95 protein-coding genes, 1 tRNA gene and 5 pseudogenes (1 of these 101 only partly in view) are annotated in these 114,263 nt (G+C 66.9%); 46 read left to right on the top strand and 55 right to left on the bottom strand.

Annotated features, from left to right (window positions below; all coding sequences use genetic code 11):
• On the top strand, positions 1-227 hold the end of the coding sequence (locus tag ASV56_RS16515) for a DUF488 domain-containing protein (protein ID WP_062563061.1). Its footprint begins 304 nt before the window's first position; the window shows 227 of its 531 coding nt (coding positions 305-531); its start codon lies beyond the left edge, outside the window; it ends in the stop codon at positions 225-227.
• On the opposite strand, the gene ASV56_RS16510 is transcribed toward ASV56_RS16515, so the two are convergent.
• Positions 224-688 (bottom strand): hypothetical protein, encoded by a 465-nt coding sequence (locus ASV56_RS16510; protein WP_062563060.1) that lies wholly within the window; start codon positions 686-688, stop codon positions 224-226. The two genes, ASV56_RS16515 and ASV56_RS16510, sit on opposite strands and share 4 nt — an antisense overlap.
• Positions 689-699: 11 nt before the next feature.
• Complete coding sequence (hmpA, locus tag ASV56_RS16505; RefSeq protein WP_062563358.1) at positions 700-1,908, bottom strand: NO-inducible flavohemoprotein; 1,209 nt, start codon at positions 1,906-1,908, stop codon at positions 700-702.
• A gap of 116 nt (positions 1,909-2,024) precedes the next feature.
• Here hmpA and ASV56_RS16500 point away from each other — a divergent pair, with 116 nt between their 5' ends.
• Positions 2,025-2,456 carry an RrF2 family transcriptional regulator gene (locus tag ASV56_RS16500; protein WP_062563357.1) on the top strand — a complete coding sequence of 144 codons (432 nt, stop codon included), beginning with the start codon at positions 2,025-2,027 and terminating at the stop codon, positions 2,454-2,456.
• Here the strand turns inward: ASV56_RS16500 and ASV56_RS16495 are convergent.
• Genes ASV56_RS16495 through ASV56_RS16465 form a run of 7 tightly spaced genes read right to left on the bottom strand, consistent with a single transcriptional unit; the run spans position 2,453 to position 13,296 of the window.
• Entirely contained in the window at positions 2,453-2,971 is a 519-nt protein-coding gene (locus tag ASV56_RS16495) for a DUF2478 domain-containing protein (RefSeq protein ID WP_062563059.1), read from the bottom strand. The genes ASV56_RS16500 and ASV56_RS16495 overlap by 4 nt on opposite strands.
• On the bottom strand, positions 2,968-3,783 hold the full coding sequence (locus tag ASV56_RS16490; RefSeq protein WP_062563058.1) for a peptidylprolyl isomerase: 816 nt from the start codon (positions 3,781-3,783) through the stop codon (positions 2,968-2,970). Before ASV56_RS16490 ends, ASV56_RS16495 begins: the two co-directional genes overlap by 4 nt.
• 5 nt (positions 3,784-3,788) lie before the next feature.
• Positions 3,789-4,589 (bottom strand): respiratory nitrate reductase subunit gamma, encoded by an 801-nt coding sequence (gene narI, locus ASV56_RS16485; protein ID WP_062563057.1) that lies wholly within the window; start codon positions 4,587-4,589, stop codon positions 3,789-3,791.
• Between the two features lie 10 nt (positions 4,590-4,599).
• A complete protein-coding gene (gene narJ, locus ASV56_RS16480; protein ID WP_062563056.1) occupies positions 4,600-5,295 on the bottom strand; it encodes a nitrate reductase molybdenum cofactor assembly chaperone in 696 nt (231 codons plus the stop codon).
• On the bottom strand, positions 5,292-6,812 hold the full coding sequence (gene narH, locus ASV56_RS16475) for a nitrate reductase subunit beta (protein WP_062563055.1): 1,521 nt from the start codon (positions 6,810-6,812) through the stop codon (positions 5,292-5,294). Before narH ends, narJ begins: the two co-directional genes overlap by 4 nt.
• On the bottom strand, positions 6,809-10,558 hold the full coding sequence (locus ASV56_RS16470; protein ID WP_062563054.1) for a nitrate reductase subunit alpha: 3,750 nt from the start codon (positions 10,556-10,558) through the stop codon (positions 6,809-6,811). The genes narH and ASV56_RS16470 overlap by 4 nt, the downstream gene beginning before the upstream one ends.
• A gap of 23 nt (positions 10,559-10,581) precedes the next feature.
• A complete protein-coding gene (locus tag ASV56_RS16465) occupies positions 10,582-13,296 on the bottom strand; it encodes a nitrate/nitrite transporter (protein WP_062563053.1) in 2,715 nt (904 codons plus the stop codon).
• 251 nt (positions 13,297-13,547) lie between these two features.
• Here ASV56_RS16465 and ASV56_RS16460 point away from each other — a divergent pair, with 251 nt between their 5' ends.
• The 4 genes from ASV56_RS16460 (at position 13,548) to ASV56_RS16445 (ending at position 16,816) form a co-directional block, all read left to right on the top strand.
• Positions 13,548-14,264: a helix-turn-helix domain-containing protein gene (locus tag ASV56_RS16460; protein ID WP_062563052.1), complete on the top strand. Its 717-nt coding sequence runs from the start codon at positions 13,548-13,550 to the stop codon at positions 14,262-14,264.
• A gap of 75 nt (positions 14,265-14,339) precedes the next feature.
• Positions 14,340-15,020, top strand: coding sequence for a Crp/Fnr family transcriptional regulator (locus ASV56_RS16455; protein WP_062563051.1), 681 nt, complete (start codon positions 14,340-14,342; stop codon positions 15,018-15,020).
• A gap of 79 nt (positions 15,021-15,099) precedes the next feature.
• Positions 15,100-15,534, top strand: a complete 435-nt coding sequence (locus ASV56_RS16450; protein WP_018000775.1) for a pseudoazurin — start codon at positions 15,100-15,102, stop codon at positions 15,532-15,534.
• Between the two features lie 73 nt (positions 15,535-15,607).
• Entirely contained in the window at positions 15,608-16,816 is a 1,209-nt protein-coding gene (locus tag ASV56_RS16445; RefSeq protein WP_062563050.1) for an NnrS family protein, read from the top strand.
• A 6-nt stretch (positions 16,817-16,822) separates the two neighbouring features.
• Here the strand turns inward: ASV56_RS16445 and ASV56_RS16440 are convergent, their stop codons facing one another.
• The 9 genes from ASV56_RS16440 to ASV56_RS16400 form a co-directional block, all read right to left on the bottom strand.
• Positions 16,823-17,323 carry a DUF2249 domain-containing protein gene (locus ASV56_RS16440; RefSeq protein WP_062563049.1) on the bottom strand — a complete coding sequence of 167 codons (501 nt, stop codon included), beginning with the start codon at positions 17,321-17,323 and terminating at the stop codon, positions 16,823-16,825.
• 29 nt (positions 17,324-17,352) lie between these two features.
• On the bottom strand, positions 17,353-18,282 hold the full coding sequence (locus ASV56_RS16435; protein WP_062563048.1) for an FAD:protein FMN transferase: 930 nt from the start codon (positions 18,280-18,282) through the stop codon (positions 17,353-17,355).
• Positions 18,272-18,799 carry a nitrous oxide reductase accessory protein NosL gene (locus ASV56_RS16430; protein WP_062563047.1) on the bottom strand — a complete coding sequence of 176 codons (528 nt, stop codon included), beginning with the start codon at positions 18,797-18,799 and terminating at the stop codon, positions 18,272-18,274. Before ASV56_RS16430 ends, ASV56_RS16435 begins: the two co-directional genes overlap by 11 nt.
• Positions 18,800-19,618 carry an ABC transporter permease gene (locus tag ASV56_RS16425; protein WP_062563046.1) on the bottom strand — a complete coding sequence of 273 codons (819 nt, stop codon included), beginning with the start codon at positions 19,616-19,618 and terminating at the stop codon, positions 18,800-18,802.
• Complete coding sequence (locus ASV56_RS16420; protein WP_062563045.1) at positions 19,618-20,451, bottom strand: ABC transporter ATP-binding protein; 834 nt, start codon at positions 20,449-20,451, stop codon at positions 19,618-19,620. The genes ASV56_RS16425 and ASV56_RS16420 overlap by 1 nt, the downstream gene beginning before the upstream one ends.
• Positions 20,452-21,777 (bottom strand): nitrous oxide reductase family maturation protein NosD, encoded by a 1,326-nt coding sequence (locus ASV56_RS16415; protein WP_062563044.1) that lies wholly within the window; start codon positions 21,775-21,777, stop codon positions 20,452-20,454.
• A complete protein-coding gene (gene nosZ, locus ASV56_RS16410; protein WP_062563043.1) occupies positions 21,777-23,705 on the bottom strand; it encodes a TAT-dependent nitrous-oxide reductase in 1,929 nt (642 codons plus the stop codon). Before nosZ ends, ASV56_RS16415 begins: the two co-directional genes overlap by 1 nt.
• A gap of 1 nt (position 23,706) precedes the next feature.
• Positions 23,707-25,986, bottom strand: coding sequence for a NosR/NirI family protein (locus ASV56_RS16405; RefSeq protein ID WP_253880116.1), 2,280 nt, complete (start codon positions 25,984-25,986; stop codon positions 23,707-23,709).
• Between the two features lie 114 nt (positions 25,987-26,100).
• Positions 26,101-26,328: a hypothetical protein gene (locus ASV56_RS16400; protein ID WP_018000765.1), complete on the bottom strand. Its 228-nt coding sequence runs from the start codon at positions 26,326-26,328 to the stop codon at positions 26,101-26,103.
• 127 nt (positions 26,329-26,455) lie between these two features.
• On the opposite strand from ASV56_RS16400, the gene ASV56_RS16395 reads away from it, so the two are divergent.
• From ASV56_RS16395 to ASV56_RS16370, 6 genes are read left to right on the top strand one after another with little or no spacing between them, the layout of a single operon-like run.
• Entirely contained in the window at positions 26,456-26,908 is a 453-nt protein-coding gene (locus tag ASV56_RS16395; RefSeq protein ID WP_018000764.1) for a c-type cytochrome, read from the top strand.
• A gap of 16 nt (positions 26,909-26,924) precedes the next feature.
• Entirely contained in the window at positions 26,925-28,322 is a 1,398-nt protein-coding gene (locus ASV56_RS16390) for a cbb3-type cytochrome c oxidase subunit I (RefSeq protein WP_062563041.1), read from the top strand.
• Positions 28,323-28,326: 4 nt separating this feature from the next.
• On the top strand, positions 28,327-29,130 hold the full coding sequence (locus tag ASV56_RS16385; RefSeq protein WP_172823785.1) for a CbbQ/NirQ/NorQ/GpvN family protein: 804 nt from the start codon (positions 28,327-28,329) through the stop codon (positions 29,128-29,130).
• Between the two features lie 4 nt (positions 29,131-29,134).
• Complete coding sequence (locus ASV56_RS16380) at positions 29,135-31,057, top strand: nitric oxide reductase activation protein NorD (protein ID WP_062563039.1); 1,923 nt, start codon at positions 29,135-29,137, stop codon at positions 31,055-31,057.
• The gene (locus ASV56_RS16375) at positions 31,057-31,593 is read left to right on the top strand and encodes a cytochrome c oxidase subunit 3 (protein WP_062563038.1); all 537 of its coding nucleotides are present in this window, start codon (positions 31,057-31,059) and stop codon (positions 31,591-31,593) included. The genes ASV56_RS16380 and ASV56_RS16375 overlap by 1 nt, the downstream gene beginning before the upstream one ends.
• A 7-nt stretch (positions 31,594-31,600) precedes the next feature.
• Positions 31,601-31,846, top strand: a complete 246-nt coding sequence (locus ASV56_RS16370) for a cytochrome C oxidase subunit IV family protein (protein ID WP_062563037.1) — start codon at positions 31,601-31,603, stop codon at positions 31,844-31,846.
• On the opposite strand, the gene ASV56_RS24960 is transcribed toward ASV56_RS16370, so the two are convergent.
• Positions 31,843-33,342, bottom strand: coding sequence for a cyclic nucleotide-binding domain-containing protein (locus ASV56_RS24960; RefSeq protein WP_367577135.1), 1,500 nt, complete (start codon positions 33,340-33,342; stop codon positions 31,843-31,845). The genes ASV56_RS16370 and ASV56_RS24960 overlap by 4 nt on opposite strands.
• A gap of 238 nt (positions 33,343-33,580) precedes the next feature.
• Between ASV56_RS24960 and ASV56_RS16355 the strand changes: the two are divergent.
• Positions 33,581-34,718, top strand: a pseudogene (locus tag ASV56_RS16355) (IS3 family transposase).
• Positions 34,719-34,862: 144 nt separating this feature from the next.
• Positions 34,863-35,144: pseudogene (locus tag ASV56_RS24565) on the top strand (hypothetical protein); the annotation flags it as partial.
• 72 nt (positions 35,145-35,216) lie between these two features.
• On the opposite strand, the gene ASV56_RS16345 reads toward ASV56_RS24565, so the two are convergent.
• The gene (locus tag ASV56_RS16345) at positions 35,217-36,683 is read right to left on the bottom strand and encodes an NAD-dependent succinate-semialdehyde dehydrogenase (RefSeq protein ID WP_156429215.1); all 1,467 of its coding nucleotides are present in this window, start codon (positions 36,681-36,683) and stop codon (positions 35,217-35,219) included.
• On the bottom strand, positions 36,683-37,960 hold the full coding sequence (locus ASV56_RS16340; protein ID WP_062563035.1) for a 4-aminobutyrate--2-oxoglutarate transaminase: 1,278 nt from the start codon (positions 37,958-37,960) through the stop codon (positions 36,683-36,685). The genes ASV56_RS16345 and ASV56_RS16340 overlap by 1 nt, the downstream gene beginning before the upstream one ends.
• 135 nt (positions 37,961-38,095) lie before the next feature.
• Between ASV56_RS16340 and ASV56_RS16335 the strand changes: the two genes are divergently transcribed.
• Positions 38,096-38,668 carry a cupin domain-containing protein gene (locus ASV56_RS16335; protein ID WP_062563034.1) on the top strand — a complete coding sequence of 191 codons (573 nt, stop codon included), beginning with the start codon at positions 38,096-38,098 and terminating at the stop codon, positions 38,666-38,668.
• Here the strand turns inward: ASV56_RS16335 and ASV56_RS16330 are convergent.
• Positions 38,665-39,333 (bottom strand): substrate-binding domain-containing protein, encoded by a 669-nt coding sequence (locus tag ASV56_RS16330; protein ID WP_062563033.1) that lies wholly within the window; start codon positions 39,331-39,333, stop codon positions 38,665-38,667. The two genes, ASV56_RS16335 and ASV56_RS16330, sit on opposite strands and share 4 nt — an antisense overlap.
• Before the next feature lie 91 nt (positions 39,334-39,424).
• Between ASV56_RS16330 and ASV56_RS16320 the strand changes: the two genes are divergently transcribed.
• From ASV56_RS16320 to ASV56_RS16310, 3 genes are all read left to right on the top strand, one after another.
• A protein-coding gene (locus tag ASV56_RS16320) for an IS3 family transposase (protein WP_152988090.1) occupies positions 39,425-40,551 on the top strand; the annotation gives its coding sequence in 2 pieces (ribosomal slippage) (positions 39,425-39,689 and positions 39,689-40,551; 1,128 coding nt in all).
• Positions 40,552-40,812: 261 nt separating this feature from the next.
• Entirely contained in the window at positions 40,813-42,060 is a 1,248-nt protein-coding gene (locus ASV56_RS16315; RefSeq protein WP_216635404.1) for a molybdopterin-dependent oxidoreductase, read from the top strand.
• 26 nt (positions 42,061-42,086) lie between these two features.
• Positions 42,087-43,187, top strand: a complete 1,101-nt coding sequence (locus ASV56_RS16310; RefSeq protein WP_062563031.1) for a transglutaminase-like domain-containing protein — start codon at positions 42,087-42,089, stop codon at positions 43,185-43,187.
• A 126-nt stretch (positions 43,188-43,313) separates the two neighbouring features.
• Here ASV56_RS16310 and ASV56_RS16305 read toward each other — a convergent pair whose 3' ends face one another.
• Positions 43,314-44,516: an aminotransferase class V-fold PLP-dependent enzyme gene (locus tag ASV56_RS16305; protein ID WP_062563030.1), complete on the bottom strand. Its 1,203-nt coding sequence runs from the start codon at positions 44,514-44,516 to the stop codon at positions 43,314-43,316.
• A gap of 184 nt (positions 44,517-44,700) precedes the next feature.
• Here ASV56_RS16305 and ASV56_RS16300 point away from each other — a divergent pair, with 184 nt between their 5' ends.
• From ASV56_RS16300 to ASV56_RS16285, 5 genes are read left to right on the top strand one after another with little or no spacing between them, the layout of a single operon-like run.
• Positions 44,701-44,934, top strand: coding sequence for a sulfurtransferase TusA family protein (locus ASV56_RS16300; protein ID WP_062563029.1), 234 nt, complete (start codon positions 44,701-44,703; stop codon positions 44,932-44,934).
• Positions 44,935-44,963: 29 nt separating this feature from the next.
• Positions 44,964-45,326, top strand: a complete 363-nt coding sequence (locus tag ASV56_RS16295; protein ID WP_062563028.1) for a DsrE family protein — start codon at positions 44,964-44,966, stop codon at positions 45,324-45,326.
• A gap of 9 nt (positions 45,327-45,335) precedes the next feature.
• Positions 45,336-45,836, top strand: coding sequence for a hypothetical protein (locus ASV56_RS23715; RefSeq protein ID WP_156429214.1), 501 nt, complete (start codon positions 45,336-45,338; stop codon positions 45,834-45,836).
• Entirely contained in the window at positions 45,833-47,401 is a 1,569-nt protein-coding gene (locus tag ASV56_RS16290) for a hypothetical protein (protein WP_156429213.1), read from the top strand. The genes ASV56_RS23715 and ASV56_RS16290 overlap by 4 nt, the downstream gene beginning before the upstream one ends.
• 20 nt (positions 47,402-47,421) lie before the next feature.
• Complete coding sequence (locus ASV56_RS16285; protein ID WP_062563027.1) at positions 47,422-48,915, top strand: 5-methyltetrahydropteroyltriglutamate--homocysteine methyltransferase; 1,494 nt, start codon at positions 47,422-47,424, stop codon at positions 48,913-48,915.
• A 35-nt stretch (positions 48,916-48,950) separates the two neighbouring features.
• On the opposite strand, the gene ASV56_RS16280 is transcribed toward ASV56_RS16285, so the two are convergent.
• The gene (locus ASV56_RS16280) at positions 48,951-49,334 is read right to left on the bottom strand and encodes a hypothetical protein (protein WP_062563026.1); all 384 of its coding nucleotides are present in this window, start codon (positions 49,332-49,334) and stop codon (positions 48,951-48,953) included.
• A gap of 261 nt (positions 49,335-49,595) precedes the next feature.
• Between ASV56_RS16280 and selA the strand changes: the two genes are divergently transcribed.
• Positions 49,596-51,005: an L-seryl-tRNA(Sec) selenium transferase gene (gene selA, locus ASV56_RS16275; protein WP_253880114.1), complete on the top strand. Its 1,410-nt coding sequence runs from the start codon at positions 49,596-49,598 to the stop codon at positions 51,003-51,005.
• Between the two features lie 20 nt (positions 51,006-51,025).
• Positions 51,026-51,973, top strand: a complete 948-nt coding sequence (gene trxB, locus ASV56_RS16270; protein ID WP_062563025.1) for a thioredoxin-disulfide reductase — start codon at positions 51,026-51,028, stop codon at positions 51,971-51,973.
• Positions 51,974-51,995: 22 nt separating this feature from the next.
• Here the strand turns inward: trxB and ASV56_RS16265 are convergent, their stop codons facing one another.
• Positions 51,996-53,627, bottom strand: coding sequence for an MFS transporter (locus ASV56_RS16265; protein WP_062563024.1), 1,632 nt, complete (start codon positions 53,625-53,627; stop codon positions 51,996-51,998).
• Between the two features lie 24 nt (positions 53,628-53,651).
• The gene (locus ASV56_RS16260) at positions 53,652-54,545 is read right to left on the bottom strand and encodes an NAD(P)/FAD-dependent oxidoreductase (RefSeq protein WP_062563023.1); all 894 of its coding nucleotides are present in this window, start codon (positions 54,543-54,545) and stop codon (positions 53,652-53,654) included.
• A gap of 271 nt (positions 54,546-54,816) precedes the next feature.
• On the opposite strand from ASV56_RS16260, the gene ASV56_RS16255 reads away from it, so the two are divergent.
• Positions 54,817-54,910, top strand: a tRNA-Sec gene (locus ASV56_RS16255).
• 89 nt (positions 54,911-54,999) lie between these two features.
• Here ASV56_RS16255 and ASV56_RS16250 read toward each other — a convergent pair.
• The 6 genes from ASV56_RS16250 to ASV56_RS16225 all read right to left on the bottom strand — a co-directional run bounded on the left by ASV56_RS16250 (position 55,000) and on the right by ASV56_RS16225 (position 62,426).
• Positions 55,000-55,962 carry a porin gene (locus ASV56_RS16250; RefSeq protein WP_082724882.1) on the bottom strand — a complete coding sequence of 321 codons (963 nt, stop codon included), beginning with the start codon at positions 55,960-55,962 and terminating at the stop codon, positions 55,000-55,002.
• Between the two features lie 168 nt (positions 55,963-56,130).
• Positions 56,131-57,495: a CapA family protein gene (locus ASV56_RS16245; RefSeq protein ID WP_062563021.1), complete on the bottom strand. Its 1,365-nt coding sequence runs from the start codon at positions 57,493-57,495 to the stop codon at positions 56,131-56,133.
• A gap of 15 nt (positions 57,496-57,510) precedes the next feature.
• Positions 57,511-58,656, bottom strand: a complete 1,146-nt coding sequence (locus tag ASV56_RS16240; RefSeq protein ID WP_062563020.1) for an ABC transporter ATP-binding protein — start codon at positions 58,654-58,656, stop codon at positions 57,511-57,513.
• Positions 58,657-58,751: 95 nt separating this feature from the next.
• Positions 58,752-59,960 (bottom strand): CaiB/BaiF CoA transferase family protein, encoded by a 1,209-nt coding sequence (locus ASV56_RS16235; protein WP_062563019.1) that lies wholly within the window; start codon positions 59,958-59,960, stop codon positions 58,752-58,754.
• A 14-nt stretch (positions 59,961-59,974) separates the two neighbouring features.
• Positions 59,975-61,180, bottom strand: a complete 1,206-nt coding sequence (locus tag ASV56_RS16230) for a CaiB/BaiF CoA transferase family protein (RefSeq protein WP_062563018.1) — start codon at positions 61,178-61,180, stop codon at positions 59,975-59,977.
• Between the two features lie 4 nt (positions 61,181-61,184).
• A complete protein-coding gene (locus ASV56_RS16225; RefSeq protein WP_062563017.1) occupies positions 61,185-62,426 on the bottom strand; it encodes an FAS1-like dehydratase domain-containing protein in 1,242 nt (413 codons plus the stop codon).
• A gap of 212 nt (positions 62,427-62,638) precedes the next feature.
• Between ASV56_RS16225 and ASV56_RS16220 the strand changes: the two genes are divergently transcribed.
• The 3 genes from ASV56_RS16220 to ASV56_RS16210 all read left to right on the top strand — a co-directional run bounded on the left by ASV56_RS16220 (position 62,639) and on the right by ASV56_RS16210 (position 64,763).
• On the top strand, positions 62,639-63,322 hold the full coding sequence (locus tag ASV56_RS16220) for a GntR family transcriptional regulator (RefSeq protein WP_062563016.1): 684 nt from the start codon (positions 62,639-62,641) through the stop codon (positions 63,320-63,322).
• A gap of 80 nt (positions 63,323-63,402) precedes the next feature.
• Positions 63,403-64,068, top strand: a complete 666-nt coding sequence (locus ASV56_RS16215) for a lactate utilization protein (protein ID WP_062563015.1) — start codon at positions 63,403-63,405, stop codon at positions 64,066-64,068.
• A gap of 44 nt (positions 64,069-64,112) precedes the next feature.
• Positions 64,113-64,763 carry a GntR family transcriptional regulator gene (locus tag ASV56_RS16210; protein ID WP_062563014.1) on the top strand — a complete coding sequence of 217 codons (651 nt, stop codon included), beginning with the start codon at positions 64,113-64,115 and terminating at the stop codon, positions 64,761-64,763.
• 6 nt (positions 64,764-64,769) lie between these two features.
• On the opposite strand, the gene ASV56_RS16205 is transcribed toward ASV56_RS16210, so the two are convergent.
• From ASV56_RS16205 to ASV56_RS16195, 3 genes are all read right to left on the bottom strand, one after another.
• Positions 64,770-66,527, bottom strand: a complete 1,758-nt coding sequence (locus ASV56_RS16205; protein ID WP_156429212.1) for an ABC transporter permease — start codon at positions 66,525-66,527, stop codon at positions 64,770-64,772.
• A gap of 28 nt (positions 66,528-66,555) precedes the next feature.
• On the bottom strand, positions 66,556-67,593 hold the full coding sequence (locus ASV56_RS16200) for an ABC transporter substrate-binding protein (RefSeq protein WP_062563012.1): 1,038 nt from the start codon (positions 67,591-67,593) through the stop codon (positions 66,556-66,558).
• A 113-nt stretch (positions 67,594-67,706) separates the two neighbouring features.
• Positions 67,707-69,410 (bottom strand): UGSC family (seleno)protein, encoded by a 1,704-nt coding sequence (locus tag ASV56_RS16195; protein WP_437435925.1) that lies wholly within the window; start codon positions 69,408-69,410, stop codon positions 67,707-67,709.
• A gap of 287 nt (positions 69,411-69,697) precedes the next feature.
• On the opposite strand from ASV56_RS16195, the gene selB reads away from it, so the two are divergent.
• Complete coding sequence (selB, locus tag ASV56_RS16185) at positions 69,698-71,701, top strand: selenocysteine-specific translation elongation factor (protein ID WP_062563009.1); 2,004 nt, start codon at positions 69,698-69,700, stop codon at positions 71,699-71,701.
• Here selB and ASV56_RS23710 read toward each other — a convergent pair.
• Positions 71,686-72,933 carry a LysR family transcriptional regulator gene (locus tag ASV56_RS23710; protein WP_062563008.1) on the bottom strand — a complete coding sequence of 416 codons (1,248 nt, stop codon included), beginning with the start codon at positions 72,931-72,933 and terminating at the stop codon, positions 71,686-71,688. The two genes, selB and ASV56_RS23710, sit on opposite strands and share 16 nt — an antisense overlap.
• Positions 72,934-73,054: 121 nt before the next feature.
• Between ASV56_RS23710 and ASV56_RS16175 the strand changes: the two genes are divergently transcribed.
• From ASV56_RS16175 to ASV56_RS16160, 4 genes are read left to right on the top strand one after another with little or no spacing between them, the layout of a single operon-like run.
• Positions 73,055-73,837, top strand: a complete 783-nt coding sequence (locus ASV56_RS16175; protein ID WP_062563007.1) for an enoyl-CoA hydratase/isomerase family protein — start codon at positions 73,055-73,057, stop codon at positions 73,835-73,837.
• Positions 73,838-73,841: 4 nt separating this feature from the next.
• A complete protein-coding gene (locus ASV56_RS16170; protein ID WP_253880085.1) occupies positions 73,842-75,938 on the top strand; it encodes a 3-hydroxyacyl-CoA dehydrogenase NAD-binding domain-containing protein in 2,097 nt (698 codons plus the stop codon).
• On the top strand, positions 75,938-77,092 hold the full coding sequence (locus ASV56_RS16165) for a lactonase family protein (protein WP_062563006.1): 1,155 nt from the start codon (positions 75,938-75,940) through the stop codon (positions 77,090-77,092). Before ASV56_RS16170 ends, ASV56_RS16165 begins: the two co-directional genes overlap by 1 nt.
• Positions 77,093-77,109: 17 nt before the next feature.
• Positions 77,110-77,850, top strand: a complete 741-nt coding sequence (locus ASV56_RS16160; RefSeq protein ID WP_062563005.1) for a siderophore-interacting protein — start codon at positions 77,110-77,112, stop codon at positions 77,848-77,850.
• Here ASV56_RS16160 and ASV56_RS16155 read toward each other — a convergent pair.
• From ASV56_RS16155 to ASV56_RS24010, 3 genes are all read right to left on the bottom strand, one after another.
• Complete coding sequence (locus tag ASV56_RS16155) at positions 77,847-79,055, bottom strand: LysR family transcriptional regulator (protein ID WP_062563004.1); 1,209 nt, start codon at positions 79,053-79,055, stop codon at positions 77,847-77,849. The genes ASV56_RS16160 and ASV56_RS16155 overlap by 4 nt on opposite strands.
• Positions 79,056-79,141: 86 nt before the next feature.
• On the bottom strand, positions 79,142-80,032 hold the full coding sequence (locus ASV56_RS24015; RefSeq protein WP_172823784.1) for an NAD(P)/FAD-dependent oxidoreductase: 891 nt from the start codon (positions 80,030-80,032) through the stop codon (positions 79,142-79,144).
• Between the two features lie 89 nt (positions 80,033-80,121).
• On the bottom strand, positions 80,122-80,502 hold the full coding sequence (locus ASV56_RS24010; protein WP_062563002.1) for a hypothetical protein: 381 nt from the start codon (positions 80,500-80,502) through the stop codon (positions 80,122-80,124).
• A 480-nt stretch (positions 80,503-80,982) separates the two neighbouring features.
• On the opposite strand from ASV56_RS24010, the gene ASV56_RS16140 reads away from it, so the two are divergent.
• Both ASV56_RS16140 and ASV56_RS22970 read left to right on the top strand, forming a co-directional pair.
• Positions 80,983-82,698: a UGSC family (seleno)protein gene (locus tag ASV56_RS16140; protein ID WP_062563001.1), complete on the top strand. Its 1,716-nt coding sequence runs from the start codon at positions 80,983-80,985 to the stop codon at positions 82,696-82,698.
• A gap of 60 nt (positions 82,699-82,758) precedes the next feature.
• Positions 82,759-83,546 (top strand): IS5 family transposase gene (locus tag ASV56_RS22970; RefSeq protein ID WP_123130128.1). Its coding sequence is split into 2 segments (ribosomal slippage): positions 82,759-83,095 and positions 83,095-83,546, totalling 789 coding nucleotides; the frame shifts between segments, so codons are not numbered across the junction.
• A gap of 451 nt (positions 83,547-83,997) precedes the next feature.
• Here ASV56_RS22970 and selD read toward each other — a convergent pair.
• The 6 genes from selD to ASV56_RS16100 form a co-directional block, all read right to left on the bottom strand.
• On the bottom strand, positions 83,998-85,041 hold the full coding sequence (gene selD / locus ASV56_RS16125) for a selenide, water dikinase SelD (RefSeq protein ID WP_062563000.1): 1,044 nt from the start codon (positions 85,039-85,041) through the stop codon (positions 83,998-84,000).
• A gap of 35 nt (positions 85,042-85,076) precedes the next feature.
• Positions 85,077-86,276, bottom strand: coding sequence for a 3-oxoadipyl-CoA thiolase (gene pcaF / locus ASV56_RS16120; protein WP_062562999.1), 1,200 nt, complete (start codon positions 86,274-86,276; stop codon positions 85,077-85,079).
• The gene (locus ASV56_RS16115) at positions 86,273-87,343 is read right to left on the bottom strand and encodes a 4-oxalomesaconate tautomerase (RefSeq protein WP_062562998.1); all 1,071 of its coding nucleotides are present in this window, start codon (positions 87,341-87,343) and stop codon (positions 86,273-86,275) included. The genes pcaF and ASV56_RS16115 overlap by 4 nt, the downstream gene beginning before the upstream one ends.
• A gap of 86 nt (positions 87,344-87,429) precedes the next feature.
• Entirely contained in the window at positions 87,430-88,101 is a 672-nt protein-coding gene (locus tag ASV56_RS16110) for a 4-carboxy-4-hydroxy-2-oxoadipate aldolase/oxaloacetate decarboxylase (RefSeq protein WP_062562997.1), read from the bottom strand.
• A gap of 3 nt (positions 88,102-88,104) precedes the next feature.
• Positions 88,105-89,046 (bottom strand): VOC family protein, encoded by a 942-nt coding sequence (locus tag ASV56_RS16105; RefSeq protein WP_062562996.1) that lies wholly within the window; start codon positions 89,044-89,046, stop codon positions 88,105-88,107.
• Positions 89,047-89,057: 11 nt separating this feature from the next.
• Complete coding sequence (locus tag ASV56_RS16100) at positions 89,058-89,786, bottom strand: PIG-L deacetylase family protein (RefSeq protein ID WP_062562995.1); 729 nt, start codon at positions 89,784-89,786, stop codon at positions 89,058-89,060.
• A gap of 280 nt (positions 89,787-90,066) precedes the next feature.
• Between ASV56_RS16100 and ASV56_RS16095 the strand changes: the two are divergent.
• The 4 genes and pseudogenes from ASV56_RS16095 to ASV56_RS16080 all read left to right on the top strand — a co-directional run.
• Positions 90,067-90,939: pseudogene (locus ASV56_RS16095) on the top strand (TRAP transporter substrate-binding protein); the annotation flags it as partial.
• A gap of 102 nt (positions 90,940-91,041) precedes the next feature.
• On the top strand, positions 91,042-91,542 hold the full coding sequence (locus tag ASV56_RS16090; protein WP_062562993.1) for a TRAP transporter small permease: 501 nt from the start codon (positions 91,042-91,044) through the stop codon (positions 91,540-91,542).
• Positions 91,542-92,846 carry a TRAP transporter large permease gene (locus tag ASV56_RS16085; RefSeq protein ID WP_062562992.1) on the top strand — a complete coding sequence of 435 codons (1,305 nt, stop codon included), beginning with the start codon at positions 91,542-91,544 and terminating at the stop codon, positions 92,844-92,846. Before ASV56_RS16090 ends, ASV56_RS16085 begins: the two co-directional genes overlap by 1 nt.
• A 109-nt stretch (positions 92,847-92,955) precedes the next feature.
• Positions 92,956-93,885, top strand: coding sequence for an NAD(P)-dependent oxidoreductase (locus tag ASV56_RS16080; protein WP_062562991.1), 930 nt, complete (start codon positions 92,956-92,958; stop codon positions 93,883-93,885).
• Here the strand turns inward: ASV56_RS16080 and ASV56_RS16075 are convergent.
• The 10 genes and pseudogenes from ASV56_RS16075 to iolD form a co-directional block, all read right to left on the bottom strand.
• Positions 93,852-95,012, bottom strand: a complete 1,161-nt coding sequence (locus tag ASV56_RS16075; RefSeq protein ID WP_062562990.1) for a LysR family transcriptional regulator — start codon at positions 95,010-95,012, stop codon at positions 93,852-93,854. The two genes, ASV56_RS16080 and ASV56_RS16075, sit on opposite strands and share 34 nt — an antisense overlap.
• A gap of 63 nt (positions 95,013-95,075) precedes the next feature.
• Positions 95,076-96,719, bottom strand: a complete 1,644-nt coding sequence (locus ASV56_RS16070; RefSeq protein WP_301336098.1) for an FAD-linked oxidase C-terminal domain-containing protein — start codon at positions 96,717-96,719, stop codon at positions 95,076-95,078.
• A gap of 119 nt (positions 96,720-96,838) precedes the next feature.
• Positions 96,839-97,090, bottom strand: a pseudogene (locus tag ASV56_RS22965) (integrase core domain-containing protein); the annotation flags it as partial.
• Positions 97,091-97,127: 37 nt separating this feature from the next.
• A protein-coding gene (locus ASV56_RS16065; RefSeq protein WP_152988090.1) for an IS3 family transposase occupies positions 97,128-98,254 on the bottom strand; the annotation gives its coding sequence in 2 pieces (ribosomal slippage) (positions 97,128-97,990 and positions 97,990-98,254; 1,128 coding nt in all).
• A gap of 644 nt (positions 98,255-98,898) precedes the next feature.
• Positions 98,899-99,139: pseudogene (locus ASV56_RS24560) on the bottom strand (hypothetical protein); the annotation flags it as partial.
• Between the two features lie 106 nt (positions 99,140-99,245).
• Complete coding sequence (locus tag ASV56_RS16055) at positions 99,246-100,379, bottom strand: Gfo/Idh/MocA family protein (protein WP_062562988.1); 1,134 nt, start codon at positions 100,377-100,379, stop codon at positions 99,246-99,248.
• Between the two features lie 17 nt (positions 100,380-100,396).
• Entirely contained in the window at positions 100,397-101,455 is a 1,059-nt protein-coding gene (locus ASV56_RS16050; protein ID WP_062562987.1) for a sugar phosphate isomerase/epimerase family protein, read from the bottom strand.
• Between the two features lie 2 nt (positions 101,456-101,457).
• Positions 101,458-102,270, bottom strand: coding sequence for an SDR family oxidoreductase (locus tag ASV56_RS16045; protein ID WP_062562986.1), 813 nt, complete (start codon positions 102,268-102,270; stop codon positions 101,458-101,460).
• Positions 102,267-103,160, bottom strand: coding sequence for a myo-inosose-2 dehydratase (gene iolE, locus ASV56_RS16040; RefSeq protein WP_062562985.1), 894 nt, complete (start codon positions 103,158-103,160; stop codon positions 102,267-102,269). Before iolE ends, ASV56_RS16045 begins: the two co-directional genes overlap by 4 nt.
• Positions 103,161-105,032, bottom strand: a complete 1,872-nt coding sequence (gene iolD, locus ASV56_RS16035; RefSeq protein ID WP_062562984.1) for a 3D-(3,5/4)-trihydroxycyclohexane-1,2-dione acylhydrolase (decyclizing) — start codon at positions 105,030-105,032, stop codon at positions 103,161-103,163.
• Between the two features lie 104 nt (positions 105,033-105,136).
• Here iolD and iolG point away from each other — a divergent pair, with 104 nt between their 5' ends.
• The 6 genes from iolG to ASV56_RS16005 all read left to right on the top strand — a co-directional run.
• Positions 105,137-106,144, top strand: coding sequence for an inositol 2-dehydrogenase (gene iolG, locus ASV56_RS16030; RefSeq protein ID WP_062562983.1), 1,008 nt, complete (start codon positions 105,137-105,139; stop codon positions 106,142-106,144).
• Positions 106,145-106,147: 3 nt separating this feature from the next.
• Complete coding sequence (locus tag ASV56_RS16025; protein ID WP_062562982.1) at positions 106,148-107,578, top strand: NAD-dependent succinate-semialdehyde dehydrogenase; 1,431 nt, start codon at positions 106,148-106,150, stop codon at positions 107,576-107,578.
• A gap of 14 nt (positions 107,579-107,592) precedes the next feature.
• Positions 107,593-108,399, top strand: coding sequence for an HpcH/HpaI aldolase family protein (locus tag ASV56_RS16020; RefSeq protein ID WP_062562981.1), 807 nt, complete (start codon positions 107,593-107,595; stop codon positions 108,397-108,399).
• Positions 108,399-109,367, top strand: a complete 969-nt coding sequence (locus tag ASV56_RS16015) for a hydroxyacid dehydrogenase (protein ID WP_062562980.1) — start codon at positions 108,399-108,401, stop codon at positions 109,365-109,367. The genes ASV56_RS16020 and ASV56_RS16015 overlap by 1 nt, the downstream gene beginning before the upstream one ends.
• Before the next feature lie 237 nt (positions 109,368-109,604).
• A complete protein-coding gene (locus ASV56_RS16010; RefSeq protein ID WP_062562979.1) occupies positions 109,605-110,729 on the top strand; it encodes a Gfo/Idh/MocA family protein in 1,125 nt (374 codons plus the stop codon).
• A gap of 109 nt (positions 110,730-110,838) precedes the next feature.
• The coding region (locus ASV56_RS16005) for a pyruvate carboxylase (RefSeq protein ID WP_062562978.1) at positions 110,839-114,263 on the top strand (3,425 nt) is incomplete at its 3' end.

Here is a 114,263-nt window from a genome sequence, read left to right as displayed (position 1 = left end):
TCCGGGCCGGGCTCGACCGGCTGCTGGTCCTGGGCCGGGCGCAGAGCTGCGCCACCATGTGCGCCGAGGCGGTCTGGTGGCGCTGTCATCGCCGCATCGTCAGTGACTATCTGATCGCGGCGGGCGAGACGGTGATCAACATCATGGGCCCGGGCCGGCTGGAAGAGGCGCGGCTGACCCCGGGTGCGGTCATCCGCCCGGACGGCAGCGTGGTCTATCCCGCCTAGAACAGCCCATGCGCGCCGCCGACCCCGCCGATCACCGCGATCAGCGAGGCGGCCAGCAGCAGCACATGCATCCGGCCCATGCGGTCGAAATCCGCCGCCGGATCGGCCGAGGCCTTCATGCGGCGGTGCAGGAACAGCGGCTCGATTAGGAACAGCATGGCGGCAAAGACCAGCCAGACCGCGACCATGGCATGCATCCACCAATAGCCCGCCTCGGCGAAGCGGTCCCACATCGCGCCGCGCCAGACCATCCACAGCCCGCTGAGCCCGGCCAGCGCCACCCAAAGCCGCGCCTGGGCGGCAAAGCGGCCCTCGACGCGGTGAAAGGCGGCCAGCCGGCGCTCGGGCGGCTCGGCCCCGCGGATCGCCGGGATCAGCACCAGGGTGACGAAAGCCACCCCGCCGATCCACAAGAGCACCGCGACCACATGGACGATCCGCGCGATGGTCAGGTCGTCCATGCCGTGGTCCCTCAGGCCGCCAGAAGCTCGTCGGCCGGGCCGAAGAACTCGTAATGGATGCGCGCCGCCGGAACGCCCGCCAGCGACAGGGCCGAGACCGCCGCCCGCAGGAACGGGCGCGGGCCGCAGATATAGTAATCCGCCGTCGCGGCCGGCGTATTGGCCAGCAGCCATTCGTCGGTGATCAGCCCTGCGATGTCATAGTCGCGCCCCGCGACCTCATCCGCAAGCGGGGTCTGGTGGAAATCGGTGACGCGGATGTCGCTGCCCTGCTCTGCCAGCGCGCGGATATGGGCGCGCATGGCATGGGTGGCGCGGTCATGGGTGCCGTGGATGTAATGCACCGGCTGTTCGGCGCCCTTCTCGACCAGCCATTCCAGCATCGCCACCATCGGCGTCAGCCCGACCCCGCCCGAAAGGAGCACCACCGGCCGCTGCGGCAGCGCCTCGATGAAGAACTCGCCCGCCGGCGCCGCGACCTTCAGCACCGTGCCCAGCGGCTGCTCGTGCAGCCAGCCCGAGGCCAGGCCCATCGGCTCGCGCTTGACGCTGATGCGATAGCCCTGCCCGTCCGGCGCCGACGAGATTGAATAGTTGCGCTTGGCCGGCGGATGGCCGGGGATGTCGAACCAGAAGGTCAGGTATTGCCCCGGCAGATGCGCCATCACCGGGCCGCCATCGACCGGGCGCAGCACGAAGGACTTGATGACGCTGCTTTCGGTCACGACCTCGGCGATGCGGAAATCGCGCCAGCCGTTCCAGCCGCCGGGCGCGGCGTTCTGTTCGCCGTAAAGCCGCTTTTCCCGCGCGATCAGGATATTGGCGAGGAACCAATAGGCCTCGCCCCAGGCGGCCAGGATCTCGTCGGTGGCGGCATCGCCCAGCACATGCTTGATCGCGCCCAGCAGCGCCTCGGCGACATGCGGATAATGCTCGGGCAGGATCTGCAGGCCGACGTGTTTCTGCGCGATGCGCTCGACCGCCGGGGCCAGCGCGGCCAGGTTCTCGATACTGCCGGCATAGGCCAGGATGGCGCCGGTCAGCGCGCGCGGCTGGGCGTCGCTGGCGCCGTGGTGCGACTGGTTGAACAGGTCGCGGATCGCCGGGTCGCGGAACATGCGCGCATACATCTCGTGCACGATGGTCATGCCATGCGCTTCCAGCGCGGGCACGGTGGCCTTGACCAGTTCGATGGTGCGGGGGCTCAGAGCCTGGGTCATCGGATTCTCCTTGGCGCTGCGGCCGCAGGCGCGCGACTCGCAAATCATGTATTTCGGATACATCTATGCGGCAGGGTCAAATCATGCAATCAGGATGCATGTTTCAGGAAGGCGCCATGCGACTGACACGCTATACCGATTACGCCATGCGGGTGCTCTTGTATCTGGGCCGACAGCCCGACCGGCTGTGTTCCATCGCCGAGATCGCAAGGGCTTATGGAATCTCGCAAAATCACCTGATGAAGGTGATCAACGACCTGGTGAACGCCGGCTGGCTGGCCAGCACGCGCGGCCGGGCCGGCGGCATCCGGCTGGCGCGGCCGGCCGAGCAGATCAGCCTGGGTGCGGTCATTCGTCACACCGAGGCGGATTTCGACCTGGTCGGCTGCGGCAGCTGCATCATCGCCCCGGCCTGCGGGCTGACGCTGGCGCTGGACGAGGCGATGGAGGCGTTCCTGGCGGTTCTGGACCGCCAGACGCTGGCCGACGTGCTGGCGCGGCGCGGCGATTTCCTGCCGCTGCTGCATCCGGCCGGCGCCGCGGCCTAGGCGGCGGCCATGGCCGGCAGCCGCGCGGCCAGGCACCAGTCCAGCACCGCCCGGGGGTCGGGCGGCAGGGCTTGGGCAAGGCCGCCGGCGAATTCCAGGAAGGGCGGCAGGTTCAGCCCGTTCACGCCGACCAGCACCGGCAAGCCGCGCTCCAGCGCCGTGGCGATGGTGCCGGCCAGGCCGCGGCCCTCGGCCTCCTGCTTGCCGAACTTGTTCACCACCAGGAATTCGGCGCGGTCCAGCGCCGCCTCGGTCCAGGCCACCGAGCGTTCCAGCGAATCCGGGTTCAACCGGCAGCCGCGCGCCTCGGGGCCGCGATCGACGCTGATGCGCACCATCGGCCCGTCCGGCAGCAGCCGCAGGTCCATGTCGCACAGCGCCCGGTCGGCGCGGTCGACGTTGCTTTGCACGGTGCCGGCCAGGCGCAGGCCCTGCGACTCGAGCGACTCGACCACTTCGGACAGCAGCGCATCGATGGCGCCGCGGCCCGACAGCGTGACATAGGCCAGCTTCATGCCGCGCCCCCTTCCGCGTCGGCGCCCAGCGACACGCCCGTCACCTCAGCCCGCGCCACCAGCGCAGCGGTGAAGGCGCGGCTGGCGGCAACCCAGGCTGCCTTTTCGCGGGCCTCGCGCAGATGCGGCAGCACCGCGTCAAAGGGCAAGACGGCGCCCTCGGCCCTTGCATCCAGCCGGATCAGGTGGATGCCGTAGCGGGTCTCGACCGGTGCGCCGATCTCGCCTTCGGGGACCGTGGCCAGCGCCGCCTCGAACTCGGGCACCGTGTCGCCGGACGACAGCTGGCCCAGAAGCCCGCCGCTGTCCTTGGACGAACAGGCGCTGTGCCGCGCCGCCAGTTCCGCGAAGCGGCGCGGTGCCCGGCGCAATTCCTCCAGCACCTCGGCCGCCGCCTTGCGGGCCGCGTCGCGCGCGGCCGGGTCGCCGGGCGCGGCCGGGAACAGGATATGCGCCGCCTCGTAAAGCGAGGGCGCGCGGAACCGCTCGGGATGGGCGTCGTAGATCGCGCGCAGCGCCGCCTCGTCCGGGGCTTCGGGGGCGATGGCCTGATCCAGCAATTGCCGGATCAGCGCCTCGTCCTCGGTCTCCCACTGGCCGGGGGCCAGTTCGGCCGGATCGGCGGTCAGGCCCCGGGTGCGAGCCTCTTGCAGCAGGATCTCGCGCAGGGCCAGCGCCCGGGCGGCGGATTTCCACGCGAGGCCCGGCTTGCCCTTGGGCGCGGGGTGGTTCTGCGCCTCGGCCGCGATGCGCTCGGCGCTGATGGTGACGCCGTTGACGGTGACGGGGGGCAGCAGGGGTTTCATCTCCATCGCCGTCACTCCGCCGCCTGGCCCAGCGGATCCTGCGGCGCCGGCCGGTCGCGGCCGACGGCCTTGTGGGCCGTCGCCTCGCGCCCGGCGACGGTCGCCGCGATCGGGTTCAGCCCGACGCCCGCACGCGCGCCGCGTTTCGAGCGCACGATCTGATAGCCCGGCCGCCACAGATAGCGCACCGGCGCGGACAGCATGTGCACCAGCCGGGTGAAGGGGAACAGCAGGAAGATCGTCAACCCCAGCAGGATATGCAGCTTGAAGATCAGCGCGACCCCCTCCAGATGCGCGGCGGGGTCGGCGCCGAAATAGGCGATGCCCTGCGCCCATTGCATCAGCTTGACCATCTCGTGCCCGTCCAGATGCTGGGCCGAGACGAAGATCGTGCAGAGCCCCAGCGTCAGTTGCAGCATCAGCAGGACCAGGATGCCGGTATCGGCCAGGGTGGAATTGGCCCGGACGCGCGGGTCCGTCAGCCGGCGATGCAGCAGGATCAGCCCGCCGACCATGGCGAGGATGCCGGCAAAGCCGCCCATCGCCATGGCGAAGACCTGCTTCGCGCCATGGCTGATCCCCAGCGCGTCCCAGAAGGCGACCGGCGTCAGCAGGCCGACGAAATGCCCGCCCAGGATCATCAGCACGCCCAGGTGGAACAGCACCGAGCCCAGCACGAACTGCTTGCGGCGCAGAAGCTGGCTCGACGAGGATTTCCAGGTGAAGGGCTCGGTCTCGTAGCGGACGATGGCGCCCAGGATCATCACCGTGATGGCGATATAGGGGAAAACTCCGAACAGGAAATGGTTCATCTGTCGCTCCTCAGCTTGCGGCCCGCGCCGCGGGGGCGCCGGGATCCATGCGGGCAAGAAGATCGCGGCTGACCGGGCAGCCGGCATTGGGATCGGGACCGAAGGTCACCTGCGCCTCGGACCAGACCGCATCCAGCGCGGCCAGGTCCTCGGGGTCGTCGTCCTTGACGGCCAGCAGGGTCTGGACCTCCTCGGCGGCCGGGTCGGCCTCGGCGATGGCGACCAGCACCTCGAGCACCGCGGCATAGGCGGCGTCGCGCCGCACCAGGCGTTCCCCCAGCGCGACCAGGATATGGCCGGCGCCCTGCAGGATCTCGCGCGCCTCGGCCAGCGGCCGGGTCGAGAGGTATTCCAGCAGCACCGGCAGGTGGTCGGGCAGTTCCGTGCCGCCCAGGTCGAAGCCGCCGGCACGATACATCTCCAAGAGATCGACCATGGCGCCGCCGCGGTCGCGGCTTTCGCCATGGATGTGCTCGAAGAGGTTCAGCGACAGCGTGCGCGACCGGTCGAAGAGCAGCACATAGCGTTCCTGGAGGTCGTAGAGATCACCCCGCGCCAGGTCGCGCAGCAGGGGCGCCAGCGTGTCCATGCGCTTGGGGCCCAGCAGCCCGTCGGCATGCAGCAGCGCGTCGATCTCGGGGATGGCCTGCTGCAACTCCTCGGACGGATAGCTCAGCAGCAGCGAGAGTGCCTTGAAGGTTTTCATGCGATGAACTCCTGCGGGCTGCGGAACTTCTTGCCCGAGAACAGCTTGGCGCCGCTGTGGCCCGACGAGCAGCCGTTGCCGTCGGTGAAGCTGCAGCCGCCCTTCAGGTCATAGGCATCCTCGACCAGCTCGCGATGCGTGGTCGGGATGACGAAGCGGTCCTCGTAATTGGCGATGGCGAGAAGGTTGTACATCTCGTCGATCTGGTGCGGGGTCAGGCCGACGCGCTTGGCGACGCCCAGGTTCACCACGCCGTCCACGGTCTTCGAGCGCATGTAGCTGCGCATCGCCAGCATCCGCTCCAAGGCCGAGGCGACCGGGGCCTCGTCGCCGGCGGTCAGCATGTTCGCCAGGTAACGCAGCGGGATACGCAGCGACCGCACGTCGGGCATGTCGTCCTGCGCGGCGATCTTGCCGGCCTCGGCGGCGTTCTGGATCGGCGACAGCGGCGGCACATACCAGACCATCGGCAGCGTCCGGTATTCGGGATGCAGCGGGAAGGCGATCTTCCACTCCATCGCCATCTTCCAGATGGGCGAGTTCTGCGCGCCCTTGATCCAGTCCTCGGGGACGCCCTCGGCGCGCGCCGCGGCGATCACCTCGGGGTCGTTCGGGTCCAGGAACACGCCCAGCTGCGCGTCATAGAGGTCCATTTCCGACTCGGTCGCGGCGGCCTCGGCGATCTTGTCGGCGTCATAGAGCATCACGCCCAGATAGCGGATGCGCCCGACGCAGGTTTCCGAACAGACCGTGGGCTGGCCGCTTTCCAGGCGCGGATAGCACAGGATGCATTTTTCCGATTTGCCCGAGGACCAGTTGTAATAGATCTTCTTGTAGGGGCAGCCGGACACGCACATGCGCCAGCCCCGGCATTTCTCCTGGTCGATCAGGACGACGCCGTCGTCCTCGCGCTTGTAGATCGCGCCCGAGGGGCAGGAGGCGACGCAGGCCGGGTTCAGGCAATGCTCGCAGAGCCGCGGCAGATACATCATGAAGGTATTCTCATACTCTCCGTAGATGTCCTTCTGCACGCCCTCGAAATTGTAGTCCTTGCTGCGTTTCTCGAACTCGCCGCCCAGGATCTCTTCCCAGTTCGGGCCCCATTCGATCTTTTCCATCCGCTCGCCGGTGATCTTGGAACGCGGCCGGGCGGTCGGGAACGCCTGCATTTCCGGCGCCGATTTCAGGTGGTCGTAGTCGAAATCGAAGGGCTCGTAGAAATCGTCGATCTCGGGCAGGTCGGGGTTGGCGAAGATATTGGCCAGGATGCGCCACTTGCCGCCCTGCTTGGGTTGCAGGTGGCCGGCCCGGGTCCGGGTCCAGCCGCCGTTCCAGCGCTTCTGGTTCTCCCAATCCTTGGGATAGCCGATGCCGGGCTTGGTCTCGACGTTGTTGAACCAAGCGTATTCGACCCCCTCGCGCGAGGTCCAGACGTTCTTGCAGGTGACCGAGCAGGTATGGCAACCGATACACTTGTCCAGGTTCAGCACCATGCCGATTTGCGCACGAACTTTCATTCCGCTGCCTCCACGTTTTGGGTTGCGGGTTGGTCGAGCCAGTCGACCTGATCGAGTTTGCGGACGATGACGAATTCGTCCCGGTTGGCCCCCACGGTGCCATAGTAGTTGAAGCCGTAGGCCAGCTGCGCATAGCCGCCGATCATGTGGGTGGGCTTCGGCACGATGCGGGTGACCGAGTTGTGGATGCCGCCGCGCTTGCCGGTGACTTTCGAGCCGGGCGTGTTCACGATCTTTTCCTGGGCGTGATACATGAACATGCTGCCTTCCTTGATGCGCTGGCTGACCACCGCGCGGGCGGTGATGGCGCCGTTGGCATTGAAGACCTCGACCCAGTCGTTATCGACCACGCCCGCCTTTTTCGCGTCCAGTTCGGAAATCCACACCACCGGGCCGCCGCGGTTCAGCGTCAGCATCAGCAGGTTGTCGGTATAGGTCGAGTGGATGCCCCATTTCTGGTGCGGCGTCAGGAAGTTCAGCACGACATGCTTTTCGGCCGAACCCAGCGAGCGGGTCGCGGCATGGCCCACGGTCTTCAGGTCGACCGGCGGGCGCCAGGTCACGAAGGCCTCGCCAAAGGCGCGCATCCATTCGTGGTCCTGATACAGTTGCTGGCGGCCGGTGACGGTGCGCCACGGGATCAGTTCATGCACGTTGGTCCAGCCGGCGTTGTAGCAGACCTCCTCGCTTTCGATGCCCGACCAAGTGGGACTGGAGATGATCTTCCTCGGTTGCGCCGCGATGTCGCGGAAGCGGATCTTCTCGTCCTCCTTGACCTCGGCCAGGTGCTTGTGGCTGATGCCGGTGGCCTTGGACAGCGCCTCCCAGGCCTTGACGGCAACCTCGCCATTGGTCTCGGGGGCCAGCATCAGCACCACCTCGGCGGCGTCGATGGCGGTGTCGATACGGGCCATGCCCTGGGTCGCGCCCTCTTCCGTCACGGTGCCGTTCAACGCCTTCAGGTGATGCACCTCGGTCTTGGTGTCCCAGGCGATGCCCTTGCCACCATTGCCGATCTTTTCCATCAGCGGCCCAAGCGCGGTGAACCGCTTGTAGAGGTTCGGGTAATCGCGCGTGACCTCGATATAGGCCGGCGCGGTCTGGCCGGGGATCAGCTCGCATTGCCCCTGTTTCCAGTCGGCGACGAAGGGCTGGGCCAACTCGCCCGCGCTGTCATGCTGCAAGGGCAATTGCACCACGTCGGTTTCCACCCCCAGCACGCCCGGCGCCAGGTCCGAGAATTTCTTCGCGATCGCCTTGAATATCTCCCAGTCGGATTTCGATTCATACGCCGGGTCCACCGCCGCCTGCAGCGGGTGGATGAACGGATGCATGTCCGAGGTGTTCATGTCGTCCTTTTCGTACCAGCTCGCGGTCGGCAGGACGATGTCGGCATAGACGGCGGTGGTGGACATGCGGAAGTCGATGGTCATCAGCAGGTCCAGCTTGCCCTGCGGCGCATCGTCGTGCCAGACGGCCTCGACCGGCTTCACGCCGCCCTCCTCGCCCAGGTCCTTGCCCTGCACGCCGTGGTCGGTGCCCAGAAGGTGCTTGAGGAAATACTCATGCCCCTTGCCCGAAGACCCCAGCAGGTTCGAGCGCCAGACGAACAGGTTGCGCGGCCAGTTCTGCGGCGCATCGGGGTCCTCGCAGGACATCTCCAGCGCACCGGATTTCAGGCCGCGGGCGACATAATCCTTGACCTCGATGCCTTCGGCCTTGGCGGCGCGGCCCACCTCCAGCGGGTTCTGGCGCAGTTGCGGGGCGGAGGGCAGCCAGCCCATGCGCTCGGCGCGAATGTTGTAGTCGATCAGGCTGAGCCGGTCCCAGTCGCCCTTCGGCGCGGTGGGCGACAGCAGTTCGCGCGCCGTCACCGTCTCATAGCGCCACTGGTCGGTATGGGCATAGAAGGCGCTGGTCGCGTTCATGTGGCGCGGCGGGCGCGCCCAGTCCAGCGCAAAGGCCAGCGCCGTCCAGCCGGTCTGCGGGCGCAGCTTTTCCTGGCCCACGTAATGCGCCCAGCCGCCACCGGACTGGCCGACGCAGCCGCACATCACCAGCATGTTGATGACGGCGCGATAGTTCATGTCCATGTGGAACCAGTGGTTCATCGCCGCGCCGATGATGACCATGGACTTGCCATTGGTCTTTTCGGCATTGCTGGCGAATTCCCGCGCCACCTGGATGATCTTGTCGCGGCGCACGCCGGTGATGCGTTCCGCCCAGGCCGGGGTGAAGACCACGTCCTCGTCATAGCTGGTCGCGACGTTCTCGCCGCCCAGGCCGCGGTCGAGGCTGTAGTTGGCGCAAAACAAGTCGAACACCGTGGCGACCAGCGCCTCGCTGCCGTCGGCCAGCACCATGCGCTTGACCGGCACGTTGCGGGTCAGCACCTCGCCGCGGTCGTCGACGGCGAATCCGTTGGTCGCCGCGCCGCCGAACCAGGGGAAGTCGACCGCGGCCACGTCGTCGCGATCCTCTTCCAGGATCAGGCTCATCTTCAGCCGGACCTCGGCGTCGCCGGCCTTCTGCTCCAGGTTCCAGCGGCCCTGCTCGCCCCAGCGGAAGCCGATAGAGCCGTTCGGGACCACCAGGTCGCCGGTGTTCTCGTCGATGGCGACGGTCTTCCATTCCGGGTTGTTCTGCTGTCCCAGCCCACCGTCCAGGTCCGAGGCGCGCAGCTGCCGGCCCGGCACCAGCCGGCCGTCCTGTTCGTCCAGGCGCACCAGCATCGGCATGTCGGAATAGCGCCGGCAGTAATCCTCGAAATATTCGGCCTGCCGATCCAGGTGGAATTCGCGCAGGATGACATGGCCGAAGGCCATGCCGATGGCGGCGTCGGTGCCCTGCTTGGCGTTCAGCCAGATGTCGCCGAACTTGGCCGCCTCGGAATAGTCGGGGCAGATCACCGCCGACTTGGTGCCGCGATAGCGCGCCTCGGTATAGAAATGCGCGTCGGGCGTCCGGGTCTGCGGCACGTTCGAGCCCCAGAGGATCAGGTAGCCGGCATTATACCAATCGGCCGATTCCGGCACGTCGGTCTGCTCGCCCCAGGTCTGCGGGCTGGCCGGCGGCAGGTCGCAATACCAGTCATAGAAGGACATGCAGGTGCCGCCCAGAAGCGACAGGTAGCGCGTGCCGGCGGCATAGGAGATCATCGACATGGCCGGGATCGGCGAGAAGCCGAAGACCCGGTCGGGGCCGTAGGTCTTGGCGGTATAGAGGTTCGCGGCGGCGGCGATCTCCAGCGCCTCGTCCCAGGTGGCGCGCACGAAACCGCCCTTGCCGCGGATGCGGGTATAGCTTTCGCGCGCGGCCGGGTCGGTCTGGATGGCTGTCCAGGCCTCGATCGGCGACATGGTCCGGCGCTTTTCGCGCCAGAGCCGCATCAGCCTGCCGCGGATCAGCGGCGTCTTCACCCGGTTCGCGGAATACAGATACCAGCTGTAGCTCGCGCCGCGCGCGCAGCCGCGCGGTTCGTGGTTGGGCAGGCCGGGCCGGGTCCGGGGATAGTCGGTCTGCTGGGTTTCCCAGGTCACGATCCCCGACTTGACGTAGATCTTCCATGAGCAGGAGCCCGTGCAGTTCACCCCATGGGTCGAGCGCACGATCTTGTCGTGGCGCCAGCGGGCGCGATAGGTGTCCTCCCAGTCGCGGCTTTCGATGGTGGTCTGACCGTGCCCGTCCGCGAACGTGTCCTTGCGCAGCGGCGCCAGGAAGTTCAGGCGATCCAGAAGATGGCTCATGGCTCTCTCCGTTTCTTTTCAGGTTATTCGGCGGGGGCGGCGATGGCCGCGCGCCCGTGTTCGATGTCGTGCAGCAATCCGCCACGCCGGGTGTAGACGCTCCAGGTGACGGCGATGCAGAGCACGTAGAAGACCAGGAAGCCCCAGAGCGCCGCGCCGGCGCCGCCGGTCAGCTGGATGGAGCTGCCGAAGGCCTTCGGGATGAAGAAGCCGCCGTAGCCGCCGATGGCCGCGGTGAAGGCGACGATGGCCGCGGATTCACGCTCGGCCTGGCGACGGCGCTCTTCGGCGGTGGCGTTCGGGTAGAGCCGCGCGATCTCCTTGCGCATGATCACGGGGATCATCTGGAAGGTGGACGAGTTGCCCACGCCCGAGAAGAAGAACAGCGCCATGAAGCCCGCGAAGAACAGCGCAAAGCTGCCGCCGTTCAGCCCCTGGATGATAACCACGACCGAGGCGATCATGCCCAGGAACACGCCGAAGGTGACGCGCCCGCCGCCGACCCGGTCGGCCATCCAGCCGCTGCCCGCCCGGCTGAGCGCGCCGATCAGCGGCCCGAGGAAGGCGTATTGCAGCGCGTTGACGCCCGGGAAGGCCAGTTTCGTCAGCATCGGGAAGGCGGCGGAATAGCCGATGAAGCTGCCGAAGGTGCCGACGTAGAGCAGGCACATGATCCAGTTGTGCCGGCGGCTGAAGATCACCGCCTGTTCGCGGAAGCTCGATTTCGCATCGGCGATGTCGTTCATCCCCAGCCAGGCCGCGATGGTCGAGGCCAGGATGAAGGGCACCCAGACGAAGCCCGCGTTCTGCATCCAGACCTGGCCGCCGTCCGACAGCTGCTGCGGCTGGCCGCCGAGCGCGCCGAAGACGCCCATGGTGATGACGACGGGCACCAGGAACTGCATGATCGACACGCCCAGGTTGCCCAGGCCCGCGTTCAGCGCCATGGCATTGCCCTTTTCCGAGCGCGGGAAGAAGAAGCCGATATTGGCCATCGAGGACGAGAAGTTGCCGCCTCCCAGCCCGCACAGCAGCGCCAGCACGACGAAGATCAGATAGGGCGTTTCCGGGTTCTGCACGGCATAGCCGATGCCCATGGCCGGGATCAGCAGCGAGGCGGTGGAAATCGTCGTCCACAGCCGCCCGCCGAAGATCGGCACCATGAAGCTGTAGAAGATGCGCAGCGTCGCCCCCGACAGCGCCGGCAGCGCCGCCAGCCAGAACAGCTGGTCCTGGCTGAAGCTGAAGCCGATGGCGGGCAGCCGCGCGATCACGACCGACCAGACCATCCAGACCGCGAAGGCCAGCGTCAGCGCCGGGATCGACAGCCACAGGTTGCGGCGCGCGATGCGGCGGCCCTTGTCGGCCCAGAATTGCGCGTCCTCGGGGCGCCAGTCCTGGATCGTCTTGGGCATCTCGGTCTTGCCGGGGACGTGGATCTCGGCCAGTTCGGCAAAGGCCGGCAGCTGGTCCAGCGCCTTGCCCTGGGCCTGCCGCTCCATGGCGCGGATCGAGAAATGCATCCAGGCCATCGACACAACGACCACGACCAGCAGCAGGACGAAGCACGAGGTATAGACGCCGGTCAGGTCCAGGAGCGCGCCGAAGACGATGGGCAGGATGAAGCCGCCCAGGCCGCCGATCATGCCCACCAGACCGCCGACGGCGCCGACGTGGTTCGGGTAATAGACCGGGATGTGCTTGAAGACCGCGGCCTTGCCCAGGCTCATGAAGAAGCCCAGCGCAAACAGCGTGGCGACGAAGGGCCACAGGTCCATCCGGGTCGAGAACGAGATCATGCCGTTCTTGCCGTGGATGACGTAATCGGTCGGCGGATAGGACAGCATGAACAGGAAGACGGCGGCAAAGCCGAAGGTCCAGTACATCACCGTCCGCGCGCCGAAGCGGTCCGACAGCGCGCCGCCATAGGCGCGGAACACGCTCGCCGACAGGCTGAAGGCCGCCGCCGCCATGCCGGCCGTGCGCACCTCGACGCCATAGACGTCGGTCAGGTAATGCGGCAGCCACAGCGCCAGCGCGACGAAGCCGCCGAAGACGAAGAAGTAATACAGCGAGAAGCGCCAGACCTGCAGGTTCTTCAGCGGCGCGAATTGCTCGGCCAGCGTCGGCGCCTTGACGCCGCGTGCCTTGCGCTCGGCGAAATCCGGGTCGTCCTTGGCCAGCAGCCAGAAGGCCACGCCCATCAGCGCGATGGCGGCGGCCCAGATCTCGGCCACGCCCTGCCAGCCCATGGCGACCAGCACGAAGGGCGCCAGGAACTTGGTCACGGCCGCGCCGACATTGCCCATGCCGAAGGTGCCGAGCGCCAGGCCCTGCTTCTCGGCCGGGAACCATTTCGACACATAGGCCACGCCGATGATGAAGGACCCGCCCGCCAGGCCGACGCCAAGCGCGGCCAAGAGGAAGGTGGCATAGCTGTCGGCCAGCGTCAGCAGATAGGTCGCGACGCCGGTCAGGATCATTTGCAGCGCGAACACCAGGCGGCCGCCGAAACGCTCGGTCCAGACGCCCAGGATCAGCCGGGTCAGCGAGCCGGTCAGCACCGGCGTGGCGATCAGCAGCCCGTATTGGAATTCGGAAAGGTCCAGCTCGGCCTTGATGGTGATCCCGATGATCGAGAAGATCGTCCACACGGCGAAGCACAGGGTAAAGGCCAATGTGCTGAGCCAAAGCGCGCGCTGCTGGTCGGCGCGGGACGGGGAATGGTGTTCCGGCATGACTTTCTCCTGTCATCCGCTTCGCCTGTCACGCGAAGGGTCGAAGGATGCGAAGCACGCAGGGGAAAAACCATGTTTGATGTAGATCAATCAATGATCCACCACCCCCGGAATCGCACGCGGATTGCGTTTGGATCGTCGCCAGCACGGCCAAAGTCGATTGATGACTTGCATGAAGGCGCGCTTGTGCTTGTGCTTTCCATGGCGTTCAGTTATCAAAAATCAAGCATCCAAATGACAAAGATCGATTCATGCGCGAAGAGGACAAGGCCGGCATCCGCGAATTGCCGCTGTTCCGCGAGGTTTCCAGCGAAACCTTCCAAGGGCTGATGGCGGCCAGCTATTCCCAGGTGTTTCCGCCGAAGCTGGACCTGTTCGGCCAGGGCGACCGCGCCGATTTCCTGCATATCCTGATCGAGGGCGGCGTGGCGCTGCATGCGCAATGGAACGGGCGCGACGCGGTGATGACGCTGCTGCGGCCGGTGTCCAGCTTCATCCTGGCCGCCTGCATCCGCGACATGCCCTATCTGATGTCGGCGCGCACGCTGGAGCGTTCGACCATCGTGATGATTCCGGCGGTGGACCTGCGCGCGGCGATCCGCCGCGACGGCGACCTTGCCGCGGCGGTGATGTTCGAGCTTGCGGGCAGCTATCGCAGCATGGTCCGGCAATCCAAGAACCTCAAGCTGCGCACGGCGCGCGAAAGGCTGGCGGCTTGGCTGCTGGCGCAGGCGCATCGGCAGGGCCGGGTCAACAGCTTCCTGCTGCCGGTGGAAAAGCGCGACCTGGCCTCGTATCTGGGCATGACGCCCGAAAGCCTGTCGCGCGCGCTCGGCGGGCTCAAGTCCGATGGCATCGCGCTGGACGGCGCCCGCGTCATCATCACCGACTGGAATCGGCTGGCCGCCGTCGCCGCCTACGACCCGTTGATCGACAAGCTGATCGACAAATGGGGCGAGGACACCTGATCCGGCCCATTCGGGCTGTGATGCGGCGCCGGTTGTGCTAGCCCTTGGGCAACGCCCTGCCCTGCCGAGACCCGCATGCCGCCCGATCTTGCCGAACTGCCGATCTTTTCCACCCTGACGCCTGATCAGCTGGCCATCGTGGCCCAGGGCATGACCCGCGTGACGCTGGACCAGGGCGAGAACCTGTTCCTGCAGGGCGATCCGGCGGCGCGCTTCTTCCTGCTGATCGAGGGCCGGCTGAAGGTCACGCAGCTGACCGAGGACGGCCAGCAGTTCATCGTCCGCATCGTCCACCCGGGCGAGCTTTGCGGCTTCGGTCCCGCCATCGGCCGCACGATCTTCCCGGGCAGCGCCGAGGCCATCCTGCCCTGCCGCCTGCTGGCCTGGCCCCGCGCGCGCTGGGAGCCGCTGATCGCCGCGGCGCCGGCGCTGGCCGTCTCGGCCATCCAGGCGGTCGGGCGCAAGCTCGACGAGGCCCATACCCGCCTGCGCGAGATGACGACCGAGGACGCCGGCCGGCGCATCGCGCATCTGCTCCTGCGCCTGGCCCGCCATGCCGGGCCCGGGCCGGACCCGGTCGAGATCCCCTTTCCCATCACCCGCCAGGACATCGCCGACATGAGCGGCAACACGCTGCACACCGCCTCGCGCATCATGGCGGCGTGGGAGGCCGAGGGCATCCTGCTGCGCGCCCGGCGCAAGGTCATCATCGCCGATACCGCCGGGCTGGCCGCCATCGCCGAAACCCGCGACTGACCGGCGCAATTTGACCCAGCGCAAAGTCGGGGCCTGTCCGGCTTGCTAGGCAGCGACCGTGTTTGCAAGGAGACAGGACATGAAACGCATTCTGAGCATCGCCCTCGCGCTTGGCGTGTTGGCCGGTCCGGCGCTGGCCGCCGACCATCAGGTGCAGATGATGAACAAGGGCGCCGACGGCGCCATGGTGTTCGAACCCGCCTTCGTGAAGGCCGAGGTCGGCGACACCGTGACCTTCGTGCCCAAGGACAAGGGCCACGACGTCGTCTCGCTGCCCGGCATGCTGCCCGAGGGCGTGGCCGAGTTCGAATCGAAGCTGAACGAGGAATTCGTGCTGACGCTGGACAAGCCCGGCCTCTATGGCGTCAAATGCAAGCCGCACCTGCCCATGGGCATGGTGGCGCTGATCCAGGCCGGCGCCGACGCCTCGAACTATGACGCGGTCGCCACGGGCAAGCTGCCCAAGAAGGCGCGCGCGCGCATGGATGCCGGACTGGCGCAGGTCACGCGCTGAGCAGATACCGCGATGCCCGTCGCCGGCCCTTGCGGGCGACGGGCGAATGCGTCGAGCAGGAAAGGGCACGCGGATGACGAAGACCAAGGTTGCACCGGCTCGGGGCGGCATTCCACGCGGATTGTCGCGCACCGGGCCGGTGCTGTTTTCCTATGGCTTCCGGCCGTTCTTCCTGGGCGGCGCGGTCTGGGCCGTGCTCGCCATGGCGCTGTGGGTCGCGGCCGTCAGCGGCCACGCCCAGCCGGGCGGCGATTACGGTGCGGCGAACTGGCACATGCACGAGATGCTGTTCGGCTTCGCCTCGGCGGTGCTCTCGGGCTTCCTGATGACAGCGGTGCCGAACTGGACCGGGCGCATGCCGCTGTCGGGCCGGCCGCTGATGGCGCTGGCGGCGCTGTGGCTGATCGGCCGGCTGGCGCTGACCTTTCCGCCCGCGGGCGCGGTCTGGCTGGGGGTGCTGGCGGATGCGCTGTTCCTGCCGGTCATGGCCGCGGTCTTCGCGATCGAGATCATCGCCGGGCGCAAGTGGCGCGACCTCAAGGTCGCGGGCGCCGTCACGGTGCTGGCGCTGGCGAACCTGGGCTTTCACCTCGCCGCGCTAGGCGGCGGCGACACCGGGATGGCGGCGCGGCTGGCGATCTCGGCCTATATCATGCTGATCGTCATCATCGGCGGCCGCATCACCCCCAGCTTCACCCGCAACTGGCTGGCGCGGCGCGGCCCCGGCCCGCTGCCGATTCCCTACAACCGTTTCGACACGCTGGTCGCCTGCGCCTCGGGCGTGACACTGGCCGCCTGGGTGCTGGCGCCGGAAAGCCCGGCCGTGGCCGTGCTGGGCCCGGTCGCGGCGGCGCTGAACTTGGCGCGGATGCTGCGCTGGCGCGGCTGGCGCACCTGGGCCGAGCCCTTGGTGCTGGCGCTGCACGGCGGCTATGCCATGCTGGCCCTGGGCTTCGCGGCCATCGGCCTGGCGGGACTGGGCCTGCTCAGCACGGCGGGGGCGCTGCATGTCTTTGCCGTCGGCGCCATCGGCGGCGAGATGCTGGCCGTCATGGGCCGCGCCACCCGCGGCCATACCGGGCGCGCGCTGACGGCCTCGACGCTGACCGGCATCAGCTATGTGGCGATCTGGGCCGCGGCGGTGCTGCGGCCGCTGGCGGAATTCGGCGATTACGACATGCTGGTCCACCTGGCCGGCGGGGCCTGGATGCTGGGCTTCGGCCTTTACGTGCTGGAATATGCCCCGATGCTGATCCGGGCGCGCAAGGACCTGCGCGCCTGATCCGCCTCAGCCCTTTCGGCGCAGCAGAAGCCGGAACCCGCTGCCATCGGTGGCGGGGTTTCCGGCCCACTGGTGCCCGGCCGCGCCCAGCTCGGCCAGCAGCGCCGCCGGCTCCTCGGCCAGCAGCGCGAACAGCACGTCGCCCGGCGGGATGCGCTGGAAGGTCGCGAGCAGACGCTGCGCCGCCTCGTCCGGGCTGCGGTCGGTCAGGTCCAGATGCGCCATCGGCTCGGGCCAGCCGAAGGCGTCGAGCGCGCTGCCTGCGCCCAGCCCACGCGCGGCGGGGGCGAAGTCGATCTGCCAGCCCTTGTCGGCCAGCCGGGTCTCGCTGTGCTCATAGCCGCGCCGGGCCATGACCCGGAACAGCGGCACCGGGCGAAACGGCGCGATCAGGCGCAGGACCTGACCCTGCGACAGGCCATCGACCGCCGCCAGGATCACGCCCAGGGGCTCGTCGCCCTGGGCCAGGATCGGGCGAACATCCAGCGTGACGATCTCGGGCTCCATGGGTTCTCCTCCCCTGTGGCTGTATCGTGTCAGGTAAAGCGCAGTTCCCGCCCCTCGGCATCCAGAACCCGCACCTCGACCCCCGGCAGGCGGTCGAGCGCTGCCCGGATCGCCGGCGCGGGCGCGAGGCTGAGTCCGGTCGAAAGCCCATCCGCCAGCCCGGCGCTGTCGGCGATGACCGAGACGCGCGCCCAATCCGTGCGCGCCGTGCCGGTGGCGGGATCGATCAGCTGCGGCAGCTTGCCCTCGGCGTCGAAGCAGAAGCCGCGCGCCTCGGTGGTGGCCAGCGCGCGGTCGGTGAGCAGCGCCTGCCCGCCGCCGGCCAGCGTGACGGCCCAGGGCTCATGCGCGCTGCGCCCGCCGATGGCGCGGAATTCGCCCATGTCGACCAGCGTGTGCTCGGCCCCGCCGGCGCGCAGCAGATCGGTGATGCGGTCGGTGATGACCCCCTGGGCGATGCCGTTCAGCGTCAGCGCCTGGCCCGGCGCCATCAGGATGCGTTCGCGGCTGATGCGGATGCGCTGGAAACCCAGGCTGGGCCGCGCCGCCGCAATGGCCTGCGCATCGCCCGCGGCATAGGCGCGCCACAGCGGCTGCACAGTCGGGTCGAAGCGGCCGCCGGTCGCGGCGTGGACATCCGAGGCCAGCCGCAGCGCCGCCAGCATCTCGGGGCTCGGGGCCAGCAGGTAGCCGTCGCGGTTCAGCCGCGACAGCTCGGATTCGGCGCGATAGAGGGTGAAGATCGCCTCGAGCCGGCGCAGCTCGGCCGCGGTCTCGCGCAGCAGGACCTGGGCGCGGGCCGGGTCAGGATGGTTCAGGATCAGCGTGGTCGGCGCACCCATGGCCTGGCCGCGCCAGACCGTCGCCTGCGGCGCCGCCAAGAGCCCGCGCGGCGAGAGCAGCGCCGCCCCGGCGACGGCGGCCGAGATGGTCAGAAAGCGGCGGCGGTCAATGCGCATGGTCAGCCTCCGCCTGATCGGTGTCGGCCCCGCCGCCCAGCACCTCGTCCGGGGTCAGTTCGTCGAAGCTTTGCACCGTGCCGCCTTTTTCCCGGGCGAAATCCTCGGCACCGCCGCGGGTGCCGAAGGGCACGATCTCGGCCCCGCCCATTGCCGCCTCGACCTTGGCGCCGACGACATAGAAGGCTTTCCTGGCGTCGATCCAGTTGTCGGCGCCGGGATCGGCCCAGCTTTCCGCCTTGGCCATGTCCGAGACATAGAGCCCGCCGTAATCCTTGACCTCATCCGGCATCATGGTGAAGGCCACCGTGTCGCGGGCCGAGGAGAACCAATAGGCGCCCATGTCCTTCGACAGCACCACCTGGCCCTTGGGCCCTTCGTGCTCGATCAGGTTCATGCCGCAATAGCGGCCGACGGCCTCGGCGGTCATGGTCTCGGGCGGCAGGGTGGCGGCGGCATCCTGCTTGCAGCCCATCAGCGGCAGCACCAGCAGGGCGGCGATCAGCAAGGGTTTCATCTAGAGGTTCCTCCGCGCGAATACGGTCATGGCCAGCGCCAGCGGCGCCAGGCACCAGGCCAGCAGCGCCCCGGCCAGAAGCGCCGGCGTCAGGTGGGAATTGTCATAGACCCCGCCCATGCCCGACAGCAGGGCGGCGCTGCCCTCGCCCAGCGTCAGCAGGCGATAGGCGTCGGTCGGGTTGGCCAGCAGCGCCGCGTCCATCAGCCCGCCCGGCACGGCATGGCCGCCGCGCGCCACCAGCGCCGCCAGCAGCGCCATGTCGTAAAGCGCGACGAAGAACAGCCATAGCCCGATGGCGATGCCGGCGGCGGTCGAGCTTTCCTGCACCATGCTCGAGGCCAGCACCCCCAGCCCCAGGAACACCGCGCCCAGCAGCACCGAGACGGCGGTCATGAAGGCGAAGGCCTGCCAGCCCTCGGCGCCGTGGCGCCAGATCACGAAGACGGCGGCGCAGCCGAAGCCGATCACCGTCGCCAGTGCCAAGATGGCGAGCTGGCCCAGGAACTTGCCGGCGACGACCTGCCAGCGCGCCAAGGGGTGGCTCAGCAGCAGCAGCAGGGTGCCGCGCTCGGCCTCGCGGGTGATGCTGTCATGCGAGAGCAGCAGCGCGATCAGCGGCACCAGGAAGATGGTCAGGCTCGCCAGCCCCACCACCACCACGTCCAGCGCCCCGGTCGCGGTCGAGCCGGTCGGCGCCGAGCCCAGGGCGGCGATGGCCCCGGCCAGCGCCGCCATGACGGCGGTCATCGAGACCACCCAGCGGTTGCGCACCCCTTCGGCCAGTTCGCGGCGGGCAATGGTCAGGATCGCGGACATCAGGCGGCCTCGCGTTGCAGGAAATGGGCATAGATATCGTCGAGGCTGGGATCCTCCAGCGTGATCCGGGTCGCGCCCTGGTCCAGGAGCGCGCGCAGCACGGCAGGCTTCTCGTCCTGGCCCAGTTCGATGCGCCGCGGCGCGCCGTCCAAGACGCAGGACAGGCGCGAGGGCAGCCCGGCCAGCGCCCGCAACTCCTCGAGCGTTCCGTCGGCGATCTTGCGGCCGCGGTTCAGCACGATGACCCGCTCGGCATGGCCTTCCAGCTCGGTCAGCGCGTGCGAGGACAGAAGCACCGTCGCCCCCGCCTGCGCCCGTTCGGCGACGATGCCGTAAAGCTCGCGCCGGAGCGCCGGGTCGAGACCCGAGGTCGGCTCGTCCAGAAGCAGCAGGCGCGGATCGCCCAAGAGCGCCTGCGCCAGGCCCAGACGTTGCCGCATGCCCTTGGAATAGGTGCGCACCGGCCGGTCGGCGGCCTCCGACAGCCCGACGCGGGCGAAAAGCGCGTCGTGACCGCGCGCCGGCAGGCCCTTCAGCCGGGCATAGAAGCCCAGCGTCTCGCGCCCGGAAAAGGCCAGGTGGAACTGCACGCTTTCCGGCAGATAGCCAAGCGCACGCCGCGCCGCCTTGTCGCCGGGATCGGCGCCCAGCACGGTCAGCTCGCCGCCATCGGGGCGGGTCAGGCCCAGCATCATCTTGATCTGCGTGGTCTTGCCGGCGCCGTTATGGCCGACCAGCGCCACCACCTGCCCCGGCTCCAGCGCATAGGACAGGTCGCTGACCACGGCGCGGCCGCTATAGAGCTTGCTGACGCGGTCAAGGATCACGGTCATCTACAGCGGCCTTTCGGAATTCGGGCGCATCAGCGCATGGCTGTCGGTGACGCCGCCCGGCAGCAGCGCGGGGAAGCGGCTTTGCGCGAAGCGCAGGATCTGCACGGCGGGGCTGGTCAGCAGCAACCGGGCCTGCGGCGCGGTCCACATCACCTTGTCCACCATGTCGTTCGGGCGATAGGGACTGTCGGCCAGCCCGTCGCCGTCCAGGTCGAAGGCGGCATTGTCGGACCAATAGTTGCCGATGCCGTCCAGCGACCATTCCAGATAGCGGGTGCCGACATATTTCACCTGGATGCGGTTGCCGATGAAATCGTTGCGGCTCATGCGGTTGCCCTCGGCGCCGGCGGTGAAATGCACGCCGATGGCGCAGCCCTCGAAGCGGTTGCCGATGAAGCTGTTCTTGTTGGTGTCATAGATGAAGACGCATTTTTCCGGCGCGATGCGGCTGCCCCCCGCGGCGGGATCGGCGGCGGGAACGCCGGCCTCGGCGCTTTGGCCGCTGTCGCGCCAGCGTTCCTCGGCGGCGGGATGGCCGGTGACGACATTGCCTTCGATCACCGAATGATTGGCAGAATTCAGGAGCAGGCCGTAGTCGCGGTCGTTGTCCGAGCGGTTGCCGATGATCTTCAACCGATTTGAGAACATGATCGCGTAACCCATTGTATTGTCGCGCGAGCGGTTCCCCTCGATCGTGCTGTCGGCAGTGTTCATGTAATGGATGGCGAAGCGTGTGCCGTGGATGTCATTGCCCCGGAACACGTTCTTCTTGGAGACCGAGACGAAGATGCCGTCGCGGCCAAGAGTGATCTTGTTGCCCTCGACCACGGCGCCGGGGGCGTTCCAGACGCTGACGCCGTTGCCCAGCTCGGATTGCCGGCCGCGCCGGCCCTCGATGCGGTTGTCGGCCACCAGGCTGTCGCGCGCGCCCTGGATGCGGATGCCATGCAGGTTGTCGGTCAGCACATTGCCGTCCACCCGCGCGCCGGTGGCGCGCTTGGTCAGGAAGATGCCGGAATCCATCTTGTCGAGATCGCTGCCCGAGCCGGTGACGGCAAGCCCGGTGATGCGCACGTCCGGGGCGTCGACCGCGATCACATGCCCCTGGCCCCGGCCGTCGACCACGGCGCCGGCTTCGCCGCGCAGGGTCAGCGGTGTCTCGATCAGCAGGGGGCCGCGCCAGCGCCCGGCCCCCAGCACGATCTCGTCCCCTGCCCGCGCCTGGTCCAGCGCCGATGCCAGCGCGGCATCGTCGGCCGGCTGCCAGACCCGCGCCGCAAGCGGCGAGGCCAGGCAGATCAGCAGCAGGGCAAGGGACAGGCGCATCAGGCTTTTTCCACCAGCATGCGGCCCTTCATCTCCATGTGCATGGCATGGCAGAACCACGAGCAGTAATACCAGTAGACGCCCGGCCGCTGGGCCGTGAAGGTGACGGACGCGGTCGCCTGCGGCGCCACCTCCATGTTGATGCCGTAGTTGATGATCGAAAAGCCGTGGGTCAGGTCCTCGACATCGTCGATATTGGTGACATAGACCGTCACCTCGTCGCCCTGCTTGACGGTGAAGCTGTCCAGCCCGAAGGCCGGCGCCGAGGAGGTCATGTAGACCCGGACCTTGTTGCCGTCGCGGATCACCTCGCTGTCGGCCGTCAGGTCGATGCCGTCCTTTTTCGCCTGCTCGACGGCATCGGCAAAGAACGGATCGTTGCGGTCCCAGACCGAGACCGGGTTGATCTTCGAGGCATGCACGATGGTCGCGTCATGCGGCTCGGCAAAGGTCGGGTTGTCGTGCACGATCTTCATCTCGTCGCCCGAGATGTCGATCAGCTGGTCGCATTCCGGCTTCAGCGGCCCGACGTTCAGGAAGCGGTCCTTCGAGAACTTGTTGAGCGAGATCAGCCATTTGCCGTCCGCTTCCTTGGTCTGGCCCATCGAGGTGTGGTTGTGGCCGGGCTGGTAGTGCACGTCCAGCTTCTGCCGGATCGGGTCGACCTTTTCGCCCTGATAGGCCTTGATGGCGTCCTCGATGTTCCACTTGCAGATCTGGCTGTCGATGAACAGCGTGGTATAGGCGTTGCCCTTGCCGTCATAGGCGGTGTGCAGCGGGCCAAGGCCCAGCTCCGGCTCGGCCACCACGCAGTCGCGGCCCTGGATCTTGTCGGCGAAGAGATCGTCGAACTTGCGCACATCGAACACGGTGACCGTGGGCGAAAGCTTGCCGGCGGCGACGATATGGATGCCATCCGGCGCGGTGTTGATGCCATGCGGGCCGTTCGGCACCGGGATATAGCGCACCAGCTTGTTCTTTTCGCCGGTGCCGTCCAGCACGCGCACGCCGTTCAGGACCTCGCCCTCTTCGGCCTTCACGGCGGCCTCGATGGCCTGGATGTTGAAGACGGTCAGCCAGTCCTGGTCCTTCTCCATGGTCTCTTCCAGCGTCACGCCGCCTTCCGAGTTGTAGCAGGTGGCAAAGGCGTATTTGCCCTGGTAGTCGGCATCGACGTTGTCGAGGTTGCCGTCCACCTTGATCTGCCAGGCCACCTGCATCGTGTCGCCGTCGATGGCCGAGAAGATCGAGAAATACTGCTTGGGATCGTCCAGCACGGTGCCGTCGTTGGGCAGCGGCACGCCGTCCTCGCCATTGGCGAAGACATAGCCAGTGCGCGGGTATTTCTGCACCCGCAGCCCGTGCACGGTGTGCTGGTTCGGCAGTTCGATGATCTTGTCGCATTTCATCACGTCCAGACGGACGCGGCAGACGCGGGTGTTGGCCTTGTCATTGGCAAAAAGATAGCGGCCGTCATAGGTGCCATCCGTTTGCGACGGATGCGGATGGTGCAGGTCGCCGTTCAGGTAGACGCCGCCCTTGTCCTTCAGGAACTCGGCCGTCTCGGGGGTCAGCCCCTCGGTCAGCACCTTGCGCGATTCGTTGGTCTGGCCCCAGCCGGTGGCGCCGTCGCGGTTGAAGACCGGAATGCGCATCAATTCGCGCATCGAGGGCAGGCCGACGATTCGGATCTCGCCGGACTGGCCGCCCGAAACAAAGACATAGTATTCGTCCAGCTCGCCCGGATGCACGACATATTCCTGGTTGCCGGGCGAGCCCTGCGCCAAGGCCGGGCCGGCGGCGGCAGCCGCGGCAAGGCCGGTGCCCGCACCGATCACGGCGCGCGGCGCAAAACCGCCGGCGGCGGCGGCCACCGTGGTGCCAAGCAACTGGCGGCGGTTCAGCCGCATATCACTGTCTTCGGTCATCTCAAGCTCCTTTGAGATCGGGGGGTTGCGTTGCGGCCTGCTGCGCGCGGAAGGCCGGGGGTTGTGCGCGGGCCGTCTTGGGCGCTGCCGCGGGTGCCGGTTTCGGCGCGGCGCTGCGGGCGATCTTTTCGCGGCGGGCCTTGACGGTGATCATGTGCGGGCAGCGGGTGTCGTCGTGATAGAGCACCTGGCAATTCATGCAGTAGATGCATTCGTTGACATTGATCTGGCCCTCGGGGTGGATGGCCTGGACCGGGCAATCGTTGGCGCAGCGCTGGCAGGGGCTGCCGCATTCCGGCCAGCGCTTCAGCCATTCGAACATGCGCATGCGCCCCGGGATCGCCAGCGCCGCGCCCAGGGGGCACATGTAGCGGCAATAGAAGCGCTCGATGAACAGCCCGGGCAGCAGGCAGGCCAGGGCGAACAGAACGAAGCCCCATTCGCGCATGAATTTCAGGATGATCGCGGTCTTGAACGGTTCGACCTCGGCATAGATCTCGGCATCCGACAGTGAATAGAGCGACAGGCCGAACAACCCCAGGAAGATCATGTACTTGATCGGCCACAGCCGTTCGTGCAGCCCCCAGGGCAGGGTGATCTGCGGAAAGCGCAGCCAGCGCGCGACGGTGTTCGACAGCTCCTGCAGCGCGCCGAAGGGGCAGAGCCAGCCGCAGAACGGCCCGCGGCCCCAGAACAGCAGCCCCGCCGCGACCGAACACCACAGGATGAAGACCAAGGGCGCCGACAGGAAATATTCCCAGGAAAAGCCCGAGAGCAGCGCGTTGAAGAAGGTCAGCACGTTCACGACCGATAGCTGGGTGTGGACCATCCAGCCCAGCCAGACCAGGGTGAAGGTCAGATAGGCGCGCCGCACCCACAGGAAGGTGCGCGGGTATTTCGTCAGCACGTCCTGGAAGAAGAAGATCGCCGTCAGCACCGCCAGCGCCACGCCAAGGATGGCGATCTGGACATGGTTCATCTGCCACATGCTTTTCCACAGCGCCGGGCCGTCGTCCTCGGGCGCGGGCTGGCCGACCTGGGCACGGGCCTGCGGCTCGGGCTGGGCGGCGGGCGCCGGCTCGGGTTCGGGGGCCGGCAGCAGGTAGCGTTCCGGGATCTGATAGGCCAGGTCGAAGGGCAGCGTGGCCTTGTCCCGGCCCTGGGTCTGGCGCTGGACCAGCAATTGCAGGTCGAAGGGCTGGGTCACGTCGAAGGTGAAGTCCTGCGGCACCACGAACAGCGCGATCTCCTTCAGCCGCGGCGCGCCCTGGGCGGCCAGCACCGGGATGCGGGTGTGGTCGTGGTCCTTGAAGCGCAGGCCCTGGCCGTCCTGCATCAGCTCGATGCGGTCGAAGATGCCGCCGCGCACATAGCCCGAGCCCTTGAAGGAATAGGCTCCGTCGCCCGCCACCAGCAGCGCCGCCTGGCCGGGCTTCAGCTTGGCCGCCAGCCGGTCATAGGCGACGTCGCCCAGCAGGCTGCGGCCGATGGCGGGGACCGAGACCGGCGCCATGTAAAGATTGATGAAATCCGCCTCGGGGTCCGCGGCCTCGGGGTGGCCGGCGGCGGCGGGCTGGCCGGCATCGGCGAAGGCCTTGCTGACCTCGCCCACGCTCAGCACCAGCCCGCGCACCGAGCCGTCGCCCAGAAGCGTCTGCCAATCCGCGGTCTGGGTCACGGCCGGGTCCAGTTCGCGCCGCACCGCCTGGGGCGCCGGACCGGCGGCGCGGCCGTCGAGCCGGCCCGAGCGGATCAGCTTGACCGCCGAGCGCACGATGCTGTCGCCCATCACCAGCACCGTGACCGTGGCGCCCGAGACGATTTCGGCCTGCGGCGGCTTCACCTCGCCGCGCGCGACGCGGCCCAGGTCGCTGCCGATCAGCCCGTTCAGCGCGGCCAGAACCTTGGCCTCGGGGATGCCGATCAGCACGATCGGCTCGTGATGCTCGACCAGGTTGATGCCGCGAATCACGCCCTTGGCGTCGATGCCGACCACGATCCGGATCGGCTTGCCGGAATAGCCGGTCGAGGCGGTGAAATCGCTGTTGAGATAGGCATAGCCCAGCGTCTGGTCGCCCTTCAGCACCGGCACGATGGCCGGATCGCCCTGCGGCGTGCCGTAAGCGTCCGCCTCGGCGAAAAGCTGCGTGGGCGGGGTCTTGTCCAGCGCCTCGGCCAGGGTCAGCGCCTGGGCCGCGCCGCAGACAAGGGGCAAGAGCAGGCATAGCGCAGCCAGCCACAGGCCCCGGCGGGCAGATTGCAGAAGATGCGAAAAGGCCATCTGACGCTCCGGCTGGACAGCATGCGCACCGACCATGGCGCAGGCGCGTGTCGGTAACATTGCGCCAGCACAACTTGGTCGGAATGGACAGGAAAGCCGTTAAACCGCTCCGGGTCAACCCTCCCGGGCTTCATCCAGAAGGCGAGAAACCCAGCGCCCGGCGAGCCAGGCCGCGGGAACCCCCAGCGGCACCGACCAGGCCAGCGCGGCGCGCGGCGACAGCGCCGTTAGGCCGAAGGCCTGGCTGAGCAGGCCCAGCATGAAAAGGTTGATCGCCACCGCCCCCGCCGCAAAGACATAGAGCAGGATCGCGAGTTTCCAGACGGGCCATCGGGTCGGCATGGGGTTCTCCTGTGATGCCGCATCATGCGCAGAAAGGATTTTTGTCATCCTTGACTTCTGTCAAGGCAACCGCGCCGCCGCACCGCCATATCAGGGCCATCGCCAACAACTCCCGGAGGTCTTTGCCATGCGCGAAGTCCTGACGAAGAGCATGGCCCGCAACATCTTCTATGGTGGGTCGCTGTTCTTCATTCTCATCTTCATCGGCCTGTTCGTTCACGGCCACTGGTATATCACCCATGTCTCGACCGATCAGGCGGGGCTGACCGACAGCGTGAAGCGCGGCAAGCACGTGTGGGAGGAAAAGGCCTGCGTGAACTGCCATTCGATCCTGGGCGAAGGCGCCTATTTCGCACCCGAGGTCGGCAATGTCATGAAACGCTGGGGCGTCGACGACGATCCCGACATGGCCTTCGAGACGCTGAAAGGCTGGATGGATGCCCAGCCCTCGGGCACGCCCGGCCGCCGCCAGATGCCGCAGTTCAACCTGAGTGACGAGGACGTCCGCGCGCTGTCGGATTTCCTGCTGTGGACCGGCCGCATCAACACCCAGGACTGGCCGCCGAACGACGCCGGCTGAGCGAAAGGGAACCATCATGAAATACCAATCCCAGAAGATCGCGCTGGCCTATATCTATGTCGCGCTGATCCTCTTTGCCGTCCAGGTCACCATGGGGGTGGTCATCGGCTATATCTACGTCAACCCGAACTTCCTGTCCGAGATCCTGCCCTTCAACATCGGCCGGATGCTGCACACCAACTCGCTGATCGTCTGGCTGCTGACCGGCTTTTTCGGCGCCGCCTATTTCCTGATCCCCGAGGAGGCCGAGCGCGAGATCCACTCGGTCAAGGCCGCCTATATCCAGCTCGCCATCCTGGTGATCGGCACGGCGGGCGTGGTCGTGACCTATCTCTTCAACCTCTTCGAGGGCAACTTCCTGCTGGGCCGCGAGGGGCGCGAGTTCCTCGAGCAGCCGCGCTGGGTCAAGGCCGGCATCGTCATCGCGGCGCTGATCTTCCTGTGGAACGTCAGCATGACCGTGCTCAAGGGCCGCAAGACGGTGATCTCGTCGATCCTGCTGCTGGGGCTCTGGGGGCTGGCGCTGCTGTTCCTGTTCTCGTTCTACAACCCGTCGAACCTGGCGCTCGACAAGCAATACTGGTGGAACGTCGTCCACCTGTGGGTCGAGGGCGTGTGGGAGCTGATCATGGCCTCGATCCTGGGCTTCCTGATGCTGAAGCTGACGGGCGTGGACCGCGAGGTCGTGGAGAAATGGCTCTATGTCATCGTCGCCACGGCGCTGTTCTCGGGCATCCTCGGCACCGGGCACCATTACTACTGGATCGGCCTGCCCGCCTATTGGCAGTGGATCGGCTCGATCTTCTCGAGCTTCGAAATCGTGCCGTTCTTCGCCATGATGGCCTTTGCCTTCGTCATGGTCTGGAAGGGCCGGCGCGACCATCCGAACAAGGCGGCGCTGCTCTGGAGCCTCGGCTGCTCGGTCCTGGCCTTCTTCGGCGCAGGCGTCTGGGGCTTCCTGCACACGCTGCACGGGGTGAACTACTATACCCACGGCACCCAGGTCACCGCGGCGCACGGGCACCTGGCGTTCTACGGCGCCTATGTCTGCCTGAACCTCGCGCTCTTCACCTATGCGCTGCCGATCCTGCGCCGGCGCGATCCCTATAACCAGGTGCTGAACATGGCCGCCTTCTGGCTGATGTCCGGCGGCATGCTGTTCATGACCTTCGTGCTGACCTTTGCCGGCACGCTGCAAACCCACCTGCAGCGCGTCCTGGGCGAATATTACATGGACGTGCAGGACCAGATCGCGCTGTTCTACTGGATGCGGCTGGGCGCGGGCGTCGCGGTGGTCATCGGCGCCTATATGCTGATCTATTCGCTCCTGGTGCCGCGCCGCGAAGTGGTGCGCCCCGGCCCGGTCGAACGTGAACGGCTGGCCAATGATCCCGACCATGTCGCAGCGGAGTGAAACGATGGACGGAACCTTCGACATGAAGGGGGCAAGCGCCCCCTTCTACCTGCCCCAGGGCGACGAGTGCCAGATCTTCGCCGCCGCCCATGCCGCCAACCTGCCCCTGCTGCTGAAGGGCCCGACCGGCTGCGGCAAGACCCGCTTCGTCGCCCATATGGCGGCGCGGCTGGGCCGGCCGCTCTATACGGTCGCCTGCCACGACGACCTTTCGGCCGCCGACCTGATCGGCCGCTATCTGCTGAAGGGCGGCGAGACGGTCTGGGTCGACGGCCCGCTGACCCGGGCCGTGCGCCAGGGCGCGATCTGCTATCTCGACGAGGTGGTCGAGGCCAGGAAGGACGTGGCCGTGGTGCTGCACCCGCTGACCGACGACCGCCGCATCCTGCCGATCGACCGCACCGGCGAGGAATTGCAGGCGGCGCCCGGCTTCATGCTGGTGGCATCCTACAACCCCGGCTACCAGAACATCATGAAGACGCTGAAGCCCTCGACCCGGCAGCGTTTCCTGTCGGTCGAATTCACGTTCCCGCGGCCCGAGCATGAAATCCCCGTGGTGGCGCGCGAAAGCGGGCTGGACGAGGATCGCGTGGCGCTGCTGGTGCGGCTGGCGAACAAGCTGCGCGGGCTCAAGGGCCAGGATCTCGAGGAAGGCGTCTCGACCCGGCTGGTGGTCTATGCCGCGACCCTGATCGCCGGCGGCATGGCGCTGGAACGCGCCATCCTTGCTGCGATGATCGAGCCCCTGACCGACGATGCCGACACCCGCAAGGGCCTGCTGGACCTGGCCGTGGCGGTGACGGGATAAAGCCATGGCCCATATCGAGATCGCCCCCTGGGAGCCCGAGGAAACCGTCGGCAAGCTGTGGCACCTGATCGCCTCGCGCATGGACCCGCCGCAGCGCTACCCCGAGGCCGCCGTCCGCTTCGACGACATGCGCGGCCGCATCGCCGTGCTGTTCCGGGGCCTCGGCGGGGCGGCCGATGTCGAGCTGAAGCCGGTGGCCGACCAGTCCGGCCGCCACCGCATCTCCTGGCGGCGCCGTCTGGCCTTTGAACAGGAACGCCTGGCCCGCAGCAGCTTCGACGGCGACGCCCTGCGCCTGCCGGCCGAGCTGGCCGAATTCCCGCGGGCCCAGGACAACGAGGGGCTCTATCTGTGGCTGGCCGCGGCCTCGGCCCATGCCCCGCGCTTCGCCGCCGAGGCCGATCCGCTTCGCGCCGATCTGGCCGGCATCGCCGCCGGCATGGCGATGCTGCGCGCGACGCTGGATGCCGCGCCGGGCCTGGCCGCTCTGTGGTCGCGGCTGGCCGCCGCGCATCTGCAGGCCCGCCGCCGCCCCGCCCTGCGCGGAACCGAGGCGCAGGTCGAAATCCTGGTCCGCCACCTGCTGGGCGATCCGCAGCCGCCGGAGCCCGCGCTGCTGGCCGGTTACGCCGCCCCGCCCGCGCATTGGCAGGCGCCGCGCGGCTATCGCCCGGTGCTGCCGGTGCCGATGTGGCCGGACCTGCGCGGCCTGAGCCAGGCCCCCGGCGAGCAGGTCGCAAGCCTGCCCACGGACGGCACCCCCGAGGAAGGCGGCGACGGCACCGCCCGCAAGACCCGGCGGATGAAATCCGACCAGGCCGAGCGCAAGGACAGCATCATCCTTTACAAGTTCGAGGCGATGCTGACCTGGGCCGAGATGATGAACATCAACCGCCGGGTCGAGGACGACGACCTCGACAATGCCAAGAAGGCCGCCGACGACCATGAGGAGATCGTGCTGGGCCAGGTCTCGAAGGCGCCGGCGACCAAGCTGAAGCTGCATCTCGACCTCGCCCCCGAGGACGTGGACCGCGAGCGCATCGCCGGCCGCTTCACCTATCCCGAATGGGACGCGAGGGGCGGCGTCTGGATGCCCGACCATTGCCGCGTGCTGGCCGCCCCGGTCAAGCCGGTGCCCGATTACGCCGGCGTCACCGATCCCGCCGCCCGCCGCCGCATCGAGGCCGTGCGCCGCCAGTTCCAGGCGCTGCGGCCGGCCAGGGCGATCCGCCACGCCCAGCCCGACGGCGACGAGCTGGACCTCGACGCCGCGCTGCGCAGCATCGCCGACCTGCGCGCCACCGGGCGCGGCAGCGATCGCATCTGGCAGCAGGCCCGGCAGGAGAACCGCGACCTCGCCGTCTCGATCCTGCTCGACGTCTCGCGCTCGACCGAAAGCGCCGTCACCGGGCGCCCGGTCATCGACATCGCGCGCGAGGCGCTGACCGCGCTGGCCTGGGGCCTGGACGCCTGCGGCGACCGCTTCGCCATCCAGGGCTTTTCCTCGTTGAAGCGCGACCGGGTCTGGATCCACGACTGCAAGCCCTTCACCGAACCCATGTCGCGCGAGGTCGAGGCGCGCATCCACGCCCTGCGCCCGGGCTTCTATACCCGGCTTGGCGCCGCGATCCGCCACGCCTCGGCCGGGCTCGCCGAAGAGGGCCGCTCGCGCCGGCTGCTGATCGTCATCACCGACGGCAAGCCCAACGACCTGGACCATTACGAGGGCCGCCACGGCATCGAGGACAGCGCCATGGCCGTGCGCCAGGCCCGCCGCGCCGGCCATGCGGTCTTTGGCATCACCATCGACAAGGGCGCGCAAAGCTGGTTCCCGCGCATCTTCGGCCAGGGCGGTTTCTCGGTGATCCGCGATCCCGACCGGCTGACCGGCGCCCTGCCGGAAATCTATCGCCAGCTGGTGCTGTGATGCGGATCGACGACCTGCCGGGAGAGCTGATCCTGTGGATCCTGATCGCCTCGGAAGTGCTGGTCTTTGCCGCCGGGCTTTCCGCCATGGTGGCGATGGGGCTGCGCGACCCGCAGGGCTTTGCCGCCGCGCAGGGCCATCTGGACGGGCGGCTGGCGGCGCTGAACACGGTGATCCTGGTCACCTCGGGCCTGTTCGCGGCGCGGGCGGAACGCGACGCCGCTGCCGGCCATCGCCGGCGCGCCCGGATCGGGCTGGGGCTCGCCGGGCTCGGCGGGCTGATGTTCCTGGCGCTGAAGGCGGTGGAATACGCCCGCGACATCCGCGCCGGCCTGGGGATGGACGGCCATCCCTTCTATACCTTCTATTACCTGCTGACCGGCTTTCACGCCGCCCATGTCATTGCCGGCGTGGCGGTGCTGGCGCTGGTCGCGATCCGGGCCCGGCCGGCCCCGGTGCAGGCCGGGGCAATGTTCTGGCATATGGTGGATCTGGTCTGGGTGCTGATCCTGCCCGTCATCTATCTGATCTGGTAGGGAAATCATGGACGCCCTGACCCGAACCTGGCTGCTGCTTCTGGGGCTGACGCTGGCGACCGCGCTGCTGGCCGGCATCGATGGAAGGCTGGCGGCCCTGGCGCTGCTGGCGCTGGCCTGGCTCAAGGCGCGGGCGATCCTGGGCGGTTTCCTGCATCTGCGCGCAGCACCCGGCTGGCTGGGCGCCGCCATGCTGCCGCTGGGCATCTGGCTTGCCGCGATCGGCGCGCTGTGCCTTGTCGCGCTTGGCTAGGGCGCGGTCTCGGCATGGGCGACCTCGCGCAGGCGAGCCACCGAATCGATCACGGCGCTGGCCTGGTCGATGCGCACGCCGCATTGCCGCAACCGGGCGAAGCTGCGGCTCAGGCTTTCCGGCTTCATCCCCAGCCGGCCGGCGATCAGCATCTTGTCATAGGGCAGCACCACCGTGGTGCTTTCGGCATCGGGCGGGCACAGGTCCAGCAGGAACTCGGCCACTCGCTGCGCGCCCGAGCGGGCCTTGAGCTGCTCGATCTGCTCGACCAGCCCCTGCAGATGCAGGAAGGTCGCGGACAGGATGGCGATCGCCGCCTCGGGATGGGCCTGCAGCAGGTTCAGGAAGGCTTGCGCCGGCACCGCCACCACCTCGCAGGCGGTCGAGGCCTCGGCCGAGACCGGATAGGCGGCGCGGCGCAGCGCGATGGGTTCGCCGAAACTTTGGCCGCGGGTCATGACGCCGACCACCGCCTCGGCGCCGTTCGGCGCGATGCGATAGAGCTTCAGCCAGCCCTCGGCCATGATGTGGATGGCCTGCGCCGGGTCGCCCTGGTGGAACAGCGCCTGCCCGCGCGCCAGACGGCGCACCTGGGCCACGTCCAGCAGCCCTTCGATCATGGCCGGCGGCAGGCCGGCGAACAGCCGCGACTCGCCGGCGATCCGGCGGTGCAGGGCAGTCAGTTTATGGCTCATGGCATGGCTTTCCGGTCGCGGACCGCCAGAGTAGGGGCAAGCCCGCGCGCAAACAAGGCCGAGCCGGTGCGAGGTGTGCGCCTGGGCTCTGACGGCCACACCCGGCGCCCGCGTCCGACGGGCGTTGGAATGCGCGCGAGCACCGCCAGGCGCGCGGATTTCGGTGCCGCTGCCGATGCCGGCCTCGGACGTGCCGAACGGGCGGCGATCAGATCGCGCCCGGGCATGGGCTCTTGCACCGTGATCGGCAGGGCCAGCGCCGGCCAAATCGGGCGACAGGCCGGGAAGGTCCGGGATGCATGGTTGCAGCCTGGACAAGGCGCGGCTCCCGCCGGAACCGCGGTGTTCGCGGCATTGGCGACATGGACCTTGTCGAACGGCCGGTTCAGCTGCGCCGATGCGCTCCTCGACGTCATGGCGCGTCCGCGGCGGCGGAGCGACGCCGCTGTTGACGATGATATCGGCGATCTGATGGGTCATGTTGGTCAGCGCCAGCGCCGCATTCAGCATATCGGCCCCCAACAGGATGATGAAAATCATCACCGTCGCCTCGGCGGTCCCCAGCAGGCATTGCAGGAAGGCGGCCGGCCGCAGGTCTCCCGACAATGCGGCAACCACGCCACAACCGACGACCCCGACGGCCGAAGCCTCGGTCGGGCTGGCCCAGCCCAGATAGATGCTGAGGATGACAAAAAGGAATACCAGGCTTACCGGCAGCACGCCGACAAAAGAGCGCAGGATCTCGCCCAGCGATGCGGGAATGCTGGCGGGGCCCGCGTCGGGGTTGCGGGCGACAATCATCATCACCACCAGCATATAACCCAAGACGGCGATGAGGGCGGGCACGATGGCGACGATAACAGCTTGCCAATCGATTCCCCGGTAAGGATGGCGTAGATCACCAGCGACAGAGGTGGCTCCGGAAATCTGAACAGCCGGGATAAGTGGATTTTCCGCGTATGAGCCGGGCCAGAAATTGATCCAGTGGATCAATTTCCCGGCGATTGGGCAGCATGATGCTGCGAGCGAGGAGAAGACCATGGGAAGACGACCGCGCCGGAACCACACCCGGCCTTCAAGGCGAAGGTGGCGGCAGCCGCGATCAAGGGCGAGAAGACGCTGATCGAGCTGGCGCAGGATTTCGACGTGCATCCGAACCAGATCAAGCAGTGGCGTGACCAGCTGCTCGAGGGCGCGACCGGGGTGTTCGGCGAAGCCGCGAAAGCTGAGCCAGAACCGATCGTCGATGTGAAGACCCGGCATGCAAAGATCGGAGAGCTGACGCTGGAGAACGATTTTTTGTCCGGCGCGCGCGGCAAGGCGGGTCTGTTGCCGAGCGCAAAAAGATGATCGATCCCTCGGCCAAGCTGAGCGTCAGCCGACAGGCCATCGTGCTGGGGGTCAGCCGGGGCAGCGTCTACTACAAGCCCCGCCCGGTGTCGGACGCGGACCTGAAGCTGATGCACCGCATCGACAAGCTGCACATGGAATTCCCCTTCGCGGGCAGCCGGATGCTGCAGGGCCTGCTGATCCAGGAAGGGTTCAAGGTCGGGCGGCTGCACGTTGCCACGCTGATGAAGCGCATGGGCATCGAGGCGCTCTACCCGACCTAACACCTCGAAGCCAGCGCCGGGGGCACAAGATCTACCCCTATCTGCTCAGGAAGCTGCCGATCACCCGCCCCAATCAGGTCTGGGCGATGGACATCACCTACATTCCCATGGCCCGCGGGTTCATCTATCTGGCTGCCGTGCTCGACTGGTTCACCGAAGCCGTGTCCTGGCATGGCGGGTGTCGATCACGCTGGAGGCCGAGTGCTGCAAGGAAGCCGTCGCGAAGGTACTGGCACGTCACGGCACGCCCGAGCTATTCAACACGGCTCAGGGAAGCCAGTTTACGTCCATCGACTTCATCAAGGTTCTGGCCGCCCGAGAGATCAAGTCCACATGGATGGCAAAGGCGCCTGGCGCGACAACGTCTTCGTCGAGCGTCTGGGGCGGACGGTCAAATACGAGGAGGTCTACCTGCGGGCCTAGGCCAGCGTGTCTGAGCCCCGCGCCGGGATCGGCCGCGATCTCGGCTTTTACAACAGCCGCCGTCCGCATTCATCGCTTGACGGGAAAACGCCCGATCAGGCCTACTTCACCCCGCCAATGCCCGAAGCGGCAGCGGCATAACCGAGGCAGAAAACCACTTGAAAACGCCCGGAACCTGTTCAGATCAATCGAACCACCTCTGTCATCATCAGGTCTCCCGGCAGACGCTGAATCACGCCGCAAGCGGAAAATCAATGGGTCCTGCCCCTAGTGGGGGCTGATCACAATGGCCAAATCGAACGCATGAATCGAACCATCAAGGAGGATGAAGCGGATCAGAAAACGATCCGGGGGATCGTTTTCCCGCTGAACGTCAAGCGCTTCCATTACGATAGCCACGTCCAGCTGCGAACGCACCTCGCCGACTGTGGTGGCATACAACTTCGCACGAAGGCTCAAAACCCTCAGCAGTCTCACCCCTACGAATACATCTGCAAGATCTGCACATCAGAGCCCGACAGATTCATTCTCAACCCAATCCACCAGATGCCAAGACTGAGCAGCTAGATGCTGAAGGGACGTGCCTTTGGGCTGAACCTCGGAAGGACCGAGGATCAACCAACCGGACAGCACTCATTTTCAGACCGACAGGCACATGTATTTGATCTCGAGGTAGTCCTCGATGCCGTAACGGCTGCCCTCGCGGCCGAGGCCGGATTGCTTGACGCCGCCGAAGGGCGCCACCTCTGTCGAGATCAGGCCGGTGTTCACGCCCACCATGCCGACCTCCAGCGCCTCGGCCACGCGCCAGACGCGGGACAGGTCGCGGGCGTAGAAATAGCCCGCCAGCCCGAATTCGCTGGCATTGGCCAGGGCTACCGCCTCGGCCTCGGTCTCGAAGCGCCAGACCGGGGCGACGGGGCCGAAGGTTTCCTCGCGCGCGATCCTCATCGAGGGCGTCATGCCGGACAGCACGGTCGGCTGGAAGAAGCTGCCGCCAAGCGCATGGCGCGCCCCGCCGGTGGCGATGGTCGCGCCATGCGCCCGGGCGTCGGCGATATGGTCCTCGACCTTGGCCAGGGCCGCGTCGTTGATCAGCGGACCGATCGCGACACCGTCGACCTGGCCGTCGCCGACCGCCAGCGCCGAGACACGGGCCGCGAGCTTTTCGACGAAGGCGTCATGCACACCCGCCTGCGCATAGATGCGGTTGGCGCAGACGCAGGTCTGGCCGGCATTGCGGAACTTGGCGGCCATGGCGCCCTCGACCGCCGCATCCAGGTCGGCGTCGTCGAAGACGATGAACGGCGCGTTGCCGCCCAGTTCCAGCGACAGCTTCTTGATCGTATCCGCCCCCTGCCGCATCAGGATCTTGCCGACGCGGGTCGAGCCGGTGAAGCTGATCTTCGCGATCCTGGGATTGGCGCAAAGCTCGGCCCCCATGCCGGCGGCATCCAGGCCGGGGACGATGTTCAGCACCCCCGCCGGAATGCCGGCACGCTCGGCAAGGACGCCGAGCGCCAGGGCCGAAAGCGGCGTGAACTCCGAGGGTCGCGCAACCATGGTGCAGCCCGCCGCCAGGGCCGGGGCGATCTTGCGCGCCAGCATAGCGTTCGGGAAGTTCCAGGGCGTGATGGCGCCGACGACGCCCGCCGGCTGCTTCAGCACGATGATGCGCTTGTCGGGCATGTGGCCGGGAATGGTGTCGCCATAGACGCGCTTGGCCTCCTCGGCGAACCATTCGACGTAGGACGCACCATAGGCGATCTCGCCCCGCGCCTCGGCCAGCGGCTTGCCCATCTCGGCGGTCAGGATGCGGGCCAGATCCTCCTGGTTGGCCAGGATCAGGTCGTGCCAGCGACGCAAGATCGCGGCCCGGTCCTTGCCGGTGCGCGCGGCCCAGGGCTTTTGCGCGGCATGGGCGGCGTCGATGGCGGCGCGGATCTCGACCGCGCCCATGTCGGCCACCGTGGCCAGCTCCGCCCCGGTGGCCGGGTTCGTCACGCTGAAAACCTTGTCGCCCTTGAAGCGCGACCCGTTGATGAAGGCGCTGCCGGTCAGCAGCGAGGGATCGTCCAGCTTGAGCACCTGCTTGTCGTCCAGCATCATGCGGCCCTCGCGGCGGCGATCGATTCCTCGATGATGTCCAGCGCCTCGGCGAAATGCGCCTCGTCGATGGTCAGCGGCGCCAGGAAGCGGATGACGTTGCCATAGGTGCCGCAGGTCAGCAGGATCAGCTTGCGCTTGAGCGCCTCGGCGCGGATGCGGTTCACCAGGTCGGGGTTCGGCTCCTTGCCGTCGGCGGCGGTGAACTCGGCCGCGACCATGAAGCCCGGCCCGCGCACCTCGGCCAGTTCCGGGGTGGTGGCGCGGATCGCCTCGAGCCGCTGGCGCAGGCGCGAGCCGAGCCGGTTGGCGCGGGCGCAGAGGTCTTCCTCCTCGATCACGTCCAGCACCGCATGGGCCGCGGCGATGCCCAGCGGGTTGCCGCCATAGGTGCCGCCCAGACCGCCGGGATTGGCCGCATCCATGATCTCGGCCCGGCCGGTGACGGCGGCCAGCGGCAGTCCGCCGGCCAGGCCCTTGGCCATGGTGGTCAGGTCGGCAGCGATACCGTGGCTCTCCATCGCGAACAGCGTGCCGGTGCGGGCAAAGCCGGTCTGCACCTCGTCGGCGATCATGACGATGCCGTGCCGGTCGCAAAGCGTGCGGATGGCGCGAACGAAGTCGGTCGGTGCCGGGTTGAAGCCACCCTCGCCCTGCACCGGCTCGAAGATGATCGCCGCGACGCGCGCGGGGTCCAGATCGGCCTTGAACAGCTTCTCGATGCCGGCCATGGCGTCCTCGGTCGTGGCGCCGTGCAGGGCGACCGGGAAGGGCACATGGAAGACATCGGGCATCATGGCGCCGAACCCGGCCTTGTAGGGCTGGACCTTGCCGGTCAGCGACATGCCCATGAAGGTGCGGCCGTGGAAGCCGCCGCCGAAGGCGATGACCGCGTTCCGCCCGGTATGGGCGCGGGCGATCTTGACCGCGTTCTCCACGGCCTCTGCGCCGGTGGTGACGAAGACGGTGCGCTTGTCGAAATCGCCCGGAACCGCTGCGTTCAGCCGCTCGGCCAGGCGCAGGTAGTTCTCATAGGGCAGAACCTGGTGGCAGGTATGGGTAAAGGCCACGGCCTGCGCCTTGACGGCCTCGATGACCCGGGGATGGCAATGGCCGGTGTTGACCACCGCGATTCCGGCGGCGAAATCGATGTAGCGGGTGCCCTCGACATCCCAGACCTCGGCATTGCGGGCACGGGCAGCATAGACCTGGGTCTGCATCCCCACGCCACGGGCAATGGTCGACTGGCGCAGTTCGGCGAGTTCGGTGTTCAGCATGGGGAAATCTCCTGTGGTCCGGGATGGGCCCGGTTGTCCCCGCATCTGCACTGTTCAAGATCACTTGGATAGTCTAATTCTTGTCATGAACAAGCTGTTGAATATCCTGATCCTTATGAGAAACCGTTCACGATCATGAACAAGGAAAACAGTGAGCTGGGCGATCTGCGGCTGGGCGCGCGGCTGCGAATCCTGCGCGAGCGTGCCGGCCTGTCGCAGCGCGCCCTGGCCAAGCGCGCCCATGTCACCAACGCCACGATCTCGCTGGTCGAGGCGGACAAGATGAATCCCTCGGTCGGCGCGCTGCGGCGCATCCTCGACGGCATCCCGGTCAGCCTGTCAGAGTTCTTCGCCTTCGAGCCCGAGCCCGAACAGGCCATCTTCTACCAGGCCGGCGACCTGCCCGAGCTGGGCAAGGGCAAGCTGTCGCTGCGCCGGGTCGGCCACAGCCAGTTCGGCCGCGCCATGACCATCCTGCACGAATGCTATGAGCCCGGCGCCGATACCGGCCGGGTGATGTATCAGCACGAGGGCGAAGAAGGCGGCGTGGTGATTTCCGGACGGATCGAGATCACCGTGGGCGAGGAACGCCGCATCCTCGGCCCGGGCGACGCCTATTATTTCGACAGCCGCAGGCCCCACCGCTTCCGCCAGGTCGGGGCCGAGCCCTGCGTCATCGTCTCGGCCTGCACGCCGCCGACCTTCTAGCGCCGCATCAACAGGTCGCGGCTGGTCTGCTGTAACGCCTCGACAAAGCAGCGGATGGCGGCGCGATCCTGCCAGTCCTGCCGCGCGGCGATCTGGAAATGCGCCGCATAGGACAGCAGGTCCGGGCGCAATGGCCGCAGGCGCCCGGGGAATTGCGCGGCGAAATGCGCCGGCAGGTGCCCCAGATAGGCGCCCGACAGGATCAGATGCGCCTCGGCCTCGATATTGGCGACGGTGGCATGGGGCGCGGCGATGGCAAAGATGCGAATGTCGCGCGCCGCCCAGTAGCTGCGGGCGATGATGCGGTGTTCGCGCACCGTGTCGATGCCGATATCGCCGTCCGGCACTTCGAAAAGCGGATGGCCCTGCGCGCAATACAGGTGGTGGGGTTCGTCATGCAGATCCAGGTAATCCAGCCCTAGCACCGCGCGCGGGAAGCTGCCGACGGCCAGGTCGATCTTCTGGCCGATGACCTCGCGCAGCAGTTCCCCCGGCGGCAGCGTGATCACCTCGAGATGGACCGAGGGCGCGCGCTCGGCAAACAGCGCCACGGCGCCGGCCACCGGACAAAGCGGATCGGTGATGATCGTGTCCACGATCCCCAGCGTCAGGTTGCGCGGCAGTTGCGAGCTGAGCCCCGCGATGCGCGTGGAAAACTGTTCCATGGTCGCGATCAGCCGCTGGGCTTCCTGGAGTGCCCCCACTGAAGTGGTCCACCCACTGGGATAGAAATATCCTGTTCAGGAGGACCATCAGATGGCAGGCAAGCGAGACAAACCGGAAGACATCGTTCTGAAGCTTCGACAGATTGAAGTGCTTCATGGACAGGGAATGGCAATTTCCGACGCGGTGCGGCAGATCGGCGTGACCGAGCCGACGTATTATCGCTGGCGCAAGCAGTATGGCGGCATGAACCGGGATCAGCTGAAGCGTCTCAAGGAGCTTGAGGCGGAGAACCAGCGGTTGCGGCGCGCGGTGTCAGATCTGACCTTGGACAAGATGATCCTGAGCGAGGCTGCACGGGGAAACTTCTAAGCCCTTCGCGCCGTCGCCAGTGCATTGACCATGTGCGGCAGGCGCTCGGCATATCCGAGCGCCGCGCCTGCCGCATCCTCGGGCAGCACCGCTCGACGCAACGCAAGGTTCCTTGCGGCGCCCCGGACGAAGAACGGCTGACGGAAGACATCATCACGCTCGCTCGCACCTACGGGCGATATGGCTATCGGATGATCACCGGATTGCTGAACAACGCCGGTTGGCATGTAAATCATAAACGCGTGGAACGGATATGGCGGCGTGAAGGGCTGAAGGTCCCGCAAAAGCAGGCAAAGAAGGGTCGGCTCTGGTTGAACGACGGGTCCTGCGTCCGTCTCCGGCCGGAGCACCCGAACCACGTCTGGTCCTATGATTTCGTTCAGGACCGGACACATGACGGACGGCTGTTTCGGACGCTCAATATCATCGACGAATTCACGAAGGAGGCGCTGGTGATCCGTGTAAACCGCAGGCTCAATTCCACCGACGTAATCGACGCCCTGACGGATCTGTTCATCTTGCGTGGCCCGCCTGCGTTCATAAGGTCCGACAATGGCGCGGAATTCATTGCCAAGAAGGTGCAGGGCTGGATCGGCGCAGTTGGTGCCAAGACCGCGTTCATCGAGCCGGGTTCACCCTGGGAGAACGGGTATTGCGAGAGCTTCAACGCTCGATTCCGCGACGAACTCCTGGATGCAGAAGTCTTCTATTCGCTCAGGGAGGCCCAGATCCTCATCGAGCGATGGCGCCGCCACTACAACACTGTCAGGCCGCACAGCTCCCTGGGATACCGCCCACCCGCACCGGAAGCCGTCATCCCAATAGACCAGCGGCCGACGATGCACTAACAATCAACCCGGACCACTCGGTGGGGGCAGTCCACGCGGCATCCACGAGATGCCGAGAAAAGCATAACAAATTTCGAGCCCTCATCACGATGATAAGCGAGCTTCTCGAGGCTGCCTTTGATACTGATGCTCCACACGCCGGAGTGGCGGACCGATACAGAGGCAGAGATGGGCATATCGCGACGCCGCTTTTTCATGGGCATGGCAGCAGGTTTCCTCGGTGCAGGGCTGGGCATTCCGCGCCTGTCTCTGGCCGAAACGATGGCCAGGCTGACGTACCGCCAAGGCGGTCGCGGCCCCTCGCGCTTTCATCCCAACTTCGTCAAGGATGTCGGGCTGCTGACCGACCTGAACGCCACCAACCAGGGCGGCGCCTGGTGGAATTTCGACAGCTACATCACGCCGGTCGAACAATTCTATATCCGCAACGAATACGCCACGCCGCGCGCCGAAATCGACCGGCGGGTCGATCCCCGCTTCTGGCGGCTGCGCATCCATGGCGATGCCGTCGAGCGACCAATCGAGATCACCTATGACGACCTGCTGAAAATGCCCTCGCGCAGGATCCAGAGCGTGATGCAATGCGCAGGAAACGGCCGCACCCTGTTCTGGGAACAGGAGGGCATGCTCGAGGGCGATCGAAGGGTCAAGGGCAACGGCTGGGGCATGGGCGGCATCGGCATGGCGGAATGGGACTATGTGCCGATGAGCTATATCCTGGACCTGGTCGGGTTGAAGCCGAATGCGAAAGCCTGCCTGTTCTGGTCGGGCGTGGACGGCAAGGCGCCGAACACCGAATCCGACACCGGCCGCCCCATGCCGATCGCCGACATCCTGGAACGGCCCGACGATATCGGGCTGGCCTTCAGGATGAACGGCATGCCGCTGCCGCCCGACCATGGCGCCCCGGTCCGGGCCCTGGTTCCCGGCTGGTGCGGCGGCGCCTCGACGAAATGGCTGACCGAGATCAAGATCGCCTCGCATGATTTCTGGGTTCGTCTGAATACGATCGGCCATTCGATGGTCGGCCCGGACTATCCGCCGCCCGTGCCCGCGCCGGATGACGAGTTCCGCTTTGTCACGCCGAAGGATGTGATCGGCGTGCCGGTGACCTGGCACGTCGCACGGTCGTTCCTGACCTTGCCTCTGACCCTGTCCCGGCAACCCGATATTCCGGCGAATTATCCGCTGGCCCGGGACGAGGTTCCGGTCATCCCCGCCGGCCCGCAAAGCCTGCGCGGCTATGCCTCGGCCCCGCGCCATGGCGTGGCCAAGGTGCATGTGCGCGTCAATGGCGGACCATGGGCCGAGGCACGCATCCTTGATTCCGCCCCCAACCGCTATAGCTGGGTCCGGTTCGAAATGCCTTTCGATCCGCTGCCAGGCGAGTATCTTGTGGAAACGCGCCTGACGGACAAAAGCGGCGCGGTCCAGCCCGACGCGACCCCGTTCAACGCCGGAGGCTACGACTACAGCGCGGTGCCGCGTTTCCGCATCATCGCGGCATAAAGCAAACGAAACCGGAGGATCCGACCATGACCAGCACCAATCGACGCAACCTGCTGAAACTCGCCCTGGCCGCCGCCGCGACACCCGCCCTGCCGGGCCTGCTGCGGGCGGCGCCCGAGTCCCGCGGCTTCGCCCCGGCGGCCACCGACTGGCGCAGCTTCGAGCTGCGCACGCGGGTCAGGCTCGCGCCGCAGGGCGTGACGCAGGTCTGGCTGCCGGTGCCGGCGGTCGAGACGGACTACCAGCGCAGCCTGGATCACGGTTTTACCGGCAATGCCAGCGAGGCCGCTTTCGTCACCGATCCGGCCAGCGGGACGCGGATGCTGCATGCCCGCTTCGATGCCTCGACCGCCGAGCCCACGGTCGAGCTGGTCAGCCGCGTTCAGACCCGCAATCGCGTGGTGGACTGGAACCGGACGTCGGACGTGCAAGAGGATCCGGCGGTGCTGGAGGCGGCGCTGAAGGGTTCCAGCCTCAAGCCGCTGGACGGCGTGGTGCTGGAACGCGCGCGCGAGATCACCAAGGGCGCCACCAGCGACCGCGAGAAGATCGCCGCGATCTATGCCTGGATCGTCAATCATTGCTATCGCAACCTGGACACGCCCGGCTGCGGACCGGGCGACATCCAGGCCACGCTGACGACGGCCGGGCTCGGCGGCAAATGTGCCGACCTGAACGGGCTTTTCGTGGGGCTGGTGCGCGCCTCGGGCGTGCCGGCGCGCGACATCTACGGCGTGCGCGTGGCGCCCTCGGCCTTCGGCTACAAGCAGCTGGGCGCCAACAGCCCGGAGGTGACCGGGGCGCAGCATTGCCGGGCCGAGGTCTGGCTGGCGGGCCATGGCTGGGTGGCAATGGACCCGGCAGACGTGCTGAAGGTGATGCGGGCCGAGACCGACCGCTGGATCAAGGACCCGGCCGATCCGCTGGTCGCGCCGGTCAACGCGGCGCTGTTCGGCAATTGGGAAGGCAACTGGCTGGCCTATAACACCGCCAGCGACGTGGCCCTGCCCGGCGTGGACGGCGCCCTGCCCTTCCTGATGTATCCGCAGGGCCTGAACGCCCAGGGCCGGCTGGATGAGCTGGACGCCAAGGCCTTCACCTATGAGATGACCGCGCAAGAGGTCTGAGCAATCCCCTCGGGCGGGCATTCCGGTCCCGGATGCTTGCCCGCGGGGCCGCGACAGGGGCGGCGCAGCGTCTTTCGGCTGCGCGGCGCCGCCGCCTGTCGCAACAGCGGCATGTCGGGCTGACGGCTACAGGGCGCGGAGCGCGGCGCAAAGCCGGTCGATATCCGCGCGGGTGGTATAGAGGCCCAGGCTGGCGCGGCACAGCGCCTTGACCCCCAGCGCCGCCATCAGCGGTTGCGAGCAGAAAGAGCCGGCGCGTATGGCGATGCCTTCCTGGTCCAGCAGCGCCGCCAGGCGTTGCGGCGATCCGGCCCGCTGCAGCCGGAACGAGAACAGCGGCCCCTTGCCCGGCGCCATGCCGAACAGCTCGATCCCCGGCACCTTGGCCAGCTCCGCCCGGGCATGGGCGACCAGATCCCGCTCATGCGCGCGAATGCGCGCCATGCCGATGCCGCCGAGATAGCCCAGCGCGGCGCCAAGCCCGATCTGGGCGACGATCGCCGGGGTGCCGGCCTCGAACCGCAGCGGCGGCGCGGCATAGGTTACGGCCTCGCGCGTCACCTCGCGGATCATGTCGCCGCCACCGCGATAGGGCTGCATCTCGGCCGCCCGCGCGCGCCGGACCCACAGCGCGCCCGAACCCGAGGGACCATAGAGCTTGTGGCCCGCCAGCGCATAGAAGTCGCAGCCGATGGCCTGCACGTCCACCGGCGCATGCACCGCGCCCTGCGCGCCATCGACCAGCACCGGCACGCCGCGCGCCTGCGCACCGGCGCAGATGGCGGCCAGATCGACCTCGACCCCCAGCACGTTCGACATCTGCGTGACCGCGACCAGCCGGGTCCGCGGCCCGATGGCGTCGATCACCGCCTGCGGGTCCAGCGTGCCGTCGGGCTCGAAATCCACCCATTTCAGCACGACGCCCTGGCGTTCGCGCAGGAAATGCCAGGGCACGATATTGGCGTGATGCTCGGCCGCCGACAGAACGATCTCGTCGCCCGGACCAAGCCGCGGCGCGGCCCAGGCTGCGGAAACCAGGTTGATCCCTTCGGTCGCGCCCGAGGTGAAGATCACCTCGTCCTCCTCGGCGTTCAGAAAGTCGGCAACGATCCCGCGCACGGATTCATAGCGCTCGGTCATCACTGCGGACAGGTGGTGCAACCCACGATGCACGTTGGAATAATCCTCGGCATAGGCCGACATCACCGCATCCAGCACCGCCCGCGGCTTCTGCGCCGAAGATGCGCTGTCCAGATAGCACAGCGGCTTGCCGTTCACTTTGCGCGCCAGGATCGGGAAATCGCCCAGCAGGTCCAGCGGTCCGGTCATTGCCTGTTCCTCCCTTCATGATCTGCATATTCCTCCTGCGGGATGGACGCCCGCTCAACCACGCATCACGCAAAATGATGCTGCGATAATCAGGCTGGGCGCTGGAGAAGCCGGATGCCATGTTAACCCGTCATCACGATTTTGAACCCTCGGACGGCCCCGCCGTCCCCCGGATGGTGGTCGCATGACGCAAGACGAACAGCTCTGGAATGCAGCGGATCTGGGTTGCGGCGAGTTGGTCGTGCTGCTGCGCATCCGGTTGCGCAAGATGCCCGGGCAGGTGCTGCGCGTCGTCGCCACCGATCCCGGCGCGCCCGAGGACATTCCCGCCTGGTGCCGCATGACGCGCTGCGAGCTGCTGCGTCACGACCCGGCCACGCATTCCTTCTGGATCCGGTCGCGCGACGACTGGAACTGACCCCAACCCCCATCACTCAGGAAAATCCCATGCCCGGAAAATTCGTCGTCTCGATCAGCTGCGCCCAGGACAATACCGACAAGGCCACCGTCGGCTTCGTGGTGGCCAATGCCGCCGTCGCCTCGGACAAGCAAGCGGTGGTCTTTCTGTCCATCGAGGGCACCCGGCTGTCGCAGAAAGGCTATGCCGACGGCATCCACGAAGAGGGCTTCGCGCCGCTTTCGGAGCTGATGGCCAGCTTCGCCGAGGCCGGCGGCGAGATCTATGTCTGCTCGCCCTGCTTCAAGAAGCGCGGGCTGGACGAGGACAACCTGATCGCCGGCGCCAAGGTCGTCGGCGGCGCCAAGCTGGTCGAATTCATGTCGGACGGCGCGCCGTCGATCTGCTACTGAGGCCCGACGATGATCCCCGTCAGGTCCATGGCGCTTGCCTTCGTGGCGGCCGCGCTGGCCTATATCGCGCTGTCCTTCGCGCTTTTCGAGATGCCGCAGACGCTGGAGGCGGCGCAGGATTGCGGCTTCCTGCCCGGCGAATTCGCCGGCCCGGGCGAGCTGAGCTATGCCCGCAACCATGCCTTTGCCGTCAGCTTCCTGCGCAAGCAGGAATATTTCACTGCCATCACCGTGGGGCTGGCCATCGCCTTTGCCGTCTTTGCCCTGCGCATCCGCCGGGGCGGCGCCATTGCCGCCGGCGGCGGGCTGCTGGCGGTCTCGGCGCTGTGCGTCTCCTGCCTGGCGCCGGTGCTGTCGGTGATCGGGCTCGGCGTCGCCGGCAGCCTGCTCGCCGGGGTGCCCAAGGCGCTTCTGGCGCTCAACACGCTGCTGCTGACCGGCTGGGGCGTCCTTTACCTCTCGCGTCGCGGCACGGCCTGCCCGCTACCCAGCAAGGAAATCCTGCAATGAAACAGATCCTGATCGCGCTGGCCTGCTCGACCGCGCTGGCCTTCCCGGCACTGGCGGTCGATTACGCCGAGGTCCTGAGCCCGGCAAAGCCCGGTCTGCCGCTGGCCCATCCGGTCATCATGCAAAAGGCTGCCGACCTGCCCTTCACCAGCCCCGACGAGGGCATGGTCAATCCGGCCTATGTTCCGGGCCTGCCCGGCCTGCCGCAGGGCTACACGCTGGCCGATGATTTCGGCCGCGCCCCGGTCAAGCATGACGGCGTCTTCATCCGCCAGAGCCGGGTCGAGGGCGACGAGGTGGTGATCCCCGCCGGCGGCCTGGTCTATATGGAGGACACCTGGGGCGGCGAGGTCGCGCTGCGCGGCGAACAGCTGCCGGTGCTGGGCCGCAAGCCGGTCTACATCGACTACGACATGTCCATCGCCGTGCAGGAAAACGTCACCCTGCCCGCCGGGAAAAGCGTCGCGGTGGGCGGGACCGCCTATAGCTATTCCGCCACGGTCGGGCATGAGACGCTGGCGAACCACACGCTGCAGACCGGCACCATCGGCGGCACCGACTGGGATTGGGCCTTCGGTGGCCCGGTGCTGTCGGACACGGAAACCGGCTGGTACGGCATGCGCTTTGCCGAGCTCTACAACCAGGGCCAGGCCCGTTCGGTCTCGCGCGAGGCGATCACCTTCGACTGGCTCTCGGGCGTGCGGATGGACCGGCTGCTGCTGGCGGAAAACACCGTCTTCAAGGGCTTGGCCGGGGCCGGGCAAAGCTGGCAGCTCGGCGGTCGCGAACTGGTCGTCAAGGCGGTGGACGAGGCCGCCGGAAACGTCACGCTGGAATTGCGCCAGGACGGCAAGGCCGTCGCCGAAAAGACCTTGGGGCCGGTCGTCGGCGACCGGCTGATCGAGGACACCGCCGCCCGCAAGGCGTTGATCTTCGAGCATGGCGATGTGGTGGCGTTCCTGTCGCCCTGGCCCGAGCCGTTCCAGGACGGCAAGGCCAGCCTCAAGGTCTATGACGGCGCGTTCAGCCTGGCGTTCGGCGCCGATTACGCCGCCGATCCGCGCTTCGCGGTCTATCCGCTGGGCTGTCCGACCGGCCACAATTTCGGCTTCATGCTGGTCAACAAGCAGGAAATCCGCATCCCCGCCGGCGGCAAGGCCGAGGGCCCCGAGGGCTATTTCCGCATTACCGTCAATGGCATCGCGAATGGCAGCGTCACCGATTGGCATGTCGAGGACCGGCAGGGCAACCGCTCGCTGAACCTGGGCGGGGCGGGGGTCGGCACCATCGACCTGGTGCTGGGCCAAGGGCGCGCAGCCGGGCAGTCGATGTTGAAATCGCTGGGCCGCGGCCTGCTGGCGCGCACCTATGACGCCGCGCTGCGGGCCGAGATCGCCGCCCTGCCCGAAGGCGCCCAAGCGGCCGCGCCGCTGCCCGCCCCGGCCGCGACCACCGCGCAGGTGCTGCCGGCCACGGGCGGAACGGGCGCGCTTTACCTGGCCATCGGCCTTGGCGTGCTGGCCGCTGGCGCCTTCGGCTTCGAGATCGGCCGCCGCAGGGCCTGAGCCGCAGCAAGGAGCGTGACATGGACAGCATCGCCGAACTTCGCCACGACCTGGCCCCGGATGCCGGCTTTGACGGCGGCGACCTGGATTGCGGTAACGGCCTTCTGCTGCTGATCCGCAAGCATATCGACCCGCTGCCGCGCGGCGGCCTGCTGGAGATCCGCTCGACCGAGATTTCGGTCGATGAGGACCTGCCGGCCTGGTGCCGGATGACCGGCAATGAATTCCTGTCGCTGCGCCGACAGGGCCGGCAGCGGTCCTTCCTGATCTGCAAGGGCGCGCTGTCGGAACGTCGGGCCGAGCCGCCGCCCACCGTTCCCGCCGAACCGGCGCCGCTGCCACCGCGGGTCGCGCGCCCCGTGCCGCCGGTGCCCGAACTGGCGGTGATGGGCATGGGCTCATGGCCGCGGCCGCGCTGGATGGTCGAGGCCATGCACGCCCATGTCGAGGGCCGCCTTTCGGAGACCGCCTTTCACCAGACCGCCGACGATGCCGTGCGGCTGGCCGTCGCCGCGCAGGAACGCGCCGGCGCCGATGTCGTCACCGACGGCGAGCAACGCCGCGACAGCTATGCCAGCTTCGTCGCGACGCGGCTGGAGAACTGCCAGCTGATCCCGCTGACCGACCTGCTGCCCCTGGTCGATCACCCCGAGGAATTCGCGGCCGAACTGCGCGCGCTCGACATTCCGGCCGGCGATGTGCGGCACCCGGCGGTCTTCGGCCCGCTGCGCCGCACCCGCCCCATCGTCGCGCATGAGGTCGATTTCGCCCGCGCCCTGACCGACAGGCCGGTCAAGGTCGCCCTGCCCGGCCCCTATCTGCTGACCCGGACCATGTGGATGGAATGCATCTCGGACCGCGCCTACGCCAGCCGCGAGGAACTCGCCGCGGACATCGTCCGCGTGCTGCGCGAGGAGCTGGCCGAGTTGATCGAGGCCGGCGCCGCGCTGATCCAGTTCGACGAGCCGGTGCTGTCGGACGTGGTCTTTTCCGGCGCCAAGAACAAGCGCAGCTTCATGTGCGGCGCACTGTCGGAAACGCTGGCGCCCGAGCATGAGCTGGGCTTTGCCCGCGATCTGCTGAACGCGGTCTTCGACGGCTTCGACCGCGGCCGCATCGCGCTGCATGTCTGCCGCGGCAACTGGACCCCCGACGAGTCGGTGGCGCTGAGCGGCAGCTATGCGCCGCTGATCGACACCCTGGCCCAGGTCCGCGCCGGCGCCTATCTGCTCGAGGCCGCGACGCCGCGCGCGGGCGACATGGGCATCCTGTCGGCGCTGCCGCAGGACGCGCGCATCGGCGTGGGCGTGGTGAACCAGAAGCTGCAGACGGCCGAGGCGGTGGACGAGATCGCCGCCCGCATCCAGCGCGCCATCACCCTGTTCGGGCGCGAGCGGGTGCTGCTGCATCCCGATTGCGGCTTCGCCACCTTCGCCGACAATCCGATCTGCTGCGGCGATCTCGCGGCGGACAAGATCGCCGCCATCGCCCAAGCCGCGGCGCGGTTCCGGTGAACGCGCCGCGGCCGGTTGCCGGAAGGCGGGGAAGGTCAGCCCGCCGCGTGCCGCATGGCCTCGAGACGCTCCCGCGCCTCGTCGAGGGCGGCTTCGCGATGCTTCGTGACCTCTTCCAGCAACCTCTCCTTGGCCCGGTCCAGCAGGGCCTCGGGCGCCAGATCCGGTTCAAAGCGCCAAAGCTGCGCGGGCTCGCCGTCGATGCGCGCCCGGACCTCGCCCGCGGCATCGCCGTAGTCCAGCCAGACCTGCCAGCGGAAGGTGCCAAGCCAGCCGGTGATCGACCCCATGGGCTTGCCGACATGGACGATCACATTGTCACGCGACAGATCCTTGACGATCCCGGCTTGCCCGGCCAGCGCGGTCGCGAAACGGTCCTTTTCCTTCAATGCGTCGATCGCCGCCGCCATGCCCTGCATATCTGTTCTCCTGCCATGATCCGCGGCATTCAGCGCCGCTCGGGCGATCAAGGGCGATTTCATGGATTCGTGCAAACCCCCATCACGCAATTGGATGTGCGCAGAACAACATGGGACGAAAGAACGCGGGAAGCCGCAGACATCCCGCAGCGGCCCGGCGCGGCGGCATCACAGTTTTCGATCCTGCCTAACCGCTTGCGACGCGGCATCTCGCCGTCGAACGGCTAGAGTGCGCCCGAGATTCACGAGGCGGAAAAGACCATGACCATGCCAACCGCGCTTTCCGCCCTGCCCCCGGTGCATGAGATCCTGCAATCGCCCGAGGGACGGGATTGCACCGCGCGGCACGGCCATGCCGCCAGCCTGGCCTGCATCCGCGAAGTGCTGGATGAATGCCGCCAGCGGCTGCTGGCGGGCGCCGCGGGCACCGGAACGCGCGAAAGCGCCGCCGGGCAAATTGCCGGTGTCGCGCTGGAAAGGCTCGACCAGCGCCACGCGCCGGCGATGAAGCGCGTGCTCAACATGACCGGCACGGTGCTGCACACCAATCTTGGCCGCGCGCTTTACGCGCCGCGGGCGGTCGAGGCCGCCATGCGCGCCATGACCGGGCCGCTGGCGCTGGAATACGACCTCGACGCCGGCCGGCGCGGCCAGCGCGACGACGCCGTGCAGGCGCTGGTGGCCGAGATCACCGGCGCCGAGGCCGCCTGCATCGTCAACAACAACGCCTCGGCCATCCTGCTGGTGCTGGCGGCGCTGGCGGCGGGGCGCGAAACCATCGTCTCGCGCGGCGAGCTGATCGAGATCGGCGGCTCGTTCCGTATGCCGCAGATCATGGAAAGCGCCGGCACCCGCCTGCGCGAGGTCGGCACCACCAACCGCACCCATCTGCGCGACTACGAAAGCGCCATCGGGCCCGACACGGCGCTGCTGCTGAAGGTGCATCCCTCGAACTATCAGGTGCTGGGCTTCACGCATGAGACGCGCTGCCCGGAGCTGCTGCCGCTGGCGCGCAAGCACGGGCTGCCGTTGGTCGATGACCTGGGCTCGGGCGTGCTGGTTGATCTGTCGCGCTGGGGCCTGCCGCGCGAACGCAGCGTGCAGGATGCACTGGCCGAGGGCGTGGACCTGGTGACCTTCTCCGGCGACAAGCTGCTGGGCGGGCCTCAGGCCGGCTTCATCGCCGGGCGCCGCGACCTGGTCGAGGCCTGCGCCCGCCATCCGCTGAAACGCGCGCTGCGGCTCGACAAGGTGCGGCTGGCAGCGCTGGAGGCGACGCTGTCGCTTTACCGCGACCCCGACCGGCTGGCCGAGACCCTGCCCACGCTGCGCCACCTGGCCCGGCGGCCCGACGAGATGCGGGCCATGGCCCAGGCGATCCTGCCCGCGCTGGCCGCTGCCCTGCCCGCGAGCCATGCGCCCGGGATCGCGGAATCCCAGGCGCAGATCGGCTCGGGCGCGCTGCCGCTGGAAACGCTGCCGAGCCTTGCCTTGCGCATTCCGGCCCCGGGCGCCAGCGCCGAGCGGATCGCCCGCGCGCTGCGCCGCCTGCCGCTGCCGGTGATCGGCCGCATCGCCGAGGGCGCGGTCTGGCTGGACCTGCGCTGCCTCGACGATGCCCGGGCGCTGGTCGAAGAACTGCCCGGCCTTGCCGCGCTGCTGGACGAATGAACCACAACCAAGGAACTGCCATGACGGAACGCCATTCGAAACTGATCATCCTGGGCTCGGGCCCGGCCGGCAATACCGCCGCGATCTATGCCGCCCGCGCCAATCTCAAGCCCATGCTCATCGCCGGGATGGCGCATGGCGGGCAGTTGATGACCACCACCGACGTGGACAACTGGCCCGCCGATGCCGAGGGCGTGCAGGGGCCGGAGCTGATGGAGCGGTTCCAGCGTCATGCCGAGCGGTTCGAGACCGGGATCGTTCACGACCACATCAACACGGCCGACCTGAGCGCCCGGCCGATCCGGCTGGAGGGCGACAATGGCAGCTATACCTGCGACGCGCTGATCGTCGCCACCGGCGCCTCGGCGAAATACCTGGGGCTGCCCTCGGAGCAGGCGATGATGGGGCGCGGCGTCTCGGCCTGCGCGACCTGCGACGGCTTCTTCTACAAGGGCAAGCCGGTCGCCGTGGTCGGCGGCGGCAATACCGCCGTCGAAGAGGCGCTGTATCTGGCGAACATCGCCAGCCATGTCACGCTGGTCCACCGCCGCGACAAGCTGCGCTGCGAGAAGATCATGCAGGACAAGCTGATGGAGAAGGTCGCCGCCGGCAAGATCACCCTGCGCTGGAACAGCGAAGTGGACGAGGTGCTGGGCGATGACCGCGGCGTGACCCATGTCCGGCTGCGCGGCACTGCGGACGGCGCCACCGACGAGATCGCGGTGGACGGCGTCTTCATCGCCATCGGCCATCATCCGAACACCGACCTGTTCACCGGGCAGCTCGAGATGGACAATGGCTATCTGGTCACCCAGGGCGGACGACACGGCATGGCGACCCAGACCTCGATCCCCGGCGTCTTTGCCGCGGGCGACGTGCAGGACCAGATCTATCGCCAGGCCGTCACCAGCGCCGCAAGCGGCTGCCAGGCCGCCCTGGACGCCGAGCGTTACCTCGACGGGCTCTAGCACCCCCCGGCGGCTGCGCGGCTCAGGTCTCGGGGCTGCGCAGCGGTTCCGGTGCCTGGGCCGGGGCCGCGGGCGAACGGACCAACTCATAGCGGATGCGGGGTTTTTCGTCCCCGGATCGGTTCAGGTCGCGCAGCCGGGCGGTAATCGCCGCCTCGGCTGCGGTGCGCCGCAGATGCAGGCGCTGCATGTCCAGCCAGGTCGGCGTCTTGAAACGCTCGAACCACAGATCCGCGGCGGCGATATCGCGCGACAGCGTCCAGTCCCGCGCCCCGGCCCGCATCCGCGCGCTGCGACGCTTCGCCATCAATGCCAGGAACTCGGTCTCGTCCTCGGGCGCGATGCGGTATTCGACCACTGCCAGCATCGGGCCGCTTTTATGCACCAGATCCAGCCTTGGCTGCGGCGCCTGCCAATGCGCCTGCGGCTCGATCCCGGCGACGTCGAAGTCGCGGATCCTCAGCACCAAGCCCAGGATCGCACCCAGGATCAGCACGGCGGCCGAGACCTGCAGCGAAAAAGCCGTGGAATGATGCGTTGCCAGCCAGCCCCACAGCCAGCTTCCCAGCGCATTGCCGGCAAAGCAGGCGGTCTGGTATAGCGCGTGGCAACGCCCGACCACCCAGCGCGGCGCCGACATCTGCACCGTGGTGTTGAAGCTGGCCAGCGTCACCAGCCAGCTGCCGCCGGCCAGCGCAGCCGCAGGCAGGGTCAGCGCCAGCGAACTTCCGAACGACACGGCCAGCACGCCCGCCGCGAACAGCACGAAACCGCCGCGCACCTGCTGTTCGACCCGCAGGCGGCGGGCAATGGGACCGTTCAGCATCGCCCCCGCAACCCCGCCCAGGCCAAAGGCACCGAGCAGCAGCCCATAGATCCGCGGCCCGCCGCCCAGCAGGTCGCGCGCCACCAGGGGCATCAGCGCCATCAGCGAGATCCCGGCGAGATTGAAGATCGCGGCCCGGATCTGCACACGCATCAGATTGGGCGACAGCGCCAGATAGCGCAGGCCGGAAGAGATTGCGCCCAGCAGGTTCTCGGGCGGCAGTTCGCCGGCGTGGCGCGTGCTGGGCCAGCGCCGCGCCACCAGGATCACGCCCAGGTTCGACAGCGCATTGACGCAGAATGCGGCAAAGGCGCCCAAGGCCGCGACCAGCAGCCCGCCAAGCGCCGGGCCGACCGTGCGCGCGATATTGAATCCCAGGCTGGTCAATGAAATCGCCTGCGGCAGCATCTGGCGCGGCACCAGCTCTGTCGCCATGGTCTGCCAGCCGGGATTGTTCAACGCCTTGCCCGAACCGACCAGAAAGGTCAGCACCAGCAGGCTCCAGGGCGACAGCACCCCCAGCCAGGCGCAGACCGCCAACAGGCTGGACACGATCAGAAGGAAGCTCTGCGACCACAGCACGATGGTGCGCCGTCCCAGCGCATCGGCGACCGCGCCCGCCGGCAGCGCGAACAGCATCACCGGCAGGGCGACCGAGGTCTGCACCAGCGCAATCTGTTCCGGCGTGCCCCCGATCGAGGCCATCAGCCAGGACGCGCCGACCATCTGGATCAGCCAGCCGAAATTGCCCGACAGTCCGGTTAGCCAATAGGCCAGAAACGCCGGGCGGCGAAGCGGCGCAAAGGTCGAATGCTGCGGCTGCGTCATCGCGCGGCCATTCTGCGGGCCCGATCAGTCAATCGCGCCCACCACCTGCCGGGCGTCCGCCTCGGCATCGGACAAGAGCCCGCCGAAGCCGCTGCGGACCGAGCCCGCCGCCCAGAGGCCGGGCAGTGAGGCGCGGCCAGCGGCATCCGTGACGATGGCGCCGCGCGCATCGCGCTCGACCGTCGCAGGCAGGAAATCGACCAGCGGATCCTGGCCGACGAAGACGAAAAGCGCCCGGCAAGGCAGCAGCTGTTCCGAACCGTTCGGGCCTTCCACCCGTACCCCAGTCAAACCGCCGGCATCCTGTTCGATGGCCCGGACCGTGCTGTTATGCATGAGGGTGATGGAGGCATCCGCTTCGGCGCGGGCGACGAAATCGGGCCGCGCGCGCGGCGCCGAGCGCAGGACCAGCGTCACCCGCGCTCCGAACATGGACAGCGTCAGGGCCTCCTGAAAGGCGGAATCGCCGCCGCCGACCACGATGGTCTCCTGGCCCGCGAGCATGGGACCATCGCAATCGGCGCATTCCGAGATGCCCCGACCAATCAACGCCTCTTCGCCCGCCAGCCCCAGCCGGCGAGGCCGCGTGCCGCTGGCGATGACGACATGACGGGCCAGCACCTCGCCCGCATCGCTGCGGATACGCCAGCCCTTGCTGTCTTGCGACAGCCCGGTGACGGCGCCGTTCAGGGTCTCGATGCCCAGGTCCATGTTCTCCATGGCCAGGCTGGAGACCAAATCCGGCCCGCCGGTCGGCTTGCCCTCTGGCGCGGGATCCAGATGGTTGACATTCATGACGAAGCCGCCGGCGAACATCTGCTCGAAGGTGATGAGCTCCAGGCCTTTTTCCTGCGCCAGCCGGGCCGCCATGAGTCCCGCATAACCCTGGCCGATCACCGCAACGTCATATGTCTTCATCTCGTCCTCCTGACCGTTCGGCCGGATTCCGGCCTGCGCGGCTATCCATACAGGCAGATATCGGGGAACAAGCCTTCAGCTTGCTGAAGTATGATCCACTTTTTGTTATGCTCGTTTCGGAAAGGTAAAGATAATAGCGAGGAGTTTGTGAAATAAATCAATAATATCAGTAGAATAATTATAATACGTGCGCAAAAGACACAATCCGAGCATCTTGATCCCGTGATCCGCCTTGTTGACATGGAAGGCGCCGGCGGGTATTTCCGGCAGCGGAAGAGAAACATCCCTGGTGGGATGCCCGGACTTCAAATCCGGCGGAAGGTGTCTTGCGTCTTCGGTGGGTTCGATTCCCGCCTCTTCCGCCATCACGCCATCCGGACCGGCCAGGCATTTGCATCAGCCCACGCAAGGAAACGCCGCATCAGGATGCGGCGTTTCTGCTGTTGCGGGGCGGTCAGAAATCGAAGCGGACGCCCATGTCGGCATAGAGCCGATCATCGTAGTCGCGCTGCAGGCTGGCGGCCAGGAAGGGACGGCCGAGATCATAGCTGGCGCCGACACCAAAGGAAGCGTTCGTCTGCTTCCTCGCCCAATCGCCGGAGTTATGCGCCACATACCCGCCGAGCGTCGTCTTGCCGATCTTGTAATCGCCATAAAGCGTTACGGTATTTCCAGGCGAACCGACCGTGCCGGCGCTTCGGGGAAGCTGGGTGCCGTTGTCGATGAAATTCAGCCCGACCCGCGCGGCCCTGGTCAGGGAATAGCGCGCGCCGACGAAATACAGGTCGTTGCCCTTGAAGCCGGCGCCGTTCTGCGCGGTCGCGGCCGAGAACTCCAGCGAATCCGACAACTTGTAATGCAGGGCCAGCGCCGTTTCCTCGGCATAGCCCGGGCCGCTTTCCTGGTGGCCGGTCTGGTCGGGATCGACATAGGACGCGCGGACCGTCAGCCCCCCGGTGGTATATTTCAGCGCCAGTCCGATGCGGTCGCTGTAATCGCCATAGCCCTTGTCGGCGCCAAGGAAGAACCGGCCCTGGGGATCGCCGCCCCAGGAACGCTCGAACACGCCCAGCCGCGACTGCTTCAGCAGGGCAGCGCCGTCGAAGGCCGGAATGACATTGCCGACATAGGCGGTGAAGCCGTCGGCCGTCACGTAAAGCTGTCCGGGGCTGATCGTTTCGACGCCGGCGTCGCCCTGATCCCATTGCACCCGGAAATTGGCTCCGAAGGTCAGGCCCTCGGCCTCGACCGAGGCATTGACGTCCAGCCGCACCCGGGACGAGATCTGCGTCTCGTTGGCGTCGGGGTCGCGGCCGTCATCCTCGTAATAGACCAGGCCGGTGCGGCCATAGCCGGACAGCTTGATATCCGCCAATGCCGGTCCCGCAAGCAGGGATACGGCCAGGGCCGTTGTCATCAGATGTTTCACTTAGTCCTCCCATTATTCGCCTTTGCCAAGAACAGCCTTGGCCAAGGACTTGCCCGTCCGGGTTCTTCCAGGACCCGGACAATCCTCCCCCGCAGCGCGCGAAGGGCTTCGCACACGGCTTTTTTCAATGTTCGTGGTCTTGAGCGCCGCTATTGGTCAGGGCCGGATGATGCCCAGCCCGTCCCGGATTTCGATCCGTGTGCCATAGGGCTCGGAATAGCGCGCCATGTCTTCCAGGATGCGCCGCCGGACTGCGGGTTCCGGGACCAGCGGGATGCCCATCTGCGACAGCGGCCGCGCGCCGCCGCCCAGGTCGGCGGGGTAAAGCCGCACCTCGCGCAATTCGCCGTCCTCGAAATCCGCCTCGGCCAGCACCGCCTCGTGACAGGCGGGGTGCTCCAGTTCGGATTTCTTCTGCCAGTTGGCCAGCACGTCATAGCTGGGGCCAAGCTGCAATCCGCACTGGAAGATGAAGTTCGACAATCCGTAGAAGATCGGCCGGCCGCGATAGACCTCGACCCCGGCCAGTGCGTGAACGCCGTGGCTGACGAACATGTCCGCGCCGGCGTCGATGGCGGCATGGGCGAATTCGATCAGGAAATTCGGCGCGTAATGCTCGACCGGCTCCTTGAGGCCGCGGACGTCGCCGAAGGCACCCGCCGGATCGAAGCGGGTGGCCTGATGCGAATGGATCGCCACGATCAAGAAATCGGCATAGATCTTGCCGTTGCGGATGCTGTCCAGCAGCCCGTCCCGGTCCGCCGGTGCCATCTCGTAATGGATGCTGCCCGGATCGTCGCCCGCCTGATACCACTGATCGAAAAAGCGCAGCCGCGCCGGCGCGGCGTCGGTGGCCGGCCGCCAGGCGCCGGGACGCGGGCCATAGGCGGCGGTGGCGATGTCGTGCAGCCTTTTCAGGTCGTCGGGTGCAACGATGTTATAGGCCGTCAGGTGCAGCGGGTTGATGCCGGGCGCGCCGCCCAGCCCGCCGATGCGGGACGTGGCCTCGGTCCGGGCATAGGTCGGGCCGAAATGGCCGGTATCGGCCAGCGAATAGACGCTGACCAGCCCGACCCGGCCCTTGGGCGTTTCGCGGAACCGGGCCTTGCGCGCCTCTTGCAGGTTCGGGCCGGTGCCGGCGTGGGTGATGCCCAGCCGGTCCAGCGCCGCATCGGTCGAGACCATGCCCGCCGCGCCGCAGTCGAAGGTATGGTTATTGGCGCGGCTCATCATGGTGAAGCCCATGTCGCGGATCGCCTCACCCAGCGAAAACGGCGCGGCGGTGCCGGCGATGGCCATGTCGTTGCCGGCCATGTCCACCAGGCTCGATTCCATGTTCGCAAGGCCCACGTCGGCGGCGCGGATGCGCTCGCCGAAAAAGGCGAAGCGCGGATCCTCGCGCCGCAGCGGCTGGGGCGAGATCAGATCGCCCACCGCCGCCACCCGGAAAGGCGCGGTCAGCTTCGGGCCGGTTTCGCGCGCCAGGTCGCGCTGGCTTACCCAGGGCAAGGTCGGTGCCATGCTGTCCCTCGAAGGCTAGGCGGAGGCGTTGTCGTGGAAGACGCTGATGTGCTGGGGCTCGACGGTCAGGCGGATCGGGGTTCCCGCCGCCTGCATCTCGCCCTTCATCGAGCGCAGCGCCAGCTTCTGGCCGTTGATCCGGGCGATATGCTCGACATGGGTGCCCAGGAAGATGCTGCGTTCGATCACCGCGTCATACTGGTTCGCGCGCGGCCCGTTGGCGGTGTCCAGGCGCGTATGCTCGGGGCGGAACATGGCATGAACCCGGTCGCCGATCTTCAGCGCCGGATCGGTCGCCACCCCCTCGAGCAGGCCGACCTCGGTCTGGACCACGGCAAGCTCGCCGCGCAACTCGTGCACGGTTCCGTGCAGCTCGTTCGAGCAGCCGACGAAATCCGCGACATAGCGGGTCTGCGGCCGGCGGAAGATATCCTGCGGCGTGCCGATCTGCGCGGCTCGGCCGACCTCCATCACCGCGATGCGATCGGCAAGGGCGGCGGCTTCGATCTGGTCATGGGTGACGTAGACCGCCGTGAAATCGAACTGGCCCTGCATCTCGATCAGCTCGTCGCGCAGGCGTTCGCGGACCTTGGCGTCCAGGTTCGACAGCGGTTCGTCGAACAGGATCAGCCCGTCGTTCGCCACCAGCGCCCGCGCCAGCGCCACGCGCTGTTGCTGGCCACCGGAAAGCTGCCCCGGATAATTGCCTGCGAACCTGGCCAGCCCCGTCACCTCCAGCGCCTTGGCCACGCGGCTGAGGATCTCGTCCTTGCCGATCTTGGAGACGACGAGCGGATAGGCGATGTTTTCGTGCACCGTTTTGTGCGGCCACAGCGCATAGGACTGGAATACCATGGAAAGGTTGCGTTTTTCTGGCGGCATGGCCAGTTTCTCGGCCGAGGAGAACACCTTGCGGCCATGCACCCAGATCTCGCCGGAGGTCGGGTGCTCCAACCCTGCAATGCAGCGCAGCAAGGTGGTCTTGCCGCAGCCCGACGGGCCGAGCAGCACCAGCACCTCGCCCCGTATCACGTCGAGCGAGACGTCGCCGAGTGCCGTCACCTCGCCGTGGCGGGTCTGGAAAGTCTTGGTCAGGTTGCGGATGCTGACCATGGGGGTGGCCGCGGCTTGGGTGGGGAAGCTCTGGTTGGCGAGTGTCATCGGACGCTCCTGTTGGGTCTGCCGGTCCTGCCGGATACCTGTCCGGCGGTGATTTTGCGTTCCGGCCGGGCATCGGCCGGACGGCTTCTCGGCGATCAATAGATCACTTTCGCATCCTCAAGCCGGGCGATTTCAGCGTCGCCCATCCCCAGAAGGGTCTTGAAGACATGGTCGTTGTCGCCGCCAAGCTGCGGCGCGGTGCGGCGGATGCGGGCGGGTGTCCGGGACAGGCGATAGGGCGGGGTGATTGTCTTGCGCCGGCCCAGCACCGGGTGATCGACCTCCTGCACCGCGCCGCGCGCCAGGACATGGGGATCGTTGAACAGATCCTCGGCCTTGAACGACGGGGTCGCAGGCACGCCTTCGGCCTGAAGCAGCCGCATGGCGTCGTAATAGCTCTTGTCCGCGCTCCATGCCGCAATCGACTGGTCCAGCCGGTCGCGGTGGGTCCAGCGCCCCTCGGCGGTGGCATATTCCGGCGCCAGCGCCCAGTCCGGGCTGCCCAGGGCACGCACCAGCCCCTGCCATTCGGCATCGCTTCCCACTGCGATCGAGATCCACTCATCCGCGCCGGCGCAGCGATAGACGTTGTGCGGTGCCATCGCCGCATCGCTGTTGCCATGCCGCCTGGGCGAGCGGCGGTTCATCGCGTAATCCATCATCTGGTCGCCGATCATCGAATTGATGACCTCGCAGGAGGAACTGTCGATATACTGGCCCCGCCCCGTCTGCTGGCGGAACCGCAGGGCGATCATGGCGGCAAACACCGCCGCCGTCCCGGCCCGCGCATCGCCGCCGGAATTGGTCATGGTGTTGGGCTTCTTCTCGGTATAGCCGGTCAGATGCGACACGCCGCCGACGCTGGTGAAGCAGGGATTATAGGCGGCATAGCGACGCCAGGGTCCGGTGCCGCCAAAGCCCGACAGCGACAGCATGATCAGGTCCGGCTTGACCTTGACTAGCTCGTCATAGTCCAGCCCCAGCTTGGTCATCACGCCGGGGCGCATGTTTTCCAGCACGATATCGGCGGTCGCCACCAGCCGCTTGGCCAGCGCGCGGCCCTCGTCGGTCGTCAGGTTGATCGAACAGCTCAACTTGCCGAGGTTGCATTCGAAGAAATTCGAATTCGCCTCGAGATTGGCATGCGTGCCATCGCCGCGATGCGCCCGCTGTTCGTCGGGTCGCGCCCGCGTCTCGACCTTGATCACCTCGGCCCCCAGAGAGGCGAGTTGCATGGTGCAATAGGGTCCGGCCAGGACATGGCCAAAATCGACGACCCGGATCCCCTTCAATGCGTCCTGCATCCTTCCCCCCCTTCCTAAATGACACCGTTGCGCGCCAGGCGCTGCAAGCGGTCCCGGTCATAGCCCGGCAGGCCGCCCAGAACCTCCGCCGTATGCTGCCCCAGCAAGGGCGCCGGGCGCTTCGCCGGCAGATCGGCATTCGGCAGCCGCGTGGGCTGGTCCACATATTCCAGCGGTCCGGCCACGGGATGGTCGATGGTCACGAAATGATTGCGCGAACGGAACTGCTCGGATTTGAATACCCCTTCGGCCGTCAGGATCGGCGCGGCGGCCGAGCCCTCGGTCTGGATGCGATGGAACAGCTCGTTCTGCGTCACCGTGCGCGACCAGTCGTTCAGGCGCTTGCGCAGTTCGGCATAATTGTCGGACCGGCCCTTCTGCGTGTCGAAAGGCGGCTTGATCCCCCATTCCGGCCGGCCCATGGCGCGCCAGAGTCCCTCCCATTGCTGCTGCGAGGACAGGATCACCACCGCGAACTCGCCGTCCTTGCACTCGACCAGGCTTTCCAGCAGCCGGCCCTTGCCGGTGCGGTTCGGGCTGACGCCGTCATCGACATAGCGCCGCAGCTGCGACCGCTCCAGCGCCATCATCGCGTGCTGGATCGAGACGTCGATGTGCTGGCCGGAACCGCCGTTGTCGCGCCAGAACAGCGCGGCCAGGGTGGCGGTCGCGCCGGCCATGCCGCCGTCGTAAAGCCCCAGATAGCCCGGCCCCTGGCAGGGGGGCACGTCCAGATTGATCGCCCACATCGGCAGCAGGTAGCCTTGGCCGCTGGCGTGATAAAGGTTGAGATGCCGCGCCTTGTAATCGCGATAGGGTCCGACCTGGCCGAAGGGGGTGATCGAGGTCACGATCAGGCCCGGATTCAGCGCCTGCAGATCTTCGTAGCCCAGCCCCAACCCCGCCAGTTCGCCCGGCATGCGGTCCTCGATCAGCACATCGGCGTCGCGCAGCAGTTCGCGCAGCACGGCACGGCCGTCCTCGGTCTCGATGTCCAGCGTCACCGAACGCTTGCCGGTGTTCAGGTAAAGAAAGGTGCCTGACGCCTCGGGGTTCGGCTGGTCGTCTCTGAACGGCCCGATGTGCCGGGCGTCATCCCCCCTGCCCGGCTTTTCGATCTTGATTACATCCGCGCCGAAATCGGCCAGCAGCTTGCCGCAATAGGGCCCGGCGACAAAGTCGCAAAGCTCTATTACCTTCAGCTTCAATCCCCCCTGCATCGCCTCAGTCCGCCTTCGAAACCAGCTTCACCAGCACGCTGGCCTGGGTATGCACGTCCCCGTCCTGGTTCTCGGCCCGCACGGCCAGTTCCACCAGCCGGCGGCCCTGGTCATCGACGAACTTGCGCGCGACACGGCCCTTGACCCAGGTCGCATCGCCGAAGAAGTTGAACCGGCGGTCCTGGCTGTCCATCGAGACCACGAAACCGTCGTCGCCCATCCAGTCGGTGACGATCTGAACCAGCATCATCTCGTTATGGATGCCGCCAGCGTTGGCCAGGGGCGATCCGAACATCTGCGCGGCGCGATCCGAGTAATGCCAGTCGCGGCGGAAGCGATGCTCGCCGGTCAGCGGGTCGATCGGGTGGGTCTGCAAATGGTTGCGCATCGCTGCCCACTTGATCGCGAAGGCATAGACATAGCAGCTGACCACCGTGCGCGCCGAGCTGTCGCAGACATCATAGATGCCCTTGGCCAGCGGCGGCAGTTCCTCGCCCTCAACGACATCCTCCCAATAGCGGATCTTCGCGCCGCGGCGCTTGACGCCAGCAAGCTGGGCGTCGAAATCGTCGTGGATGTTCTTCAGCTCCGCCTCGGAATAGCGGCGATAGTCCTTGCCGGCATATTTCGCGCCGACCTTGGATTCCTTGCCGCCTTCCTTGGCCTTGCGCTTGCTGGGCGGGGTGGCCAGGTAGATGTTGCGCCCGGTCGCCACGGCGATGGTCTCGTCGCGCTGGTTCACGAAATAGCGCGGCACGCTTTCGATGAACATGCGATAGGGCTTGCCCTCGACCTTCTTCTCCTCGAACCCGCCGTATTTGTCATAGCAATGGAATTCGTCGCCGGGGCGGAAGGGGGCGAAGTAATCGTGCTTGTTGCCGGCGGCAAGCCGCGCCACGCCCGGCACCCGCAACCGGCCGCCGAAGGACGAGCCGAACGAGATGCAGCTTTCATAAAGCGGCGGCGCGACAATTCCGCCCCAGCGGGTGTTCTGGGCATAGGTGCGATTGCGCCAGATCGGGTTCGGATCGCCGATGGCATCGGCAAAATGCCGGATCAGGTCTTCGGTCACGAGCGCGTTCAGGATGCCGCGTTCGTATTCGTTGTCCATGATGTCATGGATCGGCACCGGCAGCTTCAGCTCGCCACGCCCAGCGTTGAACTCGGCAATCTTGCGGTCCAACTGCTCGTTCCATTCCTGATCGGAAAGGTGGTCCCAGTCGTTGCTGGTCTGGTCCTCGGGCATGGCAGATCCTCCTCCTGAAGGCGAAGCCGGGGCGCTCACCTTTAGCATACAATATTGTATGACAATCTACGCAGGCAGACCCATGGGTCAACGCCTCATCCCGGTCTTGGCGTTATCACAGCGCCGAATTTTGTTAGGTCCGGCGTCCCTTGCCCAAGGCCGCCCCGCTGGCCTATTCCTGCGCCGCAGAATGCCGCTGAAGGAGCGCACAGATGGACAGAGCCAAAAGCCGGACGAACGGACAGGCCACGGTCACCGCCGCGATCCGTCAGGCAATCCTGTCCAACGACCTGGTTCCCGGCCAGCGGCTGATCGAGGCGGATCTTTGCGACAGTTTCTCGACCAGCCGCAGCACCGTGCGGGCCGCCCTTGCCCAGCTCACCAGCGAGGGCTTGGTCGAGGTCGTCGCCCATCGCGGCGCCCGCGTGCGTGTGATCGGCCTGCGGGAGGCGCTGGAGATCGTGGATGTCCGCCTGTCGCTGGAACTGCTCTGCATCGAGCGCGCCATCGCGCGCATGACGCCGGAAGCAAGCGCCGAGCTGCGCGAGCTGGCGGACCGGCTGCGCGACCGGGCGACCGCCAATGACGTCACGGGCTTTGCCGAACTGACCCGCCGCGCCTTCGTCTACTATGTCGGACTGGCCGATCATGGCGTTGCGCGCGAGATGCTGGAGCGGCTGCGCGACCGGCTGTCGCGGCATCGTCTGCGGCTGACCTATCGCCCGGGCAGACCGCAGATTGCGCTTCCCTATTGGCTGGACCTGATCGACGCCCTGTGTCGCCGCGACCTGCCGGCGGCGCGGGACGCCCTGTGCCGGCACGTCGCCAACATCAAGGAGACCATGGTCGCGATCGCCGAAGAGGAAACCTCCGCACGGCCCGCCCTTTCGCGCTGACATGGCGCCTGCATCACGCAGGTTGATTGTCCTTCAATATTGTGCACAATTTAAGGCGCAATAATGAAGGAGACAGCGACATGGCCATGGGCGACACAAATCTTGCCAAGGAAATCCGGCAGTTCAACCGGCTTCGCGCCGAAGTGGTGATCAAGAATCTGAAGAAGAAACACATGGATGGGCATTTCGTCGAGACCCGGCAAGAGGCCCTCGACCTGCTTCTAAATCTCATCCCGCCGGGCGCGAAACTGGGCCGGGGCGATTCGGTGACGTTGAACCAGCTTGGCGTTTTCGAGGCCCTGATCGAGCGCGGCGAGAACGAATTCATCAACCCGGTCCGCACCGACAAGCAGGGCTACAACCCCCCGCGCGAGGAACGCCGGGCGATGCAGCGTCAGACGCTGCTGTCGGACGTCTACCTCGCAGGCACCAATGCCATCACCATGCAAGGCACCATCGTCAATACCGACGGGTCGGGCAATCGCGTCGCGGCCATGTGCTTCGGTCCGAAGAAGGTGATCCTGATCGCCGGCTGCAACAAGATCGTGGCCGATGTCGATGCCGCGCTGGCACGCATCCGGGACTTCGCCGGGCCGGTGAACATGTGGCGCCACAAGCTCAAGCACAGCCATGACGACGGGCTGGGCTGGGGCGTGCTGCGCTATACCGCGATCATCGACGGCAACCAGCCGGTCGAGCAGGGCAAGATCACCGTCATCCTCGTCAACGACGATCTCGGCATGTAGAACCGGACGCGCCGGGCCCGCCCCGGCGCAACGAAACGGAAGCGATGACCGACAACCCTTCTCTTTCCGCGGCCGAAGTGACGGCCGCGATCCGCAGCCGCATCCTTGACGGCGGCTTCGCCCCCGGCCAGCGCCTGGTCGAGGCGGATCTTTGCGAGATGTTTCACAGCGGACGCCGCCAGGTGCGCGAGGCCCTGGCGGCGCTGACCCATGAGGCGCTGGTCGAGCAGATCGCCAACAAGGGCGCCCGCGTTCGCGTGGTCGAGCCGGAAGAGGCACTGCATCTGGCAGAGGCCCGCTTCATCCTGGAGCGCGCCTGCCTGGAGCATGCCGCGGCCCGCATGGGCGAAACCGATGTGGCAGAGCTGCGCGCGCTGGCCGGCGATCTCGAAGGCAGCGCGGCAGCGGGCGATCCGGCCGGCTATGCGCGCCATTCCGAACGGCTGCGGCGCTTTCATGTCGAACGGGCGGCGCAACCCGTGATGCAGGAGCTGCTGGAGCGTTTGCAGGCACGCAACATGCGCTATCGCAACCGGATCGGGTCGCAGCCCGGTTGGCTGAAGGTCTCGCTGCCGCTGCGGCTGCGGATCGTCGAGGCACTGTGCCGGCGCGATGCCGAGGGCGCCGTGCAGGCGCTGACCCGGCACCACGAGGCGTGGAAAGCCGCGCTGGCGCGGCTTTCCGGTTCGTCTTAGGCGCGATCAGCGCGTTTTCTTGACGTTGTGGTTGTTGAGCCACAACACGACGGCCATCATGCAGGTCGCGATAGCCCAGATCACCAGGGCAAAGGCTGTCATCAGGGGAAAACTGCCGTTTTCCCACAGGTCCAGCAACACCGCACCGACCACGCCGTTCGAGGTTCCCGACAGGATCGCCGAGGCCGTCACCTCTCCCATCATGTGGATGAAGACCAGCACCCAGCCCGCCGCCAGCCCGTGCAGCGTCAGCGGCAGCAGGATCTTGCGCATCGTGGTGCCTTCCGAGGCGCGGAACACCCGCGAACTCTCGGACAATTCCCGCGAGACCAGGATGGCCGCGGAACGTGCCGCCGCCGTGGCATAGGGGATCTCCATCAGCAGATAGGCCAGGAACAGGATCCAGATCGTGCCATAGATGTCGAAAGGCCATTGCGCAAAGGCCAGGATGAAAGCCACGCCCACCAGCGTATGCGGGAAGGTCGCGGGCAGCGTGGTGACGAAATCCACGATGCGCCGATACCCCAGACGCTGCGTCAGGCCCCGGCGCCCGAACCGCGCGGCGCCATCGGCGAAATGGTTGGCGTAAAGCATCAGGAAGCCAGCGATCACCATGATCACCGTCGCGCCCGTGGTGGCCAGGAAGATCGAGTTCCCCAGTGCCCGCGTCGTCGCCGGATTCACCGTCAGCACCGTCTTGTAGTTGTTGAACGACAGGTAATCGAGCGAGAAGTTCAGCGACCAGAACGGTTGCAGCGACACCACCATCAGCGCCAGCAGCGGCAAGACCAGCGAGATCAGGATATAGCCCAGGAAGATGCCCTTGGTCAGCCAGCCCAGCCTGCCCAGCCGCGTCGGCGCATGGCGTACGCCCTTGCCGCCGATCGTGGCCTGGCGGCCATGCGGCATGAAGCGCCACTGGATCATGCGCAGCGTGAAGACGACCACGAGCATGCCGCAGGCCAGGATCAGCGCGGCTTTCTCGTTTGCGGGAAAATCGGTGAAATAGCGATAGATCCGCACCGAAACCACCTCGATTCCCGCCGATGTGCCCAGGATCACCGGCACGGCGAAGATGGCGATGCCGTTGATGATGGACAGGATCCATGCCTCGAAGATCGAGGGACGGATCGCCGGCAGCGTGACCGTCAGCCAGGTCCGCAACGGGCCCGCGCCAGAGATCCGTGCCGCCTCTTCGATCGAGGGATCAAGACTGCGCAGGGCCGACGAGGTGATGAGATAGATCGCCGGCACCAGGTGCACCGACAGGGCAAAGATCATCCCCTGCATGGAATAGATGTCGATGGGGCCCATGCCGCCCTGGACCGGGTCGCCCATCAGCCAGCGCAACGCGATGTTGACGAAGCCGATGCGGGGGTCGAACAGCACCACCCAGCCCAGCACGCCGGTGACCGACGGCAGCATCAGCGGCGCCACGGGCATGAAATTGCCCACGCCCTTCAGCCCGCCGTCGGTGCGTTCCGAGATGAGCGCCAGGAAGGTCGAAAAGGCCAGCGCGATCACGCTGGAGATCGAGACCATGACGAAGGTGTTCCACAGCACGCCGCCGATCCCCGGCCCAAGGCCCGCACCTTGCAGGTGCGCGCCCTCGCCGAAGACCAGCTGCAACAGCCGGAAGGTCGGATAGACCATCAGGAAGGCGATGCCGAGGACAAGGAAGTTGGCGACCGAGGCAATCGGTCGCCAGCGCCATCCTGCGGGCCGCTGAGGGTCGGGATTGGTCAAGGCAGTCGTAGATGGCACGGCGTTTCCTCCTCCGGGCCGGGGCCGATCAGGCCAGCCCCATCAGTTCGATGATTTTCTGCTTGTTCGCCTCGGACGATTCCAGATCGGGCATCACGAAACCGGGCTTCAGCTCGGGCGTGCCCGGCGCGCTGATCGGCGAGACGGTTTCGGTATTCAGGATCTGCTGCCCCTTCTCGGTCATGAGGAAGGACAGAAACAGCCGCGCCGCGTTCGGGTTCGGCGCCTTGGCGGAAATGGCGGCAGGCGAGACCACGCCGGTATAGCTCTCCGCTTCGGGCAGCACGGCCTCGATGGGTGCCCCCTGCTGGATCATCGAGAAGGCCTGCGAGGTCGAACAGGGGAAGAACAGCTTCGCCGCTCCTGCCGCGACCTGCTGAACCGCGGCCGGGCCGCTCGAGCCGAGTTGCACCTTCATCGCGCCAAGCTGCCTCAGGAAATCCTCGCCCTTCTCGCGCAGGAGCAGATCATAGGCCCCGAAGGCCACGATGCCGACGCTGCGCAGATCGACGGTGATGATCTGCCCGGCGAATTCAGGCCGCAGCATGTCCTCCCATTTCTTTGGCAGGTCGGGCACCAGCGCCGTATTGGTCGCCATGGTATGCGGATTCAGCGTCACCACCGCCGAATGCGGGTTCTTGAACTCGGCCGGCCAATCGGCCAGTCCCGGCACCAAGGCCGGGTCCAGATCGGCAAGCCAGCCGCGCTGGTGGAAGGCATCGACCAGCAGCTGGTCGCCCACGATCATCACGTCGGCGATGGCTTGGCCGGCCTCGGCTTCGGCCGTATAGCGCGAAGCGATCTTGCTGGAATTCAGGCGCTGATATTCCATCTGGATGCCGTATTCCTCGCGGAAGGCATCGGCCAGCGCGATCACGAGCGGCTCGGCCGAGCCGGTGTAGAGAACCACCTTGCCCTCCTTTTGCGCCGCCGCCACCAGGTCGTCCGTCGATTGCGCCCAGGCGCCGGCGCGCAGCGACATGCCGGCTGCCATGGTGCCAAGCGCAGCCAGGCCGGCAGAGGCCATGAACCCCCGCCGCGAAACTTTCGTATCCATCTTGTTCATTGCTTCCTCCCTTGGCCCGCCATCGCAAGCCAGAAACAGACGAGCGGCCCCGCTACAAGAGACCGCGGGATCCGTGGGCTACCCCCGCCGCCATCGGAGGCGGGGGTAGCATCTCATTTCCTCCCGAGCCTGGTGGCGGCCACCAGCTCGTCCCAGTTTGCCGGCAGATCAACCTTCCGGGTCACGGGGAAGCCGATATAGCCGTTGCCAGAGCCGATCATCGTATGGTCGCGGTCCGGATCGCCGGCGACGACGATCAGGAAGTCCTCGGGCTTCGAGACCATCTGGATGTCGCGGTCGGTATCCATCGAGGTGCCAAGCTGTTCGGGCCAGCACTTCTCGTTGATCCCGCGATAGAAGCGGTTCAGGATCATGCCCGACAGGCGGGAAACCCGCAGCTTGGCATTCTCGTAGAAGTGCTTGCGCACCCGCTCCTTGGTCCAGCCCTGGTCGGTCAGCACCTTCAGGATCGCCGGCGTGATGACCACCAGCGGCCGTGTCACCATTCCGCGGAAGAAGAACTGGATGAACATGTTGTTGTCCGCCATGCGGGCCTCGATGTTCTTCAGGATCTGTTCCGCGTGCGGATCGCCCACTTCGATGGCTTGCGTCATCTCGGTGCAGGCGGTGATGGTCACGACGTTTTCGCCGAAGGCATAGCCCTCGTCCTCGGCATGCGTGGGCCAGCCCATTTCATGGGTCAGATCCTCGCTTTCGGCCAGCACGATCCGGAAGTTGCCGCCGAAGCAGCCCTTGTCCGTGCCATGCGGGATAAAGCCGCAGACATTGCGCAGATACATCCGCCAGAACCGTCCGATGCTGGTATTCGCCTGGAAGCCCGGGCGCAGCGCGGCCTGGCCGAAGTTGAAGCCCAGTTCCTTCAGGATCTTGCCATTGACGACGATCTGCGTCTCGGTGGCCGGGGTGTGGCCCAGATGTTCGTGACCGAAGACCGGATCCATCATCGCCTCGACGATGGCGACCAGCACGGGCATGTATTCCGGCCGGCAGCCCGACATGACGCCGTTGACGGCCACGCTCCAGACGGTCGCTTCGCGGCTGGCGGGCAAAGCCTTGCCCAGCACCTCGTCGCGATCGCGCGGCGTGTGGCGCAGGAACGCCTCGACCTTCTCGATCGTGGGCGGGACGACGGGCATGCCCTCGCTCCAGCCGTTTTCGAGGAAATGCTCCTGCACCTCGTCGAACGCGCCCGAAAAGACGACGTCGGTCTTGTCAGGTTCGGCAACATAGCCTTCTTCCGGCGGTTGCACGGTCAGGCCATGGACGACCTGCTGAAGCATCGGCCCTGCGACTGTCTTCTCAAGTTGCTCGTCGGGGACGAAGTTCACGTGACCCGGATGGATGGTATGAGGCAGATTGGGCATTCCAAGCCCCTTGGCAGTCATCTTGCCCTGGTTCACGAAACCGGAGCAGAGCATGGTGACTGTCGGATATCCCAGTTCTTCAACCAGGGCGCTGGCACGCGTCACGGCGGCCGTACAGGAGCCTCAGCATCCGACGCCGACGATCACCGCGTCGACGTTGAAATCTTTCAGTTTCTGGGGCAGGGCTTCAAGAACCTCGTGCTCGTTGGCGCCGTGGATCTCGCCGAACTCGCGCCAGCTGACAAACTTGATGCCGGGATAGAGCTTGGTCATCTCCCGTTCCCAGATGTCGAACATGATGTCGCCCTTGAACACCCAGTCCCAGAGCTGGGCGACGGTCTTGCCCTCGAGGGTGTCGAGCCTCTTGGCAAGCCTGTGTCCCTGATGCATCTGGCGCCCGCTTGGCCAGACGACGTCATAGGTTTCCGTCATGGATCCTCCTTTCTCGTGCATTTTCGGCAAGGCCATGGCTTGGACCCAACCTTTTGCGGCCCGCAGGCGGCAGGCCGAATCCTCCATGCCGCCATCCTGCCCGCAAAGTCGTCATCCGCGAAGCAGGTATCACGAAACGAGACCCTGCCATCATGCGCGCTTCTGCGAAAATCGCGGCACGAGCCCAACGGCTGCACGGCTTTCGGCGCGAGTCGGTGCCGTCGCCCGCTGACGGGCATCAATGAACGGCGGCCTTCCGGGGCCGAGGCAATAACGGAAGTCGAAGCATGTTCCTGATCGCTACCGCGGGTCACGTAGATCACGGCAAGACCGCGCTGATCCGTGCCCTGACCGGCACCGAGACGGACCGCCTGCCGCAGGAAAAGGCGCGCGGCATCTCGATCGACCTGGGCTTTGCCTATTGGACCGACGTGGCCGGGACCGTCGGCTTCGTCGATGTGCCCGGGCATGAGCGTTTCATCCCGACCATGCTGTCCGGTGCCGGCGCGGCCGATTTCGCCCTGTTGGTCGTTGCCGCTGATGATGGCATCATGCCGCAAACGCTGGAACATCTCGACATCCTGGACTTGCTGGGCATCCGGCAGGGTGTCGTCGCGCTGACGAAGTCCGATTTGGCGAATCCCGAACGGATCGCCTTGCTGGACCGCGAAATCACCCGGACTCTTGTCGGCACCGCGCTGGCGGGCTGCCCGATCCTGCCGGTCAGCGCCGCCACGGGGGCTGGCATCGACGCGCTCGCCCGGCTGTTGCGCCAGGCCGCCACGCGACCCAAGCCCGATAAGGAAGCCGGGCTCGGCTTTCGTCTGGCCATCGACAAGGCCTTCACGGTGCCGGGGGCGGGCACGGTCGTGTCGGGGGCGATCAGGGACGGCGCCGTTGCCGTCGGAGACGAGCTGATCCTCGCGCCCTCGGGTGAAACGGTGCGGGTGCGCGGCTTGCAAGCCGCTGGGCGCCAGGTTCCGCGCGCCGTCGCGGGCGACCGGTGCGCCATCAACCTGCGCGGGGTGGCGCTCGACCAGGTGCGCCGCGGCGACTGGCTGCTGGCGCCGGGCCAGCTTTGTGCCTCGCAACGGCTGACGGTGGATCTGCGGATTTCGGGCGCGGTCGCAAACGGCATCCGCCACAACAGCCAGATGCATTTGCACATCGGCACGACCGACATGCCCTGCCGCGTCCTGCTGCATGGCCATTCGACGCTGACCGCCGGGGAAAGCGGCGTCGCCCATCTGGTCACGGCCCGCCCGGTCTGCGCCGTCGCGGGCGACGCCTTCGTGCTGCGCGATGCCGCCGCCCGGCAAACGCTGGCCGGCGGCCAGGTCGTCGATCCGCTGGCGCCCCATCGCCGGCGCCGCGACGACGACCCCGAGCCGCTCTGGGCTGCCCTGCGCCGCCCCGATCCCGGCGCCGGGTTTCGCGACCTGCTGGCCCGGCCTGGCACCGAGGTCGATGCGGGCGCCTTTGCCCTGCGCCGCAATCTCGCCCAGCCGCGCATCGAGACGCTGCTGTCCGACGCCGACGTGGTCCGCTGCGGTCCCGGCGGCCGCCTCGCGCTATCGGTCCGAACCGCCGAGCGGGCCGAGGCGGCGATGATCGCCGGCCTCGACAGCTTCCATGCCGCCCAGCCCGCGCTTGCCGGGCGGCCGGTCGCGGCGGTGCTGGCCGACCTGCCCTTTCGCCTGTCGCGCGAGATGCGCCGCACCATCCTGCAACGGCTGCGAGAGCAGGGCAGACTGGCGGTGCGCGGCAATTTCGTGCATCGGCCCGACCATGCGCCGCCAGTTCCGCCCGGATCGGAGGCGCAATGGCAGCGCATCCTGGCCGCGGCAGCGGTCCTTGGGCGTTCGTCCTTCGGGTTGCGGGAACTGGCCGATGCCAGCCGCATCCCGGAAGCCGCCATCGCCGAACAGCTGTTCGAACATCGCGGCCGCATGGAGATCTGGCGCATCTTGGCCACGCGCCACATGCTCGACAGCGCGCTTCGCGAGATCGCGGCCAACGCCAGCGCGTTGAGCGGTCAATCGAAGGCGGGGTTCGACGTGGCAAGGCTGCGCGACCGCACAGGTCTGGGCCGCAACCTGCTGATCGAGGTGCTGGAATTCTTCGACCGCACCGGCATCGCCCTGCGCCGGGGCGACAGGCGCCGCATCGTCGCCGATCTGGACGCCGCCTTCCAGCGCGCCGCGCTGGCCGAGGCGGGGCTGCCGCGCAAGCTGTTTTTCGAGCGGCCGCGCAGCCGTCGCAAGCGCCCCGGGGGTCAGGCCTCGCGTTGAAGCGCCGCAGCCTGCCCGCGCAGCGCATCGACCAGCACCATGGCCACCGGCGACAGCATCGCCCCTTCCCGCAGCATCAGGCAGACTTGGCGTTCCATCCCGGTAAAGCCGGCATCCAGTTCGACCAGCGCGCCGGATTCCAGCTCGACCTCCATCTGCCTGGCCGAGGCCAGCGCCAGCGCGTCGCTGCTGGCCAGCAGCTGGCGCACCACTGCCAGATCGGCGGATTCGATGCTGGCCTGCGGCGGGGCGATCCCGGCCTCCAGGAATTGCGCATCGAACAGCGCCCGGCTGGGCGAACTGTGCCAGGGCAGGATCCATTGCCTGCGGGCAAGTTCGGCAAGGCTGATCGGCTTTCCGGCCAGCGGATGCCCCCGCCTTGCCAGCACGGTCAGCCGGTCGGCGAACAGCGGCTCGATCACGAGCCCGGTGAAATCCGTCTCCTTGCGTGGCACGCCCAGGCTGGCGTCGATCTCGCCCGAGCGCAGCCCGTCGATGAGCTGGTGGAACGGACTGTCGATGGTGGTCACGCGGATGCCCGGATGGCGCGAGATCGCATCGGCAATCGCCATCGGAAACACCCGCGTGCGCCCCAGCGGCAGCGTGCCGATCACCACCGTTCCGGCGTAATCGCCCGAGACCGTGGTGACATCCAGCGCCATGTGGCGCAATTCCGCGAAGACGCGCTTTGCCCGGATCGCCACGCGGTTGGCCGTCTCGGTCGGAATGACGCCTTGCAGGCCGCGATGGAACAGGGTCGCGCCCAATGCCGCCTCGATCCGGCCCAGCGACATGCTGGCGCCCGACTGGGTGATGCCCAGCCGTTCGGCCGCCGCAGAAATCTTGCGCGTTTCGACAAGATGGATCAGCAGCATCAGCTTGCGGTTGTTGAACAGCAGGTGCTCGATCGCGCTGGGGGAGGCGGCGGATTTGCGTGGCTTCATGCGCGCTAGATCGGCGGCGGCCTCGGCCAGTTCCGCCCGGATACGCCGCGCGCGGGCCAGCACCAGCTGACCATAGTCGTTCAACTGGATGCCTCTTGCCCCGCGATCGAACAAGAACATGCCGATGCTCTTTTCCAGTTCCGCCACCGCACGCGAGACGGCCGAAGGGGCCTTGTTGAGGATTCGCGTCGCCCGCGCGATGCTCTCCTCCCCGGCAACGCTGAGGAAGATTCGGATCGTATGCAGCTGGGCCCCGTCGGTTTCGGCGGTATCGATATCGTCTCTCATCTGCCCCCCTCCCTGGTGATGATAACACAAGTCGACAGCGCCATAACCAATTTGGCAGCCCACTTTCGGCTGAATGGGTATAGGCAAAACCGGCAAACGGCCAGCCCAGAGGAGAACAGGAATGCGTGGAACCGAGGCTGTCGCATACCAGCTGCATAACGATATCGCCGTGCTGACCCTCAATCGGCCCGAGAGCCGCAATGCCATCGACGACGCGATGCGCGAGGCCCTGCTCGAACGGCTGGACGCGCTGGAGGCTGATGAGAATGTGCGCGCCGTGGTCGTGACCGGCGCCGGAAAATGCTTTTGCGCGGGCGGCGACATCGCCGCCATGCGGGCCCGGCTGGATGCGCCGGCGGGGCAGATCGCCTTCAACGGCTTCCGCCGCCAGATCCGCACCCACAAGGCGATCGCGCGCATTCACGGATTCCACAAGCCGGTGATCGCTGCCGTGAACGGCCCGGCAGTCGGCCTGGGCGCCGATCTGGCGCTGGCCTGCGACTTCGTGCTGGCCTCGGACAGCGCCTTTTTCGCCATCAGCTACATGCTGCGCGGCCTGATCCCGGATGGCGGCAGCCTCTATCTGCTGCCCCGGCGCGTCGGACTGGCCCGCGCCAAGGACCTGATCTATTCCGGCCGCCGCGTGGCGACCGAAGAGGCGCTGCGCATCGGTCTTGCGGATCGCTCGGCCGCGCCCGAGGCGCTGATGGAGACCGCCCTTGGCTGGGCGCATGAGCTCAGCCGGGGCTCGCTGACCGCAATGGCGCTTGGCAAGACCATCCTCAACGAAAGCTACGAGACCGGGTTGGAAGAGATCTTCGAACTCGGTGGGCGCAGCCAGGCGATCTGCTACAGCTCGGCCGAGCATCGCAGCGCCGTCGAAGCCTTCCTGGCCAAGGACTAAGCCCATGACCGAGCCGACGGCAATGCCTGTCCGGACGGGGCTGCAGGATCGCGCCTTCGTCATCACCATCGACAATCCGCCGGTGAACGTGCTGGGTCAGGCGGTCCGCGCCGCGCTGCTCGACGCCTGCGACCAAGCCGCGAAGGCGCTCGGGGGCGGCGAGGCCGACCGCGTGATCGTGACCGGCGCCGGCCGCGCCTTTGTCGCCGGCGCCGATACGCGCGAATTCGACGGGCCGGCGCTGGACCCGCAACTGCCGGATGTGCTGGCGCGGCTTTCGGCCCTGCCGGCCATCGCCGCGATCAACGGCGCGGCGCTTGGCGGCGGGTTCGAGATCGCGCTGGCGTGCCGCGCCCGCATTGCCACGCCCCACGCCCTGGTCGGCCTGCCCGAGGTGACGCTGGGCGTAGTGCCCGGCGCGGGCGGCACCCAGCGCCTGCCGCGACTGATCGGCGTCGAGGCGGCGCTGCCGCTCATCTCGACCGGCCGGCTGGTCAAGGGCGCCGAGGCCGCCCGGCTGGGGCTGGTCGATGCCCTCTCCGACGATCCCCTGGCCGCCGCGCTGGCGCTGGACGCAGCGCTGCTGGCGCGGCTGGCGCTGGACGACCTGCCCTGCCCTGCCCCCGCACCGGATGCCGGCGAGGCCGCCCGGCTTCACGCGCGCAAGCGCTTGCGGGCCCAGGTCGCGCCGCTGAAGGCGATCGAACTGGTCGAAGCCGCTGCCCGCCTGCCGCTGGCGGAAGGTCTGGCGCAAGAGCGCGCCGCTTTCCTGGAGCTACGGGCCTCGCCGCAGGCCCGCGCGCTGCGGCACGTCTTCTTTGCCGAACGCAGCGCCGGTGCGGCGCCCGCCGTCGCCCGGCTGACCCCCGCGCCGCTGAAGACCGCGCTGGTCGCGGGCGGCGGCACCATGGGGGCGGCGATCGCCTATGCCCTGCAGGGCGCCGGGCTGGAAATCGCGCTGCTCGAGCATGACGAGGCCGCGAGCGATCGCGCGAAAGCGAACCTGCGCAAGCTCTTCGACGAGGCGGTCGGCCGCGGCAAGATGGCCCGGGATGAGGCAGAGCAGCAGCTCGCGCGTCTCCGCTTCCTTCATGGCGGCGAAGCCCTGTCCCCGGTCGATCTGGCCATCGAGGCGATCTACGAGGATCTCGATGCCAAGCGGGCGCTTTTCGCCCGGCTGGCTCGCGATCTGCCGCCGGAAACGCTGCTGGCCACGAATACGTCCTACCTGGACGTGAACGCGATCTTTGCCGGCCTGGCGCACCCCGAGCGCTGCCTGGGGCTGCATTTCTTCGCACCCGCCCATCTGATGCGGCTGGTCGAGGTGATCCGGGCCTCGGAAACCTCGGCCCAGAGCCTGACTACCGCCTTCGCGCTGACCAAGCGGCTGGGCAAGATCGCCGTCGAGGCCGGGGTCTGCGACGGCTTCATCGGCAATCGCATCCTGATGCGCTATCGCCAAGAAGCCGACGGCGCGCTTCTGCGCGGCGCCCAACCGGCCGATGTGGACGCGGCCATGGCCGATTACGGCATGGCGATGGGCCCCTATGCCGCGCAGGATCTGTCGGGGCTCGACATCGCCCATGCCAACCGTCAGCGCAAGCGCCGCGCCGGCCTGCCGCTTTCGCCGCGCGAAACCGGCTTGCCCGACCGCATGGTCGAAGAGCTGGGCCGGCTGGGGCGCAAGAACGGCCGCGGATGGTTCGATTACGTGGACGGCGCCCCCAGCCCCTCGCCCGAGGTTGCGGCCCTGATCGCGCAGGTCGCGCAGGAAAGCGGCATCGCGCCCTTGCAGCAGGGGCCGCAAGGGATCGCGCGTCGGCTGGTGCTGGCGATGATCGCCGAAGGCTGCGACATTGTCCGCGAGGGTATCGCTCGCCGTCCGGCCGATATCGACCTGGTGCTGGTGCATGGCTACGGCTTCCCGCGCTGGCGCGGCGGCCCGATGCTGCAAGCGGACGAATGGGGCTTGTCTCAGGTGCTCGACGAACTCCGCGACCTAGCGCTGGCCGACCCCGCTTGCTGGAGCATTCCGCCGCTGCTGGAACAGCTGGTCGCGGAGGGCCGCAGCCTGGCCGAGCTGAACGGGACCGGGCGCTGATGCGGCCGGCTTTCCTGTATGTCGGCAGCCGGCGCAAGGGGCCGTCCTCGTGGTCGCCGCCCCCCGCCGGCGAATTCGGCATCGGGATCCACCGTTTCGACTGCGAGACCGGCGCTGTCGCCGCGGTCGGCCGCGTCGCCCCCGAACTGTCGGTCGGCTATCTGCTGCATGACGCCAGGCGCAGCGTGCTCTACGCGCTGCATGAGGCAATGACCCTGCCCGACCGAAAGCGTGGCGGCGGCGGCATGATCGCCGCCTTTCGCATCGACCCCGAGACCGGCGCGCTAACCGAGATCTCGCGCAGTCCCAGTTTCGGAACGCTGCCCTGTCACGCCACGCTGGACGCAGAGGGCCGGCACCTGCTGGTGGTGCATCACACCGGTCATACCCCGGTCACCCGCACCCGCAAGACCGCGCAGGGCTATGAAATCGTCCTGGAATACGATGAAGCCGCGACGGTGATGTTTCCCCTGGACGATGCCGGGCGCATCCAGCCGCCTTGCCATGTTCGCCCCCACGACGGTCGGGGCGCCCTGCCGGACCAGACCCATTCGCAGTTGCATTGCATCCGCCAGCTTCCCGGCACGGATCTCTTTGCCATTTGCGACAAGGGCGGCGACCAGGTCACGCTGCTGCGGCAGGCGGGGGAAACGCTGCACCCTGTCCGGGACATCCCCGCCCCGCCGGGCAGTTCGCCGCGCAGCTGCCTGACCCATCCCCGCCTGCCGGTGCTCTACGCCAATTTCGAAACCGCCCCCCTGCTGCACGCCTATCGCTGGAGCGCGGATGGAGAGTTGGAGCGGATCGCCGCCATCGCCCCCTGGGCGCCGTCCGCGGGACCGCAGCCCGCGCTTATGCCCTCGGACATGGCGATCAGCGCCGACGGCAGCCGGCTCTACCTGCTGCTGCGCGGCCCCGAGGCCCTGACCACCTGCCTTCTGCATCCCGATGGCCGCCCCGAGCCGATCGACACCCGGCCCTTGCATGTCGAAAACCCGCGCGCCATCGCGCTTTCGCCCGACGGAGCGCATCTTCTGGTCGCCGCCGTGGTCAGCCAGGAGATCGCGGTCTGGCCGCTGAACAAGGACGGGTTGCCTGTCGGCGAAGGGCGCCGCCAACCCTGCGCCCATGCCGGCTGCATGGCCTTTGCGTAATCCCGAAAGGACGGACCATGGAAGATAGCGGACCGATCGTCACCCGGCACCGACACGAAAGCCGGCGCCGGCTGCTGACCGTCCAGCAGGTCCGGCGCCTGACCCCGTCCATGATCCGCATCGTCCTGGGCGGCGAGGCGCTGCACGACTTTGTCAGCCTGGCACCGGACGATCACGTCAAGCTGTTCCTTTCCTGCCATGGCGTGCCGGTGTCGCGCGACTACACGCCGCGCCATTTCGACCCCAAGGCCCGGACGCTGACACTGGATTTCGCCATTCACGCCGCCGGGCCGGCCACGGATTGGGCCTTGGCGGCCCAACCTGGCGACAGCCTGGAAATCGGCGGGCCACGCGGCTCGGCGGTCGTGGCACCGCTGTTCGACTGGTGGCTTCTGATCGGCGACGAGACCGCCCTGCCCGCAATCGGTCGCCGGGTCGAGGAATTGCCGGCGGACACGCCGGTCATCACGCTGGCCAGCGTTCCGTCCGCCGAGGATGAGCAGGCCTTCGCCACCCGGGCCCGGCATCGCGCGCATTGGCTTTACCGTCCGCTTTCGGAGGCGGCGAATCCCTCCCATCTGCTCGAGGCGGCGCGCAAGCTGGACTTGCCTCCGGGCAAGGGCTTCGTCTGGATCGCCGCCGAAGCCGGGGTCGCACGGGCGCTGCGCGATCACTTTCTGAAGGAACGGCAGCACCCGCAGACCTGGCTCAAGTCGCCGGGCTATTGGCAGAGTGGGTTAAAGGGCACGCCGGATTAGACTGACTTGTTCCCAGGGTCGGCGCCAAAAGGACGGGCAGCCTTGCCAATCGCCTCGATCAGGGTGCGTGCTGCCGGCGAAAGCATCGCTCCCTCGCGACGCAGCATCACGACCTCTCGCGCGATCCTGTCGGCCTGCACGTCCAGGCAGACCATGGTCCCCGAGCCGATCTCGGCCGCGACCAGTTGATGGGAGGTAAAGGCCAGCATGCCGTTTTCGGCCAGCAACCGGCGGATCAGGGCCAGATCGGCGGTCTGAACGGCAGGTTGCGGGGGCTTCAGGCCAAGCCTGAGGAACTGGCGTTCGAACAGGCCCCGGCTGACCGAATGAGCGGCCGGCAGGATCCAGGGCTCATCCGCGATCTCGGCCAAGCCCAGCCCGGCCCGCGCGGCCAGCCTGTGATCGGCCGCCGCCACCATGATCAACCGGTCGGCGAAAAGCGGTTCGGCCACCAGCCCCTTGGCATCGAAATCCCTGCCGGGCACCGTCAGCACGATATCGATCTCGCCCGCGCGGAGCCGCGAGATCAGCGTCTCGCCCGGCGCTTCGATGGCGTCGACCTGGACACCGGGATGCCGGGCGACGCAATCGCCGATGCCGCGCGGCAGAATCTCGGTCCTTGCCAGCGGCAGTGCCCCGATGACCGCCGTGCCGACCGGCTCTCCGGCAAAGGAGGCCAGGTCGGACAAGGCATGGCGCAACTCGGCCCGCATCCGGCGCGCGCGCAGGATCAACCGCGCCGCCGCATCCGTCGGGGTCATGCCCTGGATGCTGCGGTAGAACAGCCGGACTCCCAGCGTTTCCTCGATCCGTCCAAGCGACATGCTGACCCCCGACTGACTGATGCCCTGCGTCAGCGCCGCCCCCGAGACCGATCGGGCATCCGACACATGAATCAGCAAAAGCAGCTTGCGCCCGCTGCGCAGCATGTGTCGCAGGGCCCCGGCATGGACCCGACCGCTGCGGCCATTCATCCGGCCGATATCGGCCTGGGCAGCAGCAATTTCCGCCTCGATCCGAGCCAGGCGCGCAAGAAGCACGCGGCCATAGCCGTTGAGCACGAAACCAGAGCCACCGCGCTCGAACAGCGGCAGACCCAGGATCTGCTCGATCTCGGCCACTCCCCGCGTCACGGCCGAGGCGGATTTGAACAGCGCTTCGGCTGCGCCCGTCACGCTGCGGCGCTCGGCAACGGCGGAAACCATGAGCAACGCACCAAGATGGGCGAAAAGCCGGTCGGCGGTATCACTGGCGAAGGCCCCAGGAGCATCAAGGACGGGGTGCGGCATCCTCACCCGCCGCGCCTCAGGGCGCCGATGGCCCGGCTGGCGTCGGCACCCGCTTGCGACAGCCCCCCGGGAAAACCGCTGCGCACCGCGCCGACGGCCCAGAGCCCGGGCAGGCCGGTCGCACCATCGGCATCCACCAGCAGCCCGCCCTGCCCGTCGCGTGCAACCAAGGCTGGCAAAAGGCCGCAGTTCGGCACCGAACCGATAAAGACGAAAACGCCTTTGCAGCAAAGTTCTCGGACTCCCTCACCTCCTTCCAGCCGCGCACCGGTCACCTGAAGCCCGTTACCGAGGATCGCCGTGACCCTCGTGCCGGCCAAGATGCGGGCCCGACCGCCGGCCAGCGCCTTTTCGACCAGGTCAGGCCTGGCCTTCGGCGCCGCTCCGCGCATCACGATGGTGACGGCACGGGCGAAGCGCGCCAGAATCGCCGCTTCCTGAAAGGCCGCATCGCCCGAGCCGACCACGATGCATTCGTGCCCAGCGACGCGGGGGCCGTCGCAATCGGCGCAATGCGAGACGCCCTTGCCCTCATGCTCGCGCTCGCCCGGAATGCCCAGCTTGCGTGGTTTCGCGCCGGTCGCCATGACCACATGTCGGGCCGCATAAACGCCATGTGGTGAGATGACGTCCCAGCCGCCCCCCGGCCGTGGCAGAAGCCCGGTCGCCGCGTCGAAAAACGGCTTCGCACCCAGGTCCATGTTCTGCATGGCGATCAAGGCGCCAAGGTCCGGCCCGGAAGATGTGAAGGATTCCGGCGAGGGGTCGAGCCCCAGCACGGTCATCACCGCCCCGCCCGCCATCTCGCGCTCGAAGGTCGCCACGCTGAGTCCCTGCTCGCAGGCCAACCGGGCCGCGCACAGCCCCGCATATCCCTGCCCGATCACGATCACGTCAAAGGAATCCATCACGCTCTCCTCGCTGGAAACAGGAAGTCCCGCCGCGGTGCGCGGCGGGATGGTCGGCCGACGATCCAGCCGGATCAGGCAGAGGCGGCAAGTGCCGCTTCGCGCTCCTGCGCGGCGGCGAGCTGCGCCGCCCGCAAGTCCTGCGCCTTGGCGATCGCCTGGTCCTTGGCCGTATCGAGCAGCTTGTCGAGCGGCAGGCTGGCCTCCAGCTGCAGCTTTTCCGCCGCGCCGCGATCGATGCGGGCGCGGACGGTGCCGGCAGGATCCGCGGTCTCGACCCAGACTTGCCAGAAGACAGGGCCGACCCAGCCGGTGACCGAGCCCGCCGGCTTGCCGACATGGACGATGATCTCCTCGCGCGCCAGATCCTTCACCTGCCCCTGTTCGGCCAGGATCTGGCCCGCGAAGCGGTCTTGCCTTTTCAATTTCGTGATATCTTCGGATGTGTAGCCCATGTCTCTCTCCCTGGCTGCTGATGGACGCCGCGCCCGGTGTCGGCGCGATGGGGCACGATAGGCAGAAGGACCGGTTCATGCCTACCTGGTATCACAAATTTTCAATCGGAACGCACAGAAGCGCTAAGGATACCGTTCGCAAAGACAATAGTATAAGATACGGTTATGACTTAATTTTTCCTGAATAGCTCTGCTATAACCCGGCTCTTCATCCGCAGTGCCGCGAAGCAAAGCACCCGGCCTAGGCCAATCCAAATCGGCTTCCATCACAATATCGCAACGAATTTCACAGCGCGACGCTTGTGATCGACCGCTGCGGCCCTATCCTCGGGCATGTCGGCGGAGAGAGATTGTTCACCCGCTTTGACGAACCGACCCAGTCAGGCATGCCCCGCCAAGGGGCAGATGGATCTGTCGGCGGCTTGCCCGCCTGCTCCGTCGCGCCTGTCGCCGAAGCCCATCGAACCTAGGGAGAGAGATATGGACCTCAACAGATACGACGTGGTCTGGCCGCGCAGCCGGCAATTCCAGGACGGCACCCGCCTTGCGCGCCGCCTCGAGACGCTCGAAGGCAAGACCATTGCCCAGCTTTGGGACTGGATCTTCAAGGGCGACAAGATGTTCGAAGTCTGGGAGCGCGAGTTGAAGAAGCGCTACCCCGGCATCAACTTCGTTTCCTGGCGCGAATTCGGAGAGATCCACGGCCATAACGAGCGCAAGGTGCTGGAGGAACTGCCTGAGAAATTCGCCAGGTTCGGCGTCGATGCCGCGCTGGTCGGGGTCGGCTGCTGCGGTTCCTGCACGGCGGGCGTGACCCGCGCAGCGATTCATGTCGAGAAGATGGGAATTCCTACGGTCTCGATGATCTGCTCCGGCTTCGAGATGCAGGGCAAGATGACGGCCAAAGGCCTGCAGATGCCGAACCTGCCCTATACCGTTCACCCCGGCCATGTAAACTTCGTCACCGACGAGGAACTGGACCGCAACGCCGCCACCGTCATGCTCGACCAGGTCATCCGCGGCTTGACCGTGCAGCCGCCCGAGGAGGCGCTGGACGCCGAATACAGCCAGCGCGAGATCGTCTTTACCGGCAATTACAACCAGGTGCAGCAGCATTTCCTGAAGAACGAATGGTCGGAAGGACTGCCGGTGGTGCCTCCGACGCTGGAGGCCGTGGGCGAGTTCCTGAAGTTCACCGACCGCGATCCCGCGGAAGTGCTGGGCCATGTCCTTCCCGACAACCGCGAGGCGACCGTCTGGTCGGTGGCGGTCAACGGCGTTCTCTCCGGTTGCCGGCCGGAATACATGCCGGTCCTGCTGGCGATCGTCGAAGCCATGCTGGACCCACAATTCGGCGTCGAGCACCTGGGTCAGACCCCTGGCACCGAAACGCTGATCATCGTCAACGGCCAGATGATCAAGGATCTGAAGTTCAACCACGGCCAGGGCCTGCTGCGGCCGGGCTTCCAGGCCAATACTTCGATCGGGCGCTTCTGGCGGATGTATCTGCGCAACATCGGCGGCTTCCTGCCCGGCAAGGCCGACAAGGGCTGCTATGGCGGCAACTTCCGCATCGTCGTCGCCGAAGACGAAGCCGCCTGCGCCGAAGCTGGCTGGCCGACGCATGGCCAGGACGAAGGGCTGAAGCGCGGCGAGAACGCCGTGACCATCACCGCCTGCACCGAGATGACCCAGGCCATCGAGGTTGGCGATCCCAAGGCCGAGCAGATCCTGAAGAACATCGAGGCCCGCATGGCCGACAACAACATGTTCATCCAGTTCTTCTTCCGCGGCATGGTCACGCGGCCGACGATCATCATCACGCCACTGATCATGAAGGCGCTGGTTGCGCAGGGCTGGACCAAGGACAAGGTCCGCAAGCATCTTTACGAAAACGCCAAGCTGCGCGTCAGCCGGCTGTCGGGCATGATCCTGAATCGCTTCTACAAGGGGATCAACGACGGCAACTGGCCCGAGCAGCTGGGCACCTCGATGGATGTCGAGCGTGATATCCAGATGGTCTCGAAGCCCGAGGATTTCCTGATCGTCGTCGCCGGCGACCCGGCCCGCGACCATGTCATGATCGGCTCGTCCAACGGCTATATCGGCTTTCCCGTCACCAAGCAGGTCGAGCTGCCGCAGAACTGGAGCGCAATGCTGAAGGACGGTGAAGAAAAAGTGCTCGAAATGGCCTAGGTGGTGTTGACAAAAGGGATTCACAGGGTGGCCTGATCGTGATTCAAGCTGGTACCTGCAATGGAGACCAGCTTGGCACGAGACCTGATGTCGGACGAGGAATGGGCGTTTCATGAGCGCTTCATTCTGGCCGTGCGCGCCCCGAACGGGCGCAAGCCCGCAAATCACCGCCTTGTTCTTGATGGGATTTTCTGGATCGCGCGGACCGGCTCTCCTTGGCGCGACCTCCCAGAAGAGTTCGGGAAGTGGTCCAGTGTCTACCGCCAGTTCCGGCGCTGGACCCTGGCGGGGTTGTGGGAGCAGATCCTCGAAGCGCTGAACGAAAGTCGGATCGTGCCGGATGCGCTCCAGATGATCGACAGCACCGTGATCCGCGCCCATCATCAGGCAGCGGGCGCAAAAGGGGGACTCCAAGACAGGGTTTTGGCCGTTCAAGAGGTGGTTTCACGACCAAGGTCCACCTGCGCGTCAATGCTGCCGGGCTGCCAATGAGGTCGGACATCACGCCGGGCCAGACATCGGACTACCTGGGCTTTGATCTGGTCATGGACGACAACCTGCCGGAGCCTTGCATCCTGCTGGCCGATCGCGGCTATGACTCCGACAAGGTTCGCAAAACCATGGAGGCGCGTAGCATCCTGCCGGTGGTCCCGATGCGCAAGTCTCGCAGGCTCCGTGTCGCTGTCGATCGCAGGCTCTACCGGCTGCGGAACCTTGTCGAGCGGTGCTTCAACAAGCTCAAGAACGCTCGCCGTGTCGCCACCCGCTACGACAAGACCGCCGAAAGCTTCCTTGGCTTCATCGATATCACGTCGATCCGCCTCTGGCTCCGCCATTTGTCAACATGACCTAAGCCCGCGCCATGCGATAAATGTGCCCGCCGCGTCATTGCGGCGGGCAAGGTCATTTCAGGATGTATATTAAGCGCCTGATTGCAACGTGATCCGGTCTGGTCCGGAGTTCGCAATAGCGGGCGTACATTCCCTGCCCTTCCTCCATCACCGCGAGCCCGACGGAGTCCGATTGCTTTCTCCTCGATGCTTCCGCCGTGCCGGCCGACGCCGTGCTGTTTTATCCACGCCGGGCTAGATCCAGCCAGCCACGCTGGGTTCACAAGCCCATTCCGGCCATGACCTTAACGCGGTCCGGCTGTATTTCCAGCTACTCCGGCGATTTTGGCAGAACGAACCACATCGCGGGACGGGGCGTCGGATACAAGATAACCGCCAAGATCCCCTTCCACAGAACGCTGATCACGGAATCCCATGCCGGTCGCTCCAGTCCTGCGCGGCTTGATCGTCAGGCGACGGCGATTCCCGGCTCGCCCGCCGCGCAATACCCGACCACGGCGGCCAGCGGATGACCGGCGGCATGAATCTGCGCCAGCACCGCCTCGGCCGCCTCGGGGGCCACGGCGACCAGCAGCCCGCCCGAGGTCTGCGGGTCGGTCAGCAGATGCCGGCGCCAATCGGCCAGGCCCTCGGGCAGCGCCACCTCGGCACCATAGGCGGCCCAGTTCCGCACCGAGGCGCCGGTGACGAATCCCGCCTCGGCCAGCTCCGCCGCGCGGCTCAGCAAGGGCAGCGCCGCCTGCTCCAGATGCAGCCGCAGCCCGGCGCCGCGGGCGATTTCCAGCCCGTGGCCCAGGATGCCGAAGCCGGTCACGTCGGTCAGGGCATGCACATCGGCCCGCTTGGCCAGATCGGCCCCGACCTTGTTCAGCGTGGTGGCCGAGGCGACCATCTCGTCGATGCCGGCCTGGTCCAGCGCGCCCTTCTTGATCGCGGCGGAATAGATGCCGACGCCCAGCCCCTTGGTCAGGATCAGCGCGTCGCCCGGCCGCGCATCGGCATTGCGGCGCAGCTCGGACGGGTGGCAGAGGCCGATCACCGCGAGGCCATAGATCGGCTCGGGCGCGTCGATGGAATGGCCGCCGGCGACCGGGATGCCGGCCTGATGGCAGATCTCGCGCCCGCCCTCCAGGATCTCGCGGATCTGCTCGGGTGCCAGCTTGTCGATGGGCATGCCCAGGATCGCCAGCGCCATGATCGGCCGCCCGCCCATGGCATAGATGTCGGAGATCGCATTGGTCGCGGCGATGCGGCCGAAGGCGCGCGGGTCGTCCACCATCGGCATGAAGAAATCGGTGGTGGCGATGACGCAGGTGTTCTCGTCCACCTGATAGACCGCCGCGTCGTCCGAGGTCTCGGTCCCGACCAGCAGCTGCGGAAAGGCCTGCGCCACCGGCTGGCCCGCCAGCAACTCCCGCAGCACCGAGGGCGCCAGCTTGCAGCCGCAGCCGCCGCCATGCGCCAGCGAGGTCAGTCTGGGGTGGTCGTTCATCGCGAGGCCCTCCTGTCAGTCAGCCCGAGCCCGGTTCATACCCTCTCCAGCGCCACGGCGATGCCCTGGCCGACGCCGATGCACATGGTGGCGAGGGCGCGCCGCCCGCCGGTCCGGGCCAGTTCCAGCGCCGCGGTGCCGGTGATGCGGGCGCCCGACATGCCTAGCGGATGCCCCAGTGCGATGGCGCCGCCGTTCGGGTTCACCCGCGGGTCGTCGTCGGCAATGCCCAGCTGGCGCAGCGTGGCGATTCCCTGAGCCGCGAAGGCCTCGTTCAGCTCGATCACGTCGAAATCGGCCTGGGTCAGGCCCAGCCGGTCCATCAGCTTCTGACTGGCTGGCGCCGGGCCGATGCCCATGATGCGAGGCGGCACGCCCGCCGTCGCGCCGCCCAGCACCCGGGCGATGGGCGTCAGGCCGTGCTTCTTCGCCGCCGCCTCCGAGGCCAGGATCAGCGCCGCCGCCCCGTCGTTCACCCCCGAGGCATTGCCCGCCGTGACCGAGCCGTTCGGGAACAGCGGCCGCAGCTTGGCCAGCGCCTCGGCCGTGGTGGCGCGGGGATGCTCGTCGGTATCCACGACCACCGGCTCGCCCTTGCGCTGCGGGATCGTCACCGGGGTGATTTCCTGCGCCAGCCGGCCGCTGGCGATGGCCGCCGCGGCCTTGGCTTGCGAGGCCAGCGCCATCGCGTCCTGCGCCTCGCGCGAGATGCCATAGTCGTCGGCGACGTTCTGGCCGGTCTGCGGCATGGAATCGGTGCCATAGGCCGCCTGCATCGCCGGATTCACGAAGCGCCAGCCGATGGTGGTGTCTTCGATCTCGGCATGGCGGGAAAAGGCGGTCTCGGCCTTGGGCAGCACGAAGGGCGCGCGCGACATCGACTCGACGCCGCCGGCGATCATCAGCTCGGCCTCGCCCGCGGCGATCTGGCGCGCGGCGACCAGCACCGCATCCATGCCCGAGCCGCAGAGCCGGTTGATCGTCGTGCCCGGCACCTCCAGCGGCAGACCCGCCAGCAGCAAGGACATGCGGGCGACGTTGCGGTTGTCCTCGCCGGCCTGGTTAGCGCAGCCATAGATCACATCGTCGACCGCCTGCCAGTCGAGACCGACATGGCGGGCCATCAGCGCCCGCAGCGGGATGGCGCCCAGGTCGTCGGCGCGGACCGGGGCCAGCGCGCCGCCGAAGCGGCCGATGGGCGTGCGGATATAGTCGCAGAGGAAAACGTCGGTCATGGTGTCATCACTCCTGGGGACGGATATGCATGTCCATCCATCAGCTTGCGCGCTGTGCGGATGGTGCCTGCGGCGGTGACCCGGCCGGCGGCGTCCTGTTCCAGCAGCACCTCGGCGGCGCCGGTCGGGTGCTCGATGAGGAAGCGGCCGTCCGGCGGCAGTTGTGCGAGCCCGGCGGCGGGCGATCCCGGCAAGGTGCAGGCCGTGGCCACGCTGACCGCCGCGAACACCCCGATCGAGGCGTGGCAACGATGCGGGATGAAGCTGCGGGTGTTGATTGTGCCCGTTCGGGGGGCCGAAACCAGCACCATCTTGGGCACGGATTTCTCTGCCACTTCGCCCAGGTTCATCAGCGGCCCCGCCTTCAGCCGGATCGCCTCGATGCGGGCCTTGAGCGCCTCGCTCGCATCCAGTTCCTCTCGGCTTTCCTGTCCGGTCAGGCCGAAGGCATCGGCGCGCATGACGACGCAGGGCATGCCGTTGTCGATCAGCGTGCAATCGACGCCCTCGATCACATCCACCGCCCGACCCGTCGGCAGCAGCGCCCCGCAGAGCGAGCCGGCGATGTTCTGGAACAGCAGCGGGATCGGCGCGGCGGTGCCGGGAACGCCGTCAATGGCGGCCCCGCCCACATAGGTCACGCGCCCGCCAGGGGTCTGCACGCGGGCCAGGGCGACCTCGCCGGTGTTCAGCATGTGGATGCGGACCGGGGTTTCCCCCTGCGTTGCGACCACCAGCCCGCGCTCGATGGCGGCGGGGCCGACAGCCGCGAGGATATTGCCGCAGCCCTGCGCATCCGAGACCAGCGCCTGATCGACGAAGACCTGCAGGAACAGGTAATCGACATCGGCATCCGGCCGCGACGACGGCGCCAGCACAGCCACCTTCGAGGTCAGCGGATCGGCGCCGCCGATGCCGTCGATCTGGCGGGGATCCGGGCTGCCCATGATCCGCAACAGCAGCGCGTCGCGCGCCGCCGGTTCGACGGGCAGGTCGGAGGCGAGGAAGCAGGCCGCCTTCGAGGTGCCGCCGCGCATCCACAGGCAGGGGATGCCGTCATTGTCCATTCCGCCCTCGTTCTTTCTTGTCCAAATATCCTCGGGGGTGAATTGCCCGGCACGGGCAAGAGGGGGCGCGAGCGCCCCCTGCCGCGTCAGACATATTTCAGCCCGTTGGCTTCCAGCCTTGGCCGCATGTCATAGATGTCGAGGCCCAGTTCGCCCGCCGCAAGCCGCGCGCGCTTGGCTTCTTCGGCCGCCATGCGCTTGCGGGCGGCGGCCAGCACCGCCTCGGCATCCGCACGGCGCACCACGCAGACGCCGTCGTCATCGGCGACGATCACGTCACCCGCCTCGACCAGCTGCCCGGCGCAAACCACGGGCACGTTGACCGAGCCGAGCGTCTCCTTGACCGTGCCCTGGGCGCTGACCGCCCTGGACCAGACCGGGAAGCCCATCGCCGTCAAGTCGCGCAGGTCGCGCACGCCGGCATCGATCACCAGCCCGCGGCAGCCCCGCGCCATGGCGCTGGTCGCCAGCAGGTCGCCGAAATAGCCGTTGTCGCAGGGCGAGGTCGGGGCCAGCACCAGGATGTCACCCGCCTGCAATTGCTCGATGGCGACATGCAGCATCCAGTTGTCGCCGGGCGGCGCGCTGATCGTCACCGCCGATCCGGCGATCCGCGCCCCGGCCCAGATCGGCCGCATGTGGCTGGCAAGGCAGCCGAAGCGGCCCTGCGCCTCGTGGACGGTGGCGACGCCTGCCTCGGCAAGCCCGGCGATCACGGCCGGATCGGCGCGCTGGATGTTCTGGACGACTTTTGCCATGGCTCAGCCTTTCCGCACCGGAGGGGTGCCGTGGGTGTGGAATGTCTCGATGGTCTTCAGCCCCCAGGCCTGGCCCTTCCGGCGGTCGGCCTCGGTCCAGACCACCGGCTGCCAGTCGGGCGCCAGGATCAGCCGCGCGCCCGCGTTCGCCAGTTCGACCCGGTTGCCGGCCGGTTCCCAGACATACAGGAAGAAGGTGCCCTGGATGGCGTGCTTATGCGGGCCGGTCTCGATATGGACGCCGTTCTGCAGGAAGGTGTCGGCGGCGCGCAGGATGTCCTCGCGCTGGTCGGTGGCATAGGTGACGTGGTGCAGCCGGCCCATGCCCCCGCCATGCTCCTCGGTGCAGGCCAGGTCATAGGTCTTGTTGTTGACGGTGAACCAGCAGCCGCCGATGCGGCCGTTGTCCAGCTGGATATATTCCGTGACCCGGCTGCCCAGGCAGGTTTCCATGAAGCGGCGGAACTCGGTGACATCCTCGGCCAGCAGATTCAGGTGATCGAGCCGGCGCGGCGCCGCGCCGGTGAAGGCGCTGGCCGTGTTCTTCAACGCCGCGCGCTCGGCCTCGTCCTGCGGCTGATACCAGACGGTATCGTAATATATTTCAAAGACATGGCCGAAGGGATCCTCGAAGCGGAAGGCGCGGCCGTGGCTCTGGTCGCCCTCGACCCAGCCCTGGGTCTTGTAGCCCGACGCCTCGATGGCCTTCACCCGGCGCTCCAGCGCCTCGGGGCTGGCGGCGCGATAGGCGATGTGGCCGACGCCGGTGCGGTCGGCCCGCGTCAGCTTCAGCGAGGCGTGTTCATAGTCGTCCCAAGCCCGCAGATAGGCGCTGTCCGCGTCCCGGCCCGACAGCTTCAACCCGTAGATGCGGGTGAAGAAGTCGAGGCTGTCCTCGAAGCGGTCGGTCAGCATCTCGACATGGGCGAGATGCGCGATGTCCATGCAATGTTCGCTCACAGTTCGTCCACCGTTCTGGGGAACACCGACTGGAAACCCTCGGCGTAAAGCGCCTTGCGCCCGCCGGACTGGCCGCCCGAGTTGCGCATGAAGTGGTTGGCGCGGTTCTGGGCGACGCGGGTGTAATAGTCCCACAGATGTTCCTGCCCCTCCATGCATTCGATGGCGGCGCGCTTCCTGTCCCAGACCGGGGTGATGTCGAGGAAGGTGTCGGGCTTCCAGCCCATCTGCTCGGTCTGGTGCGGCTCGAACAGATAGAGCTGCGGCGCACCCAGCACCTTCTGGCCGGGCTCATGGCCCCAGGCCTGGGCGATCATCCGGCATTCCAGCGCCACTTGGGTGGCATACATGTGGTCGGTGTTGTAGGGATCGAACTGGCTGTGGCTCAGCATGAAATCGGGCTGCACCTTGCGGATCACCTCGACCAGGCGGAACTTGTCGTCCTGCGCCAGGTGCAGGGGATAATCACCCAGGTCGAATTCGATCAGGTCGTGCACCCCCAGCGCCTGCGCGGCCTTTTCGGATTCCTTGCGGCGGGCCGATTTCACGCCCTCCAGCGTCATGCCGGGCTCTTTCCACAGCTTGGCGCTTTCGCCGCGTTCGCCGAAGGACAGGCAGACGACGGTGACCTCATAACCTTTCTCGGCATGCAGTGCGATGGCACCGCCGCAGCGCCAGACGAAATCGGCGGCATGGGCGGATATGACAAGGGCAGTCTTGGACATGCGGTTTCTCCGTTCCGGTTGCCGCCAGTTTCGGTCCCTGCGGCCCCCGGTTCAAATTGGAAGCACGGCCGGCTTGATAAGTTTTTGCTATTGCGGCTCTTGCGCCGGCCGTGACTGCCACAACCCCAGCCGGCCGCAAGGATAGTGCAGCTGAAACAGTGTCTCGTTTCTATAGCATAAATTTATGCCAGCGCCCGGCCTTTGAATTGGCGCCTAGCCCTCTTTCGGCCTTATCCCCGAGCCAGATGGGCAGACATGCCCTGCAATCCGGGAGGATCACATGAAGCATATGCTGACGCTTGCCACGCTGTCGCTGTCGCTGCTGTCTTCGGCAGCAATGGCGGAAACGCTCAAGCTCGCCAATTACATGGCGTCGACGCATCCCTATGTGGAGGGGGCCTTCGAACCTTTCGCCCAAGCCGTCCAGCAGGGCACCGAGGGCGCGCTGACCGTCAAGCTTTACAATGGCGGCGAGTTGGGCGCCGGCCCGGTCGAGCAATATTCCCGGGTCGTAGACGGCGTGGCCGAATTGGCGGTTTCGCTGCCCGGCTATACCGCCTCGCAATTCCCGCTGACCCTGACCGCCGAACTGCCCGGCCTCCTGAACGAGACCGACGGCACCCGGACTCTGTGGCAGCACCTGGACGTGCTTGCCCCGGACTACCGTAGGGTCAAGTTGGTGGGCCTGTGGTCCAGCGCCGAGAACGTGCTCTTTACCCGTGCCAAGCCGGTGCGCAGCCTCGACGACGTCAAGGGCATGAAGATCCGCGTCCCCTCGCGCAATACCGGCCTGCTGGTCGAGGCCTGGGGCGCGACTCCGGTCTCGATGCCGGTATCGGAGATCTACAACGCCTTGCAGACCGGCGTCATCGACGGCGCCATGATCGACGGCACCGCGGTCAACGCCTTCAAGCTGGGCGAGGTCGCCAATTACGTCACCAAAGGGATGAAAACGACGAATTCGCCCTTTTTCATCCTGATGAACCGCGACGCCTATGCCGATCTGTCGCCGGAACAGCAACAGGTCATCGACGAGGCTGGCAAGCAGGTCTCGCTGGACGGCCAGAAGGTCCAGCTGACCGTGGCCGAAAAGGGCTTTGCCGATTTCGCCGCGACCGCCGGCAAGGAGATCATCACCCTGACCGAGGCCGAGGCCGCGCCCTTCGACGCGGCAGCGGAAAAGGTGACGGCGGATGCGATCTCCGAGACCGAAGGCGGCCAGGCCGTCGCCGATGCATTGAAGGCGCAATAGGCCATGGAGGCGCAACGCCCCCTGCCCGGCCTGGGCTGGCTCGACCGGGCGACCAGATGGCTGGCCATGGTCGCGGCCGTCGCTCTTATCTTTCTGGTGGTCGTGATCTCGGCCGGGGTCGTGCTGCGCTATGCCTTCGGCACGCCCGTCCTTGGGCTGAACGAAATCAATCAGATGACCGCCGTGGCATTGGTCATGGCCGCGCTGCCCTATTGCACGGAACAGCGCGGCCATGTCGGCGTCGATGTCTTCGACAACGCCCTCGGCCGTTGGGGCCGGCTGGCGGGCGACCTGGGCTCGCGCCTGCTGTCGGGCTTCGTGCTGTCGGTGCTGGTCCAGCGTGCCGTGCTGAAGGCGTTGGACGCCCGTGAATTCGGCGACACCACCAATATGCTGGCCCTGCCGATCTGGCCCTTCTACGGCATCTTGGCCCTTGGCATGGCGCTGTGCGTCCTGGTCCTTCTGGCGCAATTCGTCGCGATCCTGCGCAGCGGAGGTGAATGATGGAACCGACCACTGTCGGCCTGCTCGGCATCCTTCTGCTGTTCTTCCTGATGATCTTTCGCACGCCGGTCGCCTTCGCGATGCTGCTGTCGGGCTTTTTCGGCATGTGGGCGCTGGAGGGGTTGCGCACGGCAGGCGCGCTGATCCTGACCGAAAGCTATTCCGCCGTTGCCAGTGAAACCCTGATCGTGGTTCCGATGTTCGTGCTTCTGGGCAACATCGCCTCGGCCGCCGGCTTCTCGCGCGGGCTTTACGACGCGGCCTTCGCCTGGGTCGGACATTTCCGGGGCGGGCTTGCCTCGGCCTCGGTGCTGGGCTGCGCGGCCTTCTCGGCCGTGTCGGGCTCGTCGGTCGCGACGGCGGTGACCATCGGCAAGGTCGCCCTGCCCGAGATGAAGCGGCTGGGCTATGCCGACGGGCTGGCCACCGGATCGGTCGCGGCGGGCGGCACGCTGGGCTTCCTGATCCCGCCCTCGACCGGCTTCGTGCTTTACGCGATCCTGACCGAGCAATCCATCGGCCGGTTGTTCATGGCGGGCATCCTGCCGGGCCTCCTGCTGATGGTGCTGTTCATGGCGACGGTCTGGCTGGTGGCTCTGCGCGACCCTGCCCAGGCACCGGCCGGGCCGAACGTCCCCATCTCCGGGCGACTGCGCAGCCTCGGCCGGGCCGGGCCGCTGCTGGCGGTGATGGTGCTGACCATCGGCGGCATCTATGTCGGCGCCTTCACCCCGGTCGAGGCCTCGGGCATCGGCGCGGCGCTGGTGATCCTGCTGGCGCTCGCCTCGCGCCGGCTCAGCTGGGCGGGCTTCGCCGATGCGGTCATGGATACGCTCAAGACCTCGGCCATGCTCTACATGATCGTCATCGGCGCCAATGTGCTGAACCCGTTCTTCGCCGTCACCCAGATCCCGGCGCTGCTGGGCGAGGGATTGCAGGGGCTGGGCCTTGGCCCCTATGCCACGCTGGCCGTCATCATCCTGGCCTATGTCGTGATGGGCATGTTCATGGACGGCTTGTCCATGCTGGTGATCTCGATCCCGATCGTCTTTCCGGTCGTCACCTCGCTGGGCTTCGACCCGATCTGGTTCGGCGTGATCGCCGTGATCGTGATCGAGATGGGGATGATCACCCCGCCGGTCGGCCTGAACGTCTTCGTCGTCCGTGGCGTGGCCCAGGACGTGCCGCTGACCACGGTGTTCCGCGGGGTGATGCCCTTTCTGCTGGCGATGATCCTGGGCCTGCTGCTGATCATCCTGATGCCGCAGATTGCCTTGCTGATCCCGAATACGATGTTCGGCTGAGGCGACCGCGATACGCGACGCGCCGGCGCGGCATAAGCGTAGGCTATTCCAGTCTGCCCTTGGCCGCGCCGCACCTTCCGGAATTCAACTGAAATGTGAGGAGAGGTCCATGACCGACGAGCGATTGCCAAGGATCGCCTTCATCGGTTTCGGCGAGGCGGCCGAAGCCTTTGCAAAGGGCTGGGGTCCCGTCCTGTCCGCCGGGCTGCACGCCTATGACGAGAAATGCGACGATGCCCGGGCACGGGCCCTGCCCGCCGGGCGGGCCGAGGCGACGGGCGTCACCCTTGCCGCCGACCGCGCCGGAGCCTTGCGGGATGCCGGCGCCGTCTTCTGCCTGGTGACGGCGGATCGCGCGGTGCTGGCAGCCGAACAGGCGGCGGCGCACCTGGCGCCGGGGACGCTCTGGCTGGACGGCAACAGTTGCTCGCCGGGCGCAAAGCGCCGCGCCGCCGGCATCGTCGAGGCGGCCGGCGGGCGCTATGTCGATGTCGCGATCATGGCGCCGGTCTATCCCCGGCTGCACCGCACGCCGCTGCTGATCGCCGGCCCCCATGCCGGGCAGGCGCTGGCGATGCTGGAGGCGCTTGGCATGGCGGCTCAGGTCTCGGGGGCCGAGGTGGGGCAGGCCTCGGCGATCAAGATGATCCGCTCGGTGATGATCAAGGGGATGGAGGCGTTGACCGCCGAATGCCTCTTGGCCGCGCGCCGGGCCGGGATCGAGGATCGGGTACTGGGCTCGCTCCAGGCATCGAATCCCGATATCGACTGGCCACGCCAGGCCGCCTACAACCTTGAGCGAATGATGGTCCATGGCCGCCGTCGCGCCGCCGAAATGCGCGAGGTCGCCGCCACGCTGTCCGAGCTTGGCCTGCCGAACGGGTTGGCCAGCGCCACCGCCGATTGGCAGCAGCGCATCGGCGACCTGGGCCTGCCGGCGGGCACCGACAGCTATCCCGAGCGCGCCGATGCCATCCTGGGCCGGTTCGCCGGGCAGGACCGGGATCAGGACAGCAGCGCGGCCGTGCGGCAAAGCTGATCCATGAAATCCCGCTGCGTCCGCGTCGGCTCCCAGCCGGCGCGGGTGGTGATGCCGATTGGCCGCATGGCGTTGGGCAGCCGCACCGGCAGGATCGACAGCACCTCGGATTCCACCTCGGCCTGCATCCGCGACACCCCGCCCAGATGATCGCTCTCGCGCAGGATCTCGCGCATCATGATGACGGAGGAGGTCTCGACGATATCCACCGGCGCGCGCGCCGCGAAATAGGTGTCGAGGATCCGCCGAAGCGGCGTCGAGCGGCGCGGCATTACCCAGGGATAGGCCGCAAGATCCTGGATGCCCGGATCGGCCTTCCAGATCAGGGGATGGTCCCGCCGCGCCACGACCACCACCTCATCGTCGAAAAGCCGCCTCTGCTCGATGTCCTCGATCGGGCTGGGCAGGCGCAGCGCACCCAGCATCATGTCGATCTCGCCCCGGCGCAGCCCCAGAAGCAATTCGTCGTAGCGCCCGTCGATGACCTGAAAGGGAAAGCTCGGCCGGGCCTTGCGAAAGGCCAGGATCGCCCGTGGCAGCCAGCCTGAGCGCGACAATGGCAATGCCCCGATCACGATGCGCCCGACCTCGCGGCCGTCAAGCGCGGCGAGGTCGGATTCCGCCTGTTCCAGTTCGGCCAGGGCCAGCCTTGCGGCCTGCGCCAGTTGCAACGCCGCGCGGGTCGCGATCAGGCCATGCGCGGTGCGCTGGAAAAAGACCGTCCCGGCCGCGTTCTCCAGCATGGTGGTCGAGCGGTGGACGGTCGGCTGCGCCAGACCCAGCCGGCGCGCGGCCAGGGTAAAATTCTCGGTCTCGGCCACGGCGATCAGGGCGACCAACTGCTGCCAGGTCGCCTGGATGCGGATGGCGCGGTCCATGTCGGCCATGGCCCTGTCCAGCATCCGCAGCGCCCGGTCGGCGCGATGGTGCAGGATCTCGCCGGCCTCGGTCAGAAACAGGCCCTGCGGACTGCGCTGGAACAGCGCATGGCCGCTGTCCCGCGCCAGCTTGGCCATGGCCTGCGTGACCGCCGGTTGCGAGACATGGTTCGACTCGGCCGCGCGGGTGACGGAATTCGTGCGCCCCAGAACCAGGAACATCCTGAGATGGCGGATACTGGCGGCCATGGTCGTTCTCCTCCCCGCTAGGTTATGGGCGGCGGGCGCGGCCGGCAAGCCGCCGGCCCCTGCTTATCTCAGGGCCTTGGCGATCAGGCCCAGCGGATGCCCCGGAACCCGCCCCGACAGCCGTTCGGCCTGGCACCGGCAGGAAAACCCGGTGGCAAGCACCGTCTCGCCCGATTCCAGGTGCTCGCGCCATGACAGGTCGAACAGCTTGCGCGACATGGCCTGGTGCCGGTTCTGGTGGCCGAACAGCCCGGCCATGCCGCAGCATCCCGTCGCCGGTGTCTGGACCTGGATGCCCAGGGCCTGAAAGACGCGCGCCCAAAGCGCCCCTGCCTCGGGCAGTCCGGTCGCCTCGGTGCAATGGGACAGAAGCCGCGCCGTCTGCCCGGCGCGGGCCTGCGGAAAGCGGTGGCGCCTGGCCTCGGCAGACAGGAACTCCTGCGGCAGCAGGACCGGCGGCGGAGCAAAGCCCGCCCTGGGGTAATCCTGGCGCAGCATCATCGCAAAGGCGGGCTCGAAGGCGACCAGCGGCGCGCCGGTCGCTGCCGCGCGGTCAAGACGCCGGACCAGGGTGCGCGCCATCGCCTCGAACCCGGCCCGGTCGCCCGCCCCCTGCGCCGCATTGCCGGCCGGGCGCATTCGCAGCAGCCTGGGCCGATAGCCCAGCACTCGCAGCCCGGCGATCACCTGGTGCTGAACCCGGCCGTCGAAAAGCGCGGTGAACCAGTCCTGGACCAGAATCACGCTGCCCTCGGGCAAGGCGTCCGCCAGATCGGCCTCGTCCAGCCAGAGATCCCGCGGCAGGCGCGCGATTCGCCGGGGTAGGTCGCGGCTGCCGGTCAGGCATTCGGCAAGCCGCGCGGCCAGGGGCCAGAGGGGCGCCAGCACTGGGGCAAAGCGCAGGGCCAGCGGGCTGAACCGCTCGGCCGCCAGGATCAGCCGGTCGGCCATCGGCCGGGCATGACGGGCAAAATAATCCGCCAGGAAGGCCGCGCGCATGGTCGGGATGTCCACCTGGACCGGACAGGCGGAGGCACAGGCCTTGCAGCTCAGGCAGGTGTCGAGAACGGCGCGCAGGTCGGCCTCGCGGCGCGGCAGGTCGGGGCCTTCCTCTTGCCGGGCCTTGTGCCAGGCGCGCAGCGCATCGGCACGCCCCTTGGGGCTGTGGCGCAGGTCGGCGGTGGCCTTGAAACTGGGACACATCGGCGTCGCGGCCGCATAGCTCAGGCATTGCGCATTGCCATTGCAGCGAAAGGCGCGCTCCAGCGCGTCGCCCTCGGGCGCGTTGAAATCGCGAAAGGGCGTCGTGGCGATCCCCATGATCGCACCGCCATTGCTGACCAGCTTGCCGGGGTTAAAGCGCCCCGACGGGTCGAAGGCGGCCTTGACGCCTTGCAGCGCCGCATAGGCTTCGGGCCCAATCCATTCGCGCAGATAGGCGCCGCGCAGCCCCTTGCCATGTTCCCCCCAGAAGATGCCGCCATGCTGCCGCGTCAGGGCGAACACCGCGTCCGATACGGCGACCAGCCGCGCCCGGTCCCGCGGGCTGTCGATGTTCAGCGCCGGGCGGATATGCAGGCAGCCCACATCGACATGACCATAGAGGTGGCTCCGGAAATCTGAACAGCCGGGATAAGTGGATTTTCCGCGTATGAGCCGAGCCAGAAATTGATCCAGTGGATCAATTTCCCGGCGATTGGGCAGCATGATGCTGCGAGCGAGGAGAAGACCATGGGAAGACGACCGCGCCGGAACCACAGTCCGGCCTTCAAGGCAAAGGTGGCGGCAGCCGTGGACTGCCCCCACCGAGTGGTCCGGGTTGATTGTTAGTGCATCGTCGGCCGCTGGTCTATTGGGATGACGGCTTCCGGTGCGGGTGGGCGGTATCCCAGGGAGCTGTGCGGCCTGACAGTGTTGTAGTGGCGGCGCCATCGCTCGATGAGGATCTGGGCCTCCCTGAGCGAATAGAAGACTTCTGCATCCAGGAGTTCGTCGCGGAATCGAGCGTTGAAGCTCTCGCAATACCCGTTCTCCCAGGGTGAACCCGGCTCGATGAACGCGGTCTTGGCACCAACTGCGCCTGGACTGCCCCCACCGAGTGGTCCGGGTTGATTGTTAGTGCATCGTCGGCCGCTGGTCTATTGGGATGACGGCTTCCGGTGCGGGTGGGCGGTATCCCAGGGAGCTGTGCGGCCTGACAGTGTTGTAGTGGCGGCGCCATCGCTCGATGAGGATCTGGGCCTCCCTGAGCGAATAGAAGACTTCTGCATCCAGGAGTTCGTCGCGGAATCGAGCGTTGAAGCTCTCGCAATACCCGTTCTCCCAGGGTGAACCCGGCTCGATGAACGCGGTCTTGGCACCAACTGCGCCGATCCAGCCCTGCACCTTCTTGGCAATGAATTCCGCGCCATTGTCGGACCTTATGAACGCAGGCGGGCCACGCAAGATGAACAGATCCGTCAGGGCGTCGATTACGTCGGTGGAATTGAGCCTGCGGTTTACACGGATCACCAGCGCCTCCTTCGTGAATTCGTCGATGATATTGAGCGTCCGAAACAGCCGTCCGTCATGTGTCCGGTCCTGAACGAAATCATAGGACCAGACGTGGTTCGGGTGCTCCGGCCGGAGACGGACGCAGGACCCGTCGTTCAACCAGAGCCGACCCTTCTTTGCCTGCTTTTGCGGGACCTTCAGCCCTTCACGCCGCCATATCCGTTCCACGCGTTTATGATTTACATGCCAACCGGCGTTGTTCAGCAATCCGGTGATCATCCGATAGCCATATCGCCCGTAGGTGCGAGCGAGCGTGATGATGTCTTCCGTCAGCCGTTCTTCGTCCGGGGCGCCGCAAGGAACCTTGCGTTGCGTCGAGCGGTGCTGCCCGAGGATGCGGCAGGCGCGGCGCTCGGATATGCCGAGCGCCTGCCGCACATGGTCAATGCACTGGCGACGGCGCGAAGGGCTTAGAAGTTTCCCCGTGCAGCCTCGCTCAGGATCATCTTGTCCAAGGTCAGATCTGACACCGCGCGCCGCAACCGCTGGTTCTCCGCCTCAAGCTCCTTGAGACGCTTCAGCTGATCCCGGTTCATGCCGCCATACTGCTTGCGCCAGCGATAATACGTCGGCTCGGTCACGCCGATCTGCCGCACCGCGTCGGAAATTGCCATTCCCTGTCCATGAAGCACTTCAATCTGTCGAAGCTTCAGAACGATGTCTTCCGGTTTGTCTCGCTTGCCTGCCATCTGATGGTCCTCCTGAACAGGATATTTCTATCCCAGTGGGTGGACCACTTCAGTGGGGGCACTCCAGGTGGACCACTTCAGTGGGGGCACTCCAGTGCCGCGGCGCAGCATTCGGATAGATCGCTCAATGTCCACTTCGGGCCACGAACGGCGCTTCCAGGCGCGAGGCTCGACCGGCAGCTAAGGGCCGGCTCCGTCTGTCATGGATGCCGGGCAGGTTGCTGTCGCCAACAAAATGGCGCGCATCATGTGGTCCATGATAACCAAGGGAACCGACTACAAGATGACCTGAACCCCCAAGGGCACCGGCATCAAGGAATTGCGAGGGTAGTAATCTGAGATGACATGACTAGCGAGACCAGAACCCGATCAACCCGGTTTGCGCATCGAGCGACATGAGCTCGACGATATGATGGGAGAAGGGTTCAACGGATCTCATGGTGGCCCGCAGCTAAGGGACGTGCTGCAATCAGAGGCCGGATAGATGGCTGCAAGCCTGCCAGCAATCAGATCAGAATGGCCTTGCAATCCGGGAGGCGTCCATAGATGCGCAAGGGCTTTGCGGCGCTCGCCGCCCAAGCCGAGGCTGTGCTGAAGCAGGATCCGTTTGCCGGTCATTCGAACCATTGGCATTCGCGCCCTCATTCCTGCGCGCTCAGTGTCGTGGATCGTGGCTCCTTCGGCCCCGTCTTCATATCCTCGACGGTCGTCCGCTTGCGCCACTTCGCCACCGTCTTCGCGTTGATGTCCAGTTCTCGGCTCAGCGTCGCGAGCGAAGCGTGCGATCATTCGGGCCAGCCCTCGGACCGATGGCGGGCGGGCCCTCATTATTGCAGTTCGGATCGCGTGCGTGGTCGCGGCGCTTCCGTGACGAACTTGTCCCATAGGGCATCCTTCCATTCCAAAGAAAGGATCACACCATCAAACCGTGGGATCAAACACCTAAGTTCTGGCATCTGCGAGACGCGGCCCCTGGTGGGGGCCGCAAAAGTCAGACCGCCACGGGCGTCAGCCAAGGCTGGCCCTCGGCCTCGTGGCTGTCCACGACCGCCTCGACAAAGGCCACGCCTTTCAGCCCATCATAGGCCAGCGGCACGTTCTGGCCCAGCAGGCTAGGCTCGCGTTCTTCTTGCCGGGCGCGGATCGCCTCGGCGAAACCGGCATAGAGGTTGGCAAAGGCTTCCAGATAGCCCTCGGGATGGCCGGGCGGCGTGCGGGTGCGCAGCCTGGCGTCTTCGGAAAGGTCGTCCGCGCCGCGCTTGATGATCTGGACGCGACCGTCCAGCGGCGTAAAGACCAGTTCGTTCGGCTGTTCCTGGAACCATTGCAGCGAACCCTTCTCGCCAAAGACCCGCAGCCGCACGCCGTTGGAATTGCCGATGGCAACCTGCGAGGACCACAGCAAGCCCCGCGCCCCGCCCTGATAGCGCATCATGACATGGGCGTTGTCATCCAAGGCCCGGCCGCCCACGAAGGTGGCCAGATCGGCGGTCAGGCTGTCCAGCTTCAGCCCGGTGACGAAGCCCGCCAGGTGATAGGCATGGGTGCCGATGTCGCCGATAGAGCCGCCGCGGCCATTCTTTTTGGGATCGGTGCGCCAGGCGGCCTGGGCATTGCCCGACTGCTCGATGGCGGTCGCCATCCATTCCAGCGGATATTCGACCTGCACCGTGCGGATCGCACCCAATTCGCCGCGGGCGATGCGGACGCGAGCCTCATGCACGATCGGATAGCCGGAATAGGTATAGGTCACGCCGACAAAGCGGCCGCTTTCGCGCGCCAGCTTTTCCAGCGCCACGGCATCTTCCAGCGTCGCTGTCAGGGGCTTTTCGCAGATCACGTCGAAACCCGCCTCGATCAGCGCCTTGGCGATCGGGTAATGGGTGAAGTTCGGCGTGCAGATCGCCACGGCGTCCACCCGGTCCTCCCGCCCCGCCTCGCCTGCGATCAGTTCCTCATAAGTGCCATAGCTGCGGGCGGGGTCCAGCCCTTGCGAGATCGCGAAGGCGCGGCCACGCTCGGGATCGACGTCGAATGCCCCTGCCACCAACTGCCATTGCCCGTCCAGCCGCGAGGCGAGGCGATGGATATTGCCGATATAGGCGCCCTGCCCGCCGCCCACCATTCCAAGACGCAACATGGTCATTCCTCCAGTCCGAGCATCGCCCGGTTTGCGCCGCGATTGGCGCCGGATTTCACGAAATCGTCAAAGGCGCGGTCCGACACCCGGATGATGTGGTCCGCGATGAACTGCGCGCCTTCGCGGGCGCCGTCCTCGGGGTTCTTGACGAAGCATTCCCATTCCAACACCGCCCAGCCGTCGAAGCCATGGGTGGTCAGCTTGGTGAAGATCGCCCCGAAATCGACCTGCCCGTCGCCGGGCGAGCGGAAGCGGCCGGCGCGCTTGCTCCAAGGCTGATAGCCGCCATAGGCGCCGGACTTGCCGTCGGGTCGGAACTCGGCATCCTTGACGTGGAAGGTCTTGATGCGGTCGTGATAGTGGTCGATGAAGGCCAGATAATCCAGCGCCTGCAGCACGAAATGGCTGGGATCATACATCAGGTTGGCGCGGGGGTGATTTTTGACCTTCGCAAGGAAATATTCCCACGAATGGCCGTCATGCAGGTCCTCGCAGGGATGGATTTCATAGCAGACATCCACGCCATGGGCGTCGAAATCATCCAGGATCGGCGTCCAGCGTTTCGCCAGTTCCTCGAAGCCTTCCTCGACCAGTCCTTCGGGCCATTGCGGATAGGGGTAAAGGTAAGGCCAAAGCAGCGCGCCCGAGAAGGTCACGTGCCGGTCGATCCCCAGCCGCTGCGAGGCGCGGGCGGCAAAACGCAGCTGCTCCTCGGCCCAAGCGCGGCGCGCGGTCAGGTTGCCGCGCACAGGCTCGGGCGCGAAGCTGTCCATGATGACATCATGCGCCGGATGCACCGCCACCAGCTGGCCGGTGATATGCGAGGCGAACTCGGTGATCTGGAGCCCGTTGTCGGCCAGGAGCCCCTTGATCTCGTCGCAATAGGCATCACTTTCGGCGGCCTGTTTCATGTCGATCAGGCGCGTGTCCCAGGTCGGGATCTGGACGCCCTTGAAGCCCTTGTCGGCCGCCCATTTCGCCAGGCTGGGCAGCGAGTTGTAGGGCGCGTCATCGGCCGCGAACTGGGCCAGGAAGACGCCTGGCCCCTTGATGGTCTGCATCGTCATGCCTCCAGTTTTGCCGCAGGGACCGGCGCGTCGTCATAGCCGCCATGGACGGACTGGTCGAAGGGGATCACCGCCCCGGTCATCATGCCGCTGTCATCGGAGGCCATCCACAGGGCGGCGCGCGCGACTTCCTTCGGGTCGAGGATGCGACCAAAGGGTTTCTGCGCCGCCGCGCGGTCGATGAAATCGGGATCACCGGTTTCCGACAGCACCAGCGCGCGTTCGTGGTCCGAGTTCATCCAGCCGATATCGAGCTGGTTTACATGGATCCGGTGCCGCATCAGCGCAAAACCAGCATGGCGGGTCAGCGTCGCCAAGGCCCCCTTGGAACCCGCATAGGGTGCGAGGAAGGGCTGGCCCACCAGCGCGGACATCGAACCGATATTGACGATGCGACCCTCGATCCCGTCGCGGGTCATCACCTTGGCCGCGTCCTGCATCAGGAAGAACGGCGCGCGGGTGTTGACCGCGAACATGCGGTCGAACAGCTCGGGCGTGGTGTTCAGCAGGTTGCCGCGGTCGGTCAGGCCGGCGGCGTTGACCAGAATGTCCACGCGGCCAAAACGCTTGTCGGCGGCGGGGATGATGGTCTGCACATCCTCGATCCTGCCCAGGTCAGCGGCGACCATCTCGACCGGAACGCCGGTCGCCGCCGTGATTTCGGTCGCGACCGCCTGCCCCTTCTCGACACTCCGGCCGACGGTCACGACGCCCGCCGCGCCCGCTTCGGCAAAGAGCCGCGCGATGGCCGCGCCAAGCCCCTGCGTGCCGCCGGTGACGACGGCGATCTTTCCATCAATGCGGTTCATTTCACCACCTCGTAATCTGCCGCCGCCATCACGCGCAGCAGTTCCTTGTGCCCCTTTTTCGCCATCTCCAGCGGAGGATTGGCAACGGGATCCTGCTCGGCCTCGACCACGAACCAGCCCTCATAGCCCTTGGCCGCCAATGCTTTGACGATAGCCTCAAAATCCAGCGAGCCATCGCCTGGAACGGTGAAAGCACCCTTGATCACCGCATCGAGGAAGCTTTCGCGCGTCCGGTCCAGCCCGTCCACGACCGCGCGGCGGATGTCCTTGGTATGAACATGGCTGATGCGGGAATGGTGGTTGTCGATCACCCGCATCACGTCGCCGCCGGCAAAGGCCATGTGGCCCGCATCGAACAGCAGCGGCACGGATGAGTGCTTCATCAGCAGGTCCAGTTCCTCTTCGGTCTCGACCGCTGCCGCCATGTGATGGTGATACGAGATCGGCATCCCCTGCCCAGCGCACCAATCGGCGAAATCGCTGATCTTGCGGCCATAGGCGGCCATCTCGGGCTCGGTCAGCTTCGGCTTGGTGGCCAGGGGAGCGGAACGCACGCCCTGGATGGAACGCGCGGTTTCGCCATAGACGATGCAGGGCGCTTGCGCCGCGATGAAGAACGCCATCTGCTGCGCGATGCGGTCCTTTTCCGCCTCGATATCGCCGTCCAGCAGCAGGCCAGAGAACCAGCCGCCGCAGACCGAGATCCCGAAACGGTCGAGGATCGGCCCCAGTTCGGCCATGTCCATCGGGAAACGTCGTCCCGTCTCCATGCCGGTGAAGCCTGCCTCGGAGGCCTGCCGCAGGCATTCCTCAAGGCTGACGTCATCGGACAGTTCGGCCAAGTCGTCGTTCCACCACGCGATGGGTGCGATGCCAAGTTTTGCTTTCATTTACACACCCAGGCGCTGCGCTTCGCGGATCTTTTCCTGCGCCGCACGGGCGGCGCGGACGGTTTCGAAATTCGAGATCTCGGGCACCCCGACATCCCAATCCGCATCCCCCGGCACCCATTTCCAGGCGTCCGAGACGATCGAGATCACCGTCACCCCGTCATGGGCCAGTGCATCCTGCATCGCGCCCTCCAGATCGGCCAGGCTTTCGGCCTTGACGGCGCGGGCGCCCATCGCCTCGGCATGTTTCACGAAATCGACATGCAGCGGGTTGTCGCGGTTCTGGATCCGGCAATCGGCCAGCAGGTTGTTGAAGCCCGGCACGCCCTTGGCCTGCTGAAGCCGGTTGATGACCGCGAAGCCACCATTGTCGCAGACGACCACGACCATCTTGTGCCCGGTCAGCGCCGCCGAATAGATGTCCGAGTTCATCATCATGTAGGTGCCGTCGCCCAGCATGACGATGGGCGTGCCGCCGGTCGCACCCGGCCCCTCCTGCGCCATGGCGCAGCCCCAGCCGGCGGCGATCTCGTAGCCCATGCAGGAAAAGCCGAATTCGCAATCGAAGGTGTTCGGGTTCTTGACCCGCCAGCCCTTGGTCACCTCGCCCGGCGTGCCGCCCGCCGCGGCGATCAGCGTGTCGTTCGGCCCTGCGACCTTGTTCAGCACGCCGACAACCTGCGCATAGGACGGCACCAGTTCGTTGGTCGGCGCCTGATGATCGTCCAGCAGCTTGTTCCATTCGGCGAACAGGTCCTTGGCCCGCTTCATCAGCCCGGCATCGGCGGCCCAACCGCCAAGCGCCGCGTCCAGCTCGCCGATGGTTTCCAGAGCATCGCCGACCACGGCCAGCGATCGGTGCTTGACGGCATCGAAGCGCGCCGCGTTGACCGAGATGAATTGCGCATCCTCGGCGAAGGCCGTCCAGGAACCGGTGGTGAAATCCTGCAATCGGGTGCCGATGGCGAGGATCACGTCGGCCTCTTTCGCCAGCGCATTGGCCGAGGTCGAGCCGACGATGCCGATGGGCCCGGCATGGACCGGGTGGTCATGGGTCAGCGCGCCCTTGCCGGCGATGGTCTCGACCACCGGAATACCGCGTTTGGCGGCGAAATCGGCCAGGGCCCCCTCGGCCAGCGAATAGCGCACGCCGCCGCCTGAAATGATCAGCGGTTTCTTGGCCGTTTTCAGCAGCTCGGCCGCCGCCGCGACCGCATCGCGGTCGGGACGCGGGCGCGGGATGGCCCAGACGCGCGGCTCGAAGAACACCTCGGGATAGTCATAGGCCAATTCCTGCGTGTCCTGCGCCAGCCCGATAAAGGCCGGGCCGCAATCGGCGGGGTCCAGCATGGTCGCCACGGCCTGCGGCAGCGACTGGATCAGCTGCTCGGGCAGCGTGATGCGGTCCCAGTAGCGCACGACCGATTTGAAGGCATCGTTGGCGGTGATGGTCGGGTCGCCGAAATGCTCGACCTGCTGCAACACCGGATCGGGCAGGCGATTCGCGAAGGTGTCGCCGGCAATCAGCAGCACCGGCAGCCGGTTCGCCATGGCCACGCCTGCCGCCGTCACCATGTTCAGCGCCCCCGGTCCAATCGAGGTCGCGGCGACCATCAGTTGGCGGCGACGATTGGCCTTGGCGAAGCCGATGGCCGCCAGTGCCATGGACTGTTCATTCTGGCCGCGCCAGGTCGGCAGCTCGTCCTGCACCTGTTCCAGCGCCTCGGACAGGCAGGTCACGTTGCCATGCCCGAAGATGCCGAAGACGCCCGCGAACAGCGGGACACGCGCGCCCTTGATCTCGGTGAACTGGTTGCAAAGGTAACGAACAAGGGCTTGGGCCATGGTCAGGCGCACGGTCTTGCGTGGCATCTCGCCTCCTCCTGCGGATGGTGTTTTCCGGACGATACGGAATGATGATTGACAATGCAATAGTTCTGCAATGATTATTGCGGGACGAATTTCGGGAGGAACCCATGACAGGAATCGCCGTCCTCGGCACCGGCCGCATCGGCCGCATGCACGCCGAAAATATTGCCGCCCATCCGCGCGCCCGACTGGCAGGCGTCTATGATATCCATGCCCCCGCAGCCGCCGAAGTCGCAGCCACCCTGTGCGTGCCACAATTCGATTCGGTCGAGGCGGCATTGGCTTCGGCCGAGGTGGATGCGGTGCTGATCGCCAGTTCGACCGCCACCCATGCCGATCTAATCGAGCAGTCGGTCGCAGCGGGCAAGGCCATCCTGTGCGAGAAACCCATCGACCTGTCGCTGGACCGGGTAAACGCTTGTGCAACGAATATTGCCGGCACCAGCCTGCCGATCATGCTGGGCTTCGTGCGCCGCTTCGACAGTGGCCATGCAGGGGTGCGGAAGGCCATCGAATCGGGTCAGATCGGCGAATTGCATCAGGTCACCATCACCTCGCGCGATCCAGGCATGGCGCCCGATGCGTATATCGAGGCCTCGGGCGGCATCTTCCGCGACATGACCATCCATGATTTCGATATGGCCCGCTTCATCCTGGGCGAGGAGGTGACCGAGGTCACTGCTACCGGCTCGCGCCTGGTTGACCCAGCCCTGATGCAGCGCTGCGACGATTACGACACCGTCACCGTTGTCCTGAAGACCGAATCGGGCAAGCAGGCAATCATCACCAACTCGCGCCGTGCCGTTTATGGCTACGACCAGCGCGTCGAGGCTTTCGGCAGCGCCGGCATGGCGATTTCGGAAAACCGGACACTGGATCATGTCCGGCTCTATGGCGCGGAATTCACCGACCGGGCCGCGCCGCTGAAAAACTTCTTCATCGACCGCTATGCCGATGCCTTCGCGGCCGAGATCAGCGCCTTCGTCGATGCCATCGAACAAGGCAAGTCGGTCCCGGTCGGGTTCGAGGATGGCAGGCAGGCGCTGCTGCTCGCCGAGGCCGCGATCCGTTCCGCCGCCGAGGGCCGCACGGTCGCAACCAGGGAAATCGGATAAGCCATGTATTCGCAATTCGGATTGTTCATCGACGGCCGCTGGACTCCCGGCACCGTCAGCGGAGAGGTCATTTCTCCGGTCACGGAAAAACCGCTGGGTCGGGTGGCTCTTGCCACGGCCGAGGACACGCAGGCGGCACTGGATGCTGCGGCACGCGCCCTGCCCAAGCTGCGCGAGATGGGCGGTTTCGGCCGTGCCGACGCGCTGCACAAAGCCGCGGACGAGATGATCCGCCGTGCCGACGAGGCCGCGCGGATGATCTCGGCCGAGACCGGCAAGCCCATCGCCCAGGCGGGCCGGGAATGGGCGCTGGCCTGTGACCAATTCCGCTGGTTCGCCGAGGAGGCGCGCCGCATCTATGGCCGCATCGTCGACAGCCGCGTCTCCGGCGGGCGTTTCGAGGTGACGCGCGAGCCGGTAGGCATCGTCGGCGCCTTCACCGCCTGGAACTTTCCCGCCGCCCTGCCGGCCCGCAAGCTGGCCCCGGCGCTGGCCGCCGGCTGCCCGGTGGTGCTGCGGCCATCATCGCAGACGCCGGGCGTGGCGATGGTGATGGTCGACTGCCTGCGTGCGGCGGGACTGCCCGATGGGGCGGTGAACCTTGTCGTCGGCTCGACTGGCGCAACCTATGCGCCGATCATGGCGGACAGCCGGGTGCGCAAGGTCAGCCTGACCGGCTCAACCCGTATCGGCCAGCAGATGATCCGCGATGCCGCCGATACGGTGAAGAAGGTTTCGATGGAACTTGGCGGCAATGCGCCGCTGATCATCCATGACGACGCCGACCTGGAAGCCGCGCTGGACCTGACCGTGCCGACCAAGTTCGCCAATTGCGGGCAAGTCTGCGTGACCCCGGACCGGATCTTCGTCCATGACAGCCTGCACGACGCCTTCGTGGACGGCTTCGTTTCGCGCACGGCGCAGATCAAGCTGGGCGACGGTATGAACCCCGACAAGGGCATGGGCCCGCTGATCAATGGCGGACGATTGGCGGAAATCGAGGAGATCGTAGCCGACGCCCTCCGCAGCGGCGCGACACTGGCCCATGGCGGCAAGCGCCCGGCGCATCTGAACAGCGGCTTCTTCTTCGAGCCCACGGTGCTGACCAATGTTACCGACGACATGAGGGTCTTTGCCGAGGAGAACTTCGGTCCGATCGCCGCCATCACCCGCTTCTCGACCGAGGACGAGGCGCTGGCGCGCGCCAATGCCTCGGACATGGGCCTGTCCGCCTATGCCTTCACCCGCTCGCCCGACCGGGCGCGGCGCATGGCGGCGGGGCTGAAGGCCGGCATGGTCGGCATCAACAGCTTCGCGCTGGCCGCATCCGAGGCGCCCTTCGGCGGCACCAACCATTCCGGCATGGGCCGCGAAGGCGGCATCGAGGGGATCGAAGACTACCTCGACACCAAGCTTTCGCAGATCGTGTTCTGAGGAGAGGAAACGCGATGTTCACCAACAAGCTGAAACAACACTGGGCCGAGGGCCGCCCCACCATTAACGGCTGGCTGTCCATCGGCAACCCGCTGACCGCCGAGATCATGGCGGCGCAGGGCTATGACAGCATCACCATCGACGCCCAGCACGGCGCGCTGGACTACAGTGCCGTGCTGCCCATGCTGCAGGCGATGCGGGCCTCGGGCGTCACGCCAATGGTCCGCGTGCCCTGGCGCGAGCCGGGCGCGATCATGAAGGCGCTGGACGCCGGCGCACAGGGCGTCATCTGCCCGATGGTCAACTCGGCCGAGGAGGCGGCGGAATTCGTCAGCTACATGCGCTATCCGCCGCATGGCCAGCGCAGCTTCGGTCCGACCCGCGCCACCTTCGCCTATGGCGGCTATGGCGTGGCTGCGAATGAGCAGGTGCTGGCCCTTGCGATGGTCGAGACCCAGCAGGGCATGGACAACCTGGACGCCATCGCGGCGACCCCCGGTCTCGACGGCATCTATGTCGGCCCGGCGGACCTGACGCTGGGCACCCAGAACGGCCGCCTGCCCCCCGCCTTCGACCGCGAAGAGCCCGAGATGATCGCGCTGCTGCAACGGATCAAGGACGCCTGCAAGGCGAACGGCATCCGTGCCTGCCTGCATTGCGGCACGCCGCAATATGCCACCAAAGCGATCGGCTGGGGCTTTGATCTGACCACGGTCGGCGGCGACACCCGCCTGCTGGCCGCCGCCGCCGCCGCCTCGGTCGCGACCTGGCGCGACCTGACCGGCTCCGCCCCCGCCTCCGCCACGAAAGGAACCTATTGATGCCGCATCTTCTTGTTGCCGGAAAGCTGCATCCTGCGGGAGAGGCGCTGCTGCGCGAACTTTCCGCCCGCGGCATCACCGTGGATTATGTCGAAGAAATCTCGGAACCCTCCTACGCGCCGCTGATCCAAAAGGCCGATGCGCTGGTGATCCGCACCCAGCCGCTGTCCGCCGCCACCGTGGCGCTGGCCGAAAGGCTAAAGGTCGTCTCGCGCCACGGCGTAGGCTACGATGCCGTTGATCTCGCCGCGCTGAACGAACGCGGCATTGCCCTGACCATTGTCGGCGACGTGAATTCAATCTCGGTCGCAGAACATGCGATGATGCAATTGCTGGCCGGAGCCAAGCGCGTGCTGCTGGCCGACCGCGCGGTGCGCGAGCCCGGTCAATGGGGCTGGCGCAATCGGCTGGAGCAGCAGGAAATCTCGGGCAAGAACCTGCTGATCATCGGCTATGGCCGCACCGGGCAGCGCCTTGCCCGCATGGCTGACGGGTTCGAGATGACGGTCCGTGCCCATGACCCCTATCTATCGCGCAAGGGCTGGCCTGAAGGACCGGTGGCAGAAATCACCGACCTGGTCGAGGGGCTGGCCTGGGCCGATTGTATCTCGATCCATGTGCCCAAGGCCGACAAGCCGGTGCTGGGGGCAAGGGAGATCGCCCTGATGAAGCCGGGTGTCGTCCTTGCCAATACGGCGCGCGGTGGCGTGGTGGACGAGGCGGCGCTGGCCGAGGCGCTGGCCTCGGGTCAGATCGGCGCTGCCGGAGTCGATGTCTTCAACGACGAGCCGCCCAGCGGTTCGCCCTTGTTCGACCAACCGACCGCAGTGCTGTCGCCCCATATCGCCGGGCTGACCGCCGAATGCGGCGAACGCATGGCCATCGCATCCATCCGGAACGCGATCGACTATCTGGACGGCACGGTTGACCACAGCCTTATCGTCAACCCGGCCTTCGCTCATGCTTAAGACGATGCACCGCCGACTTGCGGCTTTCGGAGCCGTCGTCGGGCAGGCGACGGTTCGCCGTTACGGCGGTGCCGCATTCATATCGGACCTGCCACGGCGCCTGGAGCAGGATCTTTCAGCACCGCCGCGCAATGGCTCAAGGCCGCACAGCAATACCGAAACCCGTTCAATCGGCCGTCTCGTCCGCCATCTGGAGGGCGGCTGAGCCCAACCTCCCCTTCAAACCGGATACTGTCCATGCCTGACAAACCCGTCCTGCGTATCGGCCTGATCGGCACCGGCTTCATGGGCAAGGCCCATGTCTTCGGCTTCGCCAGCGCGCAGAAGGTCTTCGACCTGCCCTACCGGCTGGAACTGCATACGGTCGCCGACGTCACCGAAGCAGCCGCCGCCCGTGCCGCTGCCGATTTCGGCTTCGCCCATGCCACCGCCGACTGGCGCAGCATGATCGCGGACCCTCAGATCGACGTGATCGACATCACCGCCCCGAATGCGCTGCACAAGGAGATGGCCTTGGCTGCCATTTCCGCCGGCAAGCATGTCTATTGTGAAAAGCCGTTGGCGCCGCTGGCCTCGGATGCGCGCCAGATGGCGGATGCGGCGGCGGCCAGGGGCGTCAAGACCCAAGTCGGCTTCAACTACCTCTGCAACCCGATGCTGCGGCTTGCGCGAGAGATGATCGCAGCGGGCGAACTGGGCGAGATCCGCGGCTATCGCGGACTGCATGCCGAAGATTACATGGTCGATGCCGACGGCCCCTGGACGTTCCGCCACGATCCGGCGGGTGGCGGCGCGCTGGCCGATATCGGCAGCCATGCGCTGGCCACGGCGGAATTCTTGCTCGGCCCGATCGCCGAGGTGATGGGCGATTGCCTCACGATGATCGGCCAGCGCCCCGACAGCCAGGGCGGCATGCGTGCCGTGACCGTGGACGACGTGGGCCGCGCCTTCCTGCGCTTCGCGAATGGCGCGCAGGGCTCGGTCGAGGGCAATTGGATCGCCACCGGCCGCAAGATGCAGCATGATTTCGAGGTCTATGGCACCAAGGGGGCGCTGGCCTTCAGCCAGGAGCGCTTCAACGAGCTGCATTTCTACTCGGCCGCCGACGCGCCCGGCCGGCGCGGCTTCCGCCGCATCGAGGCGAGCCCCGACCACCCGCCCTATGGCCGCTTCTGCGTCGCCCCCGGCCATCAGATCGGCTTCAATGACCTGAAGGCCATCGAGATCGAGGGCTATCTACGCGCCATTGCCGGTGAGATCCCTGAGCCTTTCGGCTTCGCGGCCGGGCTACGCGTCCAGCGGTTGGTCGAAACCATCCAGCGTTCCTCCACCGCACGCCAATGGATGACCGTCACAGCTTGAGAACCCGCTGTCGCCGTCCTTCCCGCGGCAGCGGTTGGGGCTCTCCTCGCCCCGCCTCCCCGAGGTGCCCGGCCGCGCGCCGGGCACCTCTCTTTCGAAAGGTTTTTTGATGTTCCGCAAGATCTTGGTTGCGAACCGTGGCGAGGTTGCGATCCGCGTGATGCGGGCGGCGAACGAGCTGGGCAAGAAGACGGTGGCGGTCTATGCCGAGGAGGACAAGCTGGGCCTGCACCGCTTCAAGGCGGACGAGGCTTACCGCATCGGCGAGGGGCTGGGGCCGGTCGCGGCTTATCTGTCGATCCCCGAGATCATCCGCGTCGCGAAGGAATCCGGCGCCGACGCCATCCATCCGGGCTATGGCCTGCTCAGCGAGAACCCCGATTTCGTCGATGCCTGCCAGGCCGCCGGCATCGCCTTCATCGGGCCGAGCGCCGACACCATGCGCGCGCTCGGCGACAAGGCCAGCGCCCGGCGCGTCGCGATCCAGGCCGGCGTGCCGGTGATCCCGGCGACCGAGGTCCTGGGCGAGGACATGGAGGCGATCAAGCGTGAGGCGGCCGAGATCGGCTATCCCTTGATGCTGAAAGCCTCCTGGGGCGGCGGCGGGCGCGGCATGCGCCCGATCATGGGCGAGGGCGAGCTGCCCGAGAAGGTGCGCGAGGGACGGCGCGAGGCCGAGGCCGCCTTCGGCAATGGCGAGGGCTACCTGGAAAAGATGATCCTGCGCGCGCGGCACGTCGAGGTGCAGCTTCTGGGCGACAGCCACGGCGGGCTTTACCATCTTTACGAACGCGACTGCACCGTGCAGCGCCGCAACCAGAAGGTCGTCGAACGCGCGCCCGCGCCCTATCTGACCGAGGACCAGCGCGCCGAGGTCTGCGCGCTGGCGCTGAAGATCGGCCGCGCCGTCGGCTACCAGAACGCCGGCACCGTCGAATTCCTGATGGATATGGACAGCCAGCAGTTCTACTTCATCGAGGTGAACCCGCGCGTCCAGGTCGAGCATACCGTGACCGAGGAGGTCACCGGCATCGACATCGTGCAGTCCCAGATCCTGATCGCCGAGGGCGCGACCCTGGCCGAGGCCACCGGCGCCGCCAGCCAAGCCGATGTGCATCTGAACGGTCACGCCCTGCAATGCCGGGTCACGACCGAGGACCCGCTGAACAACTTCATCCCGGACTACGGCCGCATCACCGCCTATCGCTCGGCCACCGGCAACGGCATCCGGCTCGACGGCGGCACCGCCTATTCCGGGGGCGTCATCACCCGCTTCTACGATTCGCTGCTGGTCAAGGTCACCGCCCATGCCCAGACCCCGGAAAAGGCCATCGCCCGCATGGACCGGGCCTTGCGCGAATTCCGGGTGCGCGGCGTGGCGACGAATATCGAATTCGTCATCAACCTGCTGAAACACCCGACCTTCCTCGACGACAGCTACACGACCAAGTTCATCGACACCACGCCGGACCTGTTCGCGTTCCGCAAGCGCCGCGACCGGGCGACGAAGCTCCTGGTCTATATCGCCGACATCACCGTCAACGGCCATCCCGAGACCGCCGGCCGCCCCCTGCCGCCGGCCGAGGCCCGCGCCCTGGTGCCGCCCGCAGCCAAGGCCGAGCCGGCGCCGGGCACGCGGCAACTGCTGGAGAGCCAGGGCCCGAAGGCCGTCGCCGCCTGGATGCTGGCGCAAAAGCGGCTCTTGATCACCGACACCTCGATGCGCGACGGCCACCAGTCGCTTCTGGCGACGCGGATGCGCTCGATCGACATGATCCGGGTCGCGCCCTCTTACGCCGCGAACTTGGCCGGCCTGTTCTCGGTCGAATGCTGGGGCGGCGCGACCTTCGACGTCGCCTATCGCTTCCTGCAGGAATGCCCCTGGCAGCGGCTGCGCGACCTGCGCGCGCGCATGCCGAACCTGATGACGCAGATGCTGCTGCGGGCCTCGAACGGGGTGGGTTACACCAATTACCCCGACAATGTGGTGCAGGAATTCGTGCGCCAGGCGGCCAAGACCGGCGTGGACGTGTTCCGGGTCTTCGACAGCCTGAACTGGACCCCGAACATGCGCGTCGCCATGGATGCGGTGATCGAGGCCGGCAAGATCTGCGAGGGCACGATCTGCTATACCGGCGACCTGCTGGACCCGGCGCGATCGAAATACGACCTGCAATACTATCTGAAGATGGCACGCGAACTGCGCGACGCCGGCGCGCATGTGCTGGGGCTGAAGGACATGGCGGGGCTGTTGAAGCCGGCCTCGGCGCGGGTCCTAGTCAAGGCGCTGAAGGACGAGATCGGCCTGCCGGTGCATTTCCACACCCATGACACCGGCGGCATCGCCGGGGCGACGATCCTGGCCGCGGCGGCGGCGGGGGTCGATGCGGTCGACTGCGCCATGGACGCGCTGTCGGGCAATACCTCGCAGGTCTGCCTGGGTTCGGTGGTCGAGGCGCTGCGCCACACCGAGCGCGACACCGGGCTCGACATCCGCGCCATCCGCGAGATCTCGAACTACTGGGAGGCGGTGCGCGAGCAATATGCCGCCTTCGAAAGCGGCTTGCAGGCCCCGGCCTCCGAGGTCTGGCTGCACGAGATGCCGGGGGGCCAGTTCACCAATCTCAAGGCGCAGGCGCGTTCGCTGGGGCTGGAGGAACGCTGGCACGAGGTCGCCCAGGCCTATGCCGATGCGAACCGGATGTTCGGCGACATCGTCAAGGTCACGCCCAGTTCCAAGGTGGTGGGCGATATGGCGCTGATGATGGTGGCGCAGGGTCTGTCGCGCCAGCAGGTCGAGGATCCCTCGGTCGAGGTCGCCTTCCCCGACTCGGTCGTCGACATGATGAAGGGCAACCTGGGCCAGCCGCCCGGGGGCTGGCCCGCGGCCTTGCAGAAGAAGGTGCTGAAGGGCGAGGCCCCGCTGACCACCCGCCCCGGCGCCAGCATGCCGCCGGTGGACCTGGAGGCGACCCGGGCCGAGGTCGAGGCGCTTCTGGAAGGCAAGGCGGTCGATGACGAGGACCTGAACGGCTATCTGATGTATCCCAAGGTGTTTTTGGACTACATGGGCCGGCACCGGATGTATGGCCCGGTGCGGACGCTGCCGACGCGGACCTTCTTCTACGGCATGGAGCCGGGCGAGGAGATCGCGGCCGAGATCGACCCCGGCAAGACGCTGGAGATCCGCCTGCAGGCCATCGGCGAGACCGACGAGACCGGCGAGGTCAAGGTGTTCTTCGAGCTGAACGGCCAGCCGCGGGTGATCCGGGTGCCGAACCGTCTGGTCAAGGCGCAGACCGCCGCCCGTCCCAAGGCCGACCCCGCGAACGAGGGCCATATCGGCGCGCCGATGCCCGGCGTCGTCGCCTCGGTCGCGGTCGCGGTCGGGCAAAAGGTCAATGTGGGCGACATGCTCTTGACCATCGAGGCGATGAAGATGGAAACCGGCCTGCACGCCGACCGCGCCGGCACGGTCAAGGCGCTGCACGTCACCCCAGGACAGGCCGTCGACGCAAAGGACCTGCTCGTCGA

Source organism: Paracoccus aminovorans (assembly GCF_001546115.1).
GTDB lineage: Bacteria > Pseudomonadota > Alphaproteobacteria > Rhodobacterales > Rhodobacteraceae > Paracoccus > Paracoccus aminovorans_B.
Note: the sequence above shows the minus strand (reverse complement) of the source record. Positions and strands in the feature narration are given on the sequence as shown.

Coding starts and splice junctions, on each gene's coding strand:
- ASV56_RS16160 (WP_062563005.1), top strand. CDS start 77,110: ATGGAAGATAGCGGACCGATCGTCACCCGGCACCGACACGAAAGCCGG.
- ASV56_RS16445 (WP_062563050.1), top strand. CDS start 15,608: ATGACGAAGACCAAGGTTGCACCGGCTCGGGGCGGCATTCCACGCGGA.
- selA (WP_253880114.1), top strand. CDS start 49,596: ATGACCATGCCAACCGCGCTTTCCGCCCTGCCCCCGGTGCATGAGATC.
- narI (WP_062563057.1), bottom strand. CDS start 4,589: ATGAACCATTTCCTGTTCGGAGTTTTCCCCTATATCGCCATCACGGTG.
- ASV56_RS16465 (WP_062563053.1), bottom strand. CDS start 13,296: ATGCCGGAACACCATTCCCCGTCCCGCGCCGACCAGCAGCGCGCGCTT.
- iolG (WP_062562983.1), top strand. CDS start 105,137: ATGACAGGAATCGCCGTCCTCGGCACCGGCCGCATCGGCCGCATGCAC.
- ASV56_RS24010 (WP_062563002.1), bottom strand. CDS start 80,502: ATGGGCTACACATCCGAAGATATCACGAAATTGAAAAGGCAAGACCGC.
- ASV56_RS16345 (WP_156429215.1), bottom strand. CDS start 36,683: ATGCTGGACGACAAGCAGGTGCTCAAGCTGGACGATCCCTCGCTGCTG.
- ASV56_RS16105 (WP_062562996.1), bottom strand. CDS start 89,046: ATGGACATCGCGCATCTCGCCCATGTCGAGATGCTGACCGACCGCTTC.
- ASV56_RS16225 (WP_062563017.1), bottom strand. CDS start 62,426: ATGCCCGAGGACCAGACCAGCAACGACTGGGACCACCTTTCCGATCAG.
- ASV56_RS16415 (WP_062563044.1), bottom strand. CDS start 21,777: ATGCGCCTGTCCCTTGCCCTGCTGCTGATCTGCCTGGCCTCGCCGCTT.
- ASV56_RS16435 (WP_062563048.1), bottom strand. CDS start 18,282: ATGCGCATTGACCGCCGCCGCTTTCTGACCATCTCGGCCGCCGTCGCC.
- ASV56_RS16295 (WP_062563028.1), top strand. CDS start 44,964: ATGCCCGGAAAATTCGTCGTCTCGATCAGCTGCGCCCAGGACAATACC.
- ASV56_RS16375 (WP_062563038.1), top strand. CDS start 31,057: ATGCGGATCGACGACCTGCCGGGAGAGCTGATCCTGTGGATCCTGATC.
- ASV56_RS16390 (WP_062563041.1), top strand. CDS start 26,925: ATGAAATACCAATCCCAGAAGATCGCGCTGGCCTATATCTATGTCGCG.
- ASV56_RS24960 (WP_367577135.1), bottom strand. CDS start 33,342: ATGATTGTCGCCCGCAACCCCGACGCGGGCCCCGCCAGCATTCCCGCA.
- ASV56_RS16015 (WP_062562980.1), top strand. CDS start 108,399: ATGCCGCATCTTCTTGTTGCCGGAAAGCTGCATCCTGCGGGAGAGGCG.
- ASV56_RS16510 (WP_062563060.1), bottom strand. CDS start 688: ATGGACGACCTGACCATCGCGCGGATCGTCCATGTGGTCGCGGTGCTC.
- ASV56_RS16395 (WP_018000764.1), top strand. CDS start 26,456: ATGCGCGAAGTCCTGACGAAGAGCATGGCCCGCAACATCTTCTATGGT.
- ASV56_RS16110 (WP_062562997.1), bottom strand. CDS start 88,101: ATGGCAAAAGTCGTCCAGAACATCCAGCGCGCCGATCCGGCCGTGATC.
- ASV56_RS16210 (WP_062563014.1), top strand. CDS start 64,113: ATGACCGACAACCCTTCTCTTTCCGCGGCCGAAGTGACGGCCGCGATC.
- ASV56_RS16400 (WP_018000765.1), bottom strand. CDS start 26,328: ATGCCGACCCGATGGCCCGTCTGGAAACTCGCGATCCTGCTCTATGTC.
- ASV56_RS16440 (WP_062563049.1), bottom strand. CDS start 17,323: ATGGAGCCCGAGATCGTCACGCTGGATGTTCGCCCGATCCTGGCCCAG.
- iolE (WP_062562985.1), bottom strand. CDS start 103,160: ATGAAAGCAAAACTTGGCATCGCACCCATCGCGTGGTGGAACGACGAC.
- ASV56_RS16080 (WP_062562991.1), top strand. CDS start 92,956: ATGACCGACGAGCGATTGCCAAGGATCGCCTTCATCGGTTTCGGCGAG.
- ASV56_RS16405 (WP_253880116.1), bottom strand. CDS start 25,986: ATGGCCTTTTCGCATCTTCTGCAATCTGCCCGCCGGGGCCTGTGGCTG.
- ASV56_RS16490 (WP_062563058.1), bottom strand. CDS start 3,783: ATGGAGATGAAACCCCTGCTGCCCCCCGTCACCGTCAACGGCGTCACC.
- ASV56_RS16305 (WP_062563030.1), bottom strand. CDS start 44,516: ATGACCGGACCGCTGGACCTGCTGGGCGATTTCCCGATCCTGGCGCGC.
- ASV56_RS16310 (WP_062563031.1), top strand. CDS start 42,087: ATGACCAGCACCAATCGACGCAACCTGCTGAAACTCGCCCTGGCCGCC.
- ASV56_RS16140 (WP_062563001.1), top strand. CDS start 80,983: ATGGACCTCAACAGATACGACGTGGTCTGGCCGCGCAGCCGGCAATTC.
- ASV56_RS16215 (WP_062563015.1), top strand. CDS start 63,403: ATGGCCATGGGCGACACAAATCTTGCCAAGGAAATCCGGCAGTTCAAC.
- ASV56_RS16100 (WP_062562995.1), bottom strand. CDS start 89,786: ATGTCCAAGACTGCCCTTGTCATATCCGCCCATGCCGCCGATTTCGTC.
- ASV56_RS16025 (WP_062562982.1), top strand. CDS start 106,148: ATGTATTCGCAATTCGGATTGTTCATCGACGGCCGCTGGACTCCCGGC.
- ASV56_RS16090 (WP_062562993.1), top strand. CDS start 91,042: ATGGAGGCGCAACGCCCCCTGCCCGGCCTGGGCTGGCTCGACCGGGCG.
- ASV56_RS16230 (WP_062563018.1), bottom strand. CDS start 61,180: ATGCAGGGGGGATTGAAGCTGAAGGTAATAGAGCTTTGCGACTTTGTC.
- ASV56_RS23710 (WP_062563008.1), bottom strand. CDS start 72,933: ATGAGAGACGATATCGATACCGCCGAAACCGACGGGGCCCAGCTGCAT.
- selB (WP_062563009.1), top strand. CDS start 69,698: ATGTTCCTGATCGCTACCGCGGGTCACGTAGATCACGGCAAGACCGCG.
- ASV56_RS16335 (WP_062563034.1), top strand. CDS start 38,096: ATGAACAAGGAAAACAGTGAGCTGGGCGATCTGCGGCTGGGCGCGCGG.
- narH (WP_062563055.1), bottom strand. CDS start 6,812: ATGAAAGTTCGTGCGCAAATCGGCATGGTGCTGAACCTGGACAAGTGT.
- ASV56_RS16175 (WP_062563007.1), top strand. CDS start 73,055: ATGCGTGGAACCGAGGCTGTCGCATACCAGCTGCATAACGATATCGCC.
- ASV56_RS16280 (WP_062563026.1), bottom strand. CDS start 49,334: ATGCAGGGCATGGCGGCGGCGATCGACGCATTGAAGGAAAAGGACCGT.
- ASV56_RS16425 (WP_062563046.1), bottom strand. CDS start 19,618: ATGTCCGCGATCCTGACCATTGCCCGCCGCGAACTGGCCGAAGGGGTG.
- ASV56_RS16495 (WP_062563059.1), bottom strand. CDS start 2,971: ATGAAGCTGGCCTATGTCACGCTGTCGGGCCGCGGCGCCATCGATGCG.
- ASV56_RS16220 (WP_062563016.1), top strand. CDS start 62,639: ATGGACAGAGCCAAAAGCCGGACGAACGGACAGGCCACGGTCACCGCC.
- nosZ (WP_062563043.1), bottom strand. CDS start 23,705: ATGACCGAAGACAGTGATATGCGGCTGAACCGCCGCCAGTTGCTTGGC.
- ASV56_RS16165 (WP_062563006.1), top strand. CDS start 75,938: ATGCGGCCGGCTTTCCTGTATGTCGGCAGCCGGCGCAAGGGGCCGTCC.
- ASV56_RS16070 (WP_301336098.1), bottom strand. CDS start 96,719: ATGCTGCCCAATCGCCGGGAAATTGATCCACTGGATCAATTTCTGGCT.
- ASV56_RS16155 (WP_062563004.1), bottom strand. CDS start 79,055: ATGGTTTCCGCCGTTGCCGAGCGCCGCAGCGTGACGGGCGCAGCCGAA.
- selD (WP_062563000.1), bottom strand. CDS start 85,041: ATGAACGACCACCCCAGACTGACCTCGCTGGCGCATGGCGGCGGCTGC.
- ASV56_RS16455 (WP_062563051.1), top strand. CDS start 14,340: ATGCCGCCCGATCTTGCCGAACTGCCGATCTTTTCCACCCTGACGCCT.
- ASV56_RS16470 (WP_062563054.1), bottom strand. CDS start 10,558: ATGAGCCATCTTCTGGATCGCCTGAACTTCCTGGCGCCGCTGCGCAAG.
- ASV56_RS23715 (WP_156429214.1), top strand. CDS start 45,336: ATGATCCCCGTCAGGTCCATGGCGCTTGCCTTCGTGGCGGCCGCGCTG.
- ASV56_RS16300 (WP_062563029.1), top strand. CDS start 44,701: ATGACGCAAGACGAACAGCTCTGGAATGCAGCGGATCTGGGTTGCGGC.
- ASV56_RS16115 (WP_062562998.1), bottom strand. CDS start 87,343: ATGGACAATGACGGCATCCCCTGCCTGTGGATGCGCGGCGGCACCTCG.
- hmpA (WP_062563358.1), bottom strand. CDS start 1,908: ATGACCCAGGCTCTGAGCCCCCGCACCATCGAACTGGTCAAGGCCACC.
- ASV56_RS16085 (WP_062562992.1), top strand. CDS start 91,542: ATGGAACCGACCACTGTCGGCCTGCTCGGCATCCTTCTGCTGTTCTTC.
- ASV56_RS16235 (WP_062563019.1), bottom strand. CDS start 59,960: ATGCAGGACGCATTGAAGGGGATCCGGGTCGTCGATTTTGGCCATGTC.
- ASV56_RS16170 (WP_253880085.1), top strand. CDS start 73,842: ATGACCGAGCCGACGGCAATGCCTGTCCGGACGGGGCTGCAGGATCGC.
- ASV56_RS16340 (WP_062563035.1), bottom strand. CDS start 37,960: ATGCTGAACACCGAACTCGCCGAACTGCGCCAGTCGACCATTGCCCGT.
- ASV56_RS16075 (WP_062562990.1), bottom strand. CDS start 95,012: ATGGCCGCCAGTATCCGCCATCTCAGGATGTTCCTGGTTCTGGGGCGC.
- ASV56_RS16430 (WP_062563047.1), bottom strand. CDS start 18,799: ATGAAACCCTTGCTGATCGCCGCCCTGCTGGTGCTGCCGCTGATGGGC.
- ASV56_RS16450 (WP_018000775.1), top strand. CDS start 15,100: ATGAAACGCATTCTGAGCATCGCCCTCGCGCTTGGCGTGTTGGCCGGT.
- ASV56_RS16285 (WP_062563027.1), top strand. CDS start 47,422: ATGGACAGCATCGCCGAACTTCGCCACGACCTGGCCCCGGATGCCGGC.
- ASV56_RS16330 (WP_062563033.1), bottom strand. CDS start 39,333: ATGGAACAGTTTTCCACGCGCATCGCGGGGCTCAGCTCGCAACTGCCG.
- ASV56_RS16055 (WP_062562988.1), bottom strand. CDS start 100,379: ATGGTGGGCGGCGGGCAGGGCGCCTATATCGGCAATATCCATCGCCTC.
- ASV56_RS16020 (WP_062562981.1), top strand. CDS start 107,593: ATGTTCACCAACAAGCTGAAACAACACTGGGCCGAGGGCCGCCCCACC.
- ASV56_RS16240 (WP_062563020.1), bottom strand. CDS start 58,656: ATGACACTCGCCAACCAGAGCTTCCCCACCCAAGCCGCGGCCACCCCC.
- ASV56_RS16380 (WP_062563039.1), top strand. CDS start 29,135: ATGGCCCATATCGAGATCGCCCCCTGGGAGCCCGAGGAAACCGTCGGC.
- ASV56_RS16460 (WP_062563052.1), top strand. CDS start 13,548: ATGCGCGAAGAGGACAAGGCCGGCATCCGCGAATTGCCGCTGTTCCGC.
- ASV56_RS16045 (WP_062562986.1), bottom strand. CDS start 102,270: ATGAACCGCATTGATGGAAAGATCGCCGTCGTCACCGGCGGCACGCAG.
- ASV56_RS16050 (WP_062562987.1), bottom strand. CDS start 101,455: ATGCAGACCATCAAGGGGCCAGGCGTCTTCCTGGCCCAGTTCGCGGCC.
- ASV56_RS16200 (WP_062563012.1), bottom strand. CDS start 67,593: ATGAACAAGATGGATACGAAAGTTTCGCGGCGGGGGTTCATGGCCTCT.
- ASV56_RS16500 (WP_062563357.1), top strand. CDS start 2,025: ATGCGACTGACACGCTATACCGATTACGCCATGCGGGTGCTCTTGTAT.
- ASV56_RS16250 (WP_082724882.1), bottom strand. CDS start 55,962: ATGACAACGGCCCTGGCCGTATCCCTGCTTGCGGGACCGGCATTGGCG.
- ASV56_RS16010 (WP_062562979.1), top strand. CDS start 109,605: ATGCCTGACAAACCCGTCCTGCGTATCGGCCTGATCGGCACCGGCTTC.
- ASV56_RS16265 (WP_062563024.1), bottom strand. CDS start 53,627: ATGACGCAGCCGCAGCATTCGACCTTTGCGCCGCTTCGCCGCCCGGCG.
- ASV56_RS16385 (WP_172823785.1), top strand. CDS start 28,327: ATGGACGGAACCTTCGACATGAAGGGGGCAAGCGCCCCCTTCTACCTG.
- ASV56_RS16260 (WP_062563023.1), bottom strand. CDS start 54,545: ATGAAGACATATGACGTTGCGGTGATCGGCCAGGGTTATGCGGGACTC.
- ASV56_RS16315 (WP_216635404.1), top strand. CDS start 40,813: ATGGCCAGGCTGACGTACCGCCAAGGCGGTCGCGGCCCCTCGCGCTTT.
- ASV56_RS16245 (WP_062563021.1), bottom strand. CDS start 57,495: ATGGCACCGACCTTGCCCTGGGTAAGCCAGCGCGACCTGGCGCGCGAA.
- narJ (WP_062563056.1), bottom strand. CDS start 5,295: ATGAAAACCTTCAAGGCACTCTCGCTGCTGCTGAGCTATCCGTCCGAG.
- ASV56_RS16370 (WP_062563037.1), top strand. CDS start 31,601: ATGGACGCCCTGACCCGAACCTGGCTGCTGCTTCTGGGGCTGACGCTG.
- ASV56_RS16420 (WP_062563045.1), bottom strand. CDS start 20,451: ATGACCGTGATCCTTGACCGCGTCAGCAAGCTCTATAGCGGCCGCGCC.
- ASV56_RS16290 (WP_156429213.1), top strand. CDS start 45,833: ATGAAACAGATCCTGATCGCGCTGGCCTGCTCGACCGCGCTGGCCTTC.
- pcaF (WP_062562999.1), bottom strand. CDS start 86,276: ATGACCGACGTTTTCCTCTGCGACTATATCCGCACGCCCATCGGCCGC.
- iolD (WP_062562984.1), bottom strand. CDS start 105,032: ATGCCACGCAAGACCGTGCGCCTGACCATGGCCCAAGCCCTTGTTCGT.
- trxB (WP_062563025.1), top strand. CDS start 51,026: ATGACGGAACGCCATTCGAAACTGATCATCCTGGGCTCGGGCCCGGCC.